The following is an 81,041-nucleotide window of genomic DNA, read 5'->3' as shown; positions in this document are numbered from 1 at the left end:
GCCCCCAAGGCCGCCGCTCCGGCCGCGCCCGCCGCCACCGCCGCGGCCGGCCCCGAGCTGGTCCAGCTGCGCGGCCCGGCCAAGGCCGTCGCCACCAACATGGACGCCTCGCTGGAGGTGCCGACCGCGACCTCGGTCCGCGCCGTCCCGGCGAAGCTGTTGATCGACAACCGCATCGTCATCAACAACCACCTGCAGCGCGCCCGCGGTGGCAAGGTCTCCTTCACCCACCTGATCGGTTACGCCCTGGTCCAGGCCATCAAGGCCGCCCCGGGCATGAACCACAGCTACAAGGTGGAGGACGGCAAGGCCTTCCTGGTCAAGCCGGAGCACGTCAACCTCGGCCTGGCGATCGACCTGGTCAAGCCGAACGGCGACCGCCAGCTCGTCGTCGCGGCCATCAAGAAGGCCGAGACCCTCGACTTCTTCGGCTTCTGGCAGGCCTACGAGGACATCGTCCGCCGGGCCCGCGCCAACAAGCTGACCATGGACGACTTCACCGGCGTCACGGTCTCGCTGACCAACCCCGGCGGCATCGGCACCGTGCACTCCGTGCCGCGCCTGATGCAGAACCAGGGCACCATCGTCGGTGTCGGCGCCATGGAGTACCCGGCCGAGTTCCAGGGCTCCGCCCCGGAAACCCTGTCCCGCCTGGGCGTCTCCAAGATCATGACGCTGACCTCGACCTACGACCACCGCGTCATCCAGGGCGCGGCGTCCGGCGAGTTCCTGCGCGAGATCCACCGCCTGCTGCTCGGTGAGAACGGCTTCTACGACGAGATCTTCGAGTCGCTGCGGATCCCGTACGAGCCGGTCCGCTGGGCCACCGACGTCGCCACCACCCACGACGACGAGGTCAACAAGACCGCGCGCGTCATGGAGCTGATCCACTCCTACCGGGTCCGCGGTCACCTGATGGCCGACACCGACCCGCTGGAGTACAAGCAGCGCAAGCACCCCGACCTCGACGTCACCACCCACGGCCTCACCCTGTGGGACCTGGAGCGCGAGTTCGCGGTCGGCGGCTTCGGCGGCCAGAAGATGATGAAGCTCCGCGACATCCTCGGCCTGCTGCGCAACACCTACTGCCGCACCGTCGGCATCGAGTACATGCACATCCAGGACCCGAAGCAGCGCAAGTGGCTGCAGGAGCGCCTGGAGAAGCCGTACTCGAAGCCGGAGCGCGAGGAGCAGCTGCGGATCCTGCGCCGGCTGAACTCGGCGGAGGCCTTCGAGACCTTCCTGCAGACCAAGTACGTCGGCCAGAAGCGCTTCTCGCTGGAGGGCGGTGAGTCGCTGATCGCCATGCTGGACGCGACCATCGACGCCGCCGCCGAGCACCGCCTGGACGAGGCCGTCATCGGCATGGCCCACCGCGGCCGCCTGAACGTGCTGGCCAACATCGTCGGCAAGCCGTACGGCAAGATCTTCGGCGAGTTCGAGGGCAACCTCGACCCGAAGTCGATGCACGGCTCCGGCGACGTCAAGTACCACCTGGGCGCCGAGGGCACCTTCACCGGCCTGGACGGCGAGACCATCAAGGTCTCGCTCGCCGCGAACCCCTCCCACCTGGAGGCCGTGGACCCGGTCGTCGAGGGCATCGCCCGCGCCAAGCAGGACATCCTGGACCAGGGCGGCACCACCTTCCCGGTGCTGCCGATCCAGATCCACGGCGACGCGGCCTTCGCCGGCCAGGGCGTCGTCGCGGAGACCCTGAACATGTCGCAGCTGCGCGGCTACCGCACCGGCGGCACCGTGCACGTCGTGGTGAACAACCAGGTCGGCTTCACCGCCGCCCCGGCGTCCTCGCGCTCCTCGATGTACTGCACCGACGTGGCCCGCATGATCGAGGCCCCGATCTTCCACGTGAACGGCGACGACCCGGAGGCCGTGGTCCGCGTCGCGCGGCTCGCCTTCGAGTTCCGCCAGGCGTTCCACAAGGACGTCGTGATCGACCTCATCTGCTACCGCCGCCGCGGTCACAACGAGGCCGACAACCCGTCGTTCACCCAGCCGCTGATGTACGACCTGATCGACAAGAAGCGCTCGGTGCGCAAGCTGTACACCGAGGGCCTGATCGGTCGCGGCGACATCACCATGGAAGAGGCGGAGCAGGCGCTCCAGGACTTCCAGGGCCAGCTGGAGAAGGTCTTCGCCGAGGTCCGCGACGCCGCCCAGGCGCCCGCCCCGACCTCCGGCGGCAAGCCGCAGGCCGACTTCCCGGTCAACATCCAGACCGGCATCTCCCAGGAGATGGTCAAGCGGATCGCCGCCTCGCAGGTCAACCTGCCGGACTGGCTGACCGTCCACCCGCGCCTGCTGCCGCAGCTGCAGCGCCGCGCCGCCTCGGTCGAGGACAACACCATCGACTGGGCGATGGGCGAGACCCTCGCCATCGGCTCGCTGCTCATGGAGGGCCACCCGGTCCGCCTGGCCGGCCAGGACAGCCGCCGCGGCACCTTCGGCCAGCGGCACGCCGTGCTGATCGACCGCAAGACCGGCGAGGACTACACCCCGCTGCAGTACCTCACCGAGGACCAGGCCCGCTACACCGTCTACGACAGCCTGCTGTCGGAGTACGCGGCCATGGGCTTCGAGTACGGCTACTCGCTGACCCGCCCGAACTCGCTGGTCATGTGGGAGGCGCAGTTCGGCGACTTCGTCAACGGCGCGCAGACCATGGTGGACGAGTACATCGCCTCCGCCGAGCAGAAGTGGGGCCAGCACTCCGGCGTCACCCTGCTGCTGCCGCACGGCTACGAGGGCCAGGGACCGGACCACTCGTCCGCCCGCCCGGAGCGTTTCCTGCAGATGTGCGCGCAGGACAACATGACGGTCGCGATGCCCACCCTGCCGTCGAACTACTTCCACCTGCTGCGCTGGCAGGCGCACAACCCGCACCACAAGCCGCTGGTCGTCTTCACCCCGAAGTCGATGCTGCGTCTCAAGGCCGCGGCGAGTGCGACCGAGGAGTTCCTGTCCGGCTCGTTCCGCCCGGTCATCGGCGACACCACCGTCGACCCGGCGCAGGTCCGCAAGGTGGTCATCACCGCCGGCAAGTTCTACTACGACGTGGCGGCCGCCCGCGCCGAGCGCGGGGTCACCGACACCGCGATCGTCCGGGTCGAGCGGCTCTACCCGCTGCCGGTGGCCGAGCTCCAGGAGGAGCTGGCCCGCTACGGCGACAACGTCCAGTTCGTCTGGGCGCAGGAGGAGCCGGCCAACCAGGGTGCCTGGCCGTTCATCGCGATGAACCTGGTCGACCACCTCCAGGTCGTCATCGGCCGCAGCGGCGGCGACGCCCGCCTGCGCCGGGTGGCCCGCACCGCGGCCTCGTCGCCGGCGGTCGGCTCCGCCAAGCGGCACGCGGCCGAGCAGCAGGCGCTGCTCGAGGAGATCTTCGCGCTCTGACGCGCGCAGGCTCCGCAGTACCACCGACGCCCGGCGTGATTCGAGAGAGAGGACCTGACCGTGTACTTCACCGACCGAGGCATCGAGGAGCTGGCGAGCCGGCGCGGCGAGGAGGAGGTCACCTTCGAGTGGCTCGCCGAGCGCCTGCGCGAGTTCGTCGACCTCAACCCGGACTTCGAGATCCCGGTCGAGCGGCTGGCCACCTGGCTGGCCCGGCTCGACGACGAGGACGACGACGAGTGAGCCCCGGCGGCCGCTCGTGCGAGGGCCCGGGAGGCACACCGCCTTCCGGGCCCTCGCACGTCTCCCGTAGGGGACGGCTCCGGGATGCTTCCGGGCCGGGTTCAGGGGTGGAACCGCTTGCTTTTCCCGGCACGCGATATATCGTCTTTGGAAGAGAACGCGATACATCGCGATCCGCTACGGGAGGCGGCAGAGATGAGCCAGTGGACGATCGAGGAGCCGGGCAGGACCACGTTCGAGGACGCCGTCCGCGCGCTGCACGTGCGCGTCATCGACGGCACGGTGAACGTGGTCGCGGCCGAGGGCCCGGCCCGCCTGGAGGTCACCGACCTCACCGGCGACCCGCTGCACCTGACGCTGGTCGACGGCGTCCTGACCGTCACCTACAAGGACATCAACAGCTGGGGCGAGTTCGGCACCTGGATCAAGTCGGTCGGCTCGGTCCGCAGCTTCTTCGACTCCTTCAAGCGCAAGCGCTCGGTCGGCGTCACCCTGACTGTGCCGGCCGGCACCGAGGTCAAGGTCGGCACCGTGTCGGCCCACGCCACCGTGAGCGGCATCGACGGCCACGTCTCGGTGCAGAGCGCCAGCGGCGACACCACCCTGGCCGGGGTCACCGGCCGGATCGACGCGAGCACCGTCACCGGCGACGTGGACGCCCAGGCGGTCGGCGGCCAGCTCAAGGTCAACACCGTCTCCGGTCAGCTCACCGTGATCGCCGGCACCGCCGACCGGGTCCAGGCCAACACCGTCACCGGCGCCGTCACCCTGGACCTCGACGTGGCCGGCGAGACCGACGTCAAGGTCAACACCGTCAGCGGCCCGGTCGTGGTCCGGATCCCCTCGCTGGCCGACGCCACCGTCGAGGCCGGCTCCACCAGCGGCGACGTCTCCAGCACCTTCGACGAGCTCACGATGAGCAGCACCTGGGGCGCCAAGAAGATCACCGGCCAGATCGGCGAGGGCCGCGGCAGCCTCAACGTCACCACCGTCTCCGGCGCCGTCACCGTCCTGCGCCGCCCCGAGTCGGAGGACGACGCCCCCGTGGTGGTCCGGGAGCTCCCGGCCGGCCCCGCCTCCGACGCGCCCACCGGCCCCGACCTCACCAAGGAGGCCTGAGATGAGCCCCGTCTTCGGCCACGGCCGGCTCCGGCTCTACCTGCTCAAGCTGCTGGACGAAGCCCCGCGGCACGGCTACGAGGTGATCCGCCTGCTGGAGGAGCGCTTCCAGGGCCTGTACGCGCCGTCCGCCGGCACGGTCTACCCGCGGCTGGCGAAGCTGGAGCAGGAGGGCCTGGTCAGCCACAGCACCGAGGGCGGCCGCAAGGTCTACCAGCTGACCGACGCCGGGCGCGCCGAACTCGAAGCCCGGCAGGTCGAGTTGGACGAGCTGGAGCTGGAGATCCACGACTCGGTGGCGCAGCTCGCCGGGGCGATCCGGGAGGACGTCCGGGACAGCGCCAAGGACCTGCGCGAGGAGCTCTGGCAGGCCGCCAAGCAGGCTCCCCGGCCGGACCGCACCGAGACCGGCGGCGACCCGTGGGCCGGGCCCTGGGGCGACAACGACTCCTGGCAGCGCGCCAAGGAGGAGTTCGCCCAGTTCAAGCGGCAGGCCAAGGAGCAGGCCAAGCGCGCCCGGGAGCAGGAGCGGGCCGCCAAGGCCAAGGCGAAGGCCGCCGAGGAGGAGGCCCGCCGGCTGCGCGAGCAGGCCAAGGCCTCCCGCACCGCCGCCCAGCAGGAGGCGCTGCGGATCAAGCGCCGGGTCGAGCAGCAGGTGCGCGAGCACGCCGCCAAGGGCGACTGGCCGACCGGGCTGGCCGAGGGCCTGTCCGAGCTGACCAAGGGCCTGGCCGGGCTGGCCGACGCGGCCCGCTGGGGCCACCCGACCGGCGAGGCCGGCGAGGGCGCCGGGACGGCCGAGGGCGCCGGGTCCTCCGAGCGGGTCACCGTCACCCGGATCGACCTGGACAAGGGCTCGAACGAGGACTCGGGCAGGAGCCAGGACGGACCGACCGCCACCGCCGACCTGCCGCCGTGGGCGCGCACCGATCCGGACGGCGACCCCGCCCGCGAACTGGAGCGGCTGCTCGACCGCTTCCGCGACCAGGTCCGCGACGCGGCCCGGGACGGCGGGGTGAGCGCCGACGCGCTGGCCGAGGCCCGCTCGGTGCTGGGCACCGCCGGCGAACGGTTGAAGCGGCTGCTCGGCTGACCCGGCCGCCCGCGCGGGCCCGGCGCCCCCTGGTCGGGGGTGCCGGGCCGCCGCGCGTCAGGGGTTGAGCACGATCTTGCCGAAGACGTCACCCTTGGCGAGCCGGGCGAAGCCGTCCCGGGCCTCGGCCAGCGGCAGCACCGAGTCGATCACCGGACGGACCCCGGTGGTGGCGCACAGGGACAGCAGCCCGGCCAGCTCCTCCTTGGTGCCCATGGTCGAACCGACCACCTTGAGCTCCAGGAAGAAGATCCGGTTCAGCTCGGCGGCCTTCGGGCTGGGGCCGGAGGTGGCACCCGAGATGACGACGGTGCCGCCCGGGCGCAGCGACTTCACCGAGTGCGACCAGGTCGCGGCGCCGACCGTCTCCATCACCGCGTCCACCCGGGCGGGCAGCCGGGCGCCGCTCTCGAAGGCCGCGTCCGCGCCGAGCCCGACCGCCCGCTCGCGCTTGGCCTCGTCCCGGCCGGTGACCCACACCCGCAGGCCGGCCGCCTTGCCGAGCACGATCAGCGCGGTCGCCACCCCGCCGCCGGCCCCCTGCACCAGCACCGTGTCACCGGGCTTGACCCCGGCGTTGGTGAACAGCATCCGGTACGCCGTCAGCCAGGCCGTGGGCAGGCAGGCGGCCTCCTCGAAGCTCAGCTCGGCCGGCTTGGGCAGCAGGTTCCAGGTGGGCACGGCCACCCGCTGGGCGAAGGTGCCCTGGTAACGCTCGGTCAGGATGGACCGGGGCTCCGTCGGGCCCACCCCGTGACCGGACTGGCCGATCACCGAGTGGACGACCACCTCGTTGCCGTCCTCGTCGACGCCCGCGGCGTCGCAGCCGAGGATCATCGGCAGCTTCTCGGCGGGCAGGCCGACGCCGCGCAGGGACCACAGGTCGTGGTGGTTGAGACTGGCGGCCCGGACCGTGACCACGCTCCACCCGGGACGGGCCTGCGGCTCGGGGAGTTCGCCCAACTCCAGCCCGCTGAGCGGGTCGTCGGCGTCGATACGGGCGGCATAGGCAGCAAACATGCCCCGGACACTAGCCGGGACGGCCGGGGCCGGGAACCACACGTGGGTGTGACGCGTGTCCCGGCTGTCGCTCCCCCGCTCGCCTCCGGGGCGCTCCGACCCGGTGCCGACGGTCGGCGCTCCCTCGCTCCTGCGTCGCTCCCTCGCGCTCTCCCTTTCGGCACCGGCGCGCCCCTTCGGTTCGGGGGGAGGGGGAGGGCAGGGCGGGGGGAGCGGCCGTCGTGGCCGGCGCGCTCCCCCGGCACCGCGTCAGATCCGGGCCACGCCCTCGGCACGGGCGGCCTCGGCCACGGCCTTGGTGACGGCCGGGGCGACCCGCTCGTCGAACGGCGAGGGGATGACCTTCTGCGGGGTCAGCTCGTCGGCCACCACGGCGGCCAGCGCCTTGGCGGCGGCCAGCTTCATGCCCTCGGTGATCCGGGAGGCCCGCACCTGGAGGGCGCCCGCGAAGATGCCCGGGAAGGCCAGCACGTTGTTGATCTGGTTCGGGAAGTCGCTGCGCCCGGTGGCGACGACCGCCGCGTACTTGTGCGCCACCTCGGGGTGGATCTCCGGGTTGGGGTTGGCCATCGCGAAGATGAACGCGCCCTCGGCCATGGTCGCCACGACCTCCTCCGGCACGGTGCCGCCGGAGACGCCGATGAACACGTCGGCGCCGGCCAGCGCGTCGGCCAGCGAGCCCTTGAGCTCCGAACGGTTGGTCAGCTCGGCGATCTCGGCCTTGACGTCGGTCAGGTCCTCGCGGCCCCGGTACACCACGCCCTTGCGGTCGCAGACGGAGACGTCGCCGATGCCCGCGGCCAGCAGCATCTTGGCGATGGCGATGCCGGCCGCGCCGGCGCCGGAGATCACGGCCCGCAGCGCGCCGATCTCCCGGCCGGTCACCTTGGCGGCGTTCCACAGGGCGGCGGTGGTGACGATCGCGGTGCCGTGCTGGTCGTCGTGGAAGACCGGGATGTCCAGGGCGTCCTGGAGCCGGCGCTCGATCTCGAAGCAGCGGGGGGCGGAGATGTCCTCCAGGTTGACGCCGCCGAAGGACGGGGCCAGCCGGACCACCGTCTCGACGATCTCGTCCACCTCGGTGCAGGCGAGCGCGATCGGCACCGCGTCCACCCCGCCGAACTGCTTGAACAGGATGGCCTTGCCCTCCATCACGGGGAGCGAGGCCTCCGGGCCGATGTCGCCCAGGCCCAGCACGGCGGTGCCGTCGGTGACCACCGCGACGGTGTTGGACTTCCAGGTGTAGTCGTTGACCAGCTCCGGCTGCTCGGCGATGGCCGTGCAGACCCGGGCGACACCGGGGGTGTAGGCGAGGGACAGGTCGTCCGCGTCGCGCACCGGCACGGTCGCCCGGATCTCCATCTTGCCGCCGCGGTGGAGCGCGAAAACGGCGTCGACCGGATCGACGGTGTCCTGGGTGCTGCTGATGATCTCCGCTGCCACGATGACCTCTTCGTCATTGTTTCCGGCGAGGTGCGCGGCCGACGGACTGGGCGCCCCGGCCGTAAGCCGGAAACCGGGTACGCCTGAGCGGACCCGGGGTCGGGGCGGGGGCGCTGCCGTCGGGTGGCGCCCTCGGATGAGGGTTTTTATGGGGTCTTGTGTTGTCCGCTTGTGCTACCGGGCCGAGCGTAGGTCGGACGGAGGCATCGCACCTATGCCTTTTCGTCCTCGTCACGCGCAGTTCATCGCCGTGCTGTCGCGTCGGCTGGGGCCCGGTGTCGGAAGTGCCGGGCTCCGGCGGCGGCAACGGCGCTGAGGCACGCGCACCCGCAAGTGTGAACGCAGATCCGCAGGGGATCGGTGCCCCGGATACGGAGCCACGTGATGACTTCCGGTCCTGGGCACCCCGAGCCTGTCGGGGCTCGTCGGTCTGGTTCGAGCGTTCGGGGGTCACCCGGTACCGAATTCTGACACACCCGCTGCCGGGCCCGGCAGGGCGGGATGGCAGGATCGCTTGTCCGCCGTTCCGCGTACACCCGCGCGACACCGCGGCGACCCCGGTTCCGCCCTCAGGAGCACCCTCATGCCTCTCCGCCCTCCCGCCCGTCGCCCGGCCTTCGCCGCGGCCGCCCTGGCCGCCGCCGGCGCCCTGCTGCTCACCGGTTGCGGCGGTGACGGGCAGGCCGCCGCGAGCGACCCGGTCAAGGACGTCCGCAGCAAGCTGCCGAAGGCGCAGCGCTCCGCCGGGGTGCTGCGCGTCGGCATGGACGTCAACTACGCGCCGGTGGAGTTCCGCGGCTCGGACGGCAAGCCGGCCGGCCTCGACCCGGAGCTCGCCACCGCCCTCGGCCGGATCCTCGACGTGCGGGTCGAGTTCGTGGACACCCCCTTCGACAAGCTGATACCGAACCTCCAGGGCAAGCAGTTCGACGTGGCGATGTCCGCGCTCAGCGACGTCCGTGCGCGCCGCGAGGGCCTGGACGCCGACGGCAAGCAGGTCAACCCGGGCGTCGACTTCGTCGACTACTTCATCGCCGGGACCTCGATCGTCGTCCCGAAGGGCAACCCCAAGGGCATCCGGACCCTGGACGACCTGTGCGGCCGGACGATCGCCTTCCAGCAGGGCACCACCCAGGACGAGATCGCCACCCGGCAGGTCGCCGTCTGCTCGCGCGCCGGCAAGCAGCTGACCGTGCACCGCTTCGACACCGACGCCAAGGCGCTGGCCGAGGTCGCCGCCGGCACCGCCGCGGCCGGGCTGAACGACTTCCCGGTGGCCGCCTACGCGGCGAAGACCACGGACGGCGGGGGCCGCTTCGAGGTGACCGGGGCCCAGTCGACCTCCAACCCGTACGGCATCGCGGTCCGCAAGGAGGACACCGAGCTGCGCGACACCGTGGCCAAGGCGGTGGACCAGCTGATCCGCAGCGACGAGTACGACAAGATCCTCGCCAAGTGGAACGTGAGCGCGGGCGCGGCGCAGAACGCGGTGGTCAACGGGGGCATCTGACCCGCCCGGGGCGGCGGGGCGGGAGCGGGGAACGGGCGGGGCCGCGGGGCAGCGGCGGGGCGTCCGGGAACACCACTGCCGGATCTGCATACTTATACGCAGGGTGACAGGGGCACGCGATCCGTCCGAATAGCGGACAGCACGAGCCCTCGTTATCCGATTTTGATCTGGATGAGGGCCACCTGACCGTCATCAGATGGCAGGATTCCCCCCATCTCGGATCGAGCCGACCACCGGTCGAGGCGGTTCAGGTCGACGTCCACCTCGGCGGAGGGTGGCGGAAGCAGTACCCGCACCACCCTGGGCGGCCACCTGCGCCCAGGCAACTGCACCACCCGGCAACGCACGTACGACGACGTACAGCGAGTGACCACCCGTACGGCTCCGTACGGCCAGCTGCCCCGGTGCGCCGCTCCCGCGGCGCGCTCCGCCCGATTTCTCTCCCCAGGAGGAGATCCCCCTCATGACCGTCCGTACCCAGCGCACCCGCCTCTTCGCGGCCGGCGTGGCTGCCGTGTCCGTGTCCCTGGCACTGACCGGCTGTAGCAGCAGCAAGAGCAGCGACGGCAGCGGCGCCCCCAACGCCTCCGCGACCGTGAACACGGTCAAGGCCGACGACAAGCTGGCCGCCCTCGTCCCCGCCGACGTCAAGTCGGCCGGGAAGCTCCTGGTCGGCGCGGACGCCTCGTACGCGCCGGACGAGTTCAAGGACGACAGCGGCAAGGTCATCGGCATGGACGTCGACCTCGCCAACGCGATCGCCGCCAAGCTCGGCCTCAAGGCCGAGGTCCAGGACTCCGGCTTCACCGCGATCATCCCCGGCATCCAGTCGAACAAGTTCCAGCTCGGCATGTCGTCCTTCACGGACAACAAGGAGCGCGAGCAGGTCGTCGACATGGTGACCTACTTCAACTCGGGCAGCGCCATCGCGGTCAAGAAGGGCAACCCGGGCAAGGTCGACCCGAAGGACCTCTGCGGCAAGAAGGTCGCCGTCCAGACCGGCACCACCCAGGCCGACGAGATCAAGGACACCCGCAACCCGGACTGCGCCAAGGCCGGCAAGCCGGGCATCCAGAACGAGGGCGACAAGTTCGACCTCCAGACGGACGTCACCAACGCCGTGGTCTCCGGCCGCGACGACGCGATGATGGCCGACTCCCAGGTCGTCGACTACGCGATCAAGCAGTCCGGCGGGCAGCTGGAGAAGCTCGGCGACACCTACGGCGTGGCCCCCTACGGCGTCGCCCTCGCCAAGGGCTCCAAGCTCACCCCGGCGATCCAGGGCGCCGTCCAGTCGCTGATCGACGACGGCACCTACAAGCAGATCCTCACCAAGTGGGGCGTCGAGGCCGGTGCCCTCGACAAGTCCGTCGTCAACGGCGCCACCAGCTGACCCCTCGTACGCTTCATCTCTCCCCCGAGGCCACACCGTGAACTCTCTGGACAAGGGGACGGCGCCGAAGGGACGGCCTGAGACCATCAAGGCCGTCCCGGTCCGCCACCCCGGACGCTGGGCGGGTGCCGTCGTCATCGCCCTGCTCGCGGCGATGCTGCTGAGCGCCCTCTTCACCAACCCCGCTTTCAAGTGGGACATCGTCGGGCAGTACCTGTTCCACGACAGCATCATGCACGGGCTGCTCGTGACACTGGAGCTGACCGCCCTCTCCATGCTCATGGGTGTGGTCGGCGGCATCATCCTCGCGGTGATGCGGCTCTCCCCGAACCCGCTGCTGGCCGGCACCGCCTGGGTCTACATCTGGATCTTCCGCGGCACCCCGGTCCTGGTGCAGCTGGTGTTCTGGAACTTCCTCGGCCTGATCTGGGCCAAGCTGTCGATCGGCGTACCGTGGGGACCGGAGTTCTGGTCCGGCGAGACCAACGTCCTGATCCCGACCTTCGTCGCCGCCCTGCTGGGCCTCGGCCTCAACGAGGCCGCCTACATGGCGGAGATCGTCCGCGGCGGCATCCAGTCGGTCGACGAGGGCCAGACCGAGGCCGCCCACGCGCTCGGGATGAGCCGGTTCCAGACCATGCGGCGGATCGTCCTGCCGCAGGCCATGCGGGTGATCATCCCGCCGACCGGCAACGAGACCATCTCGATGCTCAAGACCACCTCGCTGGTCTCCGTGATCTCCCTGGAGGAGATCTTCCGGGCCGGCCAGGTCATCTACTCCCGGAACTACCAGAACATCCCGCTGCTGATCGTGGTCAGCCTCTGGTACCTGTTCTTCACCTCGGTGCTGACCATCGGCCAGTACTACATCGAGCGCCACTACGCCCGAGGTTCCAACCGCACCCTCCCGCCCACCCCGCTGCAGCGACTGCGGGGCCTGTTCGCCGGGAAGCCCGCCCCGAAGACCACCGCCGACGTCGTCCCGGGGCTCGAGGGAGGTGGTCACGTATGACCGATCTGAGCAAGACCCCCACCGACTCCGCGTCCACCGGTGAGCCGATGGTCCGGGCCGAGAACGTGCACAAGTCCTACGGAATGGTCGAGGTGCTCAAGGGCATCGACCTGGAGGTCAAGCAGGGCGAGGTGTTCTGCCTCATCGGCCCGTCCGGCTCCGGCAAGTCGACCTTCCTGCGGTGCATCAACCACCTGGAGAAGATCAACGGCGGCCGCCTCTGGGTGGACGGCGAACTGGTCGGCTACCGGCAGAAGGGCGACAAGCTCCACGAGCTCAAGGACCGCGAGGTCGCCGTCAAGCGGCGCGACATCGGCATGGTCTTCCAGCGCTTCAACCTGTTCCCGCACATGACCGCGATGGAGAACGTCATCGAGGCGCCGGTCCAGGTCAAGCGCGAGAGCAGGGCCGAGGCCCGGGAGCGCGCGATGGCCCTGCTGGAGCGGGTCGGCCTCGCCGACAAGGCGAAGAACTACCCCTCGCAGCTGTCCGGCGGCCAGCAGCAGCGCGTGGCGATCGCCCGCGCGCTGGCCATGAAGCCCAAGCTGATGCTCTTCGACGAGCCCACCTCGGCGCTCGACCCGGAGCTGGTCGGCGACGTCCTGGACGTCATGCGCGGCCTGGCCGAGGAGGGCATGACGATGGTGGTCGTGACCCACGAGATGGGCTTCGCCCGCGAGGTCGGCGACGCCCTGGTGTTCATGGACGGCGGTGTGGTGGTCGAGTCCGGCAACCCCCGCGAGGTGCTCACCAACCCCCAGCACGAGCGCACCAGGGCCTTCCTCTCCAAGGTCCTCTGAGCCCGTACGGTCGGCGCCCGGCAGACGACTTCCTGCCGGGCGCCGACGTTTTCCCCAGCCGGGTAATAGGCTGGAAGCGCCCAGCCCGTTACCGGAACCATCCGGGCCCGTTACGCAACCACTGGAAGGACCGCCGTGGAGCTCGCCTCGTACGCCGACCTCGCCGTTCGGCTGGTGAACACCGAGGAACCCGAGCGCGGCACCGACACGCTGACCTCGGTGGACGCCGTGCGCGCCCTCTTCTCCGACTCCTCCCGCGCCGCCGCGCTGGCCGACGAGTCCGACGTGCCCCGGCTGCGGGCGGTGCGGACCAGGCTGCGCGGAGTGTTCGAGGCCGCCGCCGAGGGGGACGAGATCCGGTCCGTCGACCTGCTGAACAGCCTGCTGATGGAGTACCCCGTCAGCCCGCTGGTCTCCGGGCACGACTACCTGGACGACGCCGGCCGGCCGCGCTGGCACCTGCACCTGGCCGACAACTCGCCCACCGCCACCGCGCACTTCAGCGCCGTCGCCTGCATGGGCCTGGCCGTGCACCTCACCGAACTGGGCGCCGACCGGCTCGGCATCTGCCAGGCCGCGCCGTGCCGCAACGCCTACCTGGACACCTCGACCAACCGCTCCCGCCGCTACTGCTCCGACCGCTGCGCGACCCGCGCCAACGTCGCCGCGTACCGGGCCCGCAAGCGGCTGGAGGCCGAGGCCGCGCTGGGCACCGGGCAGTAGCCGGCCGGGGCTCAGAGCTCGTCGACGAAGACCCCGAACCGCCGGGCCAGGCCCGGCACCCGGGCCAGCCGGGGGCCGAGCAGCAGCCGCTCCAGCCCGCGGCCCGGCGCCAGCCAGGCGGGGCTCGGCCGCAGCCGCAGCAGCACCCGGCCGAGCACCAGCTCGTCCGGGACCGGGCCGTAGCTGCGGCTGTCGCTGTCCACCGGACGGTTGTCGGACAGCAGCCACCAGCCCTTCGGGCGGCGCTCGGCGGCCCGCTTCACCACCAGCAGGTCCTGCTGGAACGGGTGCCGGAACAGCACCACCGCGCCGGGCCGGATCGGCGCCCCGTAGCGGACCAGCAGCCGGTCGCCCTCGCGCAGGGTCGGGACCATCGACGGGCCCGTCACGTCGACCAGCCCGAACGGCACCGCGCCGCCCTGCCCGCCGCCCTGCGGCTCCGCGCTCCGCGCCATGGCTCCTCCTCCCGGACCGACCGCCCCAGTCTGCCGTACGGACCGTCATCCGTTCGATGTCCGGATTACCCCGGTTCCGGGTCCGTCTTTCGCCCTAGGCCCACCGCCCGGCCGCGAAACCCGGAGGCCGGAAGGGTAATCTCGGGCGCGGGAAGACGATCTAAGGAAGGACTCCCATGTTCTCTCGTCTGTTTGCACCGCGTGCCACTGCTCACGCCCACTGCGACCTGCCGTGCGGTGTCTACGACCCCGCCCAGGCCAAGCTGGAGGCCGAGTCGGTCAAGGCCACCCAGGAGAAGTACCAGGCCAACGAGGACCCGCACTTCCGCGCCCGCGCCATCATCATCAAGGAGCAGCGCGCCGAGGCCGTCAAGCACCACATCTCGGTGCTGTGGAGCGACTACTTCAAGGCCCCGCACTTCGAGAAGTACCCGCAGCTGCACCAGCTGATCAACGACACCCTGAAGGCCGCCTCGGCCGCCAAGGCGTCCACCGACCCGGCCACCGGCCAGGCCCTGCTGGACCTGATCGCGGAGGTCGACAAGATCTTCTGGGAGACCAAGCAGGCCTGAGCCTGACGCGTCGCCACCCGGCCGCCCCCGTCCGCACCGTCGGACGGGGGCGGTCGTGCGTTCCCGTGCCCCCGCCCCGGGAACGGACCCCGGTAAGGGTTGCCTACCCTGAGTGGCTGTTATGCTGCCAGGGCGTCCGAGGGGGAAGTCCGGTGAGAATCCGGCGCTGACCCGCAACGGTGAGCACGGCCCGCGGTCCCGGGGCCGGGCCAGCCCGATCGCCCCCGGCCGCTGGACTCCCGACAACTCGCCGTGGACTGCGAGGGGAAGGCGCCCGGGCCCGGCCCCGGCCGGCGCCCGCCCCGGCACACCCGCGGCCCGAGGCAAGGCGCGCCCGCCCGTGAGTGACCCCGTCCGCCGAATACCGACCCTCCCGCTCGCCCTCGGCCTCGCCGCCGCCCTGCTGCTCTCCCTGGTCTGCGGCGTCGCGCTCGGCGCCTCCGGAATCGAACTCCCGGACGTCCTGCGACTGTTGGGCGCCGGGCTGACCGGCGGACGGCTGGACGCGAGCGACGCGGCGGCGTACGCGATCGTCTGGGAGCTGCGGCTGCCGCGCACCCTGCTGGCCGCCGTGGTCGGCGGCGGGCTCGCCGCCACCGGGGTCGCCGTCCAGGCCCTGGTGCGCAACGCCCTCGCCGACCCCTTCGTCCTGGGCATCTCCTCCGGCGCCGCCGTCGGCGCCAACGCCGTCCTGCTGCTCGGCGCCTTCGCCTCGCTCGGGGTGTGGGCGATCTCGGTCTCCGCGTTCGGCTCCGCGCTGCTCGCCATGGTGCTGGTCTACCTCGCCGCCCGCACCGCGTACGGGCTCACCCCGCTGCGGCTGGTGCTCACCGGCACCGCGCTCTCCTACGGCTTCTCCGCCCTGACCACCCTGATGGTCTTCTCCGCCGACCACGCCGAGGCCGCCCGGGACGCCATGATGTGGCTGCTCGGCAGCCTCGGCGGCGCCACCTGGGGCTCGGTGCCGATCGCGGCCGCCACCGTCCTGGCCGGACTGGCCTACCTGGCCTGCGCCGCCGGACGGTTGGACGCGCTCGCGATGGGCGACGAGACCTCCGCCTCGCTCGGCGTCGACCCCGACCGGCTGCGCCGGGAACTGTTCGTGGTCACCGCCGCCGTCACCGGCACCGTGGTCGCCGTCAGCGGGGCGATCGGCTTCGTCGGACTGCTGATGCCGCACCTGGCCCGGATGCTGGTCGGCGCCGGGCACCGCCGGGTGCTGGCGATCGCGCCGCTCGCCGGGGCGCTGCTGCTGGTCTGGGTGGACATCGCCTCCCGCACCCTGCTGGCGCCCGCCGAACTGCCCGTCGGGGTGTTCACCGCGGTGCTCGGGGTGCCCGCCTTCCTGCTGATGATGCGCCGCCGCGGCCAGGCCTTCGGAGGCCGGCGATGACGGGCCCGACCCCTTCGACCGGCGCGGAGGACCTGCGGGTCGACGGCGTCTCGGTGGAACTGGCCGGCGCCCGGCTGGTCCACGAGGTGAGCCTGACGGCCGCCGCCGGGCAGGTGATCGGACTGATCGGCCCGAACGGCAGCGGCAAGTCGACCCTGCTGCGCTGCGTCTACCGGGTGCTGCGCCCGGCCGGCGGGACCGTCAGGCTGGGCGGCGACGACCTGCACGCGCTCACCGCCCGCGACACCGCCCGCCGGGTGGCCGCGCTGACCCAGGAGCACCCCGCCGAGTTCGAGTTCACGGTGGCCGAGGTGGTCGCCATGGGCCGGCTGCCGCACCGGCGAGGCCTCGCCGCCGGCCCGACCGCCGGGGACCGGGAGCGCTGCGCCGCCGCGCTGCGCCGGGTCCGGGCCGACCACCTCGCCGAACGCGCCTTCCCGAGCCTGTCCGGCGGCGAGAAGCAGCGGGTGCTGATCGCCCGCGCGCTCGTCCAGGAACCGCGCCTGCTGGTGCTGGACGAGCCCACCAACCACCTCGACATCGCCCACCAGTTGGAGGTGCTGGCACTCGCCAGCGAGGCCGGGCCGACGGTGCTCACCGCCCTGCACGACCTCAACCTGGCGGCGGGCCACTGCGACCGGCTGTACGTGCTGGAGGCCGGCCGGATCGTCGCCGCCGGCGAGCCCCACGAGGTGCTCCGCCCCGAACTGCTGGCCGAGGTGTTCGGCGTCCGGGCCACCCCCGTCCGCCACCCCGGGACCGGCGCCCTCCAGCTGCTGTTCGACCGTCTCGCCTGACCCCCCGCGAATCCCCGGGACCGTTCCGATCCGAAGGAACCCGTATGCGCACCAAGGCCGTTGCCGCCACCGCCCTGCTCACCCTCGGGCTGACCGCCTGCGGCGCCGAGATCGCCCCCCGCCCCGGCGCCGCCACCGCCTCCGGCCACTACCCGGTGACCGTGACGAACTGCGGCGAGCGGCTCACCTTCGCGCAGAAGCCCGCCCGGGTGGTGACCAACGACGTCAACATCACCGAACTGATGCTCTCCCTCGGCCTCGCCGACCGGATGGCCGGCTACGTGATGCCCGACGACAAGGGGCAGGTCGACAAGGTGGCCTGGAAGGACGGCTACCGGCAGACCGACTGGCTCTCCAAGAAGGTGCTCACCAAGGAGATCGCCCTGGACGCCAAGGCCGACCTGGTGTTCGCCGGCTGGCACTACGGCTTCGACGAGGGCACCGGGGTCACCCCGCAGGCGTTCAAGGCGCTCGGCGTGGACTCCTACGTGCTCAGCGAGTCCTGCCGCAGCGGCAAGGGCTCCGAGCGCGGGGTGATGGACCCGCTGGAGGCGCTCTACACCGACCTGGCCAACCTGGGCGCGATCTTCGACGTCGAGGACCGCGCGGACAAGCTGATCGCCGAGTCCAGGGCCACCATCGCCGCCGTGCCGCAGCCGGAGCGCCGCCCGTCCGTCTTCCTGTACGACAGCGGGCAGGACAAGCCGTACACCGCCGGGAAGTTCGCCGCCGCGAACGAGATCATCGCGAAGGCCGGCGGGACCAACGTCATGGGCGACCTCGCGGACACCTGGGTCACCGCCGGCTGGGAGAGCGTGGTGCAGCGCGACCCCGAGGTGATCGTGATCAACAACTACGCGACCCCGGGCGCCGAGGAGAAGCGGACGTTCCTCAAGTCCTTCCCGCCGCTGGCAAACGTCGCCGCGATCAGGAACGACCGGATCTTCGTCATGGACTACGTCGACCTGGTCGAGAGCCCGCGCAACCCGGCCGCGATCAGCACCCTGGCCGGGTTCCTGCGCACCGTCCCGGCCCGCTGACCGGCGCGACCGACGATCGGACCCCGCTCCGGCCCTGGGCCCGGGCGGGGCCCGCGCAGTAGGCTCGCGGCATGATCCGCACCGCCGTCGTCACCGACGTTCCCGTCGTCCTGGCCATGATCCGTGAGCTCGCGGAGTACGAGAAGGCCCCCCAGGAGGCGGTGGCCACGGAGGAGCAGCTGCGCGAGGCGCTGTTCGGCGCCGCCCCGGCGCTGTTCGGCCTGATCGCGGAGGACCCGGCCACCGGCGAACCGGTCGGCTTCGCGCTCTGGTTCCTCAACTTCTCGACCTGGCGCGGCACCCACGGGATCTACCTGGAGGACCTCTACGTCCGCCCGCAGGCCCGCGGCGGCGGCCACGGCAAGGCGCTCCTGCTGGAGCTGGCGAGGATCGCCGTCGAGCGCGGCTACGCCCGGGTCGAATGGTCGGTGCTGGACTGGAACCAGCCCTCGATCGACTTCTACCGCTCGCTCGGCGCGGTGCCGATGAACGGGTGGACGGTCTACCGGCTCACCGATGAGGCACTCACGGCCGCCGGGAAGCGTTGAACCCACGCACGGAGTAGGGGCAAAGCCCCTGCCACCCTGCGTCGCAATGCCTTACCATGAGTAACTCCCGCACCGGGTGCGGAGGACGCCCCCTCGGGGGTACCAAGCAAGCACAGCGCGTCACCCAGGAGGCAAGGGTGTCCCAGATCGACAGCGATCTCGGAGTTCAGGACTTCGTGGAGGTCCGGCTGCCCGCGGCAGGGGCCTACCTCTCCGTGCTGCGAACAGCGACGGCCGGGCTTGCCGCCCGGCTGGACTTCACCCTCGACGAGATCGAGGACCTGCGGATCGCGGTGGACGAGGCCTGCGCCATCCTGCTCCAGCAGGCGGTGCCCGGCTCCGTCCTGTCCTGCGAGTTCCGGCTGGTCGGCGACTCGCTCAAGGTGACGGTCTCCGCTCCGACCACGGACGGCAAGGCGCCCGAACGCGACACCTTCGCGTGGACGGTGCTCTCCGCGCTGGCCGGCGAGGTGGACTCCTCGGTCGCCGAGGACAACACCGTGACGATCAGCCTGCACAAGAAGCGCGGCGGGTCCGCCGCCCACTGACCGGGCACCGAGCAGCAGCACCCTGCAAGGGCCGTCCGCCGCACCCCACCCGGGGCCGGTGGGCGGCTCCCGGTACCGCCCACCGGCGGTACGACCAACGAGACGATGCCGGGGCCGACGGCCCCGGTGCTCCCGGAACGGAACGGGGGAATGGCCGTGAGTGATCTGGACCGTACCGGCCTCGCGACGGCGGGACCTGCCGTACCGACCCAGGCGAGCGTTTCCGGCCTCGCCGCCAACGACGAAGCGCACCCGAAGGACGCCCACCGGATGAGCCACCCGACCGAGCCGACGTCTGAGCCGACGCCCGCCTCCACTCCCCCGCCGGAACCGGCGGCGGAGGGCGCGGACCTGCACGGCGCCGTGCCCGCCCAGGGCTCGCACCGCACCGGCGCACCGGACCGGGAGGCCGCCCGCGCGCTGTTCGTCCGGCTGGCCGCGCTGCCCGAGGGCTCCCCGGAGCGCGTGGAGCTGCGCAACCAGCTGGTCCGGATGCACATCCCGCTGGTCGAACACCTGGCCCGGCGGTTCCGCAACCGGGGTGAGCCGCTGGACGACCTGACCCAGGTCGCCACCATCGGACTGATCAAGTCGGTGGACCGCTTCGACCACGAGCGCGGGGTCGAGTTCTCCACCTACGCGACGCCGACCATCGTCGGCGAGATCAAGCGGCACTTCCGCGACAAGGGGTGGGCGGTGCGCGTCCCGCGCCGCCTCCAGGAGCTGCGGCTGTCGCTCACCACGGCGACCAGCGAGCTCTCCCAGCGGCACGGCCGCTCCCCCACGGTGCACGAGCTGGCCGAGCACCTGGGCATCTCCGAGGAGGACGTGCTGGAGGGCCTGGAGTCCGCCAACGCGTACTCCACGCTGTCCCTGGACGTCCCGGACAGCGACGACGAGTCGCCGGCCGTGGCGGACACCCTGGGCGCCACCGACGAGGCACTGGAGGGCGTCGAGTACCGCGAGTCGCTCAAGCCCCTGCTGGCCCAACTGCCGCCCCGGGAGCAGAAGATCCTGGTGCTGCGGTTCTTCCGGAACATGACCCAGTCGCAGATCGCCGCCGAGGTGGGGATCTCCCAGATGCACGTGTCCCGCCTGCTGGCCCGGACCTTGGCCCAGCTGCGGGAGAAGCTCCTCGTCGAGGAGTAGCAGGACCGGCACGAACGGACGGCCGCCGCAGCGGGTGCTGCGGCGGCCGTCCGTTCGTGTTCGGGGCGGTGGGGGCGCTCAGCCCTCCTGCTGCGCGTACAGGGCCGCCGTCGACCTCGGGTTCAGCAGCGCACCGATGCCCACCAGGCCGAGCAGGCCGACCAGCGCACCGACCGCGATCATCGCGCCGCCGCTCTGGACCATGTAGTAAGCCACCGGCAGGCAGATCGAGTTGGTCAGCACGGCGGGGCTGCGGCCCCAGCGGCGCTCCTTGAGCAGCGCGCGGGCGGCCAGTATCGGCAGCACCCCGAGCAGCACGATGACCAGGCCGCCGAACTCGTTCAGGGCCAGCTGCTTGGCCTGGCCGGACAGTGCGGACACCATGTCCGAGACGCCGACGACGGCGAGCGCCGCGCCCTCCAGGGCGGTGATGGCGGCGCCCAGGGTGAGCGGGACCGGGCGGGCGGGTACGGGTGCGGAGGATTCTGCGGTCACTCCAGCAGGGTAGCCGCCGGTCGGTCCGTACGGCCCCGTAGGCTTTCCCCATGCGCGCTCTCCTGGTCGTGAACCACAAGGCCACCACCACCAGTGGCCGGACCAGGGACGTACTGATCCACGCGCTGCGCAGCGACCTCAAGCTGGACGTCGCCGAGACCCAGTACCGGGGGCACGCGCACGACCTGGCCCGGGACGCCGCCCAGGACGGCACGGTCGACCTGGTGGTGGCGCTGGGCGGGGACGGCACCGTCAACGAGGTGGTGAACGGGCTGCTGGCGCACGGCCCGGGCGAGAAGGTCCCGCGACTGGCCGTGGTGCCGGGCGGTTCGACCAATGTCTTCGCCCGCGCACTGGGCCTGCCCAACGACCCGGTGGAGGCCACCGGCGCCCTGCTGAACGCACTGGAGCAGGGGCACGAGCGGCCGATCGGCCTGGGCAAGGCGATGACCGAGGGGCTGCCGGACCGCTGGTTCACCTTCACCGCCGGCCTCGGCTTCGACGCCGGCGTGGTGGGCCGGGTCGAGGAGCAGCGCAGGGCCGGGCGCAAGTCCACCCACGCCCTGTACGTCGGGCAGGCCCTCCGGCACTACTTCACCCAGCGTGAGCAGCGCCGCTCGGGCCCGGTGGCCTTGGAAATACCGGGCCGCGAGGCCGTTCCGGGCCTGGCGCTGACGATAGTCAGCAACACCTCGCCGTGGACGTTCCTCGGCAGCCGTCCGGTCTACCCCTCGCCCCTCGCCTCCTTCGACACGGATCTGGACGTCTTCGGCATCACCCGGATGACGGCGTTCGGTACTGCTCGAACGATCCGTCAGATCCTGCGGTCGTACGCGCCTTCGAGCGACGGCGCCCCGCCGGCCGGCCCGTCCGGAAAGCACGTCGTCTCCTATCACGACGTCAGACACTTCACCTTGGTTTCCCAGGAACCTGTGCCGTTCCAGGTCGACGGGGACCATCTTGGAGACCGGAGTCGCGTCAGTTTCACAGGCGTTCGGCGGGCACTGCGTGTGATTGTGTGACCGGAAGGGGGCTTCGCCCTTCTTCTCGAACGCACAAGCCCCCTTCACTCCATAGAAGTACTGGCTGTGAGCTAGGCGACACCGAAGAATCAAAAATTCCTCCCCGAAGGGGGTTGTATCCGAGCCCGAGGTTTGCGAACCTCTACATGGCGATCGGGACACATCGCAGCGACGGCAACTCCGGAACCACAGGAGCGCCGACCGCGGGGTGTCCCTCGAATCGCCGAATCCCCCCCAGCACAGACCACCCGGGCCCGATGGGCCTTTGGTCTCTTTTGCTGTTGTGGGATTCGTGAAAGCGTTCACATTCACAAGCCATTCGATTATGCCGATCGGGCCACCCCCCGCGGCAGGAGGAGTTGGACGACCATGGACTGGCGCCACCGCGCTGTCTGCCGCGAAGAGGACCCGGAGCTGTTCTTCCCGATCGGGAACACCGGTCCTGCTCTGCTGCAGATCGAGGAAGCCAAGGCCGTGTGCCGCCGCTGTCCGGTGATGGAGCAGTGTCTCCAGTGGGCCCTCGAGACCGGCCAGGACGCCGGCGTCTGGGGCGGCATGAGCGAGGACGAGCGTCGCGCGATGAAGCGCCGTGCCGCCCGCAACCGCGCCCGCACCGCCTGATCAGCAGCATCTGGTCACACGCCGTAGCACCAGCAGTAACCGTAGTACCGATCAACAACCGATCAACACATGATCAAAGGCTTCCCTGCACCTCCTGGTGAAGCCTTCCGCACCAAGGGCCTTGCCACGCGAGGTCCCGCGACACCGAACCGTCCAGCCACTTGATACTGTTCACTTAGAGCAATATTGTGGAGCTGAGGCGCTCACCGTGTGCAACGCACATGTGAGGTGTCGCACCACCTAGAGCCCCCGTTCCGGCCGACTCCCCCCGACGGCCGGAACGGGTTGAGAGGCCCTGTCGACCCACCCCCCCCCGGTCGACAGGGCCTCGTTTCTGTTTCCGGCCCGGCGCCCGACCCGGCCGTGCCCCGCCTTTGCACGCCGGGCGCGTGAAGCGCGCACCCGGCGCTTCCGCCGCACGCACGCCCCCGCCGCGCAACCCGACGCATCAACGCACCGGGATCTCCAGGATGACCTTGGTGCCGCCGTTCGGGCCGGCCACCATGTCGAAGGTCCCGCCCAGCTCACCGGTGGCCAGCGTCCGGACGATCTGCAGCCCGAGGTTGCCGGCCGTCTTCGGGTCGAAGCCCTCCGGCATGCCGCGCCCGTCGTCCTGCACGGTGATCAGCAGGTACTCCTCCGGCTTGGCACCGCCGTTCCAGCTGTCCGACCAGCCCATGCCGGTCGCCGGGGCCCGCCCGCGCAGCGCGCTGACCTCCAGGTTCCCGGAGGCGGTCGGGCCGAAGGCGTGCTCCAGGGCGTTCTGCAGCAGCTCGGTCAACACCATCGACAGCGGGGTGGCCACCTCGGCGGAGAGGATGCCGAAGCTTCCGCTGCGGCGGGTCGCCACCCGGCCGTCCTGGGACAGCTCCATCGCCATCGCCAGCACCCGGTCGGCGATCTCGTCGAAGGCCACCTGCTCGTCCAGCGCCTGGGAGAGCGTCTCGTGCACGATCGCGATCGAGCCGACCCGGCGCACCGCCTCGTCCAGCGCGGCCCGGGCCGACTCGGACTCCATCCGGCGGGACTGCAACCGCAGCAGGGCGGCGACCGTCTGCAGGTTGTTCTTCACCCGGTGGTGGATCTCCCGGATGGTGGCGTCCTTGGTCATCAGCTCGCGGTCGCGGCGGCGCAGCTCGGTGACGTCCCGACAGAGCACCAGGGAGCCGGTCAGCGTCCCCTTCGGCTTGAGCGGGATCGCGCGCAGGGTCACCACTCCCCCCTGCACCTCCACCTCGGTCTGCCGGGGCGCCCAGCCGCTGGCCAGCTTCACCAGGGCCTCGTGGACGGCCGAGCGGGAGGGCGGGACGAGGTCGGCGGTGGCCCGGCCGAGGTGGCTGCCGACCAGGTCGGTGGTGAGGCCCAGCCGGTGGTAGGCGGAGAGCGCGTTGGGGCTGGCGTAGGTGACGATGCCGTCCGCGTCCAGGCGGATCAGGCCGTCGCCGACCCGGGGCGCGGCGTCCATGTCGGCCTGCTCGACGCCGGGGAACGGGAAGCTGCCGGCCGCGATCATCTGGGCCAGGTCGGAGGCGCTCTGGAGGTAGGTGAGCTCCAGCCGGCTGGGGGTGCGCACGGTCAGCAGGTTGGTGTTGCGGGCGATCACCCCGAGCACCTTGCCCTCGCGCCGGACCGGGATCGACTCGACCCGGACCGGGACCTCCTCGCGCCACTCCGGATCGCCCTCGCGCACGATCCGCCCCTCGTCGAAGGCGGCGTCCAGCAGCGGGCGGCGCCCGCGCGGGACGAGGTGGCCGACCATGTCGTCCTGGTAGGAGGTCGGCCCGGTGTTGGGCCGCATCTGTGCCACCGAGACGTAGCGGATGCCGTCCCAGGTGGGGATCCACAGCACCAGGTCGGCGAAGGAGAGGTCGGAGAGCAGCTGCCACTCCGAGACCAGCATGTGGAGCCATTCCACGTCGGCCCCGGTCAGGGTGGTGTGGCGGCGGACGAGTTCGTTCAGCGAGGGCACATGGCGAGCGTAGCGCCGAGGCCCGGCGGGGGGCTCGGCGGACTGTCCGCTGGCGCCGGATGACTGTCCGGAGTTGTTTAGACCAATTCACCGAGCGGCCTGGACAACGCAGATTGGTCTAGTCCACAATGAAAGGGCACCAAGGAGAGGCCCCCCGCGCAACTGCCCTGACCGCGCGCGGCTTCTCCTCGGTCGGACGCCGGCGAACGAGGACCCCGCACAGTCCTCGATCGACACCGGTGCCCGACGACAGCTCCGGGCTGCGGTGCCGCATGGGTTGAGGGTCCCGTGTCGGCGCCGTGGCCCGTAGTGCATTCCGGACCCGTTTCCGCCGCTCAGTGAACCGGCCCCCGTCCACAGCCTGTGGACGGGGGCCGGTTCCGTTCCGGCGGGCGCCCCCGCCCGGAGGCGAGCGGGCGAGTATCAGTGCGTCTCGGTGACCTTGGCCAGGGCGCGCGGGGCGTCCGGGTCCTGGCCGCGAGCGATGGTGACCTCGTAGGCGAGCTGCTGGAGCGGCAGGATCTCCAGGATCGGCTGGACCTCCTCGGGCACGCCGGCGGGCAGCGCGAAGCCCGCCGAGGCGGCGTCCACCTGCGCCTGCTGGCCGATCACCACGAGGTCCGCGCCGCGGCCCCGCAGACGGTCCAGCACCGGCTGGAGGGCCTCGCCGCCCTTGCCGTCCGGGACGATCGCGATCACCGGGGAGACGTTGTCCACCATGGCCAGCGGCCCGTGCAGCAGGTCGGCGCCGGAGAACGGGGTGGCCGGGATGTACGTGGTCTCCATCAGCTTGAGCGCCGCCTCGCGGGCGGTCGGGTAGCCGTAGCCGCGCGAGGTGATGACCAGGCGCTGGGCGAAGCGGTAGCGCTCGGCCAGCGCCTTCACCTCCGCCTGGCGGGCCAGCACCCCGGCGGCCAGGCCCGGCAGCACCTCGGCCGCCGAGCCGTCCCCGCCGCGCAGGCCCTCGACCAGGAGGTAGAGCGCCAGCAGCTCGGCGGTGTAGGTCTTGGTGGCCGGCAGCGCCTTCTCCGGCCCGGCCAGCACGTCGATGTGGAACTCGGACACCTCGGCGAGCGGGGAGTCGGGGTTGTTGGTGACGGCCAGGGTGATCGCCCCGGCCTCGCGGGCGGCCTTGGTGGAGGCGACCAGGTCCGGCGAGCCGCCGGACTGGCTGACGGTGATCACCAGGACGTCGGTGAGGTCCGGCTGGGCCCCGTACGCCGTGGTGGTGGACATCGAGGTCAGGCCGGCCGGCTTGCCGAGCAGGATCTCGATCAGGTACTTGGCGTAGAGCGCGGCGTTGTCGGAGGTGCCGCGCGCGGTCAGCAGGACGAAGCGGGGGCTGCGGGCGGCGATCCCGGCCGCGATCTCGCGGATCTTCGGGGCACCCTCGTCGAGGATGCGCCGGAGGACGGCCGGCTGCTCGGCCATCTCCGCCGCCATGATCCGGCCGGGGACGGAAACAGTCTGCGGGTCGGACATCTGGATTGCCTCCGATGAGATGGGTCGACCCCGCCCGGGCGGGTTGCCCGACGGGGACCTCTACGGCGGCGAGTCCGCACACTCGCTGCGGTTCCTGCTGGGCAATCCTACGAGCGGGCCCCCGCCGCGGCACCCCCGCCCCGGGGCGGATCGGGGGTGGCGCGGCGAGCGGTGCGGCGGGCCGGGCGTCAGGACGGGTTGTTGATCAGCTGGTCGATCGCCGCGTCGGCGTCCTTGGTGGCCTGGTCGACGGACTTGCCCTTGAGGATCGCGGTCAGCATGTCCGGGATGATCTTCTGCTTCTCGACCGCCCCCCAGCCGGGGGCCAGCGGGGTGAACCAGGCGTCCGGGACGGCGTTGGCCGCGGCGGCGGTGTTGGGCTTGTTCTTCAACGGGTTCAGCTGGTTGAGGTTGTTCGGCAGGATGTCCTTGTCGGCCAGCGCCTGTTCGGACTTGGTGCTGGTGAACATCCGGATCCAGTCGGCGGCCGGCCCCGCCTGCTGGGACTTGGCGGTGACGGCGAGGTCGGAGCCGCCGATGAAGGTGGGCAGCGGCTTGCCGTCCGGGCCGGGCATGGTGGCGACCTTGACGCTGTCCTTGAGGCCCGAGTCGCCGGTGACCGGCGCGATCACGCTGGCGGCCTCGAAGCCGTTGCCGTAGAAGGACGCGGCGTGGCCGCGCGCCATGGCCTCGAACTGGTTCTGCTCGTTCTGCGTCAGGTCGCCCTTGTTGTACTTGCGGACGAGGTCCGCGAAGTGGCCGATGCCCTGCTGGGACTTGGCGTCGTGCAGGGTGCCGTGCCAGTTGCCGGAGCTGTCGAACTTGGCGATGCTGCCGCCGTACGCGGCCACGTAGCTCATCGCGGCGTACCAGTACGGCCCGGGCAGGTAGAGCGGGGAGAAGGTCCGGTCCGATCTGTTCTTGTCCGCGATCTTGTCCAGGGCGGTCATCAGTTCGCCCTCGGTCTTGGGGAACTCCGCGCTGCCGGTGGCCTGTTGGAAGACGCTGGAGTTGTAGACCGCGACCCGGGCGCCCGCGTAGTAGGGCACGCACCACAACTTGTCCTGGTAGGTGCAGGTGTTGGCGAGCGCCTTGATCCAGCTGTCGGAGTTGTCGAAGGTGGTGCGGTCCACCGGGGCCAGCGCGCCGGAGAGCACGTACTTCATCGTCTCGGTGTTGCCGAGCTCGACCACGTCGGGGGCGCTGCCGTCGGCGATCGCCTTGTCGAGCTTGGAGACCTTGTCGGCCCAGCCCTGGTAGACCAGCTTGAGGCCGACCTTGGGGTACTTCGCCGCGAACTCGTCGTTGACCCGCTGGACCAGGTCCGGCCAGTTCTTCTGGGCGTCGTCCATCAACCAGACGGTGACGGTGCCGGAGGCGGCCTGCGGGTCCGCGGCGGAGCTCCGGCCGTCGGCCGAGGGTGATCCGGACGAGGAACAGGCCGTCAGGGCGGCTGCCAGCGCCATGATCCCGAGCGTCGAACCGAGCTGACGCTTCTTCACGCCATCCTCCGAGGGTTGTCCAAGAACGGTGGTGCCCGCCGACAGCGTGATTGGCGCCCGCGGCGGAGAGTCCTGGCGGGGGCGGCGAAGAGCTTCGAGGAGGGCGCAATACCACAACCGGTGAGTTCAATTTCGAACCGGTTGCATGGACTCTGGCCTAGACCAACTGTGGTGTCAACGGCCAACAGGCCTTGTCAGCAAGGCTGTTGCCGACCCGTTGTACCGCGTGGCGATCAGTCGTCAGGCCGTCACCCTCAGTGGGACTTAAGGTGGATTTAAGGCTGCCTTGAGGGAGCACGGTCATCCGGAGAACGTCCGGGTCGACGGCGGGGAAACGCGACGGGCCCGCCATGCGACATGCGCATGACGGGCCCGTCGGCGGACGCCCCCGGCTCCGGCCGGCGACGTCCGTACGGTCTCAGCCGACCGCTCCCGGCTGCCCGGTGAGCACCTCCACGGCCGCCAGCCCGCAGACCCGGGCGGCGCCGTGGGTGGCGATGTACAGCGCGCCGACCGGCTCGGACTGGGGCAGCCCCATCTCCACCACCGCGGCGTCCGGCCGGGCCGCCACCAGACGGGCCAGCGCGGCGGCCATCCAGGCGTGCCGGTGGGCGTCCCGGACCACCAGCACCAGGCGGCGGCCCTGGGCCCCGGCCACCAGCTCGGCGACCAGCGCCTCCAGCAGCTCCGGCGCGGCCTCGGCCGCGGACACCGCACGGGTCCGGGTGCCCGGGAAGCGGTCGGCCAGCATGCCGGCCACGCCCCACGGGGTCACGTCGCCGACCGCGATGTTCGGCTCGTCCGAGAACGAGGCCACGTACGGGCGCTCGCTCACCGGCAGCACCTCGCGGCCCGGCGCCCGGACCACCTTGAGCGCCCGGCGCGCGGCCCGCAGGCCCACCGCGAGGTCCGGCTCGGCCTGCTCGCCCTGGGCCGCGATCCGGCCCCAGCTGCCCAGCGCCCGGACCCGGTCGGCGGCGTCCGCCAGCCGCTCCTCGGTGAGCCGGCCGGAGCGCACGCCCGCCACGATGGCGTCGCGCAGCATCAGCACGGTCTCCTCGTCGGCCAGCCCGCCGCCGACGCAGATCGCGTCCGCGCCGGCCGCCAGCGCCAGCACGGTGCCCTGGCCCATCCCGAAGGTGTCGGCGATGGCGCCCATCTCGATCGCGTCGCTGACGATCAGGCCCTGGTAGCCGAGGCCGCCGTCGGCCGGGGCGGCGCGCAGCAGGTCGCGCAGCACGGTCGGGCTCAGGGTGGCGGGCAGCTTCGGGTCCAGCGCCGGGACCATGATGTGGGCGGTCATCACGGCCTTGGTGCCGGCCGCGATCGCGGCCTGGAACGGGATCAGGTCGCGGGTGCGCAGCACGTCCAGGTCAACGTCGATCACCGGCAGGCCGTGGTGCGAGTCCACCGCGGTGTCGCCGTGGCCGGGGAAGTGCTTGGAGCAGGCGGCCACGCCGGCCGACTGGAGGCCCTCCACCCAGGCGGCGGTGTGCCGGGCGCACAGCTCCGGGTCGGCGCCGAAGGAGCGCACGCCGATGACCGGGTTGCGGGGGTTGGAGTTGACGTCCGCGGTGGGCGCCCAGTTGTAGTTGACGCCGGCCGCGGCCAGCGCCCGGCCCAGCTCGCGGGCGACGTCCCGGGTCAGCGCCGGGTCGTCGATCGCCCCGAGGGCGAGGTTGCCCGGCCAGGACGAGCCGGAGCCGGCCTCCAGCCGGGTGACGTCGCCGCTCTCCTCGTCGATCGCGATCAGGAGGTCGGGGTTCTCCGCGCGCAGCGCGCCGGTGAGGGCGGACAGCTGGTCGAGGTCGACCACGTTGCGGTCGAACAGCGCGACCGAGCCGAGCCCGGCGGCCAGGTGGCGGCGCAGCCAGGCGGGCGGCTCGGTGCCGACGAAGCCGGGCTGCAGGACGGTCAGGGCGTCCCGGTGGAGCTGGTCGCTGTCCGGGACGGTGGGTACGAGGATGCTCACGGTGGCTCAGCCCTTCACGGCGCCGTCGGTCAGACCACCGACTGCCTTGCGCTGCAGGAAGACGAACAGGATCAGCACGGGGACGGCGAACATCGTGGAGGCCGCCATGGTCGCGCCCCAGTCGTTGCCGAAGGCCGTCTTGAAGGAGGACAGCCAGAGCGGGAGGGTCTTGCCCTGCTCCTTGTTGACGATCAGGACGAGCGGGAACTCGTTCCACGCCGTGATGAAGCCGAACAGCGAGGTCGACATCAGGCCCGGGGCCAGCAGCGGGAAGATCACCTTCACGAAGGCCTGGGTACGGGTGCAGCCGTCCACCATGGCCGACTCCTCCAGCTCCTTCGGCACCGCGGCGATGAAGCCGCGCAGCGTCCAGATGGTGAAGGGCAGGACCATCATCATGTAGAAGAAGGTCAGCGGCAGCAGGCTGTTCAGCATGTCGTTGTCGCGGGAGATCATGTAGACCGCGATGGTCATGACCTCCCAGGGCGCCATCTGGGCCAGCATGATGACCAGTACGAAGGCCTTGCGGCCGCGGAACCTCATCCGGGCGATGGCGAAGGCCGCCAGGGTCGCGATCACCAGGGAGATCAGCACCGCGCCGACCGTGACGGTGATGCTGTTGGTGACGTACGTCCAGAAGTCCGGTGCGTTGACCGCGGTGGTGAAGTGCTCGAAGGTCGCGTCGAGCGGGATGAAGACCGGCGTCTTGCTGATGATGTCGTTGTTCTGCTTGAACGCGGTCGCGATCATCCAGTAGACGGGGAAGATGAAGAAGACGATGAGGACGACCGCGATCACGTTCGGCCAGGTACGTCCGAAGAGAGAGCGCCTCACAGCTCGTCCTCCTGCTTGATCATGATGCGGAAGTAGTAGGCCATCAGGACGCCCAGCATCAGGATGGTGAGCACCGCGATCGCGGCGCCGACGCCGTAGTGCTGGCTGCCCGAGCCCTCCAGGAAGGCGTGCACCGGAAGGGTCCGGGTGAGCTTCTCGGGGCCGCCGCCGTTGATCGCGTAGATCTGGGTGAAGGACTTGAAGACCCAGATGACCTCGAGGAAGGTCGTGGCCAGGAAGAACGGCTTGAGGTTGGGGAAGATCACCGAGCTGAAGATCTTCGAGGAGCCGGCGCCGTCCATCCGGGCGGCCTCGTAGAGCTCCTTGGGGATGGTGGTCAGCCCGGCGTACATGTTGAACGCCACGAAGGGGATCGACATCCAGACGATCAGCAGGATGACGACGAAGAACGTCGAGTACTCGTCGCTCATCCAGTTGTAGTTCGCCATCGAGTGCCAACCGAGCTTGTCCAGGCACCAGTTGACGACGCCCCACTGCTCGTCGAACAGCCAGGTGTAGACGGTGGTCGCGGCGACCACCGGCATCGCCCAGGCCATCAGCAGCGCGACCGACAGCGCGAGCCGCATCTTCTTGCCGAGGACGTTCAGCAGCAGGCCGACCAGGGTGCCGCCGACCATGATCAGCACCACGTTGACCAGGGTGAAGGCGACGGTGCGACCGGTGACCGACCAGAACTCCGGGTCGCTCAGCTGCTCCTTGTAGTTGTCGAAGCCGGTCCACTCGGTCAGGTGCATCACCAGCTGGCGCCGGTTGAGGTCCTGGAACGACAGCAGGAAGGTCTTCAGCAGCGGCCAGCCGAGCAGGACGATGGTCGCCACGATGGCCGGCAGCAGCAGCAGGTACGGCGCGGAGCGGGCGCCGAGACCGGGGCCGCTCGCGGGTCTGGTGCCCTTCGGCGCGGTGCCCTTGGCTCCGCCGCCGGCGGCACTGGTGTCAATCTCGGCCACCACAGCCTCCCCTGACTCCGGGGACTGCGTCTGCACCCGGTCCGAATGCACAGCCATCGTTCTCACTTCCTCACAACCCGGCCACGACGGACGGGCGCCGCCCACCGACCCCCCGCCGGGGGCCGGTGAGCGACGCCGCTCGATGCACTAGTTCTTCTGGTTGAGCCGCTTGGCGATCTCGTCGTCGTACTTCTTCGCGGTGGACGCGTAGTCGCCGCCCTGGAGGACCGCGGTCAGGAAGTCCTTGATCGGGTTCGGGGTGTTCTCGACGCTGGCCCAGTTCGGGGTGTTCGGGGTGATCCCGCCGACCGCGGTGGCGGCCTGGGCGGCCTTCGCGAAGTCACCGGTGAGCTGGCTGTTCAGCGCCGGCTTGTTCGGGATGTTGCCGGCCGCGGCGACCATGCCCTCGTTCTTGTCGTTGAGGGCGATCTTCAGGAAGTCCTTCGCCATCGCGGTGTTCTTGCTCTGCGCGGAGATCGCGAGGTTCGAGCCACCGATGAAGACGCCGGAGGGCTTGTCGGCGGTCTTGCCCGGGATCGGGAAGAAGCCGATCTTGTCCTTCGGCATCTCCTTCTCGAGCGGGAGCTCCCAGCCGAGGGCGATCATGGTGCCGACGTTGCCCTTGGCGAAGACGTCCTTCTGCTGCGGGGTCGCCTCGTCCTTGTCCTTCGGACCGGTGAGCGAGTGGCTCTGCAGCGTCTTGTAGGTCTCGAAGGCGCGCTGCGCCTCGGGCGACTCCAGGCCGCCGACCCACTTGCCGCCCTCCTGCTTGGCGATCTTGCCGCCCTCGCCGGTGAGCAGGCCGAAGTAGGTGTACCACTCCTGGCCCGGCAGGTAGAGCGGGTCGACGACGCCGGGGGTGGTCTTGAGCTTGTCCAGGTCGGCGTAGAACTCGTCCAGGGTCTTCGGCGCGTCGGTCAGGCCGGCGGCCTTCCAGAGGTCCTTGTTGTAGGCGACCACGCGGTTGGAGACCCACCACGGGGCGGCGTACTGCTTGCCGTCCAGCATCGCGGCCTCGTTCTGGTTGGCGGCCCAAGCGTCGCCACCCAGCGCGGACTTGTCCTTGGTGATGTCGAGCAGACCGCCGGTGGCGGCGTAGCCGGAGGTCTGGGTGTTGCCCAGCTCCAGGACGTCGACCGAGCCCTCGGACAGCGCGGCGGTGATCTTCGGGCCGATGTCGGTCCACTCCTGGGCCTGGAAGTCGACCTTGGAGCCCGGGTAGGTGGTCTCGAACTCGGTCTTGACCGCGTCGGTCCAGCCCTTGGGGGCGGAGCCGGTCATGGTCCACACCTTGAGCGTCTTGCCCTTGTACCGGTCGGCCGACGTGGAGGACGAGGAACCGCCGTCGTCCTTCTTGCCGTCCGAGCTGCAGGCCGCGAGACCGACGACCATTGCTGCGACGCCGACCGCCGCGATGAGCTGACGCTTCACGCCATCCTCCTGAGGGATGCCTGGGTTACCCCCGTCGGGCGGCAGCGGCAGACCCACGCAAAGCGGGAGATTAGGTGCCGCGGACCCCTTCGAGCGGGTGGGGGGATTCATCGTTACCGGCCTAGTGGTGTAGACCAGATGCCTGGAGCTTGGCCTAGACCAATGGGCCTGTCAACGGCTGTTCGACCGATCTCGACCACCCGTTATCAAGCCGACACCGCACATCGTTCATCGCGTGATGAGGTATTCGTTCCGTAGCCATACATGCAACGATGTGGTCCGTTAACGATGTGGCGGGGCGGTAAAAGGCTCCGCGAGAAGCGGGAGAACAGGTCCGATGAGCAGCGACGGGGGATCCACCGCCCAGGCCGACGACCCCGAGGTGAAGAACCTCCCGACGCAGGCCGGCGCCGATCCGACCGCGCGCGTCCCCAAGTACTACGGCCTCAAGCGCCACCTCCTCCAGCTCACCGAGACCCAGCCCGCGGGCACCCCGGTCCCGCCCGAGCGCGCGCTGGCCGCCCAGTTCGACACCTCGCGCACCACCGTGCGCCAGGCCCTCCAGGAACTGGTCGTCGAGGGCCGGCTGGAGCGCATCCAGGGCAAGGGCACCTTCGTGGCCAAGCCCAAGGTCGCCCAGGCGCTGCAACTCACCTCCTACACGGAGGACATGCGCGCCCAGGGCCTGGAGCCCACCTCCCGGCTGATCGAGATCGGCTACATCACCGCCGACGACCGGCTCGCCCCGCTGCTGGACATCAAGCCCGGCGGCCGGGTGCTGCGGATCGAGCGGCTGCGCCTGGCCAACGGCGACCCGATGGCCATCGAGGTCGCCCACCTCTCCGCCAAGCGCTTCCCCGCCCTGCGGCGCAACCTGGCCAAGCACAACTCGCTGTACGCGGCGCTGCGCGAGGTCTACGGGGTCACCGTGGCCGAGGCCGAGGAGACCATCGAGACCACCCTCGCCAACCCGCGGGAGGCCGGCCTGCTCGGCTCCGACCTGGGCCTGCCGATGCTCCAGCTCTCCCGGCACTCCTTCGACGCCGACGGCGACCCGGTCGAGTGGGTGCGCTCCATCTACCGCGGCGACCGCTACAAGTTCATCACCCGGCTCCAGCGGCCGGAGTAGTCGTCCCCGTCCGGGGCCCTCACCTCGAACGGACCCCTCCCCCTCACCACGGGCACCGGCGTGCGCGACCCGCGCACCGGTGCCCGTTCGTGTCCGGATGGCGGAAAGTTGCGTCATATCGGGTGACATGGATCACCCCATGCCCTAGATTGCGCAGCCGTACTGACTGCCGATCACCGATGGTGCTGCCCGGCGGGCTCACGGGGGTGCCGGGCACCTCCGGGGCTGCGGCGCCGACGGAACCCTCCGGAGCGGAGCAGAAGATGCCGTCTGACCAAGCCCCCAGCGAAGCTGTCATGCCCGAGCCAGCCGGGACCCCAGTCCCGGCCGTGACCCCCGAGCGGGTGCTCGCCGGACTCGCCCTGCTCGTGCCCATCGTGGCGATGCTCTGGGTCTCCTCCTACGACAAGACCGACCCGGCGGTGGCCGGGATCCCCTTCTTCTACTGGTACCAGCTGCTCTGGGTGCCGGTCTCGGCGGTCTTCACGGTCGCCGCCTACCTGCTGATCAACCGGGACGAGAAGGCCCGCGGCGCGGCCCGCGAGGGCGGTGCGCGATGAAGGACGTCAACGTGCCGGCCCTCGTGGTCTTCGTCCTGTTCTTCCTGCTGGTCACCGTGATGGGCTTCCTCGCCTCCCGCTGGCGCCGTGCGGACGACGCCGCCCACCTGGACGAGTGGGGCCTGGGCGGGCGCAGCTTCGGGACCTGGGTGACCTGGTTCCTGCTCGGCGGCGACCTCTACACCGCCTACACCTTCGTCGCCGTCCCGGCGGCCGTGTACGCGACCGGCGCGGCCGGCTTCTTCGCGGTGCCGTACACGATCATCGCCTACCCGCTGGTCTTCCTGTTCCTGCCCCGGCTCTGGTCGGTCTCCCGGGTGCACGGCTACGTCACCCCGGCCGACTTCGTCCGCGGCCGGTACGGCTCGCGGCCGCTGTCCCTGGTCATCGCGCTGACCGGGATCCTGGCCACCATGCCGTACATCGCCCTGCAACTGGTCGGCATCCAGGCCGTGCTGGACGTGCTCGGCCTCGGCGGCGGCGCGGACGCCAACTGGTTCGTCAAGGACCTGCCGCTGTTCCTGGCCTTCGGCGTGCTGGCCGCCTACACCTACTCCTCCGGCCTGCGCGCCCCGGCGCTGATCGCCTTCGTCAAGGACGCCCTGGTCTACATCGTGATCATCGTCGCGGTGATCTACATCCCGCTGCGCCTCGGCGGCTACGGGCACGTCTTCGACGCGGCCGCGGCGCACTTCAAGCAGGCCAAGGCCGGCGGGCTGACCCTCCCCGACAACAAGCAGTGGACGTACGCCACGCTGGGGATCGGCTCGGCGATGGCGCTGTTCATGTACCCGCACTCGGTGACCGGCGTGCTGGCCTCCAAGTCCCGCAACACCGTGCGCCGCAACATGGCGATCATGCCCGCGTACTCGCTGATGCTCGGGCTGCTGGCGCTGCTCGGCTTCATGGCGATCGCGGCGGGCGTGGGCAGCGGCGTCAAGGGCTACAACGCCCAGCTGTCGGTGCCGCAGCTGTTCGCGAACATGTTCCCGGACTGGTTCACCGGCGTGGCCTTCGCCGCGATCGGGATCGGCGCACTGGTGCCGGCCGCGATCATGTCCATCGCCGCGGCCAACCTGTTCACCCGCAACGTCTACAAGGAGTGGCTCAAGCCCGCCGCCACCCCGGCCGACGAGACCCGGGTCGCCAAGCTGGTCTCGCTGCTGGTCAAGGTCGGCGCGCTGGTCTTCGTGCTCGGCATGGACAAGCAGGCCGCGATCAACCTCCAGCTGCTGGGCGGCCTGTGGATCCTGCAGACCTTCGTGGCGATCGTCGGCGGCCTGTTCACCCGCTGGTTCCACCACTGGGCGCTGTTCGCCGGCTGGGCGGCGGGCATGGGCTACGGCACCTGGACGGCGTACGGGCTGGCCAGCCCGGCCACCAAGCACTTCGGCGGCAACGCGGCCGAGATCCCCGGCATCGGCGAGATCGGCTACATCGGCATGACGGCCTTCGTGCTCAACCTGGTCGTCTCGGTGGTGCTCACCGTGGTGCTGCGGGCGCTCAGGACGCCCGACGGACCGGACGAGACCAAGCCCTCCGACTACAGCGCCGAGACCGGCGGCGACGAGCGGGAGAACGCGCCGGAGCCCGTAGCGGCGCACTGATTGGCCGTGCGCGCGCCCTGTGATCGCGCCGCCTTCTCCGTGAACACTGGAGGAGGCGGCGCGATCATATGTATGAACAGGCGTGCACGCCGGGCACCACCAGACCGGACCGGCATCCGGCCGGAACCTGATCGACCCACGGGGAGCTCGCGGCCATGGCAGAACTCGGCACCACCCTCAACGGCCAGCACCAGACCACCCAGCACCAGTCGGCCCCGCACCAGGCCGCCCAGCACCAGTCGGCCCCGCACCAGGTCACCCAGCACCAGTCGACCCAGAACCAGCACCACCCCCACGTCACCGCCCACCGCCCCGCGGCGGCCACCCGACTGCCGTCCGTGCTGATCGCCACCCGGCACGGCGAGTCCACCGCCAACGTCGAGTTCCAGCTGGCCGAGGCCGTCGGCGCGCTCAGCGTCCCGATCAGCTGCCGGGACGCCGACATCCCGCTGTCCCTGCGCGGCCAGCAGCAGGCCCAGGCGTTCGGCCGCTGGTGGGCCGCCCTGCCCAGCGCCGACCGCCCGCGCAGCGTCTGGTGCTCGCCGTACGTGCGCACCGCCGAGACCACCCGGATCGCGCTCGCCCAGGCGGCCGGCCTCGGCGCCGTGCCCGTCACCCTGGCCGTCCGCTACGACGAGCGGCTGCGCGACCGCGAGCTCGGCATCCTGGAGATGCTGCCCAAGGCCGCCATCGAGGCCAAGCACCCGGAGGAGGCCGCCCGGCGGCGCAAGATGGGCGAGCTGTACTACCGCCCGCCCGGCGGCGAGTCCTGGGCCGACGTCGCCCTGCGGGTGCGCAGCCTGCTGCGGGACGTCTGCGAGGAGGAGGCCGGCCGGCCCGTCCTGCTGGTCGCCCACGACTGCACGGTGCTGATGCTGCGCTACGCGCTGGACCGGCTCACCGAGCAGCAGCTCACCGAGCTCGGGGCGGTGCACAACTGCTCCACCAGCCTGTGGCGGGCCCAGGACGGGCGGTTGCGGCCGGACCGCTGGAACGGCGTCGACCACCTGACGGGCGGGGACAGCTGACGGGCGGAGGCAGCTGCCGGGGGAGGACAACTGATGGGTGGAGGCAGCTGACGGACCGTCGGCCGCCGGGTCACTGCCGCGCGACCGCCGGATCGGCGAAGCAGCGGCGGTAGGCCAGCGGTGTGGTGCCCAGCCGCCGCCCGAAGTGGTGCCGCAGCGCCGCCGCGTTGCCGAAGCCGCAGCGGGCCGCGATCGCGTCCACCGACTCGGTGGTGGACTCCAGCAGCCGCTGGGCCAGCAGCACCCGCTGCCCCACCAGCCAGCGGTGCGGGGTGGTGCCGGTCTCCTGCTGGAAGCGCCGGGCGAAGGTGCGCGGCGACATGTGCGCCCGGGCGGCCAGTTGCTCGACGGTCGCCTCCTGGTCCGGGTGGTGGCGCATCCAGTCCAGCAGCGGGGCCAGCGAGTCGCCGCCGCCCTCCGGCAGCGGGCGGTTCACGAACTGCGCCTGCCCGCCCTCCCGGTGCGGCGCCACCACCATCCGGCGGGCGATCCCCCGGGCCACCTCGGCGCCCTGGAACTTGCGCACCAGGTGCAGGCAGGCGTCGATGCCGGCCGCCGTACCGGCCGAGGTGACCACCGGGTCGTCGTCCACGTACAGCACGTCCGGCTGCACCGCCGTCCCCGGGAACCGGCCGGCCAGGTCGTCGGTGTAGCGCCAGTGGGTGGTGGAGCGGCGGCCGTCCAGCAGCCCGGCGGCGCCCAGCACGAACGCGCCGCTGCAGATGGACAGCACCCGGCCGCCGCGCGCCACCACCGCGCGCAGCGCCGCCAGCAGCGGCTCCGGGTAGGCGTCGCGGATCCCCGAGGCGGTGACCACCGCCAGGTCGGCGTCGGCGAGCCGCTCCGGGCCGTACGGGACGTCCACCGTGAACCCGGAGTGGGTGGCGTGCGGCCCGGGGTGGGCGCCGGCCAGCGCGAAGTCGTAGCCGGGCAGCCCGTCCGCGGTGCGGTCCAGGCCGAACACCTCGCAGGCCACGCCCAGTTCGAAGGGGTGGACCTCCTCCAGCACCACCGCGACCACGTTCCTCAGCATGCCGCCCAGGATGCCCCGCCGGGCCGGGCGCCGGGAAGCCCCCGGCTGGCAGGATTTCGAGGCAACCCGGCGTTCCTGCCACTCGTCGGCCCCGCCGGCTCCCGGCCACAGTGGTGGCCATGGAATCCGGCACCCTCGCAAGCGCACTCGCCCTGGCCGGCGCGGTCGGCGGCTTCGGCCTGCTCGGCTCCCTGATCGGCCGCGAGCTCTCCCGCGGCCCCGCGGCCGGCCGCGACAACTACCACCGCCCCGGCGGCTACCCCGCCGACCCGCACCGCGCCGACCGGCTGCACGGCGCCCCGGCCGCGGGCCGCGCCGACGCCGACGCCGACGGCGCTCCTGCCACCGCCCCCGCTGACCCCGCCGCCCCCGCTGACCTGCCGCTCCGCCCGACCCCCGGGCCCGTCGCCGTACCGGGCTCCGGCACACTGGCCCGATGGACTACCTCATCCGCCACGCCCTCCCCCGGGACCTCGAAGACGCCGGCCGGATCACCGTCGAGGCCTTCGTCGGCGACGGCTACACCAAGCCCACCAGCGGCTACGTCGAGCTGCTCCGCGACGCCGGGCGGCGCTCCCGCGAGGCCGAGCTCCTGGTCGCCGCCGACGCGGCCGACGAGCAGGTCCTCGGCTGCGTGACCTTCGCCGTCGGCGGCACCGAGTGGGCCGACATCGCCACCCCGCAGGAGGGCGAGATCCGGATGCTCGCCACCGCCGCCGCCTCCCGCGGCCGCGGCGTCGGCGAGGCCCTGGTCCGCGCCTGCGTCGCCCGCAGCCGCGAACTCGGCCTGACCGGCATGGCCTTCTCCACCCGCCCCGAGATGACCGCCGCCCACCGCGTCTACGAGCGGGTCGGCTTCCGCCGCACCCCCGAGCGGGACTGGGCGCCGTACCCGGGGATGGACCTGATGGTCTACACCATGGCGTTCTGACGGCCCGGCGGCAGTCCACCGGTCCCTCCCCCACCCCCGTGACGGGCAGACGATCAACAGGCGTCTTTTGATATAAACCACAGATCAAGACATGTCGTCGACAGGTCGCGACAGTCGATCGACCGGGGGGGACGCACCACATGGACGACGGGCCCGGCCCCAGCACGCCCGGAAGCGGCCCGACGCTCCAGGACATGCGCGAGGCACGGGGCATCGAGGCCCCGGCCTCCAGCCGCTACGCGATCCCCGCACCCGTCCGTGCGCCCCGCGGCCCGCTGCCGCCGTCGGTCCGCTTCAAGGCGGTCGACGGGCTGCGCGGCCTCGCGATCGCCTCCGTGCTGCTCTACCACACCGACTGGTTCCAGAACGGCCTGTTCGGCGTGGACGTCTTCTTCGTGCTCTCCGGCTTCCTGGTCAGCCTGGTGCTGATCCGCGAGCTGGACCGCACCGACGGCATCCGGCTCGGCGTCTTCTACCGCCGCCGCGCCAAGCGGCTGCTGCCCGGACTGCTCGCCACCATCATCCTGGTCGTCGGACTGTCCGCCCTGGTCAGCCCGCTCCGGGACGTCCGGGACCTGCGCCCGCAGGCGCTCGCCACGCTCGCCCAGGTCGCCAACTGGGCCCAGCTGTCCCGCGGCGACGCCTACTGGCAGCACTTCGCCTCGATCGACCCGCTGGCGGCCATGTGGTCGCTCAGCATCACCGAGCAGTTCTACGCGGTCTGGCCGCTGCTGCTGCTGATGGTCTTCGGCCTGTGCCGCCGCTCGCTGCGCGCCGCCGGCATCGTCACCGCCGTCCTGTTCGCGGCCTCCGCGCTCGTCGCCCCGCTGATGTGGAACGGCGGCAACAGCGACCGCCTCTACCTCGGTACCGAGACCCGCGCCGTCGGCTTCGCGGCCGGCGCCACCGCCGCCTTCGGGGTCCACCTGTGGCTGCGCCGCAAGGCCCGCGCCGCCGCCGACGGCCCCCGTTCGGCCCGCCGAGGCGGCGCCGCCCTGCCCACCCTGGTCGGCACGGCGGCCCTCGGCGGCCTGGTCTGGGCCAGCCTGTCCGTCGGCAGCTACCACGAACCCTGGCTCTACCAGGGCGGACTGGCGCTCGTCGCGGCGCTCGCCGCCGTGCTGACCGCCTCGCTCTGCCACGACCGCGGCCCCCTGGTGCGGCTGCTGTCGCTTCCCCCGCTGCGGCTCACCGGCACCATCTCGTACAGCCTCTACCTGCTCCACCTGCCGGTGTACTGGCTGCTGCAGCACTTCGTCGACGACATCTCGCCGCAGAAGCTGCTGCTGATCGGCGGCCCGGTCTCCTGGGTGCTGGCCTGGCTGCTGCACACGGCGACCGAGAAGCTGCGGGTGCTGCGCTGGCGGGCCCTCCCGGCCGTCCCACTGCTGGCCGTCACCGCCGCGGTGGCCACCGCCGGGGCCTGGTACCTGCCGGCCTGGGTCACCCACGACATGCGGTCCGGGCCGAGCGGCAGGCCGATGGTCCTGGTGCTCGGCGACTCCTTCGCCCAGGACCTCGCCACCGGGCTGTACCGGGACGGCGACGGCTACCGGGTGGTCGACGGCGGCATCAGCGGCTGCGGGGTGTTCGACCCGGACAAGGTCCGCACCGTCTCCGGGACGGAGTTCGAGACCAGCTCCGACTGCCGGAACCGGGCGGCCGAGTGGGACCGCCAGGTCGCCGCCACCGCGCCGGAGGCCGTGGTGATCCACCTCGGCTGGGACGCCGCCGAGCAGTACCTGGACGGCACCTGGCTCAACCCCTGCGACGACGACTACCGCAGCCGGTACCGCACCGAGCTCACCCAGGCCGTCGAGCAGGTCCACCGGCGGGCGCCCGCCGCCCGGGTGCTGCTGATGAACGAACGCGTCGAGAACGGCGCCATCGGCAAGGCCTGGGGCACCTGCTACAACCAGCAGGTCGGCGACTTCGTGAAGGCCGCCGGCGGCACCGTCCGGCTGGTCGACCTCGACACCTTCTACTGCCCGTACGACACCTGCGTGTGGAAGGACAAGGACGGCCACTGGGTCACCCCGGCCAACGACGGGGTGCACCTGACCCCGGCCGGCATGCGGTTCGTGACCCCGTGGCTGGAGAAGCAGATCGCGGACGGGCTGTCCGGGGCCCAGCCGCAGTCCCCGGCCGCGCCGGCGGCCACCCCGACGCCGACGCCGACCCCGACACCGAGCTCCACCCCGACGCCCACCCCCACGCCCACGCCGACGGCGAGCACCCGGCCGACGGGCCGTCCGACCCCGGCCAAGCCGGCCCGGACGCCGACCCCCAAGGGGACCCCGGGCGCCGGCGAGCACCCCGCCGAGCCCCAGCCGTAGCGGACCCGCTACGGCTGCGGGACCTGGTAGGTCTGCGCGAAGCAGTCGCGGATCGCCTTCTCGGAGCCCGGGCGCCCGGCGTAGTCCATCCGCGGGGTGTCCGGGGTGACCGGCAGGGTCGGGTCGATGCCGAAGTACAGCGACCAGAAGTAGACCCCGCCCAGCTTGCGCTCCTGGGCGACCTGGCAGACCGCGGTGAACCAGGTGGCCTGGACGGCCTCGTTCACCTCGGTCTTCTTGTAGTACTCACCGGGCGTCTTGTACGCGCCCTTCTGCGCCGGGATGCCCACCTCGGTGAGCTTGGTGGTCGGCTGCGGCCCCGTGCCGCGCTTGTCGAGCCAGGCGTTCCAGCTGGCCTTCAGGTCGGCGATCGGGGCGTCGTCGTCGGAGTTCTTGGCCGGCGGGTAGGCGTCCGCGCCCGTCCCGTCGACGGGTACCGCGATCGGGCCCTTGGCCCAGTTGTCGAAGTTCGCGTCGTACGCCAGCTCGCCGTGGAAGGTCTTCCTGGCCTCGTCGACCAGCCCCTGCCAGCGCGGGTCGCCCTCCAGCGAGTTGAACTCGGTGCCGAGGGTGAACTCCGCCGCGGAATGCTCCTGGGCGGTCTTCAGGTACGGCGCCAGGAAGGCGGCGTAGCTGGCGAACCAGGCGTCCCGGTCGGTCGGCGTGATGTTGCCGCGCCACTTGAGGGTGTGGACGTAGTCGAACACGTCCTCGTCCATGATCGGACGCACGGTGGTGCGCAGACCGGCCCGGTGGGCGGCCTCCAGCAGCAGGGCGAGCCGCTCCGGGGTGGGCGAGGTCGGCCGGGCGGCGACGGCGTTCGACTTGGTACCCGTGGTGTAGTACGGGAACGTCACCGACAGGGAGTTGGCGTTCAGCCCGACCACGTACCTGACGATGCGGTCGACCTTGCCCTGGACGAAGTTGTCCGGGTCCGCCGGGTCGTCCAGCCAGTACACCTGCACGCCCCACTCGGGGCTCCCCTTGGTCCACGGGCGGGCCACCTTGGGGCCGGTGTCCTCGACCGGCGGCGCGTCCTTGCCGAAGCCCCAGACCCGGCCCTGCTCGGTGGGGGCGGCGAGGTGGACGGTGGTGGGCCGCTGGTGGTCGAACCGGATCGGGTGGTCCCCCCACACCACGGGGACGGCCACGGCGACGGCGACGACGACGGTGGGCAGGATGAAGATGGCGGGGCGCTTCAACGGTCGTGACTTCCGATCAGGCCGGTTTGGCGATGACGACGAACTTGTTCTCCTCGCGCTTGAGGAACTTGATCAGCCCCCGCAGCCCGCCCCAGCCCTCCAGGAAGGAGAACACCGGGATGCAGGCCACCACAACGATGGGCTCCCACCACTTGCGCCGGTGGTTGGCCGAGGCGACCACGTTCAGCCGCAGCCCCTCCCAGTAGGTCCAGATCACGTAGGCGAAGTTGATCGCCCACAGCAGCACCACGGACTGGGTGACCGGCGAGGTGTTCCAGGTGCCGGTGAACCAGGCGACCATCAGCACCAGGCCGACGTGCTGCAGCGGGCCGAGCACCCAGCTGACCATGCCCATCCCGATGAACAGCCGGTACCGCAGCGGGATGGTCTTGTTGAAGCAGAGCGCGACCAGGCCCCAGGCCCAGCGCTCGCGCTGCTTGAGGAAGTCCTTGACGCCGGCCGGCGAGGCGCCGTAGCAGCGCCCGTTGAACCAGTCGCTGCGGCCCGGGTAGCGCTGGCAGAAGTTCAGCGCCATCTGGGCGTCCTCGACGATGGTCTTCGGCCCGAAGTCCCAGCCGATGGTGGCCTCCACCGAGGAGCGCACGATCAGCAGCTCGCCGTGCACGCCGGCGATCGGGGTGCCGGTGCCGGTCATCGCCCGGAAGCGGGCGATGTCGTCGGCCGGGCGGATCGCGTCGGCGAGCCAGGTGAAGGTGGAGACGGCGTTCTCCCGGGGGTACGTCAGGATGCCCTGCGCCATGTGCTTGGCGTCGTCCCCGGCCCGGCGCTGCCGGTTGACGAACTGGGCGACGGCGGCGGCGGTGTCCGGCCCGACTCCGGTGTCGTCGTCCATGTGCAGCACCCAGACGTCGTCCTGCGCCTCGCCCTCCTCGATCCGCAGCTCGTGCGAGTAGTGATTGGCACGGGCCTTGAACTTGGTGCCGTTGGCCGTCTCGTACGCCTTCGGCACGGTCACCACCCGGATCAGCGGGTGGCGTTCGGCCAGCTCGTCGATCTTCTCGGCGGCGGCACAGCCCTCCTCGGTGAGGATGTCCACCCTCATCCAGGGGAAGTACGACGGCAGGTGCTCGACGTACGAGAGCACCGAGCGCTCCAGCGCCGGGTAGGTGTCGTGCCGGCCGATGGTCGGCACCAGCACGATCAGGAAGTCGTCCTCGGCCGGCGCGGGCGGGGTCATCCGGTCCACCTGCCGCAGCCGTCGGCGGACCATCAGCACGCCCTGGAAGCCGATCAGCACACCGAACACCGGCATGCCCCACAGGATGGTGATCGCCCAGCCGAGCGGGGTCGGGTTGGGCACGTACGCCCAGATCGAGAAGGTGAAGATGATCGCGAAGGCGGTGTAGAACGGCAGCACCCGGGGCTTCCAGGACATCTGTCGCTCGGCGAGCCGGGCGGCCTCGCGGGACGTGGTGAGCACCGTCCGCGCAGGGGCTGTGGACGTCATGGCGGAAGTCGTTCCTCGTCTGGTGTCGGTCGGTCCGGGCGGTCGGTCAGGCCTGCGGCGGGTGCGGGGCCGGCGGCGCGTCCGCGGGCGGCGGCACGACCGGGCCGGGGGCCACCGGAGCGGCGCCCTGCGGGCCGGGCGCGGGCGGGGCGGGCGCGGGCGGGGCGGCGGGCCACTGCTGCTGGAGCGCGGTCGGCTGGTACGTCGGCGCCGCCTGGGGCGGCTGCTGGGCGTACGGACCCGGCACGGGCGGCACCGGCTGGGGCTGCGCAGGCGGCCAGGCGGCGGGCTGGGCCTGCGGCTGCTGGTACCACACCGGCTGAGCCGGCGGCTGGGCCGGCCACCCGGGCTGCGGCTGCCCCGGCTGCGGCACTCCGTACGGACCCGGCTGCGGCGCGGACGGCAGCGGCGCGGCCGGAACCGCGCCCTGCGCGAGCGGCCAGGGCGTCCCGGCCGGAGAACCCTCCGGCTGCTCCCGCCACTTGGAGCGGGCGAGCAGCACGATCAGCGTCGCGGTGACGACCACGCCGAGCGCGAAGGTGGCGAGCTTGAGTCCGCCCTCGGTCGTCCCCGTGAACCACTGCCGCTGCGGTTCGTCCAGCAGCGCGCCGGTCAGGCTGCGCACCCGGTTGTAGCCCTCGACCAGTGCCACGCCCGCCGCCACGCCGAGCGCCCAGGAGCGCCCGCGCAGCAGCAGGATGCCCGCGGCCAGGTACAGCAGGCCGTAGTTGAGGCTTCCGGTCTCGGCGTCCACCGAGGTCCCGCCGTAGTAGAAGATGCCCTTGAGGTAGGTCGGGAAGCCGACCTGCCCGAAGCAGTTGTAGGCCGCCCAGCCGAGCAGCACCACGCCCCAACCGACCGCCAGGCCACCGGCCCCGCGTATCGGACGTGCCTGTGTCATCCCCGTACCCCCGCCCCTTCGGTCCTCTCCCGACCGTTCACCGAGCCCTCGGGCTTCGCCGCCACAGGATGCCACACGGCACAACGGACCCGGAATTCCGCCCGTTCAACGGATCCGGGCCCGATCAGCGGACGTGCAGCCCGCCCCAGTCGATGCTCCCGCCGGACGGTCCGGAGCCGCCGGTGATCGCCAACGGGCTGTGGTAGGTGGCGTTGACGTCCGCTCCGGAGTTGCGCGGCTGGTCCGGGGCCAGGTTGTCGGAGGTGAGGGACTGCCCCCAGACCGTCCAGATCGTCCAGGGGGTGCGGCCGAGGGTGTCCGGCTGGCGGGAGTTGACCGGCACAGCGAAGGACTCGGCGAGCATCCTCGGCTTGTGGTAGGCGGCGAGCCCGTCGTAGTAGCGCTTGGTCCAGACCTCGCCGGTGCCGATCGGGTGCGCGGGGCTGCCGCTGTAGTCGTCCACCCCGACCACGTCGACGTACTGGGAGCCCGGGTAGTAGTCCCACGGGTCCACGCCCGGGGCGCCGTCCCAGGAGACCGGTGTCCAGACGAACAGCAGGTTGTGCAGGCCCCTGGTCTCCACCAGGTACTTGTAGGTGATCCGCCACAGCGCCTGGTAGTCGGCCGGCTTCTGGCCCGCCCACCAGAACCGGCTGGCGCAGTCCTGGACGTTCATCTCGTGGTAGGGGCGCAGCAGCACCGGCACGTCGTGGGCGGCCAGGTACTCCAGGTGGTCGGCCAGGTAGGACAGGTCGGTGACGAGTGCGCGGTACTCGGGGGTGTCGCCCCCGGCGTCCACGACCCGGCCGAACCAGCCCGGGTCCTTGGCCGCCGGGGAGTTCGAACAGAGCACCCGGTCGAAGGACTTGACGGCGGACCCGGGGTAGGGCTCGTGGAAGGACATGCCGACGATCCCGGCCGGGGCCCCGCCGTTGTCCGGGAGTTCGGTGGTGCTGCCGTCGCAGTTCTGCTGGACGCCGGAGCCGTCGTAGGTGCCGTCGTCGGCGCGCGGGTGGCCGGACCAGACGGCGGTCATCAGGTCGACGGCGTCGTCGGTGTACTGCCAGCCGGTGCGGCAGGTGGGCCAGCGGCCGGCCGAGTAGGAGCGCGGGTTGCCGACGCCCCAGGCGTTCTGGCCGTAGCCGGGGCCGAGGTCGGTCTCCATGAAGCCGGGCAGGCGGCCGGTGATGTCGGCGGCCTTCTTGTAGTAGTAACCGACCTGCTTGGTGCCCCGGTAGTCGCCGTACTCGGGGTTGTTGCGCTCGTTGTGCGCCTCGACGTGCTGGCCGATCACCGTGCCGCCGCTGTGCCCGGTGCGGGCCTGGGCCTCCAGGTCCGCGAGGAACTGCTGGACGGCACGGGCGTTCGGCGAGGCCTGCGGGTCCCGGGCCAGCAGGTCCCGGCCCACGTCCGGCGGCAGGGTACGGCCGGGGGCGCCGACCGACACCGGTACCCGGACGGGCTGCCCGGGGTCGGTCCGGTCGTCGCGGTCCAGCAGCACGAGACTGCCGGCGGCGACCACGATGCCGGCCGCAGCCAGCACGGCCGGCCTACCGCGCAGGACTCTGGGCAGGGCCACGACCGCTCCTCCGGTTTCTCGCCGGCGCCGACCCCCGCGGACGCAACCGGAACACGCGTACGAATGACTCCGACGAGAGCCTGCCACACTCCCCCGGTCCCGGCGAACGGGTCCGCCGGGACCGGGGTGTCACCGCGGGTCAGCCGGTCGCGGCGGCCGCCGGAGTGCCCTGCGAACCCGGCGTGGCCGAGCCCGCCGCCTTGGCCCGCTGGAGCAGCTGGCCCTTCACGTGCTCGGCGAACCCGGCGGACGCCGCGGTCGCGGCGGCGTCAGGGGCGTTGCCGCCCTTCGCCGAGCCCTCGACGGTGAAGTAGGCGTACCGGCCCAGGCTGCTGTGCGTGCCGGTGCAGCCGGGGTTGGCGCAGAACGCCGGGCCGCCCGGCGCGGGCAGGCCCTTGAGCTGCCCGGCGTAGTTCTTCATCGCCGTCTCGGCCTGGATCTTGTGGTCGAAGACCGCGACGCCGACCGTCACCGCGCTGTCGCCGGAGACGTACGTCGCCCGGAGCACCTTCTGGCAGCCCTGGTCGCCGAGGACCTTGCCGAGCCCGCCGGTGGTGGAGTTGCCGTCCCAGCAGGGCTGGTCCAGCGCGACCACGGTCCGGTTCCAGGACACGCCGTTGACCGTCACCTGCAGCGCGGAGAACAGCGCCCCCGCGTCCTGCGGCGCCGGGTCGGTGGCGACCTCCCAGATCGGCTTCGACGGGTCGTCCGGCTGCCCTCCCGCGGCCGCACCGCCGTTCGACGGGCCTGGGGTCGACGGGCCGCCGTTCGACGAGCCGGGGGTCGGCTTGCCCGAGACGGACGCGGACGCGACCGCACCGCCACCGGGCTTGGCCGGGTCGTCCTTCTTGCCGAACAGCAGCACTCCGCCCGCGGCCAGACCACCCACCAGGACGACGGCCACCGCGCCGCCGATGATCCTCACCCGGCGCTTGCGCCTGCCGTCGGCCTCGTTGCGGTCCGCCAGCGCCGCCCAGTCCGGCTCGACGCGCTGCGGCGGGACCGGCTGCTGCGGCGCGGCCGGCTGCTGCACGGCAACCGCCTGCTGCGGGGGACCCGGCTGCTGCGGGGCCTGCTGCCACTGCGGCTGCGGAGCCGGCGGCTGAACCGGCTGGGGCACCGGCTGGGGCACCGGCGGGACGGGCTGGGAGAACGGCTGCGCCGCCGGCGCCACCGGTCCGTACGAGGCCGGCGGCGGGCCGAAACCACCGCCCGGCGGCGCCACCGGACCCGGCCCCACCGGCTGCTGATTCTGTGCGCCCCCCGGCCCGGCGGGAGGCGTCCCCTGCGGCCCGTGCCCAGGTACACCAGTTCCGTCGCTCATGCGCCCAGATCGTAGGGCATCACCCGCACCGTCCCTCGGCCCGGTGACCGTTCCGTATCGAAACCAGGACGCCCGGCGCGCCGGGCCCGGGTGTCCGGCACCCGGATCCGGGGTGTCCGGCGGGCGGCCGCGACACGTCCGGAGCGTGGTTCCGGGCCTCGGACGTCCACGAACCGCCACCGGCCCGGGCACAACCCGTCATCGCGACAACACACCACGCCGTACTACATGTGGTGTCGCATCGAGGAGACACCACTACATGTATGCTCGCTTCTGCTGTCGATGCAGGGGAACCCGGTGGGAATCCGGGACTGCCCCGCAGCGGTGTGCGGGCGGCTCCAGCAGCCGTACCGCGAGTCCGAGTACCTGCCGAACAGCGTGCGCCACGGCCCTCCCGCAGAGGCCGCGCCAAGCACCAGCACCACCCCTCCGGGCCTCGCGGGCGGGCCGGGGAGACACCTCGCGCGACGCTTTTTGCGTTCGCGCCGTGCTCCCCTGCCCAGATCGGCCCGGGTGACCCCGATCACCGCCGCACGATCGCCGCCAGGAGAGAGCGCCTTGACCACCGCTGCCTCAGTCACCCTGCCCGCCCAGGGCTCCGGTACCGCCTTCACCGACCCGACGGTCTCCGACCCCGGCGGTGCTCTCCTGCGGCTGCTCACCGACCGCAGCGCCGACCTCACCGAGGTCGACCCCGGCCATGTCGCCGCCGCCGCGCTGCGCGGCCGCCACGCCGGCTCGGACTTCGCCGAGCTGCGCGGTCTGGCCGTGGACGCCGCCGCGTCGATGATCGCCGAGGACCCCCAGTACTCGAAGCTGGCCGCCCGCCTGCTCGCCCTGGAGATCGTCGACGAGGCGAACAGCCAGGGCTCGACCTCCTTCTCCGCCTCGATCGCCGTCGGCCACGCCGAGGGCCTGATCGGCGACACCACCGCGGCCTTCGTCGCCAAGCACGCCGACGCCCTGAACGCGCTCGTCGACACCAAGGGCGACGACCGCTTCGAGTACTTCGGCCTGCGCACCGTCCAGTCCCGCTACCTGCTGCGCCACCCGATCACCCGCAAGGTGATCGAGACCCCGCAGCACTTCCTGCTCCGCGTCGCCTGCGGCCTGGCGGTCGGCGACTCCGAGCAGTCGGTGCGCGAGGTGTCCGAGCTGTACGGCCTGATGAGCCGCCTGGAGTACCTGACCTCCTCGCCGACGCTCTTCAACTCCGGCACCCGGCACCCGCAGATGTCCAGCTGCTACCTGCTGGACTCGCCGCTGGACAACCTGGACTCGATCTACAACCGCTACGCGCAGATCGCCCGCCTCTCCAAGCACGCCGGCGGCATCGGCCTGTCCTACTCGCGCATCCGCTCGCGCGGCAGCCTGATCCGCGGCACCAACGGCAAGTCCAACGGCATCGTCCCGTTCCTGCGCACCCTCGACTCCTCGGTCGCCGCCGTCAACCAGGGCGGCCGCCGCAAGGGCGCGGCCTGCGTCTACCTGGAGACCTGGCACGCCGACATCGAGGAGTTCCTGGAGCTCCGCGACAACACCGGTGAGGAGGCGCGCCGCACGCACAACCTCAACCTGGCCCACTGGATCCCGGACGAGTTCATGCGCCGCGTGAACGCCAACGCCGACTGGTCGCTGTTCTCCCCCGCCGACGTCCCCGAGCTGGTCGACCTGTGGGGCGCCGACTTCGACGAGGCCTACCTCAAGGCCGAGCTGGCCGGCAAGGCCGTCCGCACCATCCCGGCGCAGACCCTCTACGCCCGCATGATGCGCACCCTCGCGCAGACCGGCAACGGCTGGATGACCTTCAAGGACGCCTCCAACCGCGCCGCCAACCAGACCGCGCTGCCCGGCCGCACGGTGCACTCCTCCAACCTGTGCACCGAGATCCTGGAGGTCACGGACGACTCCGAGACCGCCGTCTGCAACCTTGGCTCGGTCAACCTCGGCGCGCACGTGGCCGAGGGCGCGTCCGTCGAGGACCTGCTCGGCGCCATGGACTGGGAGCGCCTCGACGCCACCGTCCGCACCGCCGTGACCTTCCTCGACCGCGTGGTGGACATCAACTTCTACCCGACCACCGAGGCCGGCACCTCCAACTCCCGCTGGCGGCCGGTCGGCCTCGGCGTGATGGGCCTCCAGGACGTCTTCTTCAAGCTGCGGATCGACTTCGACTCCGCCGAGGCCGCCCGGCTGTCCACGCTGATCGCCGAGCGCATCATGCTCACCGCCTACGAGCGCTCCGCCGACCTGGCCGAGCAGCTCGGCCGCCACGAGGCCTACGGCGAAACCCGCGCCGCCCGCGGCGAGCTGCACATCGACCACTTCCCGAGCGCCGCCCCGGAGTGGACCGACCGCTGGACGGCGCTGCGCGCCCGCATCGCCGAGACCGGCCTGCGCAACTCGCTGCTGCTCGCGATCGCCCCGACCGCGACCATCGCCTCCATCGCCGGCGTCTACGAGTGCATCGAGCCGCAGGTGTCCAACCTGTTCAAGCGCGAGACGCTCTCGGGCGAGTTCCTCCAGGTCAACCCGTACCTGGTGCGCGAGCTCAAGGAGCTCGGCGTCTGGGACCAGCAGACCCGCGACGCCCTGCGCGACGCCAACGGCTCCGTCCAGGAGCTCGGTTGGCTGCCGGAGCAGGTCCGGTCGCTGTACCGCACCGCGTGGGAGCTGCCGCAGCGCGCGCTGATCGACCTGGCCGCGGCCCGCATGCCGTACCTGGACCAGAGCCAGTCGCTGAACCTCTTCATGGCGGCGCCGACCATCGGCAAGCTCAGCTCGATGTACGCCTACGCGTGGAAGGTCGGTCTCAAGACCACCTACTACCTGCGCTCGCGCCCCGCGACCCGGATCGCCCAGGCCGCCTCGGGTGCCGCCCGCACCGCCGCTGGTACGCCGGTGCCGGTGAACACCCCGACCCTCACCCCCGAGGAAGAGGCCGCACTGGCCTGCTCCCTGGAGAACCCCGAGTCCTGCGAGGCCTGCCAGTAATGTCCGACGATCGCCAGAAGATGCTGCTCGACCCCGGCTTCGAGCTGACCCTGCGCCCGATGCGCTACCCGTCGTTCTACGACCGGTACCGCGACGCGATCAAGAACACCTGGACCGTCGAGGAGGTGGACCTGCACTCGGACGTCGCCGACCTGGCGAAGCTGAGCGAGGGCGAGCGCCACATGATCGGCCGCCTGGTGGCGTTCTTCGCGACCGGTGACTCGATCGTCGCGAACAACGTGGTGCTGAGCCTCTACAAGCACATCAACTCCCCGGAGGCGCGGCTGTACCTGTCGCGCCAGCTGTTCGAGGAGGCCGTGCACGTCCAGTTCTACCTGACGCTGCTGGACACCTACCTTCCGGACCCGGAGGACCGCAACGCGGCCTTCGCCGCGGTGGAGAACATCCCCTCCATCCACCAGAAGGCCCAGTTCTGCTTCAAGTACATGAACGCGGTCGACCACATCGACTCGCTGCAGACCAAGGAGGACCGCCGCGCGTTCCTCCTGAACCTGATCTGCTTCGCGGCCTGCGTCGAGGGCCTGTTCTTCTACGGCGCCTTCGCATACGTGTACTGGTTCCGGTCGCGCGGTCTGCTGCACGGCCTGGCCACCGGCACCAACTGGGTGTTCCGCGACGAGTCCATGCACATGGACTTCGCGTTCTCCGTGGTCGACACCGTCCGCGAGGAGGAGCCCGACCTCTTCGACGACGAGATGGCCAAGCAGGTCACCGAGATGCTGGAGGAGGCCGTCGAGGCCGAGCTCCAGTTCGCCCAGGACCTGTGCGGCGACGGCCTGCCCGGCATGAACACCGCCTCGATGCGCGAGTACCTCCAGGCCGTCGCGGACCAGCGCCTCGCACGGCTCGGGATGCCGATCCGGTACGGGTCGACCAACCCGTTCGGCTTCATGGAGCTCCAGAACGTCCAGGAGCTGACCAACTTCTTCGAGCGCCGGGTGTCGGCGTACCAGGTCGCGGTCGAGGGCTCGGTCTCCTTCGACGACGACTTCTAGGTCGAATATCGTTCGGCTTCAACAGCGGGACACAGCGGGGCTGCCGTCACGGCAGCCCCGCTGTTCTCGGTTCCAGGCGTACGGGGGTAGCACAGACATGTCCAAGCTCCAACAACGGGTGATCGACGGCCCGTTCGGACCGATACAGCTCAGCCACGACCGCTGGCCGACCGTCGTGGCCCGGGTGCAGGGGGCGGGGATGCCCACCGTCACCGTGGTGCCCGACCGCGACCACGGCGCGATGAACATCAACGGGAGCAACATCCCGACCACCCGGAAGTCCCGCACCCGCACGGCCATTCTGGGCGACCGCACCTACGAGTTGAGATCGACCAGCCTCCGCCACGCAGAGCTGCGCCGCAACGGCACCCTCATCGCCCACGCCCACGGCAGCTTCCGGTCGTACGCCCCGGGAAGATCCATCCCCGGCCTCGACGCCAAGGTCACCTGGTCCCAGGGCATCGACCCGACGGATGTCGCGGTCGGCCAGTCCATGGTCCTCGCCTTCGGCGCCGGCGCCCCGGGCATCGTCCTGCGGACCATTTTCTTCTGGACCGACAACCTCACGTGACACACCAGGGGTGCCCCACCCGGGGCACCCCTGTTCTTCTACTCGGCCAAGAACTCCCCGCCCTTGACCCCGGCCACGAACGAAGCCCAGGCATCAGCATCGAACAGCAGACCTGGCCCATCCGGGTCCTTCGAGTCCCGGACCGGCACGCCCCCAACCCCGCCTATGGCTATCTCCACACAGTTGCTCTGCGCACCGGAGAACGACGACTTTCTCCAGCTCAGGTCAGCGGCCGCCCCCTTGGGGATGCTACTCATCGCCGTCCCTTCCTTTCGCAATGCGCTCAATGAACGCAATCGATTCCTTGCGAGGCAGCGACTCCGCCAGAGCCCGCCGGAACAGGTTCGAGTAGTTGAAGACCTCGCCCGGCTCCTCGATGTAGAGCGTGCTGAGGAGACTGTCCACGTACACGACGTCCGTCTCCGTGCTCTCGGGGAAGCTCAGGATGACGAGTGGACCGAACAGCGCCGCATGAACATCCGATTCCTCCGGCAGCACCTGGATGTTGATATTGGGCCGGCCCGCCATGGCGACCAGATAGTCGAGCTGCTCTCCCATCACCGACCGCCCACCGATCTGGTGCTTCAACACGGACTCCGACAGCACAACCCAGAGCCGAAGCGGAGATTCGCGCGTCAGGACCGATCGCCGCTCCAACCGAACCTTCGTCAGCTGCTCAACCTGCTCGACACTGGCATCCTCTATCTGCGCCCGAACGACGGCCCGGGTGTAGTCCTCCGTTTGCAGGAGCCCCGGAACGAGGAAGGTCTCCACGCTGTACGCGTCCGAGGCGTCAGCCTCCAACGAGATGTAGTCCGCGTAGAGCGGCGACAGCGCGTCCGAATATCTGTCCCACCAGCCACGCAGGCGCCCCTCGCGCGACAGTTCCTCCAGTCGACCGCGCACCACATGGTCCGTCACGCCGTAGAGGTCGAGTAGCAGCCTGAGATCCACAAGCCTGATTCCAGACTGCGCGGCCTCAATCCGGCTGATCTTGCTCTCGGCACAGTCCAGTTGTCTGGCCGACTGGACCATCGTCATCCGCGCAGCAACCCGCAACTCCTTGAGCGTTCGAGCGAGCCGTCGCTGTCGAACCGTCGGATTCCTGTTCACGGGCACGCGTTGACCTCCCAGCCGTATGTGCGCTGCCAGTCTGCCGCCCTCTGCTCTGGACAACAATCTTTGATCGGTTCCCAAAGTAGGGACTTGCACTCCAGAAGACATCAGGAGCATGCTACTCAACGTAGTCCTCCAGTAGACACATCGTGATCATGGCGGACTCTCACCGGGCATCCCCATGCCTTCTCCAGCGCTCTCACCTGCACACTCCAGAGGTGGCCCTGCCATGAGCGAACAGACCTGCTGGCTCCCCCGGCACCCCAAGTCCCCCCGCAACGCCCGCCAGGAGCTCCGCTCCTTCCTCCTCCCCCACCCCTCCGCCGAACCCCTGCTCCCCACCGGCGAGTTGCTCCTCAGCGAGCTCGTCACCAACGCGGTCACCCACGCCCGCACCCCGGGCGACCGCCTGATCTTCGTCCGCCTCCAGCTCCCCTCCCCCACCACGCTCCGCATCGAGGTGCACGACGCCGACAGCGAGAAGCCCTCGCTCCGGCCCGCCTCCCTCACCTCCGAGAGCGGCCGGGGCCTGCTCCTCGTCCAGGAGTTGGCCTCGGCGTGGGGCTGCTGCCCGCGCAGGGGCGGCATCGGCAAGTTCATCTGGTGCCACATCACCGTGCCCACCGCCGAGGCCGCCGCGTGAGCCCCGTCCGGGCCGGGATCGCGGGGATCATGCTGCCCACCGTGTTCCCCAGCCTCGACCACGCCCTCCCGGTCCTGTGGGACCACGTCCGCCGACACCCCGTCCGCGCCGCCCACCGGGACTTCCTCCGCCTCTGCATCGGCCCGGGCGGCAACAACGGCGTCGCCCACTCCCTCGCCCGCAGCGGCCGCTGGTCCGTCACCCTCTACCTCGGCGACACGGCGGACCGAACCGCCCACCCGCTCACCATCACCACCCGCCACCGCCCCTGAACCCCCCTGCCCCCGGCCGGTGTTCACACCGGCCGGGGGCAGATGGACGGCTTTCCCGTTCCGGAAAGATCAGGTCCTTGACCCTCGACCTGGAGAGCCGGAAGCATCGAGCACCAGGAACCACCGACGAGTTGGGAGCACGTGATGCTGCGTTGGCTGTCCGGGAGCGGGTCCTGCAAGAACGGGGCATGCCCCACCCTCTGGCGCACGGAGGACGGGGACTACGTGGCCCAGGGCCACGTGATCACCGACCCCGTCCGCCTCGCGCAACTGAACCTGCCGCCCGGTGAGTCGGCGGTCCTGATGCCTGCCGACGTCCTGGAGAGGTACTTCCATGCTCAAGGGTGAAGAATTCGGCCGCCTTTTCGAGGCCTTCGAACGAACGGCCTTCCGGCTCGAAACCCTGGCCGTCTACGACGTGGACGACGAGCGTGAGGAATTCGCCGCCTTCCTCGCGGGCGAGGGGTTGCCGCCGGAGTCCTCCGACAATCCCTGGGTCCGCTCCATGACGGACCTGGGCAAGCAGGTGGCCCGGGTGCACGTCCTCCGATCGCCCCTCTCGGACTACCTCCGCTACGAGTTGGCCTCCTATCCCGGCAACATCACGGCCGGCGAGTCGATCGGCATCATCGACACGGCCTGGCAGGAGGTGGCCGGCCTGCCCGACCACGACTTCTGGCTGTTCGACGACGCCCAGGTCTACCGGATGCACTACACCGACGCAGGACAGTTCCTCGGCGCGGAACTACTGCCCGACGACCGCCTGAGCGAGTACCAGCGGTACCGGGAGATCGCCTTGGCGGCCGCCGTACCCTTCGGGGAGTACTCGGCAGGTTGAGCGGAGACCAGCACAAGGACTTGGGCAAGGCCCTGCGGGCGCTGCGGGTCGCCTCGGACAAGACAGCCGAGACCACCGCCCGCAGGGCTTCCATGTCTCCGGCCAAGCTCTCGAAGATCGAAACCGGCAAGACCCTTCCGAGCGTGCAGGACGTGGACCTCATCCTGACGGCGCTCGGAATATCCGGCGAGGCCAAGTCAGAATTCCTGGAAGCAGCTCGCGGTGCGGCGACCGAGGAGACGGCCTGGCGGGAACTACGCCGCATGGGCCACTGGAAACACCAGAACGCCATCAAGGCCATTGAGTCCCAAACGAACCTTCTCCGGCTGTTCCAGGGTCAACTGATTCCAGGACTACTCCAGAGCGCCGAATACGTCTCGGCGGTGTTCGCACTGCCCCCGGAGCTTCCGGAGGAAGCCAAGGCGAGGACCATCGCCGCCCGGCTGGACCGGCAGGCCGTCCTGTACGACCGCCGGCGGGAGTTCCACTTCGTCATCTGCGAACACGTACTGCGGTGGCGGGTCTGCGCGCCTTCGGTCATGGCCACACAGCTCGATCGCCTGGTATCGCTGTCTCGGCTCCCCAACGTCACCATCGGCGTCCTGCCACTCTCCGGGCGCATGCCGGACTTCCCAATGACATGCTTCAGCATGTACGACGAACGCCTGGTCATCGTGGAGACGTTCCACTCGGAGATCACCACTCGTGACCCGAGGGACATCAGCCTCTATCTCTCGACTTTCTCACGGTTCGATTCCGTAGCGCTGCACGGCGCCGACATGCGCGCGCTGGTCGAAAGCATCCGCGACGAGTTCCTTCGCGAACAGGAAAGCGCATAGAAACCGGCTCTCCGCCCCCGTAATTTGATGACTCGCCGAAACAAGCCGAGCCACGGGGGCCCTCCATGTCCGCTGCGGATCCCGCACCGTCCGGCCCGAAGCCGCGCCGCACCCACGCGGAACTCATGGAGCGGGTCAACAACAGCCCGGTCCGGAAAGACCTCACCACCGGGCGCCTGGTCGAGGTGGTGGGCGCCCAGGACGGCAGGGCCCTGGTGCGGCCCCTGTTCGAGCCGGAGGCCCCACCGCGCCAGGTCCCCGCCGACCAGCTCACCACCCGCATCAGCCTGTGGGGCTGATGCGGGTGGCCCCGACCGAGAGGAGCAGCATGATGACCGCCGAACCCCCCGAGCCGCTGAGCGCAAACCTCCCCCACCTGGCCGATGTCCTGCTGGGGCCGTTGACCTTCGACTCCGTCGTCTCGACGGTGCTCGACAACAACCAGGGCCTGGGAGTTCCCATGGCCAGGCGGATCACCCGGGAGGCGATCGCGTTCGTCGTCACGGGTGCACTTCGCCGTGACATCGCCATCGTGCCGAGCCGCATCGTGGACGAGGGCTGGCACGCCCTCATCCAGCACACCGAGGCCTACGCGGATCTGTGTGCGCGCTTCGGCGATTTCGTCCACCACAGCCCGGGATACGGCACCGAGAACTACGACCCGAACATCCTCCGACACACACAGGCCGCCATCCGCGCGGTCGGGTTCGACATCGACCTGGACCTGTGGCGGGCTCCCGACGACGACAGCCTGGTGACCGTCGCCGCCGGCTGCCAGCACGCCCCCGCCAAGGACGGCCCGATCAAGCCGATGCCGAAGCCCGAACACCCTTGCCACAAGCCGAAGGTGGCCTGAGCGGCGTACCCTGCCGACCAGCCGACAGGAGGTACTCGGATGGAAGAGTGGATCGACCCCCGGTACGCGGAGCTGGTTGCCTGCTACCGACGGCAGCAGGAAGCCCCGGAAGATCCCACCTACGGCCCGCCCACCGATGACGTGCCGCTCCGCGGCTTCGTCCTGGAGCCGATGCCCCAGTGGTAGAGCCAGAGCTTGCCCCCGCCCGGCGTTCACGCCCGGGCGGGGGCAAGGACATCTGTGCGCAGGAAGTCGGCCGGGCCGACTTCCCGTGCACCACACAACGCCACACCGCACCGCACCGGGTCAGCCGTGGTCGTCCCAGTCCTCCGCGTGGAACCGGGCACCGCTCACCACGGTGTCCCCGGCCCTGGTGGCGCGCACGGACATGCCGGAGCCGTCCGGCCCGAGGTCTCCGTCGCAGCCGATGAGCAGCGTCCCGTCCTGGCTCTCGACGTACCGGGTGAGGGCCGCATCGACCTCGGAGACCGTCCGGCCGATCAGCGGCAGGCCCTCGAACTCCAGCTGCGGCCCGGTACGGCCGTTCACGGTCACGGCCGCCAGGGTGGGAAACCCCTGCTGGTACCAGTAGTGCGCGGTCACTCCGGCCCGGTCGAACTGGTCCTCCGACAGGATCCACTGCCGGGCCCCGTAGTGCCGCATCGACTGGTAGCACCACCCCCGCCGGGCGGCCGGCGTCTCACCGCCCAGCGCGGCCGCCACCTGCCTCGGGCTCATCCCGAACCGCAGCGGGCCGACCCGCTCCAGCGGTGTCCAGTCCCAGCGGGGCCGGTCCTGGTCGGACGTCACCGGCCAGGAGCCGGAGTTCGCCTCCAGCCTGCGGACGTCGCGCCACGCGAGCACCGGTTCGGCCCCGTACGGGTCCTCGGCCAGCTCAGGGCCGACGAGCAGGGCACCGGTGAGCATCGCGTCCCGCCGCTCCAGGTACCCGTCGGGCGACGTGCCCCACTCCTGATCGGCGCCCATGGACACGCCCCAGGCCGCGACCTCCGGATCGCCGCTCCAGTTCACCCCGACCGGAACGCCCTCCCGGCCGGCGAGCGCGTGGACCTCGGCCCGGGCCTCGGACGGCACCCGGGCGATCAGCTCCACCTCTCGCAGCCGCACCAGTGGTCCGGTGTTCGCGTCGACCGCCACCGCCGCCAGCCGCTCGTCCGGCCCGTAGATCGCGGTCACGCCCGTACCATGGTGGTACCCCTGCCAGCACACCCGGCCCTGGGTGCTCTGCACCGGGGAAGGGTGTTCCGCAAGGACGTCCCTGACCTCGTCGGGGCTCATCCCGAACCGCAGCGGCCCGACCCCCACCAGCGGATCGAGCACCCACCGGGCCCGCTCCTCCTCCGCTTTCCGCTCCCACCAGCCCACCAGGACACACCCCCGCACGATCGCTCCGCCCGACCCCGGCGAACCTGCCGATGATCTTGCCGGGCACGCTAGACCCACCCTCCGACAGCGGAGCCGAATCCCCCACCAGCGCAGGAAGTCGGCCGGCCCGACTTCCTGCGCGCCGCCCGACTCGCCCCCGCAGGGCGAAAATTGCTCCGTCAGAGCGCGAAGCGGACGTCCGTCAGCCGCTCCGAGAGCTCCCAGAGCCGCCGCGCCGTCTCGGCGTCGGTCGCCCTCGGGGCGAGCCGCACGACCTTCGGGGCGCCGCGCAGCTCCCCCATCCCGCCCGGGCCGATGAACTGCCCGCCGAGGGCGTCCGGGGCGGTAGCGGCGAAGAGTTGGGGCAGCGCGCCCCGGGCCGGGGTCTGGGCGAGCGGGCGCAGGAGGCGGCCGAAGAGCAGCTTCACCGGGCCGACCGAGCCCGCCTGGATGCCGGTGGCCGCATACCCGGGGTGGGCGAGCAGGCTGCGGACCGGGCTGTCTGCGGCGGTGAGACGCCGGTGGAGCTCCCGGCCGAAGACGGCGTTGGCCAGTTTCGACTGGTTGTAGCGCCCCATCGGCGAGTACCCGCGCTCGCCGGTGAGGTCGTCGAAGTGGAACCGCCCCTGCCGGTGGTTGGCCGAACTCACGGTGACCACCCGGGGGTCGGTCCCGCCGGCCAGCAGGTCGAGCAGCAGCCCGGTGAGCGCGAAGTGTCCGAGGTGGTTGGCCGCGAACTGGAGCTCGTGCCCCTGCGCGCTGAGTGTGCGCGGCGGGGCCAGCACACCCGCGTTGTTCACGAGGACGTCCGGGCGGAGGCCGTCGGAGCGCAGCCGCTCGGCGAAGGCGCGGACGGAGTCGAGGTCGGCCAGGTCGAGGCGCCGCACCTCCAGGGACGCCCCCGGGCGCTCGGCGGTGATCTCCGCGGCGACGCGCCGCCCCTTGGCCTCGTCGCGGACGGCGAGGACGACCCGGCCGCCCCGGTGGGCGAGGGCGCGGGCGGTCGCCAGCCCGAGGCCGCTGCTGGCACCCGTGACGACGAAGAGTCGCCCCGTCTGGTCCGGGATCCGGTCGGCGTTCCACGCTTGAGGCTTCGTCATGCGACACACGCTGCCGCTCATGTCACCAAGTGTCAAGTACGACTCCAGGCGCCAGGAACGGCCCCGCGTGTAGCATCACGGGATGACCACCCTCCCCGCCCCGAGCCTGGCCGAGCGCAAGCGCCGGCTCGTCTCCGACGAACTGACCAGGGCCGCACTGGGCCTGTTCGCCGAGCACGGGTTCGACACGGTCACGGTCGACGAGATCGCGGCCGCCACCGGCATGTCCAAGCGGACGTTCTTCCGCTACTTCGCCTCCAAGGAGGACGTGGTCGTCCGCTTCCTCGCGGAGCTGGGCGACGGCATGCGCGCCGAACTCGCCGCACGGCCCGCCGGGGAGAGCCCCTCCACCGCCCTGCGGCACACCGTCTGGGCCGCCGTCGACGCGTGCGCCGGCCACTCCGAGCAAACCCTGCGCGTGGTCCGGCTGATCCTCGGCACACCCGCGCTGCGCGCCCGCCTCCTGGAGCACCAGTCGCAGTGGCGGGAGGAGCTGGCCGCCGAACTCGCCGACCGGCTGGGAGTGGACGCCGCGGCCGGACTCCGCCCCCGGATGGCCGCGGGAATGGCCCTGACCGCCTTCGACGTCGTGCTCCAGTGCTGGAGCGCGAGCGGCGGAACGGCGGACCCGGCCGCCCTGACCGACCAGGCCTTCACCGCCATCGCCCCGGCCCTCGACGCCACACCCGTCAACGAGGCAGCCCTCGACGCCACATCCGTCCGAGCCGCCCCGCGCTAGCGACCGCGTCGACGGCCACCGCGCGCCGCCCGTCCGACTGAACTCCCGGGCCGCACCGGCATCGAGAAGCCCGAGAACCCGCTCGCCTACGCCGCCGACGGCAACACGATCGGCGCCTTCTACCAGCGCATCGCCAACGTCTTCCCCACGTACGCCCGCCTCCCCGGAGGACCCGTTCCCCAGTGCCCCGGGCGAACTCGCCCACTACTACGCCTTCCAGGAGATCGCCGTCGGCCGGAAGCTCGTCCAGAACCCCACGACGAAGACGTGGGAGTTCGCCGGCGCCGACGTCCCGCTGCCGGACACCTTCCCGGTCGCCCGGGTCCCCAAGGGCGGCTGGCCCCGCCAGGGCGACCCCAACTCGCGCGACGGGCCCACCGCCGGGCTGCTGGACGCCTTCAACCAGCACGACAGCGCCATGCTGCACGCCCTCGAACGCGCCTGGGGCGGCGACCCGTCCCAGCTCGGCACCGCGATCGGCCTGATGGGCCAACTGCGCGACACCGCCCAGCAGATCGTCGACGTCGAGCTCCCGGCCGACCCCCGCTTCACCTACGGCCCGGAGTGGCTCCTGGTGTGACCGAACGGCGCAGGGGCCGATACCGACGGGGCCGATACCGACGGGACCGGTACGGACGGGTCCGTACCGGCCCCGAAGGCCCTCGGCTCACCACACCACCGGCAGCCGCTCCGGCAGCCGCTTGATGAACCCCGGCCGCCAGGCCAGCTGGTCGGCGGGAACGGCGAGCCGCAGGCCCGGGAGCCGTTCGACGAGCGCGGTGAGGGCGATCTCGGCGTGGGTGCGGCCGAGCGCCGAGGCCGGGCAGAAGTGCCGGCCCGCGCCGAAGGCGAGGTGCGGGTTGCTCGGCCGGTCGAAGTCGATCCGCTCCGGATCCGGGAAGACCGCCGGGTCGTAGTTGGCGCCCTCGACCAGGACGAGCACGAGTTCGCCCTCCTTCACCAGCACCCCGCCCACCGGGACGTCCGCGAGCGCGAGCCGCGGCAGGGCGTCGCCGATCGACAGGTTCACCCGCAGCAACTCGTCCACCGCGCGCCCGATCAGCGCCGGCTCCCGCCGGAGCCGGTCGGCGAGTTCGGGCCGCTCGCACAGGTAGACGACCGCGTTCAGCAGGAACGCCGAGGTCGACACCGCTCCCGCGCCGAACAGCGACAGCGCGACGGTGGCGAGCAGTTCGTCGCCGACCCGGTCCGCGACGTCCGGGGAACGGCGCAGCGCGGCGAACCGGCCGAGCAGGCCGTCCACCGGTTCCGGATCGGCGTTCAACCGCCCGAGCACGTGGCCGAGGTCCTTGTACCAGTTGGGGACCGCACCGGCGAAGGGCACCGGGCTGGTGAGGAAGGCGAGGTCGACACCGGCCATCAGCCGCCGCCCGTCCTCGGCCGGGATGCCGAGCAGTCGGCAGTGCAGTGCGGCGGAGTAGGGGTCGGCGAAGCCGTCGCGGAGTTCGCCGGGGGCGCCCTGGGCGGTGAGTACGTCGATCAGCCGGTGGGCCTCGGCCTGGAGCCAGCCGTCGAGGGCGCGGTCGGCCCGCGGGGAGAGGGTCCTCATGACGGCGTCGCGCAGTCCGGCGCTGTTGATGCTGCCCATGTTGTCGACCACCTCGGGCGGGATGGTCAGCGCGTACTGGCGGGGGACGCCGGGGTTGGCGGTGTCCTTGAGGCTGAACCGCTCGTCCTCCAGGACCTGCTTGGCCAGCGCGTAGCTGCTGACCAGCCAGGCCGGATCGCCGGTCAGGGTACGGACCCTGGCGATCGGGGTCTCCTCCCTCAGCCGGTTCGCCTCGGCGGGCAGGACGTCGCCCCGGCGGGAGAGCGGGAAGGCGATGTCGGTGGTCGGCGGGTGGGTCACGGTCACGGTCGTGCTCACGGGCGTTGCTCCTCGGGGAAGTTCGGCGGTCCGGACGGTCGACTACGCGGGCACAGCGGCTTCTACGGCCTCGACGACGGAGGACGCCGCAGCCGGCCGGATCACCGCGTACGCCTGGCCCGCCGCGGCGCGCAGACCTTCGTCCCGGCCGAACAGGACGGGCGTGAGCGGGAGTTGCAGGTGGTAGCAGCTGACCGAGGAGCCCACCCCCAGCAGCGCCGGGGTGTCCAGGAAGAACGGCAGTTCGGCGGCGATGTACCGCAGACCGGCGGCGAGTTGGGGTTCGCTGGGGGCGAGGCCCTCGTCCAGCCGGGCGGCCAGGAAGCCGCGGGCCATGCCCTCGGCGGCCGCCCGGAACTCCGGGTCGGTCCGCAGGGCGTCGACGGCCCGCCGGTGCAGCCGCTGGTAGGCGCGGTCGCCGGTGAAGGAGGAGAGGGCGTGCACCCGGACGTCCGGGACGTCCCGGACGTCGCCCCGCGGGCCGGCCTCCTCGACGCCCCGCTCGATCCGGCGGGCGGTGGCCTTAACCTCCTTGCGGGCCCGGCGCTCGGCCTGCTCGGGGGCGTAGCCGAAGGTCTCGAACTGGGTGCCGACGAGCAGGTCGGCGTAGACGATGTCGATCCGCTCGAAGAACTCCCACCCCCACCGGACGAGTTCGGTGATCCGCCGGGCGCTGAAATAGCTGTTGCCGGAACTGACGCCGATGAGCAGGTGCTCGCCGCGCCGCCAGATCTCCTGGCAGCGGCGGGAATACGGAAGTGCCTCGTACCCGCCCGACGGAATCACCGTCGGGCGCTCGTCCCGGAGGGCGTCGCGCATGCCTTGCCTCCACATCACAGCAGTGGTCACGGACTGGTCGTTCATGGGGATGTGGGGGAATTCGCAGAGGTGCACGGCGGGTGGGGGGAGTTCACCCGGAGTGCCGTGTGCACCTGGTGGGGCTGCGGCGCCCTGAAACTACCGCTGCCGCGCGGGAGCTCCGCAAGTCCCGTACGGGGGTTGGCGAAATGTGATCACCGAGCGGCCGGAATCCATGTGAACCGCCACCCGGGAAACGTGTTCACGAAGATTTCCCCGACAACTGCCGAATACCGCCCGGACGGCTCCTCGGGCCAGTGTGAAATCCTCCAACATCCCTCGGGAAAAGGGAATGCGTTTCGGAAGATTCGCCCCCCGGAAACGCCGAAGGCCGGTGCGGGAGATCCGCACCGGCCTTCGCCGACTACCGCTCAGCCGTTACTCGTTCGGCACCGTCGCGTACTTCGCGGTGCCCTCGGCCATCTGCTTGAGGGCGTCCTTGCGGTCCCGCTTCGACAGCTTGTCGATGTAGAGGGTGCCGTACAGGTGGTCGGTCTCGTGCAGCAGGCAGCGGGCGAAGAAGCCGGTACCCTCGACGCGGATCGGGGTGCCGTCCTTGTCGACGCCGGTCACGGCCGCGTAGTCCGGGCGCGGCAGCTCGGCGTAGGCGGTCGGGACGGAGAGGCAGCCCTCGTTGCTGTCGTCGAGCACGCGGCGCCGGTCGGCCGGGTACTCCTCCAGCTTCGGGTTGATCACGTGGCCGATGTGGCGCACGCCGTCGTCGTCCGGGCAGTCGTAGACGAAGACCTTGAGGTCGACGCCGATCTGGTTGGCGGCCAGGCCGACGCCCTCGGCGGCGTACATCGACTGGAACATGTCGTCGATCAGCGCGGAGAGTTCGGCGTCGAACGCGGTGACGTCCTTGACCTCGCGGTGCAGCACGGGATTGCCGACCACGGTGATCGGGCGCGCGGTGCCCTTGGTGAGGTCGGGCTCCTCACCGATCACCTTCGCGGGGGCCTCGGGCGCCGCCCCCTCCACGTCGTGCTCGTGCTGGTGGTCGTGCTGCTCCGCCATTGTCTTCCGCTCCCATAGGTCTACGCGTACCTCACCAGGGTACTCAGCGGGATCAGCAGACCTCTTCGAGATCCCGGTAGGCCCTGGTCGAGGGGGCGGCCGCGACCCAGCGGTCGAGCAGGGAGCGGACCAGGTGGGCCGGGGCGGCGAGCCCGCACTCGCGCTCGACCAGCCAGGACATCCCGGCCGCGCCGCCCTGGCTGAGGTGGCTGAGGTGCCCGGGGTGGGCGGCGTCGCCGTCGTCGTGGGGGTCGTGGTGGGCGACGATCCCGTCGTCGGCGGCCATCCGGCTCTCCGAGCAGGCGCGGCACAGCAGCCGCACCGAGGAGGTCCAGTCCTCGGCGGCGTAGCCGGCGTCGGCGACCAGCCGTTCCAGCGCGTCCCGGTCGCCGGCGGTGGCGGCCTGCAGCAGCACCACGTAGGTCGGCACCGGGGAGGGCGCCCACAGCTCGATCTCGTCGAAGACGGGGTAGGCGACGCCGTCGGTGACCCGTTCGCCGTGCGGGGCGCCGTCGTGCAGCACGACCTCGCCCCAGCGGCGGCCGGAGGAGGGCAGCGGGATGGACAGCACCTCGATCCGGGCGGGGTCGAGGCGCCGGCCCCACACCACCTCGGACTCGCCGTCGGGGGACAGCCGCACCGGGGTGGTGCCCAGCTCCAGGCTGACCGGGCCGTCCCCGCCGGGGCCGCCGGGCAGCTTGAGCCCGTAGGCCTGCCAGGCGCGGCGGGCGAGCGGCCAGTCCTGGAGGGCGGTGGCAGTGATGCCGAGGTTCCACCAGTCGGGGGCGCCCTGCTCGCGGTCGAGCAGGGCGACGGCGCGCAGGCCGGCCGAGCGGGCCTGCTCCCAGTCGCGGCGGAACTTGTGCAGCAGGGCGAGGTTGAACCAGGAGTCGGACAGCCAGGGCTCCAGGTCGGCGGCCATCACCAGCAGGGCGCCGGCGTCCTCGTAGCGGCCGTCGCCGATCAGCGTGAAGGCCCGGTCGGTCGTCTGCCGCCAGGTGGCGGACGGCCGGTGCCGTGCCCGGTGGAAGATCCTCACGTTCGTCCCTGCCGTCGTCGTCCGCTCAAGTCCCTTGCCGCCGGGCCCGTCCCGTCCTCGACGGGGCCCGGGTCCCGGTGCTCCGGGTCGGTGTTCCACGCTACGACCGCATCCAACCACGCCCGCCCCCGCCCGCGCTCCCCACCGCCGAGGTTGGGGCCGCCCCTCCCCAGCCTGCCCGTCGGAGCGCACCTCCTCAACCCCGGACGGGCGCCGCCCGGCCGCGCCCCGACCGCACCGCCGCGCCCCGGCGGGCGGGCGGGCCCCCGGGCGGACGCCACCACACCCCTCGCGAGGACGGCGCTCTCGGCGGCCGACCCTCAGCCCCGACCCTGCCCACCGACCCCCGCCCCCGGCAGCCGGCCCTCAGCCCCGCCCCTGCCCGCCGACCCGGGCGAGGGCGTCCACCACCCGGGCGTCGTAGACCCGCCCGCGCCCCAGCCGCAGCACCTCCAGCGCCTCCAGCCGCCCCACCGCCTCGCCCAGGCCCCGCCCCCGGGCGGCGGTGAGCAGGTCGTCGTGGGCGTTGGCGACGCGGATGATCCGGGCGGCGAGCGGCACCGGGCCCTCACCGCCCACCGGCCCGGGGCAGGGGTCGGCCAGTCGGGCGACCTGCTCGGCGACCTGCCGGGGCACCCCGGTGCGGCTGATCACCTCGCTGCCGAGCCGGGCGATGCGCTGCTGCTCGACGGCGGGCAGCAGCGCGGTGGCGCCGTCCGGCACCGGTTCGACCAGGGAGAGTTGCCCGACGTCGTGCATCAGCGCCGCGTACTCCAGCAGGGCGAGCTCACGGGTGCCCAGCCCCAGCTCGCGGCCGAGCGCGCACGCCGTGTCCGCGACCCGGCGCGCGTGCCCGTGCGGGGTGTACCCGGCGACCTCGGTGGCCCGGGCCAGGCTGGCGATGGTCTGCCCGGTGGTGGCCCGCACCGCGGCCGCCCGCCGGAAGGAGACCTGGGCGAGCAGCAACGGGGTGCAGAACAGCGGCAGCGCCCACAGCCCGACCTCGCCGGCCGCGAGGCTGACCAGCATCCCGGTGGCGACGATCGCCGAACCGATCCCGAACAGCGAGCGCAGTTCGTCCTCCAGCGCGGCCGGGAAGCGCGGCCCGCCGGCCCCGGGCCCGTCCTCGGGCTCCCGCCCGCGGGCCGCCGCCGGGGCGCACGCCCCGTCGCGCCGTGGCCGGTCGCCGACGGCTCCCTGGGCGGCGCCGGGCAGGTGCCCCCAGCTGCGCCCGGCCCGCCCTCCGGTCGAACGGCGGGCGGGCGAGGACGGGCCCGAGGAGCGCAGCAGCGCCGCGAGCGTCGCGTCGCAGAGCGCGGCGAGCGCGGCGACGGCGGTCAGGAAGGCCCCGTAGGCGGGGCCCTCGGGGGAGAAGCGGTCGACCAGGCCGCCGTTGTAGAGCGGCTGGAACACGGCGGCGGCGAAGCCGACCGCGAGCAGCCGGCGGGCCGCGCTGTCCCGCCGGGCCGGGTCCGCCCAGGGCGGCCGCCGGTGCGGGCGCCCCGGCCGGTGCGGCAGGGCGAGCCCGGGCAGCCAGCCCAGCAGCAGGCCGACCCCGGTCACCGCGACGACCTGGAGGGTGCCGTGCGCGGTCGGCACCCCGCGCAGCGGCCCGAGCAGGGCGTACGCCAGCGCGCCGGCCGCACCGATGGGCGCCTGCTCACGGTCACCCGGAAGGGTGATCCGGACGCATTCGCCGAGCGCGATCAGCGCGGTGAACGCCAGCGCGACCCTCGGCTCGGCGATCCCCCGCACCGCCACCGCGCCGAACGCCGGCACCACCAAGACGGCGGCGGCCGCGTGCACACCCCGCGCGGTGCGCCCACGCCCACGCCCCGAACCGGCCCCGTGCCCGCTCCTGTGCCCCGAACCGGCCCCGACCCCGTGCCCCGAACCGCCCCCGCCCTCGGCCCGGCCCCCGCCCCCGGCCGCGCGCCCGGTCACGGCTGCCCGGCCGCGGGGCGGACCCCGCCCTGGGCGGGCACCCGTCCGGGCGCGGCCCGCACCGGCTCGGGCACCCCGAGCGGGATGTCCGGGACGGCCCGTACGCAGTCCTCGGAGTGCACCACCGGCTGCCAGTCGTGCACGGCCAGCGCGTCGATCAGCGCCCGCACCATCACCGGGTCGAACTGGCTGCCGGAGCAGCGCTCCAGTTCGGTCACCGCCTCGGCGACGGGGCGGCCGCGCCGGTAGGAGCGGGTGGAGGTCATCGAGTCGAAGGCGTCGGCGACGGAGATGATCCGGGCGAACTCGGGGATCTGCTCGCCGGCCAGTCCGCTCGGGTAGCCGCGCCCGTCCATCCGCTCGTGGTGGTGCAGGATCCCGGCGTGCGCCTCACCGAGGAAGTCGATCCCGCGCACCAGCTCGTACCCGTACACCGGGTGGACCTCCACGGCGCGGCGTTCGTCCTCGTCGAGGGGACCGTTTCTGCGCAGCAGCTCGGTGGCCACGCCGAGCTTGCCGACGTCGTGCAGGATCCCGGCGAAGCGCAGGGTGCGCAGCCGCTCGGGCTCCATGCCGAGCTGATCGGCGATCAGCACCGAGGCGCGGCCGACCCGTTCGCTGTGCCCCCGGGTGTAGGCGTCCTTGATCTCCACCGCCTGCACCAGCGACTGCACGGTGGCCTGGTGGGCGTCCCGTTCGCGCTGGCCCTGGGCGAAGACCCAGGCCGAGATGGACAGCGGCAGCAGGGCCAGCAGGGCGGCGAACGCCCCGTACGGGCCCTGCCAGAGCACCGCGACCATCAGTCCGCCGGCCGCGTGCACCAGCACCGGCAGCCCGCACACCGCGCAGGCCCCGCGGAGCACCTCGGTGACCGGCCGGCTCTCGCTGAGCACCACCATCACCCCCACCACCAGCCCGTTGACCAGGCAGAACGCGCCGACGGCGGCGAAGCCGGGCAGCAGTGCGGCGGGGAAGCGGGAGCCGAGCAGCAGCTGCGGGCCGTGCAGCAGGTGGAAGGCGACCGAGGAGGCGAAGGCGCACAGCGCGAGCTGCGAGCCGTTGAACAGCTGGCGGCCTCGGCAGCCGGGGCCGGTGGGGCCGCCGAGCAGGGCGGCGGGGGCGGCGACCAGGGCGGCCGCGGCCGGCGGGAGCATCAGCACCCCGGCGAACAGCACCGGGAAGAAGGCGTTCGCCCCGGGGCGGGCGGGGACCCGTCCGGCGGGCGCGGGGCGGCGCAGCAGCCGGCGCAGCAGGAGCGAGCAGGGGGTGGGCAGGCCCTGGGCGAGCGACTCCCAGCAGCCGTGCAGGAAGCCGAGCAGTCCGATCTTGGGCCAGTCCGCCGGGTGTCCGAGCCAGCGCGGCACCCCGGGCGTGACGGTCTCGGGCAGCAGCGGCAGCAGGCAGCACAGGGCCGCCACCGGGACGGCCACCAGGTAGCGCGCAGCCCCCCGCGGCAGGGTCGCGCCTCCACTGTCGGTAGCGATCTCGGCCTCCCCGCGTCCGGGCCCTGTTGCCTCAGCGCGCCGGGCTGACCGGCGGTGAGCGTCCGTCAGGAGGATAGGCCGCCGTCCGGGCGTGGGGACGCATGATCGCGCAATGGCGCAGTTGGCGCACCGCCAACTCACTCGAACGAGTGAGGGCGCATGCGAGCAGAACGGGAGCGGCCCCGGGAGCGCATGCTCCCGGGGCCGCTGAACTCCCTGCCCGAACCGCTCGGCACCGCCCTCGCCGGCGGGCCGTACGGGCCGCTGCGCCGGACTACTCGGCCGGCGCTCCGGCCTCGACCGGCGCACCGGGGCGCACGCCCGGCGCGTCACCCGCGTCCTCGCGCGCCTGCACCGGCCTGGGCGCCGGACGGGCCGCCTCGACGTGCACCTCGACGGTCGTCTCCACGGCGACCACCACCGGCTCGCCCGAGCGCTGCCCGGCCCGGATCGAGTCGATCCTGGCCAGGACCTTGCTGCGCAGGTCCGTCGGGGTGTCGTCGCAGCCGCAGGAACGCTTGATCAGCGCCTTGATCGCCTGCTCCAGCCCGTACTGCTTCAAGCAGGGCGAGCACTCCTCGAAGTGCACGCGCAGCTTGGCGCAGTCGCCCTCGGCCATCTCGTTGTCGAGGAATTCATAGAGGTGGTCGAGGACCTCGCCACACTCGGTTTCGTGCGGATCGCCGCAGCTCATGAGCCCGAGCCCTTCGCTTCCTGCCCTGCCCCGCTGCCGGCCGGGACCAGCCCGCGCTCACGGGCGTAATCCTCCAGCATGCCGCGCAGCTGCCGGCGGCCGCGGTGCAGCCGGGACATCACCGTACCGATGGGAGTACCCATGATGTCCGCGATCTCCTTGTACGCAAAGCCTTCTACGTCCGCGAGATACACGGCGATCCGGAATTCCTCCGGGATCGCCTGGAGCGCGTCCTTCACGTCGCTGTCGGGCAGGTGGTCGAGCGCCTGGGTCTCGGCCGAGCGCAGACCGGTCGACATGTGCGACTCGGCCCTGGCCAGCTGCCAGTCCTCGATCTCCTCCGCCGCGGTGCGCTGGGGCTCCCGCTGCTTCTTGCGGTACGAGTTGATGAACGTGTTGGTGAGGATGCGGTACAGCCAGGCCTTGAGGTTGGTGCCCTCACGGAACTGGTGGAAGGACGCGTACGCCTTGGCGAACGCCTCCTGGAGCAGGTCCTCCGCATCCGCGGGGTTGCGCGTCATGCGCAGCGCCGCCGAGTACATCGGGTCGAGGTAGCCCAGGGCGTCGCGCTCGAAGCGCTCCCGCCGGGCCTCCTCGGACTCCTCCGCCGACACCCGGAAGGTGTCCTCACCGATCGCCTCGGCCAGCTCCTCACCGGTGAGCGCCTCGCCCGCAGGCAGGGCCTCGTCCGGGCCACGGCCCGGATCGGCCTCGTGCTCGGTCCCGACGACCGGACCCACCTCCTCGGCATGACGGGCACGGCCCACTGCGGGCCGCCCAGAAATGGAGGATATCGGGCTGACGGGCTTCTCGCCCGCGTCGAGCCAGTCCGACCAGGAGGGGGCGAACGCCGCGGCGGCCTCGCGCTCCTCCGGCCGTTCGGGGCACGCGATCGAACCCATCTGCCCTACCTCTCACCGGTGACTCATGCTGACGGACACGACAACCACACCGGCCCCGCCCGCATTCCCGCCCGCACCCGCCGTTCACTCGCACGAGTGAGCGAGCGGAAACACCCTGCTCACGGCCCCTCACACGGGCACCGGAGCCACAGCGGCACCGGCGTCACAGCAGCCCCAGCACCCAGTCCCCCACCGCCGAGCAGATCAGCTCCAGCACCTCGTCCTGCCCCACCGACGCCCGCTTCGGCACCTCGAACCCGTGGTTCCCGTACGGCAGCGCCACCAGCTCGTGCCCCGCCGGCAGCTCCGGGAACTCCGCCGGCCCGCCGAACGGGTCCGCCGCACCCTGCACCACCAGCGTCGGCAGCCCCGACCCCAGCAGCTCCTCGGCACGGCTCTTCTCCGGCTTCCCCGGCGGGTGCAGCGGGAACGCCAGCGCCACCACCCCCACCGCACCGCTCGCCGCCCCCGTCCGACAGGCCACCCGCGCCCCCGCGCTGCGCCCGCCGACCACCAGCGGCAGCCCGGCCCCGGCCAGCCGCTCCGCGACCGGCAGCCAGCCCACGTCCAGCGTCCTCGGCGCCGGGCCCAGCTTCTTCCCCGCCACCCGCCACGGCTGCTCCACCAGCGCCACCGTGATCCCCCGCTCCGGCAGCCGCCCGGCCAGCGCCACCAGGTCCCGGGCGCCGGTCCCGCCGCCCGCCCCGTGGCCCAGCGCCAGCACCGCCCTCGGCGCGGCCGCCCGGTGGTAGGTGATCCGGGCGTCCCCGGCCCCGGTGGTGACGAGTTCGGAGGTGGTCATCCCGGCAGCTCCCAAGTCTCAGAACAGTGTGGTCTCGTACTCGACCTCGGTCCACGGCTCCTTGAGCTCCGGACCGTTGTTGCGGATGTTCCCGACCGCCGGCGACACCGGCGTGGCCAGCAGCGCCCCCGGCGGCGGGGGTATCAGCAGCCGGCGCACCTCCTCCGGGTCGCCCAGCCCCGGGTCCAGCCACTGCCCCCAGTCCCGCCGGTCCAGGAACAGCGGCATCCGCTCGTGGATCGGCGCCAGCGACTCCTCGGCGTCCGTGGTCACGATCGTGAAGGTCACCAGCCAGGCCTCCGGGTGCCCCGGCGGCACCGCCCGGTTGCGCCAGAACTCGTACAGCCCCGCCAGCGCCAGCGGGACGCCGTCCGCCCGGGACACGAAGAACGGCTTCTTTCGCGCCTTGCCCCGCTCCCCCGGCACCGTCTGCCACTCGTAGTAGCCGTCCACCGGCAGGATGCACCGGCGCGAGGCGAAGGCCTGCCGGTAGGCCGGCTTCTCGTGCACCGTGTCCGAGCGCGCGTTGATCATCTTCACCGCCGTCTCGGCGGAGTTCGACCACTGCGGCACCAGCCCCCAGCGCAGCGCCCGCAACTGCCGCACCGGCCGCGCCGCCCCCTTGGCCAACCGCTCCAGCACCACGTACGCGCTGTTGGTCGGCGCCACGTTCCAGTTCGGGTCCAGGGACTCCTCCGGGTCCCAGAACTCCACGTCGAACAGCTCGACGACGTCCTCCGGCTTGCTGCTGGCTGCGAAGCGACCGCACATGCGGGCCAGCCAACCACACCGCGCCCGCTCAGCACTTCCTCATCCACGGAGCAGAACCGCCCGCTCCCCTCCGCCCGTCCCCGCATGGGAGGCTGCCCCGAACGGCCCAACCCGGCCCGAACGGCGAATCCACGACACAGCACAGCGAACGGAGGCGCAGCCCGCCGATGAACCCGAACAACCAGAACCTCGGCGAACTGTGGGACCGGGTCACCGGCACCCAGGCCGCCCCGCCCGGCTGGCTCGTCCTCGCGACCGGCTGCGCCGCCCTGCTCGCCGTCCTCGCCCGCCCGCTCTGGCACGTCACCCGCAACGCCGTCACCATCGCCCACGAGGGCGGCCACGGCCTCGCCGCGCTCGCCACCGGCCGCAAGCTCGCCGGCATCCGGCTGCACTCCGACACCTCCGGCCTCACCCTCTCCTACGGCCGCCCCACCGGCCCCGGCATGGTCCTCACCGCCGCCGCCGGCTACACCGCCCCCGCCCTGCTCGGCCTCGGCTGCGCCGCCCTGCTCGCCGCCGACCGGATCACCCTGCTGCTCTGGCTCGCCATCGCCCTGCTGCTGGCCCTGCTCCTGCGGATCCGCAACGCCTTCGGCCTGTTCACCGTGCTCGTCGCTGGCGGCGCCTTCTTCCTGGTGTCCTGGTTCGGCAGCGCCCAGGTCCAGGCCGGCTTCGCCTACCTCGGCTGCTGGTTCCTGCTGTTCGGGGCGGTCCGCCCGGTCCTGGAACTCCAGCACCAGCGCCGCACCGGCTGGGCCCGCGACTCCGACGCCGACCAGCTCGCCCGGCTCACCCACGTCCCCGCCCTGGCCTGGGTCACCGTCTTCCTGCTCACCGCCCTCGCCTGCCTCGCCCTCGGCGCCACCTGGCTGCTGCAACCCCTCCACTAGATCACCGCCGTCCCGCCATCCGGCCGCAGCAGGGGCCGTTCCGTCACGGACCCTAGACTGGCCCCCATGACCGACTCCTTGTGGCCCGCCCCCGTCGCCAGCGCCCCCGTCGACGCCACCGTCACCATTCCCGGCTCCAAGTCGGTCACCAACCGGGCCCTGGTGCTGGCGGCCCTCGCCGACGGACCCGGCTGGGTGCGCCGCCCGCTGCGCAGCCGCGACTCCCAGCTGATGGCCGACGGCCTGCGCGCCCTCGGGGTCACCATCGAGGAGAAGGTCAACAACGACTCCGGCGGCACCGGCGGCGGCGAGGCCTGGCGGGTCATCCCCGCCCCCGCGCTGCGCGGCCCCGCCAACGTCGACGTCGGCAACGCCGGCACCGTCATGCGCTTCCTGCCCCCGCTCGCCGCCCTCGCCGACGGCCCGGTCCACTTCGACGGCGACCCGCGCAGCCACGAGCGCCCCCAGCACGGCGTGATCAACGCCCTGCGCGCGCTCGGCGCCCGGATCGAGGACGGCGGCCGCGGCAGCTTCCCGCTCACCGTCCACGGCACCGGCGGCCTCGACGGCGGCCCGGTCGAGCTGGACGCCTCCTCCTCGTCCCAGTTCGTCTCCGCCCTGCTGCTCTCCGGCGCCCGCTACCACCACGGCGTCGAGGTCCGGCACGTCGGCGGCCCCGTCCCGTCGCTGCCGCACATCCGGATGACCGTCGAGATGCTGCGCCTGGCCGGCGCCCAGGTCGACGCCCCCGAGGACGGCGGCGAGAAGGACGTCTGGCGGGTCACCCCCGGCGCCCTGCTCGGCCGCGACCTGGTCGTCGAGCCCGACCTGTCCAACGCCGCCCCGTTCTTCGCCGCCGCCCTGGTCACCGGCGGCCGGGTCACCGTCCGCGACTGGCCCCGCCACACCTCCCAGCCCGGCGACCAGCTGCGCGACCTCTACTCCCGGATGGGCGGCGCCTGCGAGTACACCGACGAGGGCCTCCAGTTCACCGGCACCGGCCGGATCCACGGCATCGAGGCCGACCTGCACGACGTCGGCGAGCTCACCCCGGTGATCGCCGCCGTCGCCGCCCTCGCCGACTCCGAGTCCCACCTGTACGGCATCGCCCACCTGCGCCTGCACGAGACCGACCGGCTCGCCGCCCTCGCCAAGGAGATCAACGACCTCGGCGGCGACGTCAGCGAGACCGAGGACGGCCTGCGGATCCGCCCCCGCCCGCTGCACGGCGGCATCTTCCACACCTACGAGGACCACCGCCTGGCCACCGCCGCCGCGGTGCTCGGCCTCGCCGTGCCCGGCGTCGAGGTGGAGAACGTGGGCACCACCGCCAAGACCCTGCCCGACTTCCCCAAGATGTGGGCGGAGCTGCTCGGCGGAGCGGCCGCGGACGCCTGAGCGGAGACTTGAACCATGCGCCGCTACGGCAAGGACGCCGACGAGGACGACATCCGCAACCGCCCCGCCCGCCGGGGCTCCCGGCCGCGGACCCGGATCCGGCCCAAGCACGAGGACGCCGACGAGGCGATGGTGCTGACCGTCGACCGCGGCCGGATCACCTGCCTGGTCGACCCGGGGACCAAGCAGGAGCGTGAGGTCGTCGCCATGAAGGCCCGCGAGCTGGGCCGCAAGGGCGTCGTCGTCGGCGACGTGGTCAACCTGGTCGGCGACCTCTCCGGGGACGCCGACACCCTCGCCCGGATCGTCCGGGTCGAGGAGCGCAGCTCCGTGCTGCGGCGCACCGCGGACGACGACGACCCGTACGAGCGGATCGTCGTCGCCAACGCCGACCAGCTGGCCATCGTCACCGCCCTGTCCGACCCGGAGCCCCGCCCCCGGCTGATCGACCGCTGCCTGGTCGCCGCCTACGACGCGGGCATGGAACCGCTGCTGGTGCTCACCAAGTCCGACCTCGCCCCGGCCGGGCCGCTGCTGGAGTCGTACGCCCCGCTCGGCATCGACTACGTCGTCACCCGCCGGGACGAGCTGGAGACCGCCGGCGCCGAGGCCGTCCGCGAGCACCTGCGCGGACTCTCCACGGTGTTCATCGGCCACTCCGGCGTCGGCAAGACCACCCTGGTCAACGCCCTCGTCCCGGACCGGCGGCGGCAGACCGGCCACGTCAACGCCGTCACCGGCCGCGGCCGGCACACCACCGTCTCCGCCCTGGCCCTGCGGCTGCCCCCGCCGCCCGGCGTCAAGCCCGGCTCGAAGAAGGCGCTCGACCCGGGCTGGGTGATCGACACGCCCGGCTTCCGCTCCTTCGGCCTCTCCCACATCGACCCGTCCCGGGTCATCCTCGCCTTCCCCGACCTGGAGCCGGGCACGGTCGACTGCCCGCGCGCCTGCAGCCACGACGAGCCGGACTGCGCCCTGGACGCCTGGGTCGCCGACGGCCACGCCGAGGCCGCCCGGCTCTACTCGCTGCGCCGTCTGCTGGCCAGCAAGGAGGCCCGCGAGGGCGACTGAGCCCGGCGGGGGCTCCGCCCCTTCCCCGAGGCTCGCGGCCCGTTCGAGGTGTCGGACCGCCCCTCCCTGGCGATCATAGGAAAGTCGGGCCGGACACGGCCCGTCCGTCGATCGACAGGGAGGGCGCGCGATGGCATGGGCCCTGGTGATCCTGGCCGGCCTGCTGGAGACCGGCTTCGCGATCAACCTCAAGCTCAGCGAGGGCTTCACCAAGCTCTGGCCCACCATCAGCTTCTGCGTGTTCGCCCTCAGCAGCTTCGGGCTGCTCACCCTCTCGCTCAAGAGCCTGCCGGTCGGCCCCGCCTACGCCGTGTGGACCGGCATCGGCGCCGCCGGCACCGCCATCTACGGCATGGCCTTCCTGGACGAGACCACCTCGGTGCTCAAACTGGTGTCCATCTCCCTGGTGATCGCCGGCGTGATCGGCCTCCAGCTCAGCGGTTCCGCCCACTGAGCGCCCGCCCTCCCCGGCCGACCCGCTGAGCTAGGGTTTCGGGCATGGCCGACTACCACGACGATCTCCGACTCGCCCACGTCCTCGCCGACTCGGCCGACTCGGTCACCCTGGAGCGCTTCCGCGCCCTCGACCTGAAGATCGAGACCAAGCCCGACCTGACGCCGGTCAGCGACGCCGACAAGGCCGCCGAGGAGCTCGTGCGCAGCATCCTCCAGCGCGCCCGCCCGCGCGACGCCGTGCTCGGCGAGGAGTTCGGCCTCCAGGGCTCCGGCCCGCGCCGCTGGGTGATCGACCCGATCGACGGCACCAAGAACTACATCCGCGGCGTCCCGGTCTGGGCCACCCTGATCGCCCTGCTGGAGGACGGCCCGGACGGCGTGGAGCGCCCGGTGGTCGGCATCGTCTCCGCCCCGGCGCTGCAGCGCCGCTGGTGGGCCGCCAAGGGCCTGGGCGCCTACGCGGGCCGCAGCCTGACCAAGGCCTCCCGGATCCACGTCTCCGGGGTGTCCCGGATCGAGGACGCGTCCTTCTCGTACTCCTCCCTCACCGGGTGGGAGGACCGCGGCCGGCTCGACCCGTTCCTGGACCTCACCCGGGCCTGCTGGCGCACCCGCGCCTACGGCGACTTCTGGTCCTACATGATGGTCGCCGAGGGCGCCGTGGACATCGCCGCCGAGCCCGAGCTGTCGCTCTGGGACATGGCCGCGCCGTGCATCGTCGTCGAGGAGGCCGGCGGCAGCTTCACCGGCCTGGACGGCGTCCCCGGCCCGGGCGGTGCCGACGCGGTGGCCACCAACGGCCTGCTGCACGACGAGACCCTGCGGCGGCTCTCCGTCTGAGCCGCTGTTCGCCCGTTCGCCCCCGGAGCGCTCCCGGGGCCCCGGGCGCAATGGTGCGGGCCCTGTGACCAGTGGGAGCTGGTCACAGGGCCCGCCGCTCGTTCCGGCCCGTCCTACTGCTTGCGCAGCTCCCGGACCGCCGCCTCCAGCCGCTGCCCGTAGTCGGCGTCGGCCTTGCGGAAGTTGTCGATCGCCCGCTCCACGATGTCCTCGCGGTCGGCCGAGACCTTGGCGATGAAGCCGGCCAGGTTGGCGATCAGCCGCTGCTTCTCGTCCTCCGTGAACAGCCGGTACAGGTCACCCGCCTGCACGAAGTCGTCGTCCTCGGCGTGCGAGGGCGCCGCGTGGGTGCCGGTGGGGCCGTCGACGGCGGTCGCGGCCCAGAGCGGACGGCCGGTCTGCACCGGGCCGCCGAAGCTGTTGGGCTCGTAGTTCTTCTGCCGGCCGTGGCGGCCGTCGTACAGGTACCCGTCCCGGCCGTTGGTGCGGGCCTCGGTGGCGTGCGGGCGGTTCACCGGCAGGTGGTCGGCGTTGATGCCGACGCGGTAGCGGTGGGCGTCCGCGTAGGCGAACAGCCGGCCCTGGAGCATCTTGTCCGGGGACGGGCCGATGCCGGGCACGAAGTGCGCCGGGGAGAAGACCGACTGCTCGACCTCGGCGAAGACGTTCTCCGGGTTGCGGTTGAGCTCCAGCCGGCCGATCTCGATCGGCGGGTAGTCGGCGTGCGGCCAGACCTTGGTCAGGTCGAAGGGGTTGAAGCGGTAGCCGGCCGCGTCGGCCGCCGGCATGACCTGGACCTGCACCGTCCAGCTGGGGAACTCGCCGCGCTCGATCGCCTCGCGCAGGTCGCGCTGGTGGCTGTCCGGGTCCTCGCCGGCGAGCCGGTTGGCCTCGGCCTGGGTGAGGTTGCGGATGCCCTGGTCGGTCTTGAAGTGGTACTTGACCCAGAAGTGCTCGCCGGCCTCGTTCTGCCACTGGAAGGTGTGCGAGCCGTAGCCGTTCAGGTGGCGGTAGCTGGCCGGGATGCCGCGGTCGCCGAACAGCCAGGTCACCTGGTGGGTGGCCTCGGGCGACAGGCCCCAGAAGTCCCAGACGTTGTCGGCCTCCTGCGAGCCGGTGTACGGGTCCCGCTTCTGGGTGTGGATGAAGTCGGGGAACTTGATGGCGTCCTTGATGAAGAACACCGGGGTGTTGTTGCCGACGAGGTCGTAGTTGCCCTCCTCGGTGTAGAACTTCAGCGCGAAGCCGCGCGGGTCGCGCACCGCGTCGGCCGCGCCGAGGTTGCCGGCCACCGTGGAGAACCGGAGGAAGACCTCGGTCTGCTTGCCGACCTCGGACAGGAACCCCGCCCGGGTGAAGGGCGTCACGTCGGCGGTCACCGTGAAGGTGCCGTACGCGCCGGCGCCGCGGGCGTGCACCACGCGCTCCGGGATGCGCTCGCGGTTGAAGTGCGCGAGCTTCTCGAACAGCAGCTGGTCCTGGATCAGGGCCGGGCCGCCGGGGCCGGCGGTCTCGGTGTTCTGGTTGTCCGCGACGGGGGCACCCGCCTCGGTGGTGAGGGTCGGGCGAAGCTCGTCCTGCGTGGTCATGGCGGGTTGCCTCCGGGGGATCCGATCGTGATGACACGATCCTAACTTGGACTTCGTCCAAGTCAATACTGGCCCTAATCCCGGAGCGTGACTTATTCTGGTCCCATGAGTGATCTGCTGGAGAGACTGCGCGGACGCGGCTGGCGGCTGACCTCACAGCGCCGCGTGGTGGCCGAGGTCCTCGACGGCGAGCACGTCCACCTCACCGCGGACGAGGTGCACGCCCGCGCCGCCGCCCGCCTGCCCGAGATCAGCCGCGCCACCGTCTACAACACACTCGGCGAACTCGTCACCCTCGGCGAGGTGCTGGAGGTCGCCACCGACGGCCGCGCCAAGCGCTACGACCCCAACGCCCACCGCGCCCACCAGCACCTGGTCTGCTCCGGCTGCGGCGCGATCCGCGACGTCCATCCGCACGGCGACCCGCTCGCCGCGCTGCCCGCGGCCGAACGCTTCGGCTTCGCCGTCACCACCGCCGAGGTCACCTACCGCGGCCTGTGCCCCGACTGCCGCCACCGAAGCGGCAGTTGACGCCCCGCCCGGACGGGCCCTACGCGCTCAGCTCGGCGTGCAGCGCGCCCAGCAGCCGCCCGGCCCGCTCCGCGACCTCGGCCGGACCGTAGTCGATCGCCCGCCGGCACCAGTTCTCCGCCTGCACCGGCTCGCCCCGGCGCAGCGCCAGCAGCGCCAGCCGCAGCGCCGCCCGGCCGTGCCCGGCGTCGGCGGCCCGGGTGTACCAGAGCATCGCCTCCGCCTCGCAGTCCTGCCGGGCCAGCAGCAGCCCCAGGTTGAACGCCGCGCTGCGACTGCCCGCCCCGGCGGCCCGCCGGTACCAGCTCTCGGCGATCTCCAGCGCCCCGCGCTCGGCCGCCCGCACCCCCATCCGCACCTGGGCACGCCGGTGCCCGGCATCGGCCGCCAGCGCGTACCAGTGCTCGGCCTCGGCGTCCGCGTCCCCCCGCCGGTCCAGCACCGAGGCCAGCCGGAAGGCGCCCTCCGCCGAACCGCCGGCCGCCGCCTGCCGGTAGCGCTCCAGCGCGCCGGACAGGTTGCCGCGCTGCTCCTGGGCGACCGCCAGCTGCAGCGCCGCCTCGCCGTGCCCCTCGGCCGCCGCCCGCGCGTACCACTCCTGGGCCTGCCGCGACTCGCCGCGCCCGGCGTGCAGCACGCCCAGGTTGAAGGCGCCGTCCACGCTGCCGGCCTCGGCCGCCTTGGAGAACCACGGCTCGGCGCCGGACTCGTCGCCGCGCTGCAGCAGCACCACGGCCAGCGCGTTGCAGGCCTCCCGGTGCCCGGCGTACGCGGCCCGGCGGTACCACTGCTCGGCCTGCTGGTCGCGGCCGGTGCCGGCGCAGAGCAGGCCGAGGTTGAAGGCGCCGTTCTGGTCGCCCGCGTCGAGCGCGGTGCGGTACCAGTGCTCGGCGGCCTTGGCCTCGCCGCGGCTCGCGTGCAGGGCGCCGAGCGCGTTGGCGGCGTTGCCGTCGCCCGCCTCGGCGGCCTCCTGCCACCACTCGGCGGCGGCGGCGACGTCCCCGGAGTCGCGCAGCAGGAAGCCGAGCGCGCAGGCGGCCCGCGGCTCCCCGTTCTGCGCGGACTGCCGGTACCAGCGGGCGGCCTCCTCCAGCAGCGACCGGTCGGTGCGGGCCCGCTCCTCCAGCAGCACGCCCAGGCGCAGCGCGGCGCGGGCGTGGCTGCGGGCGGCGGCCGTGCGGTACCAGGCCTCCGCGGTCTCCTTGTCCCCGGCGGCCTCGCGCATCCGGGCCAGCCGGTAGGCGGCCTCACGGTGCCCGGCGTCGGCGGAGACCTTGAACCAGCGCTCGGCCCGCACGTCGCGCCGGTGCTCCATCAGGTCGCCGAGGGCGTAGGCGCCCAGCGGGTGGCCGTGGTCGGCGGCGTAGTGCAGCCAGTACTCGGCGGCCTCCTCCTCGCCCTGGTCGCGCAGCTGCAGCCCCAGCGCGTGCGCGGCGGGGGCGCTGCCCGCCACCGCCGCGTGGCGCCACCACTGGCCGGCCTCGGCGCGGTGGCCCTGCTGGTGCAGCAGGACGCCCAGGTTGTTGGCGGCGGCCCGCACCCCGACGGCCGCGGCGGCCCGCAGGTACGGCTCGGCGTCCTCCAGGTCGCCGCGGCGCAGCAGCAGGGTGCCCAGGCGGCCCGCGGCGTCCGGGTCGCCGCCGTCGGCGGCCTGCCGGTGCCGGGCCTCCAGGGCGGCGGACTCCCGGGCGGCCAGCGCGGTCTCGAAGCTGGTCGGGTCCAGCCCGGCCGGGTCCAGCGCGGCACCGGCCGGCGCCTCCTCACCGCCCGCCCCGTACGGGCCCACGGCGGCGGAGAACTGCCGGGTGGAGACGTGCACCAGGCTGTCGGGCCCGGAGCCGCCGACCGCGGGGCGCTCGGACAGCCCGCTGGTGCGCTGGGCGGGCAGGGCTCCGGGGCGGCTCTCGGGGCTCTCGGCGCTCTCCGCCCAGGCGTCGGTGTCCGCCTCGACGGCCGCACCGGACTTGGCGCCTGACTTGCCGATCAGCCTCATGCCGACTCCCGCTCCCCCAGAGTGTCGCGGCATCGTGCCCCGGCCGACGGCCGGGGGGACTCCCAGGAGAGGTGCCGGACCGGACGGCCCGTCAGCGGCCGTGCACCGTCCCCCATGTGTCCCATCGTCGCATCACCCGCTACCCGCGTACACCTGCCCCGGCCGAATTCGAGTGGGGCGGACCCGAAGCCGACGGAATTGCTTCGGCGCTTTGTCGATTTCCCGACACTTGCGCCCCACAAACCCCGGTGCCGTCCCCGTTGGCGACGGTCGATAGTACCGGAGCGGTTCCCGCCGCTTCCGGACGGAAACGTCCGGGTACGACAGAGGCCCGGAGGAATGATCCTCCGGGCCTCTGACACTGAGTAGCGGGGACAGGATTTGAACCTGCGACCTCTGGGTTATGAGCCCAGCGAGCTACCGAGCTGCTCCACCCCGCGTCGTTGATCAAACTCTAGCACGGTTTCGACGGGGCCCGACACCACCGGCCGGCGGCCCCCGCCCACCGCGGCCGCCACCCCCGGACCCGGCAGGACTCCGGACCCGACCGGGGCCCGGATACGACAGAAGCCCGGAGGATGTGATCCTCCGGGCTTCCTGCTACTGAGTAGCGGGGACAGGATTTGAACCTGCGACCTCTGGGTTATGAGCCCAGCGAGCTACCGAGCTGCTCCACCCCGCGTCGGTAAGAGAACCGTAGCACGGACGCGGGGTGGACCCAAAAACGGTCACCGCAGCTCAGCGGGGACTAGGGCCTGTCCGGCGGATCTTGCCAGGCGCGCGACGCCGGGCATCCCGCCTGGACGCACGCCCGAATCGCCCAAGTACGTCCAGTACG

The 81,041-nt window shown here is 72.0% G+C and carries 76 protein-coding genes, 2 tRNA genes and 2 riboswitches; of the genes, 43 read left to right on the top strand and 35 right to left on the bottom strand.

Going from position 1 to position 81,041, the window contains the following annotated elements:
• From ACFXOZ_RS17780 to ACFXOZ_RS17765, 4 genes are all read left to right on the top strand, one after another.
• Positions 1-3,411, top strand: a 3,411-nt coding sequence (locus tag ACFXOZ_RS17780) for a multifunctional oxoglutarate decarboxylase/oxoglutarate dehydrogenase thiamine pyrophosphate-binding subunit/dihydrolipoyllysine-residue succinyltransferase subunit (protein ID WP_380591305.1), incomplete at its 5' end; no start/stop codon positions are given.
• A 60-nt stretch (positions 3,412-3,471) separates the two neighbouring features.
• Positions 3,472-3,654, top strand: coding sequence for a DUF6104 family protein (locus ACFXOZ_RS17775; protein ID WP_375896601.1), 183 nt, complete (start codon positions 3,472-3,474; stop codon positions 3,652-3,654).
• A 195-nt stretch (positions 3,655-3,849) separates the two neighbouring features.
• The gene (locus ACFXOZ_RS17770; RefSeq protein WP_375896602.1) at positions 3,850-4,773 is read left to right on the top strand and encodes a DUF4097 domain-containing protein; all 924 of its coding nucleotides are present in this window, start codon (positions 3,850-3,852) and stop codon (positions 4,771-4,773) included.
• Position 4,774: 1 nt separating this feature from the next.
• Positions 4,775-5,866 carry a PadR family transcriptional regulator gene (locus ACFXOZ_RS17765; protein WP_380525128.1) on the top strand — a complete coding sequence of 364 codons (1,092 nt, stop codon included), beginning with the start codon at positions 4,775-4,777 and terminating at the stop codon, positions 5,864-5,866.
• Positions 5,867-5,923: 57 nt separating this feature from the next.
• On the opposite strand, the gene ACFXOZ_RS17760 is transcribed toward ACFXOZ_RS17765, so the two are convergent.
• Together ACFXOZ_RS17760 and ACFXOZ_RS17755 are read right to left on the bottom strand one after the other, a co-directional pair.
• Positions 5,924-6,886 (bottom strand): zinc-binding dehydrogenase, encoded by a 963-nt coding sequence (locus ACFXOZ_RS17760; protein WP_380591302.1) that lies wholly within the window; start codon positions 6,884-6,886, stop codon positions 5,924-5,926.
• Positions 6,887-7,135: 249 nt separating this feature from the next.
• Positions 7,136-8,329 (bottom strand): NADP-dependent malic enzyme, encoded by a 1,194-nt coding sequence (locus ACFXOZ_RS17755; protein ID WP_375896610.1) that lies wholly within the window; start codon positions 8,327-8,329, stop codon positions 7,136-7,138.
• 583 nt (positions 8,330-8,912) lie between these two features.
• On the opposite strand from ACFXOZ_RS17755, the gene ACFXOZ_RS17750 reads away from it, so the two are divergent.
• The 5 genes from ACFXOZ_RS17750 (at position 8,913) to ACFXOZ_RS17730 (ending at position 13,767) form a co-directional block, all read left to right on the top strand.
• Complete coding sequence (locus tag ACFXOZ_RS17750; RefSeq protein ID WP_380591299.1) at positions 8,913-9,839, top strand: ABC transporter substrate-binding protein; 927 nt, start codon at positions 8,913-8,915, stop codon at positions 9,837-9,839.
• Positions 9,840-10,302: 463 nt separating this feature from the next.
• Positions 10,303-11,232, top strand: a complete 930-nt coding sequence (locus ACFXOZ_RS17745; protein WP_375896615.1) for an ABC transporter substrate-binding protein — start codon at positions 10,303-10,305, stop codon at positions 11,230-11,232.
• 37 nt (positions 11,233-11,269) lie between these two features.
• Positions 11,270-12,244: an amino acid ABC transporter permease gene (locus ACFXOZ_RS17740; RefSeq protein ID WP_380525130.1), complete on the top strand. Its 975-nt coding sequence runs from the start codon at positions 11,270-11,272 to the stop codon at positions 12,242-12,244.
• Positions 12,241-13,044 carry an amino acid ABC transporter ATP-binding protein gene (locus tag ACFXOZ_RS17735; protein ID WP_375896620.1) on the top strand — a complete coding sequence of 268 codons (804 nt, stop codon included), beginning with the start codon at positions 12,241-12,243 and terminating at the stop codon, positions 13,042-13,044. Before ACFXOZ_RS17740 ends, ACFXOZ_RS17735 begins: the two co-directional genes overlap by 4 nt.
• Before the next feature lie 135 nt (positions 13,045-13,179).
• Positions 13,180-13,767, top strand: coding sequence for a CGNR zinc finger domain-containing protein (locus tag ACFXOZ_RS17730; protein ID WP_375896623.1), 588 nt, complete (start codon positions 13,180-13,182; stop codon positions 13,765-13,767).
• An 11-nt stretch (positions 13,768-13,778) separates the two neighbouring features.
• On the opposite strand, the gene sodX is transcribed toward ACFXOZ_RS17730, so the two are convergent.
• A complete protein-coding gene (gene sodX, locus ACFXOZ_RS17725) occupies positions 13,779-14,222 on the bottom strand; it encodes a nickel-type superoxide dismutase maturation protease (RefSeq protein WP_380525131.1) in 444 nt (147 codons plus the stop codon).
• A 176-nt stretch (positions 14,223-14,398) separates the two neighbouring features.
• Here sodX and sodN point away from each other — a divergent pair, with 176 nt between their 5' ends.
• From sodN to ACFXOZ_RS17690, 7 genes are all read left to right on the top strand, one after another.
• Positions 14,399-14,794, top strand: coding sequence for a superoxide dismutase, Ni (gene sodN, locus ACFXOZ_RS17720; protein ID WP_045699892.1), 396 nt, complete (start codon positions 14,399-14,401; stop codon positions 14,792-14,794).
• A gap of 99 nt (positions 14,795-14,893) precedes the next feature.
• A riboswitch (cobalamin riboswitch) is annotated at positions 14,894-15,039 on the top strand.
• A gap of 95 nt (positions 15,040-15,134) precedes the next feature.
• Positions 15,135-16,187 (top strand): FecCD family ABC transporter permease, encoded by a 1,053-nt coding sequence (locus tag ACFXOZ_RS17715; RefSeq protein ID WP_380403862.1) that lies wholly within the window; start codon positions 15,135-15,137, stop codon positions 16,185-16,187.
• Positions 16,184-16,984, top strand: coding sequence for an ABC transporter ATP-binding protein (locus ACFXOZ_RS17710; protein ID WP_380591296.1), 801 nt, complete (start codon positions 16,184-16,186; stop codon positions 16,982-16,984). The genes ACFXOZ_RS17715 and ACFXOZ_RS17710 overlap by 4 nt, the downstream gene beginning before the upstream one ends.
• Positions 16,985-17,028: 44 nt before the next feature.
• Positions 17,029-18,024, top strand: coding sequence for an ABC transporter substrate-binding protein (locus ACFXOZ_RS17705; RefSeq protein WP_380591293.1), 996 nt, complete (start codon positions 17,029-17,031; stop codon positions 18,022-18,024).
• A gap of 71 nt (positions 18,025-18,095) precedes the next feature.
• A complete protein-coding gene (locus ACFXOZ_RS17700; protein WP_375896636.1) occupies positions 18,096-18,572 on the top strand; it encodes a GNAT family N-acetyltransferase in 477 nt (158 codons plus the stop codon).
• A gap of 137 nt (positions 18,573-18,709) precedes the next feature.
• On the top strand, positions 18,710-19,120 hold the full coding sequence (locus ACFXOZ_RS17695; RefSeq protein WP_360233452.1) for an anti-sigma regulatory factor: 411 nt from the start codon (positions 18,710-18,712) through the stop codon (positions 19,118-19,120).
• Between the two features lie 156 nt (positions 19,121-19,276).
• On the top strand, positions 19,277-20,269 hold the full coding sequence (locus ACFXOZ_RS17690) for an RNA polymerase sigma factor SigF (protein ID WP_375896638.1): 993 nt from the start codon (positions 19,277-19,279) through the stop codon (positions 20,267-20,269).
• A gap of 78 nt (positions 20,270-20,347) precedes the next feature.
• On the opposite strand, the gene ACFXOZ_RS17685 is transcribed toward ACFXOZ_RS17690, so the two are convergent.
• Positions 20,348-20,764, bottom strand: a complete 417-nt coding sequence (locus ACFXOZ_RS17685; RefSeq protein WP_375894025.1) for a hypothetical protein — start codon at positions 20,762-20,764, stop codon at positions 20,348-20,350.
• Between the two features lie 50 nt (positions 20,765-20,814).
• Between ACFXOZ_RS17685 and ACFXOZ_RS17680 the strand changes: the two genes are divergently transcribed.
• Entirely contained in the window at positions 20,815-21,786 is a 972-nt protein-coding gene (locus ACFXOZ_RS17680) for a diacylglycerol/lipid kinase family protein (RefSeq protein ID WP_375894028.1), read from the top strand.
• Positions 21,787-22,155: 369 nt separating this feature from the next.
• The gene (locus tag ACFXOZ_RS17675; protein WP_014138019.1) at positions 22,156-22,407 is read left to right on the top strand and encodes a WhiB family transcriptional regulator; all 252 of its coding nucleotides are present in this window, start codon (positions 22,156-22,158) and stop codon (positions 22,405-22,407) included.
• Between the two features lie 448 nt (positions 22,408-22,855).
• Here the strand turns inward: ACFXOZ_RS17675 and ACFXOZ_RS17670 are convergent, their stop codons facing one another.
• The 7 genes from ACFXOZ_RS17670 to ACFXOZ_RS17640 all read right to left on the bottom strand — a co-directional run bounded on the left by ACFXOZ_RS17670 (position 22,856) and on the right by ACFXOZ_RS17640 (position 32,565).
• A complete protein-coding gene (locus tag ACFXOZ_RS17670) occupies positions 22,856-24,376 on the bottom strand; it encodes a sensor histidine kinase (RefSeq protein WP_375894031.1) in 1,521 nt (506 codons plus the stop codon).
• A 423-nt stretch (positions 24,377-24,799) separates the two neighbouring features.
• Positions 24,800-25,858 carry an SIS domain-containing protein gene (locus ACFXOZ_RS17665; RefSeq protein WP_375894033.1) on the bottom strand — a complete coding sequence of 353 codons (1,059 nt, stop codon included), beginning with the start codon at positions 25,856-25,858 and terminating at the stop codon, positions 24,800-24,802.
• A gap of 188 nt (positions 25,859-26,046) precedes the next feature.
• Positions 26,047-27,324, bottom strand: a complete 1,278-nt coding sequence (locus ACFXOZ_RS17660; RefSeq protein ID WP_380591308.1) for an extracellular solute-binding protein — start codon at positions 27,322-27,324, stop codon at positions 26,047-26,049.
• Positions 27,325-27,778: 454 nt separating this feature from the next.
• The gene (locus tag ACFXOZ_RS17655) at positions 27,779-29,332 is read right to left on the bottom strand and encodes a glycoside hydrolase family 3 protein (RefSeq protein ID WP_375894036.1); all 1,554 of its coding nucleotides are present in this window, start codon (positions 29,330-29,332) and stop codon (positions 27,779-27,781) included.
• 6 nt (positions 29,333-29,338) lie between these two features.
• Positions 29,339-30,166, bottom strand: coding sequence for a carbohydrate ABC transporter permease (locus ACFXOZ_RS17650; protein ID WP_375894038.1), 828 nt, complete (start codon positions 30,164-30,166; stop codon positions 29,339-29,341).
• Positions 30,163-31,191 (bottom strand): carbohydrate ABC transporter permease, encoded by a 1,029-nt coding sequence (locus ACFXOZ_RS17645; protein WP_375894041.1) that lies wholly within the window; start codon positions 31,189-31,191, stop codon positions 30,163-30,165. Before ACFXOZ_RS17645 ends, ACFXOZ_RS17650 begins: the two co-directional genes overlap by 4 nt.
• Before the next feature lie 90 nt (positions 31,192-31,281).
• Positions 31,282-32,565, bottom strand: a complete 1,284-nt coding sequence (locus ACFXOZ_RS17640; RefSeq protein ID WP_380525139.1) for an extracellular solute-binding protein — start codon at positions 32,563-32,565, stop codon at positions 31,282-31,284.
• Positions 32,566-32,902: 337 nt separating this feature from the next.
• On the opposite strand from ACFXOZ_RS17640, the gene ACFXOZ_RS17635 reads away from it, so the two are divergent.
• The 4 genes from ACFXOZ_RS17635 (at position 32,903) to ACFXOZ_RS17620 (ending at position 36,889) form a co-directional block, all read left to right on the top strand.
• A complete protein-coding gene (locus tag ACFXOZ_RS17635) occupies positions 32,903-33,694 on the top strand; it encodes a GntR family transcriptional regulator (protein ID WP_375894047.1) in 792 nt (263 codons plus the stop codon).
• A 296-nt stretch (positions 33,695-33,990) separates the two neighbouring features.
• Positions 33,991-34,254 (top strand): DUF3311 domain-containing protein, encoded by a 264-nt coding sequence (locus ACFXOZ_RS17630; protein WP_375894050.1) that lies wholly within the window; start codon positions 33,991-33,993, stop codon positions 34,252-34,254.
• The gene (gene mctP, locus ACFXOZ_RS17625) at positions 34,251-35,861 is read left to right on the top strand and encodes a monocarboxylate uptake permease MctP (protein WP_375894053.1); all 1,611 of its coding nucleotides are present in this window, start codon (positions 34,251-34,253) and stop codon (positions 35,859-35,861) included. Before ACFXOZ_RS17630 ends, mctP begins: the two co-directional genes overlap by 4 nt.
• Positions 35,862-36,016: 155 nt before the next feature.
• On the top strand, positions 36,017-36,889 hold the full coding sequence (locus ACFXOZ_RS17620; protein ID WP_380525140.1) for a histidine phosphatase family protein: 873 nt from the start codon (positions 36,017-36,019) through the stop codon (positions 36,887-36,889).
• Between the two features lie 70 nt (positions 36,890-36,959).
• Here ACFXOZ_RS17620 and ACFXOZ_RS17615 read toward each other — a convergent pair whose 3' ends face one another.
• Complete coding sequence (locus ACFXOZ_RS17615; protein WP_380591289.1) at positions 36,960-37,922, bottom strand: helix-turn-helix domain-containing protein; 963 nt, start codon at positions 37,920-37,922, stop codon at positions 36,960-36,962.
• 436 nt (positions 37,923-38,358) lie between these two features.
• Here ACFXOZ_RS17615 and ACFXOZ_RS17610 point away from each other — a divergent pair, with 436 nt between their 5' ends.
• Together ACFXOZ_RS17610 and ACFXOZ_RS17605 are read left to right on the top strand one after the other, a co-directional pair.
• The gene (locus ACFXOZ_RS17610; RefSeq protein WP_375894062.1) at positions 38,359-38,853 is read left to right on the top strand and encodes a GNAT family N-acetyltransferase; all 495 of its coding nucleotides are present in this window, start codon (positions 38,359-38,361) and stop codon (positions 38,851-38,853) included.
• A 194-nt stretch (positions 38,854-39,047) separates the two neighbouring features.
• On the top strand, positions 39,048-41,189 hold the full coding sequence (locus ACFXOZ_RS17605; RefSeq protein WP_380525143.1) for an acyltransferase family protein: 2,142 nt from the start codon (positions 39,048-39,050) through the stop codon (positions 41,187-41,189).
• An 8-nt stretch (positions 41,190-41,197) separates the two neighbouring features.
• On the opposite strand, the gene ACFXOZ_RS17600 is transcribed toward ACFXOZ_RS17605, so the two are convergent.
• The 5 genes from ACFXOZ_RS17600 to ACFXOZ_RS17580 form a co-directional block, all read right to left on the bottom strand.
• Complete coding sequence (locus tag ACFXOZ_RS17600; protein ID WP_375894067.1) at positions 41,198-42,391, bottom strand: glycoside hydrolase family 113; 1,194 nt, start codon at positions 42,389-42,391, stop codon at positions 41,198-41,200.
• A gap of 16 nt (positions 42,392-42,407) precedes the next feature.
• Positions 42,408-43,859 carry a glycosyltransferase family 2 protein gene (locus tag ACFXOZ_RS17595; protein ID WP_380525144.1) on the bottom strand — a complete coding sequence of 484 codons (1,452 nt, stop codon included), beginning with the start codon at positions 43,857-43,859 and terminating at the stop codon, positions 42,408-42,410.
• 46 nt (positions 43,860-43,905) lie between these two features.
• A complete protein-coding gene (locus tag ACFXOZ_RS17590) occupies positions 43,906-44,760 on the bottom strand; it encodes a hypothetical protein (RefSeq protein WP_380591286.1) in 855 nt (284 codons plus the stop codon).
• A gap of 124 nt (positions 44,761-44,884) precedes the next feature.
• A complete protein-coding gene (locus ACFXOZ_RS17585; protein WP_375894075.1) occupies positions 44,885-46,339 on the bottom strand; it encodes a glycoside hydrolase family 26 protein in 1,455 nt (484 codons plus the stop codon).
• Positions 46,340-46,478: 139 nt separating this feature from the next.
• The gene (locus ACFXOZ_RS17580) at positions 46,479-47,459 is read right to left on the bottom strand and encodes a hypothetical protein (RefSeq protein ID WP_380591284.1); all 981 of its coding nucleotides are present in this window, start codon (positions 47,457-47,459) and stop codon (positions 46,479-46,481) included.
• 460 nt (positions 47,460-47,919) lie between these two features.
• Positions 47,920-48,052, top strand: a riboswitch (cobalamin riboswitch).
• A gap of 193 nt (positions 48,053-48,245) precedes the next feature.
• Here ACFXOZ_RS17580 and ACFXOZ_RS17575 point away from each other — a divergent pair.
• The 3 genes from ACFXOZ_RS17575 (at position 48,246) to ACFXOZ_RS17565 (ending at position 52,244) form a co-directional block, all read left to right on the top strand.
• A complete protein-coding gene (locus ACFXOZ_RS17575; protein WP_375894183.1) occupies positions 48,246-50,657 on the top strand; it encodes a ribonucleoside-diphosphate reductase subunit alpha in 2,412 nt (803 codons plus the stop codon).
• Positions 50,657-51,673 (top strand): ribonucleotide-diphosphate reductase subunit beta, encoded by a 1,017-nt coding sequence (locus ACFXOZ_RS17570; protein ID WP_375894081.1) that lies wholly within the window; start codon positions 50,657-50,659, stop codon positions 51,671-51,673. The genes ACFXOZ_RS17575 and ACFXOZ_RS17570 overlap by 1 nt, the downstream gene beginning before the upstream one ends.
• A 97-nt stretch (positions 51,674-51,770) precedes the next feature.
• Positions 51,771-52,244 carry a hypothetical protein gene (locus tag ACFXOZ_RS17565; protein WP_380525148.1) on the top strand — a complete coding sequence of 158 codons (474 nt, stop codon included), beginning with the start codon at positions 51,771-51,773 and terminating at the stop codon, positions 52,242-52,244.
• A gap of 38 nt (positions 52,245-52,282) precedes the next feature.
• Here ACFXOZ_RS17565 and ACFXOZ_RS17560 read toward each other — a convergent pair whose 3' ends face one another.
• Positions 52,283-52,501, bottom strand: coding sequence for a DUF397 domain-containing protein (locus ACFXOZ_RS17560; protein ID WP_380525150.1), 219 nt, complete (start codon positions 52,499-52,501; stop codon positions 52,283-52,285).
• Positions 52,494-53,363, bottom strand: coding sequence for a helix-turn-helix domain-containing protein (locus tag ACFXOZ_RS17555; protein ID WP_380525151.1), 870 nt, complete (start codon positions 53,361-53,363; stop codon positions 52,494-52,496). The genes ACFXOZ_RS17560 and ACFXOZ_RS17555 overlap by 8 nt, the downstream gene beginning before the upstream one ends.
• 226 nt (positions 53,364-53,589) lie before the next feature.
• Here ACFXOZ_RS17555 and ACFXOZ_RS17550 point away from each other — a divergent pair, with 226 nt between their 5' ends.
• From ACFXOZ_RS17550 to ACFXOZ_RS17515, 8 genes are all read left to right on the top strand, one after another.
• Positions 53,590-54,003, top strand: coding sequence for an ATP-binding protein (locus ACFXOZ_RS17550; RefSeq protein ID WP_380591281.1), 414 nt, complete (start codon positions 53,590-53,592; stop codon positions 54,001-54,003).
• Positions 54,000-54,275, top strand: a complete 276-nt coding sequence (locus ACFXOZ_RS17545; RefSeq protein ID WP_380591278.1) for a hypothetical protein — start codon at positions 54,000-54,002, stop codon at positions 54,273-54,275. The genes ACFXOZ_RS17550 and ACFXOZ_RS17545 overlap by 4 nt, the downstream gene beginning before the upstream one ends.
• A 144-nt stretch (positions 54,276-54,419) precedes the next feature.
• On the top strand, positions 54,420-54,623 hold the full coding sequence (locus tag ACFXOZ_RS17540) for a hypothetical protein (RefSeq protein WP_380591275.1): 204 nt from the start codon (positions 54,420-54,422) through the stop codon (positions 54,621-54,623).
• The gene (locus tag ACFXOZ_RS17535) at positions 54,610-55,113 is read left to right on the top strand and encodes a DUF6879 family protein (RefSeq protein ID WP_380591272.1); all 504 of its coding nucleotides are present in this window, start codon (positions 54,610-54,612) and stop codon (positions 55,111-55,113) included. Before ACFXOZ_RS17540 ends, ACFXOZ_RS17535 begins: the two co-directional genes overlap by 14 nt.
• Positions 55,110-55,952 (top strand): helix-turn-helix domain-containing protein, encoded by an 843-nt coding sequence (locus ACFXOZ_RS17530; RefSeq protein WP_380591269.1) that lies wholly within the window; start codon positions 55,110-55,112, stop codon positions 55,950-55,952. Before ACFXOZ_RS17535 ends, ACFXOZ_RS17530 begins: the two co-directional genes overlap by 4 nt.
• 65 nt (positions 55,953-56,017) lie before the next feature.
• Entirely contained in the window at positions 56,018-56,251 is a 234-nt protein-coding gene (locus ACFXOZ_RS17525; protein ID WP_380591266.1) for a hypothetical protein, read from the top strand.
• 29 nt (positions 56,252-56,280) lie between these two features.
• The gene (locus tag ACFXOZ_RS17520) at positions 56,281-56,808 is read left to right on the top strand and encodes a hypothetical protein (RefSeq protein WP_380591264.1); all 528 of its coding nucleotides are present in this window, start codon (positions 56,281-56,283) and stop codon (positions 56,806-56,808) included.
• 39 nt (positions 56,809-56,847) lie between these two features.
• A complete protein-coding gene (locus ACFXOZ_RS17515) occupies positions 56,848-56,994 on the top strand; it encodes a hypothetical protein (protein WP_380591261.1) in 147 nt (48 codons plus the stop codon).
• 120 nt (positions 56,995-57,114) lie between these two features.
• Here ACFXOZ_RS17515 and ACFXOZ_RS17510 read toward each other — a convergent pair whose 3' ends face one another.
• The gene (locus ACFXOZ_RS17510) at positions 57,115-58,059 is read right to left on the bottom strand and encodes a hypothetical protein (RefSeq protein ID WP_380591259.1); all 945 of its coding nucleotides are present in this window, start codon (positions 58,057-58,059) and stop codon (positions 57,115-57,117) included.
• A 314-nt stretch (positions 58,060-58,373) separates the two neighbouring features.
• Positions 58,374-59,294 carry an oxidoreductase gene (locus ACFXOZ_RS17505; RefSeq protein WP_380591256.1) on the bottom strand — a complete coding sequence of 307 codons (921 nt, stop codon included), beginning with the start codon at positions 59,292-59,294 and terminating at the stop codon, positions 58,374-58,376.
• 82 nt (positions 59,295-59,376) lie between these two features.
• Here ACFXOZ_RS17505 and ACFXOZ_RS17500 point away from each other — a divergent pair, with 82 nt between their 5' ends.
• Together ACFXOZ_RS17500 and ACFXOZ_RS17495 are read left to right on the top strand one after the other, a co-directional pair.
• Positions 59,377-60,033, top strand: a complete 657-nt coding sequence (locus ACFXOZ_RS17500) for a TetR family transcriptional regulator (RefSeq protein ID WP_380591254.1) — start codon at positions 59,377-59,379, stop codon at positions 60,031-60,033.
• Positions 60,034-60,451: 418 nt separating this feature from the next.
• A complete protein-coding gene (locus ACFXOZ_RS17495; RefSeq protein WP_380591251.1) occupies positions 60,452-60,613 on the top strand; it encodes a hypothetical protein in 162 nt (53 codons plus the stop codon).
• 87 nt (positions 60,614-60,700) lie between these two features.
• Here the strand turns inward: ACFXOZ_RS17495 and ACFXOZ_RS17490 are convergent, their stop codons facing one another.
• The 10 genes from ACFXOZ_RS17490 to ACFXOZ_RS17445 form a co-directional block, all read right to left on the bottom strand.
• A complete protein-coding gene (locus ACFXOZ_RS17490) occupies positions 60,701-61,921 on the bottom strand; it encodes a cytochrome P450 (RefSeq protein ID WP_380591248.1) in 1,221 nt (406 codons plus the stop codon).
• A gap of 42 nt (positions 61,922-61,963) precedes the next feature.
• The gene (locus ACFXOZ_RS17485; RefSeq protein WP_380591245.1) at positions 61,964-62,740 is read right to left on the bottom strand and encodes a tRNA-dependent cyclodipeptide synthase; all 777 of its coding nucleotides are present in this window, start codon (positions 62,738-62,740) and stop codon (positions 61,964-61,966) included.
• Between the two features lie 417 nt (positions 62,741-63,157).
• Positions 63,158-63,796 (bottom strand): peptide deformylase, encoded by a 639-nt coding sequence (gene def, locus ACFXOZ_RS17480; RefSeq protein WP_375894116.1) that lies wholly within the window; start codon positions 63,794-63,796, stop codon positions 63,158-63,160.
• A gap of 52 nt (positions 63,797-63,848) precedes the next feature.
• Positions 63,849-64,835: a hypothetical protein gene (locus ACFXOZ_RS17475; RefSeq protein ID WP_360233351.1), complete on the bottom strand. Its 987-nt coding sequence runs from the start codon at positions 64,833-64,835 to the stop codon at positions 63,849-63,851.
• Positions 64,836-65,201: 366 nt separating this feature from the next.
• Positions 65,202-66,641: an HD-GYP domain-containing protein gene (locus ACFXOZ_RS17470; RefSeq protein WP_380591242.1), complete on the bottom strand. Its 1,440-nt coding sequence runs from the start codon at positions 66,639-66,641 to the stop codon at positions 65,202-65,204.
• Positions 66,642-66,775: 134 nt separating this feature from the next.
• Positions 66,776-68,209 (bottom strand): HD-GYP domain-containing protein, encoded by a 1,434-nt coding sequence (locus ACFXOZ_RS17465; protein WP_380525161.1) that lies wholly within the window; start codon positions 68,207-68,209, stop codon positions 66,776-66,778.
• 328 nt (positions 68,210-68,537) lie between these two features.
• Entirely contained in the window at positions 68,538-68,957 is a 420-nt protein-coding gene (gene rsrA / locus ACFXOZ_RS17460; RefSeq protein ID WP_375894125.1) for a mycothiol system anti-sigma-R factor, read from the bottom strand.
• Positions 68,954-69,859: a sigma-70 family RNA polymerase sigma factor gene (locus tag ACFXOZ_RS17455; RefSeq protein ID WP_375894128.1), complete on the bottom strand. Its 906-nt coding sequence runs from the start codon at positions 69,857-69,859 to the stop codon at positions 68,954-68,956. Before ACFXOZ_RS17455 ends, rsrA begins: the two co-directional genes overlap by 4 nt.
• 163 nt (positions 69,860-70,022) lie before the next feature.
• Positions 70,023-70,661, bottom strand: coding sequence for an alpha/beta family hydrolase (locus ACFXOZ_RS17450; protein WP_375894131.1), 639 nt, complete (start codon positions 70,659-70,661; stop codon positions 70,023-70,025).
• Between the two features lie 18 nt (positions 70,662-70,679).
• Positions 70,680-71,432, bottom strand: coding sequence for an SOS response-associated peptidase (locus ACFXOZ_RS17445; RefSeq protein WP_380530042.1), 753 nt, complete (start codon positions 71,430-71,432; stop codon positions 70,680-70,682).
• Positions 71,433-71,599: 167 nt separating this feature from the next.
• Here ACFXOZ_RS17445 and ACFXOZ_RS17440 point away from each other — a divergent pair, with 167 nt between their 5' ends.
• From ACFXOZ_RS17440 to hisN, 5 genes are all read left to right on the top strand, one after another.
• On the top strand, positions 71,600-72,325 hold the full coding sequence (locus ACFXOZ_RS17440; RefSeq protein WP_375894136.1) for a M50 family metallopeptidase: 726 nt from the start codon (positions 71,600-71,602) through the stop codon (positions 72,323-72,325).
• 66 nt (positions 72,326-72,391) lie between these two features.
• Positions 72,392-73,723, top strand: a complete 1,332-nt coding sequence (aroA, locus tag ACFXOZ_RS17435) for a 3-phosphoshikimate 1-carboxyvinyltransferase (RefSeq protein ID WP_380530040.1) — start codon at positions 72,392-72,394, stop codon at positions 73,721-73,723.
• A gap of 15 nt (positions 73,724-73,738) precedes the next feature.
• The gene (gene rsgA / locus ACFXOZ_RS17430; RefSeq protein ID WP_375894142.1) at positions 73,739-74,794 is read left to right on the top strand and encodes a ribosome small subunit-dependent GTPase A; all 1,056 of its coding nucleotides are present in this window, start codon (positions 73,739-73,741) and stop codon (positions 74,792-74,794) included.
• Between the two features lie 130 nt (positions 74,795-74,924).
• On the top strand, positions 74,925-75,248 hold the full coding sequence (locus ACFXOZ_RS17425; RefSeq protein WP_188303055.1) for a multidrug efflux SMR transporter: 324 nt from the start codon (positions 74,925-74,927) through the stop codon (positions 75,246-75,248).
• Between the two features lie 44 nt (positions 75,249-75,292).
• Positions 75,293-76,090, top strand: a complete 798-nt coding sequence (gene hisN, locus ACFXOZ_RS17420; RefSeq protein ID WP_375894145.1) for a histidinol-phosphatase — start codon at positions 75,293-75,295, stop codon at positions 76,088-76,090.
• A gap of 113 nt (positions 76,091-76,203) precedes the next feature.
• Here hisN and ACFXOZ_RS17415 read toward each other — a convergent pair whose 3' ends face one another.
• Positions 76,204-77,679: a catalase gene (locus ACFXOZ_RS17415; protein WP_380591239.1), complete on the bottom strand. Its 1,476-nt coding sequence runs from the start codon at positions 77,677-77,679 to the stop codon at positions 76,204-76,206.
• Positions 77,680-77,784: 105 nt separating this feature from the next.
• Between ACFXOZ_RS17415 and ACFXOZ_RS17410 the strand changes: the two genes are divergently transcribed.
• Positions 77,785-78,210, top strand: coding sequence for a Fur family transcriptional regulator (locus ACFXOZ_RS17410; RefSeq protein WP_380408749.1), 426 nt, complete (start codon positions 77,785-77,787; stop codon positions 78,208-78,210).
• 19 nt (positions 78,211-78,229) lie between these two features.
• Here the strand turns inward: ACFXOZ_RS17410 and ACFXOZ_RS17405 are convergent, their stop codons facing one another.
• The 3 genes from ACFXOZ_RS17405 to ACFXOZ_RS17395 form a co-directional block, all read right to left on the bottom strand.
• Positions 78,230-80,203, bottom strand: a complete 1,974-nt coding sequence (locus ACFXOZ_RS17405) for a tetratricopeptide repeat protein (RefSeq protein ID WP_380591236.1) — start codon at positions 80,201-80,203, stop codon at positions 78,230-78,232.
• A 366-nt stretch (positions 80,204-80,569) separates the two neighbouring features.
• Positions 80,570-80,643: transfer RNA gene (locus ACFXOZ_RS17400), tRNA-Met, on the bottom strand.
• Positions 80,644-80,811: 168 nt separating this feature from the next.
• Positions 80,812-80,885, bottom strand: a tRNA-Met gene (locus ACFXOZ_RS17395).
• Between the last annotated feature and the right edge of the window lie 156 nt (positions 80,886-81,041).

Source organism: Kitasatospora sp. NPDC059160 (assembly GCF_042755465.1).
Taxonomy (GTDB): domain Bacteria; phylum Actinomycetota; class Actinomycetes; order Streptomycetales; family Streptomycetaceae; genus Kitasatospora.
This window is presented reverse-complemented; position numbering and strand designations above follow the sequence as displayed.

Excerpts from the sequence above, each read along its gene's own strand:
- ACFXOZ_RS17770 (WP_375896602.1), top strand. The coding sequence starts at position 3,850 with ATGAGCCAGTGGACGATCGAGGAGCCGGGCAGGACCACGTTCGAGGAC.
- ACFXOZ_RS17765 (WP_380525128.1), top strand. The coding sequence starts at position 4,775 with ATGAGCCCCGTCTTCGGCCACGGCCGGCTCCGGCTCTACCTGCTCAAG.
- ACFXOZ_RS17760 (WP_380591302.1), bottom strand. The coding sequence starts at position 6,886 with ATGTTTGCTGCCTATGCCGCCCGTATCGACGCCGACGACCCGCTCAGC.
- ACFXOZ_RS17750 (WP_380591299.1), top strand. The coding sequence starts at position 8,913 with ATGCCTCTCCGCCCTCCCGCCCGTCGCCCGGCCTTCGCCGCGGCCGCC.
- ACFXOZ_RS17745 (WP_375896615.1), top strand. The coding sequence starts at position 10,303 with ATGACCGTCCGTACCCAGCGCACCCGCCTCTTCGCGGCCGGCGTGGCT.
- ACFXOZ_RS17735 (WP_375896620.1), top strand. The coding sequence starts at position 12,241 with ATGACCGATCTGAGCAAGACCCCCACCGACTCCGCGTCCACCGGTGAG.
- sodX (WP_380525131.1), bottom strand. The coding sequence starts at position 14,222 with ATGGCGCGGAGCGCGGAGCCGCAGGGCGGCGGGCAGGGCGGCGCGGTG.
- sodN (WP_045699892.1), top strand. The coding sequence starts at position 14,399 with ATGTTCTCTCGTCTGTTTGCACCGCGTGCCACTGCTCACGCCCACTGC.
- ACFXOZ_RS17710 (WP_380591296.1), top strand. The coding sequence starts at position 16,184 with ATGACGGGCCCGACCCCTTCGACCGGCGCGGAGGACCTGCGGGTCGAC.
- ACFXOZ_RS17705 (WP_380591293.1), top strand. The coding sequence starts at position 17,029 with ATGCGCACCAAGGCCGTTGCCGCCACCGCCCTGCTCACCCTCGGGCTG.
- ACFXOZ_RS17700 (WP_375896636.1), top strand. The coding sequence starts at position 18,096 with ATGATCCGCACCGCCGTCGTCACCGACGTTCCCGTCGTCCTGGCCATG.
- ACFXOZ_RS17680 (WP_375894028.1), top strand. The coding sequence starts at position 20,815 with ATGCGCGCTCTCCTGGTCGTGAACCACAAGGCCACCACCACCAGTGGC.
- ACFXOZ_RS17675 (WP_014138019.1), top strand. The coding sequence starts at position 22,156 with ATGGACTGGCGCCACCGCGCTGTCTGCCGCGAAGAGGACCCGGAGCTG.
- ACFXOZ_RS17665 (WP_375894033.1), bottom strand. The coding sequence starts at position 25,858 with ATGTCCGACCCGCAGACTGTTTCCGTCCCCGGCCGGATCATGGCGGCG.
- ACFXOZ_RS17660 (WP_380591308.1), bottom strand. The coding sequence starts at position 27,324 with ATGGCGCTGGCAGCCGCCCTGACGGCCTGTTCCTCGTCCGGATCACCC.
- ACFXOZ_RS17645 (WP_375894041.1), bottom strand. The coding sequence starts at position 31,191 with ATGGCTGTGCATTCGGACCGGGTGCAGACGCAGTCCCCGGAGTCAGGG.
- ACFXOZ_RS17635 (WP_375894047.1), top strand. The coding sequence starts at position 32,903 with ATGAGCAGCGACGGGGGATCCACCGCCCAGGCCGACGACCCCGAGGTG.
- ACFXOZ_RS17630 (WP_375894050.1), top strand. The coding sequence starts at position 33,991 with ATGCCCGAGCCAGCCGGGACCCCAGTCCCGGCCGTGACCCCCGAGCGG.
- mctP (WP_375894053.1), top strand. The coding sequence starts at position 34,251 with ATGAAGGACGTCAACGTGCCGGCCCTCGTGGTCTTCGTCCTGTTCTTC.
- ACFXOZ_RS17620 (WP_380525140.1), top strand. The coding sequence starts at position 36,017 with ATGGCAGAACTCGGCACCACCCTCAACGGCCAGCACCAGACCACCCAG.
- ACFXOZ_RS17615 (WP_380591289.1), bottom strand. The coding sequence starts at position 37,922 with ATGCTGAGGAACGTGGTCGCGGTGGTGCTGGAGGAGGTCCACCCCTTC.
- ACFXOZ_RS17610 (WP_375894062.1), top strand. The coding sequence starts at position 38,359 with ATGGACTACCTCATCCGCCACGCCCTCCCCCGGGACCTCGAAGACGCC.
- ACFXOZ_RS17605 (WP_380525143.1), top strand. The coding sequence starts at position 39,048 with ATGCGCGAGGCACGGGGCATCGAGGCCCCGGCCTCCAGCCGCTACGCG.
- ACFXOZ_RS17595 (WP_380525144.1), bottom strand. The coding sequence starts at position 43,859 with ATGACGTCCACAGCCCCTGCGCGGACGGTGCTCACCACGTCCCGCGAG.
- ACFXOZ_RS17590 (WP_380591286.1), bottom strand. The coding sequence starts at position 44,760 with ATGACACAGGCACGTCCGATACGCGGGGCCGGTGGCCTGGCGGTCGGT.
- ACFXOZ_RS17570 (WP_375894081.1), top strand. The coding sequence starts at position 50,657 with ATGTCCGACGATCGCCAGAAGATGCTGCTCGACCCCGGCTTCGAGCTG.
- ACFXOZ_RS17565 (WP_380525148.1), top strand. The coding sequence starts at position 51,771 with ATGTCCAAGCTCCAACAACGGGTGATCGACGGCCCGTTCGGACCGATA.
- ACFXOZ_RS17560 (WP_380525150.1), bottom strand. The coding sequence starts at position 52,501 with ATGAGTAGCATCCCCAAGGGGGCGGCCGCTGACCTGAGCTGGAGAAAG.
- ACFXOZ_RS17550 (WP_380591281.1), top strand. The coding sequence starts at position 53,590 with ATGAGCGAACAGACCTGCTGGCTCCCCCGGCACCCCAAGTCCCCCCGC.
- ACFXOZ_RS17540 (WP_380591275.1), top strand. The coding sequence starts at position 54,420 with ATGCTGCGTTGGCTGTCCGGGAGCGGGTCCTGCAAGAACGGGGCATGC.
- ACFXOZ_RS17535 (WP_380591272.1), top strand. The coding sequence starts at position 54,610 with ATGCTCAAGGGTGAAGAATTCGGCCGCCTTTTCGAGGCCTTCGAACGA.
- ACFXOZ_RS17525 (WP_380591266.1), top strand. The coding sequence starts at position 56,018 with ATGTCCGCTGCGGATCCCGCACCGTCCGGCCCGAAGCCGCGCCGCACC.
- ACFXOZ_RS17520 (WP_380591264.1), top strand. The coding sequence starts at position 56,281 with ATGATGACCGCCGAACCCCCCGAGCCGCTGAGCGCAAACCTCCCCCAC.
- ACFXOZ_RS17515 (WP_380591261.1), top strand. The coding sequence starts at position 56,848 with ATGGAAGAGTGGATCGACCCCCGGTACGCGGAGCTGGTTGCCTGCTAC.
- ACFXOZ_RS17505 (WP_380591256.1), bottom strand. The coding sequence starts at position 59,294 with ATGACGAAGCCTCAAGCGTGGAACGCCGACCGGATCCCGGACCAGACG.
- ACFXOZ_RS17500 (WP_380591254.1), top strand. The coding sequence starts at position 59,377 with ATGACCACCCTCCCCGCCCCGAGCCTGGCCGAGCGCAAGCGCCGGCTC.
- ACFXOZ_RS17495 (WP_380591251.1), top strand. The coding sequence starts at position 60,452 with ATGCTGCACGCCCTCGAACGCGCCTGGGGCGGCGACCCGTCCCAGCTC.
- ACFXOZ_RS17485 (WP_380591245.1), bottom strand. The coding sequence starts at position 62,740 with ATGCGCGACGCCCTCCGGGACGAGCGCCCGACGGTGATTCCGTCGGGC.
- def (WP_375894116.1), bottom strand. The coding sequence starts at position 63,796 with ATGGCGGAGCAGCACGACCACCAGCACGAGCACGACGTGGAGGGGGCG.
- rsrA (WP_375894125.1), bottom strand. The coding sequence starts at position 68,957 with ATGAGCTGCGGCGATCCGCACGAAACCGAGTGTGGCGAGGTCCTCGAC.
- ACFXOZ_RS17455 (WP_375894128.1), bottom strand. The coding sequence starts at position 69,859 with ATGGGTTCGATCGCGTGCCCCGAACGGCCGGAGGAGCGCGAGGCCGCC.
- ACFXOZ_RS17450 (WP_375894131.1), bottom strand. The coding sequence starts at position 70,661 with ATGACCACCTCCGAACTCGTCACCACCGGGGCCGGGGACGCCCGGATC.
- ACFXOZ_RS17445 (WP_380530042.1), bottom strand. The coding sequence starts at position 71,432 with ATGTGCGGTCGCTTCGCAGCCAGCAGCAAGCCGGAGGACGTCGTCGAG.
- ACFXOZ_RS17440 (WP_375894136.1), top strand. The coding sequence starts at position 71,600 with ATGAACCCGAACAACCAGAACCTCGGCGAACTGTGGGACCGGGTCACC.
- aroA (WP_380530040.1), top strand. The coding sequence starts at position 72,392 with ATGACCGACTCCTTGTGGCCCGCCCCCGTCGCCAGCGCCCCCGTCGAC.
- rsgA (WP_375894142.1), top strand. The coding sequence starts at position 73,739 with ATGCGCCGCTACGGCAAGGACGCCGACGAGGACGACATCCGCAACCGC.
- ACFXOZ_RS17425 (WP_188303055.1), top strand. The coding sequence starts at position 74,925 with ATGGCATGGGCCCTGGTGATCCTGGCCGGCCTGCTGGAGACCGGCTTC.
- hisN (WP_375894145.1), top strand. The coding sequence starts at position 75,293 with ATGGCCGACTACCACGACGATCTCCGACTCGCCCACGTCCTCGCCGAC.
- ACFXOZ_RS17415 (WP_380591239.1), bottom strand. The coding sequence starts at position 77,679 with ATGACCACGCAGGACGAGCTTCGCCCGACCCTCACCACCGAGGCGGGT.
- ACFXOZ_RS17410 (WP_380408749.1), top strand. The coding sequence starts at position 77,785 with ATGAGTGATCTGCTGGAGAGACTGCGCGGACGCGGCTGGCGGCTGACC.
- ACFXOZ_RS17405 (WP_380591236.1), bottom strand. The coding sequence starts at position 80,203 with ATGAGGCTGATCGGCAAGTCAGGCGCCAAGTCCGGTGCGGCCGTCGAG.